The organism is Bradyrhizobium sp. USDA3010, assembly GCF_056429065.1.
In genome coordinates, this window is record NZ_JBWJZD010000001.1 from 359598 (window position 1) to 473392 (window position 113795).

At 65.1% G+C, this 113795-nt stretch carries 105 protein-coding genes (2 of these 105 cut by a window edge); 42 read left to right on the top strand and 63 right to left on the bottom strand.

The genetic code is table 11. From position 1 onward, the window contains the following. The 6 genes from AC066Y_RS01520 to AC066Y_RS01545 all read left to right on the top strand — a co-directional run. Positions 1-130 carry the 3' end of a hypothetical protein gene (locus AC066Y_RS01520; protein ID WP_456719086.1) on the top strand. Its footprint begins 191 nt before the window's first position, so only the last 130 of its 321 coding nucleotides appear in the window; its start codon lies beyond the left edge, outside the window; it ends in the stop codon at positions 128-130. Between the two features lie 225 nt (positions 131-355). Next, entirely contained in the window at positions 356-1090 is a 735-nt protein-coding gene (locus AC066Y_RS01525) for an outer membrane protein (protein ID WP_478272346.1), read from the top strand. Between the two features lie 240 nt (positions 1091-1330). Continuing rightward, complete coding sequence (locus AC066Y_RS01530; RefSeq protein ID WP_478272347.1) at positions 1331-3475, top strand: methyl-accepting chemotaxis protein; 2145 nt, start codon at positions 1331-1333, stop codon at positions 3473-3475. A 132-nt stretch (positions 3476-3607) separates the two neighbouring features. Beyond that, positions 3608-4672, top strand: coding sequence for an MBL fold metallo-hydrolase (locus tag AC066Y_RS01535; protein ID WP_229182372.1), 1065 nt, complete (start codon positions 3608-3610; stop codon positions 4670-4672). A gap of 182 nt (positions 4673-4854) precedes the next feature. After that, positions 4855-6084 carry a 5-aminolevulinate synthase gene (gene hemA / locus AC066Y_RS01540; RefSeq protein ID WP_478272348.1) on the top strand — a complete coding sequence of 410 codons (1230 nt, stop codon included), beginning with the start codon at positions 4855-4857 and terminating at the stop codon, positions 6082-6084. A 114-nt stretch (positions 6085-6198) separates the two neighbouring features. Next, positions 6199-9708, top strand: coding sequence for a PAS domain-containing hybrid sensor histidine kinase/response regulator (locus AC066Y_RS01545; protein WP_478272349.1), 3510 nt, complete (start codon positions 6199-6201; stop codon positions 9706-9708). A gap of 37 nt (positions 9709-9745) precedes the next feature. Here AC066Y_RS01545 and AC066Y_RS01550 read toward each other — a convergent pair whose 3' ends face one another. Continuing rightward, positions 9746-10924, bottom strand: a complete 1179-nt coding sequence (locus AC066Y_RS01550) for a beta-propeller fold lactonase family protein (protein ID WP_478272350.1) — start codon at positions 10922-10924, stop codon at positions 9746-9748. Between the two features lie 183 nt (positions 10925-11107). After that, positions 11108-11782, bottom strand: coding sequence for a response regulator (locus AC066Y_RS01555; RefSeq protein ID WP_478272351.1), 675 nt, complete (start codon positions 11780-11782; stop codon positions 11108-11110). Between the two features lie 352 nt (positions 11783-12134). Between AC066Y_RS01555 and AC066Y_RS01560 the strand changes: the two genes are divergently transcribed. Further along, a complete protein-coding gene (locus AC066Y_RS01560) occupies positions 12135-13760 on the top strand; it encodes an MFS transporter (RefSeq protein ID WP_478272570.1) in 1626 nt (541 codons plus the stop codon). Between the two features lie 78 nt (positions 13761-13838). On the opposite strand, the gene AC066Y_RS01565 is transcribed toward AC066Y_RS01560, so the two are convergent. The 3 genes from AC066Y_RS01565 to AC066Y_RS01575 form a co-directional block, all read right to left on the bottom strand. Further along, on the bottom strand, positions 13839-14312 hold the full coding sequence (locus AC066Y_RS01565; protein WP_478272352.1) for a secondary thiamine-phosphate synthase enzyme YjbQ: 474 nt from the start codon (positions 14310-14312) through the stop codon (positions 13839-13841). Positions 14313-14485: 173 nt separating this feature from the next. Then, positions 14486-14995, bottom strand: a complete 510-nt coding sequence (locus AC066Y_RS01570; protein WP_478272353.1) for a hypothetical protein — start codon at positions 14993-14995, stop codon at positions 14486-14488. A 13-nt stretch (positions 14996-15008) separates the two neighbouring features. Beyond that, the gene (locus AC066Y_RS01575) at positions 15009-15650 is read right to left on the bottom strand and encodes a DsbA family protein (RefSeq protein ID WP_478272354.1); all 642 of its coding nucleotides are present in this window, start codon (positions 15648-15650) and stop codon (positions 15009-15011) included. Between the two features lie 276 nt (positions 15651-15926). Between AC066Y_RS01575 and AC066Y_RS01580 the strand changes: the two genes are divergently transcribed. The 5 genes from AC066Y_RS01580 (at position 15927) to AC066Y_RS01600 (ending at position 18553) form a co-directional block, all read left to right on the top strand. Then, positions 15927-16298 carry an AtpZ/AtpI family protein gene (locus AC066Y_RS01580; protein WP_092123093.1) on the top strand — a complete coding sequence of 124 codons (372 nt, stop codon included), beginning with the start codon at positions 15927-15929 and terminating at the stop codon, positions 16296-16298. A 72-nt stretch (positions 16299-16370) separates the two neighbouring features. Then, positions 16371-17120 carry a F0F1 ATP synthase subunit A gene (locus AC066Y_RS01585; protein ID WP_342726139.1) on the top strand — a complete coding sequence of 250 codons (750 nt, stop codon included), beginning with the start codon at positions 16371-16373 and terminating at the stop codon, positions 17118-17120. 55 nt (positions 17121-17175) lie between these two features. Beyond that, positions 17176-17406 carry a F0F1 ATP synthase subunit C gene (locus AC066Y_RS01590; protein WP_016847054.1) on the top strand — a complete coding sequence of 77 codons (231 nt, stop codon included), beginning with the start codon at positions 17176-17178 and terminating at the stop codon, positions 17404-17406. A gap of 91 nt (positions 17407-17497) precedes the next feature. After that, a complete protein-coding gene (locus AC066Y_RS01595) occupies positions 17498-18064 on the top strand; it encodes a F0F1 ATP synthase subunit B (RefSeq protein ID WP_478272355.1) in 567 nt (188 codons plus the stop codon). 3 nt (positions 18065-18067) lie between these two features. After that, the gene (locus tag AC066Y_RS01600; RefSeq protein ID WP_478272356.1) at positions 18068-18553 is read left to right on the top strand and encodes a F0F1 ATP synthase subunit B family protein; all 486 of its coding nucleotides are present in this window, start codon (positions 18068-18070) and stop codon (positions 18551-18553) included. A 105-nt stretch (positions 18554-18658) separates the two neighbouring features. On the opposite strand, the gene AC066Y_RS01605 is transcribed toward AC066Y_RS01600, so the two are convergent. From AC066Y_RS01605 to AC066Y_RS01630, 6 genes are all read right to left on the bottom strand, one after another. After that, a complete protein-coding gene (locus AC066Y_RS01605; protein WP_456760431.1) occupies positions 18659-19306 on the bottom strand; it encodes a hypothetical protein in 648 nt (215 codons plus the stop codon). A 153-nt stretch (positions 19307-19459) separates the two neighbouring features. Continuing rightward, the gene (locus tag AC066Y_RS01610) at positions 19460-20047 is read right to left on the bottom strand and encodes a GNAT family N-acetyltransferase (RefSeq protein WP_092123083.1); all 588 of its coding nucleotides are present in this window, start codon (positions 20045-20047) and stop codon (positions 19460-19462) included. A 213-nt stretch (positions 20048-20260) separates the two neighbouring features. Next, entirely contained in the window at positions 20261-21550 is a 1290-nt protein-coding gene (locus AC066Y_RS01615; RefSeq protein WP_478272357.1) for a M16 family metallopeptidase, read from the bottom strand. Next, entirely contained in the window at positions 21550-22965 is a 1416-nt protein-coding gene (gene thrC / locus AC066Y_RS01620) for a threonine synthase (protein WP_478272358.1), read from the bottom strand. The genes AC066Y_RS01615 and thrC overlap by 1 nt, the downstream gene beginning before the upstream one ends. 391 nt (positions 22966-23356) lie before the next feature. Further along, the gene (locus tag AC066Y_RS01625) at positions 23357-23983 is read right to left on the bottom strand and encodes a glutathione S-transferase family protein (protein ID WP_478272359.1); all 627 of its coding nucleotides are present in this window, start codon (positions 23981-23983) and stop codon (positions 23357-23359) included. Positions 23984-24125: 142 nt separating this feature from the next. Then, on the bottom strand, positions 24126-24719 hold the full coding sequence (locus AC066Y_RS01630) for a GNAT family N-acetyltransferase (RefSeq protein ID WP_478272360.1): 594 nt from the start codon (positions 24717-24719) through the stop codon (positions 24126-24128). Positions 24720-24869: 150 nt separating this feature from the next. Here AC066Y_RS01630 and AC066Y_RS01635 point away from each other — a divergent pair, with 150 nt between their 5' ends. Then, entirely contained in the window at positions 24870-25151 is a 282-nt protein-coding gene (locus AC066Y_RS01635; RefSeq protein WP_478272361.1) for a hypothetical protein, read from the top strand. Between the two features lie 209 nt (positions 25152-25360). On the opposite strand, the gene AC066Y_RS01640 is transcribed toward AC066Y_RS01635, so the two are convergent. The 5 genes from AC066Y_RS01640 to AC066Y_RS01660 form a co-directional block, all read right to left on the bottom strand. Further along, complete coding sequence (locus AC066Y_RS01640) at positions 25361-27805, bottom strand: penicillin acylase family protein (RefSeq protein ID WP_478272362.1); 2445 nt, start codon at positions 27803-27805, stop codon at positions 25361-25363. A gap of 232 nt (positions 27806-28037) precedes the next feature. Then, complete coding sequence (gene glpK, locus AC066Y_RS01645; protein ID WP_478272363.1) at positions 28038-29540, bottom strand: glycerol kinase GlpK; 1503 nt, start codon at positions 29538-29540, stop codon at positions 28038-28040. Positions 29541-29798: 258 nt separating this feature from the next. Further along, positions 29799-30812, bottom strand: coding sequence for an SGNH/GDSL hydrolase family protein (locus tag AC066Y_RS01650; RefSeq protein ID WP_478272364.1), 1014 nt, complete (start codon positions 30810-30812; stop codon positions 29799-29801). Between the two features lie 14 nt (positions 30813-30826). Further along, on the bottom strand, positions 30827-31591 hold the full coding sequence (locus AC066Y_RS01655; RefSeq protein WP_478272571.1) for an SGNH/GDSL hydrolase family protein: 765 nt from the start codon (positions 31589-31591) through the stop codon (positions 30827-30829). Then, on the bottom strand, positions 31588-32859 hold the full coding sequence (locus AC066Y_RS01660; protein ID WP_478272365.1) for an OpgC domain-containing protein: 1272 nt from the start codon (positions 32857-32859) through the stop codon (positions 31588-31590). Before AC066Y_RS01660 ends, AC066Y_RS01655 begins: the two co-directional genes overlap by 4 nt. Before the next feature lie 272 nt (positions 32860-33131). Here AC066Y_RS01660 and apaG point away from each other — a divergent pair, with 272 nt between their 5' ends. Further along, positions 33132-33530, top strand: a complete 399-nt coding sequence (gene apaG / locus AC066Y_RS01665) for a Co2+/Mg2+ efflux protein ApaG (protein WP_176533921.1) — start codon at positions 33132-33134, stop codon at positions 33528-33530. Between the two features lie 268 nt (positions 33531-33798). After that, on the top strand, positions 33799-34122 hold the full coding sequence (locus AC066Y_RS01670; RefSeq protein WP_092123061.1) for a hypothetical protein: 324 nt from the start codon (positions 33799-33801) through the stop codon (positions 34120-34122). Between the two features lie 324 nt (positions 34123-34446). Here AC066Y_RS01670 and AC066Y_RS01675 read toward each other — a convergent pair whose 3' ends face one another. Further along, positions 34447-34707 (bottom strand): DUF1488 family protein, encoded by a 261-nt coding sequence (locus tag AC066Y_RS01675; protein WP_106324132.1) that lies wholly within the window; start codon positions 34705-34707, stop codon positions 34447-34449. 302 nt (positions 34708-35009) lie between these two features. Between AC066Y_RS01675 and AC066Y_RS01680 the strand changes: the two genes are divergently transcribed. The 5 genes from AC066Y_RS01680 (at position 35010) to AC066Y_RS01700 (ending at position 37625) form a co-directional block, all read left to right on the top strand. Then, positions 35010-35789, top strand: a complete 780-nt coding sequence (locus AC066Y_RS01680; RefSeq protein ID WP_478272366.1) for a sensor histidine kinase — start codon at positions 35010-35012, stop codon at positions 35787-35789. Between the two features lie 130 nt (positions 35790-35919). Next, entirely contained in the window at positions 35920-36156 is a 237-nt protein-coding gene (locus AC066Y_RS01685) for a hypothetical protein (protein WP_478272367.1), read from the top strand. After that, the gene (locus AC066Y_RS01690; RefSeq protein ID WP_478272368.1) at positions 36120-36971 is read left to right on the top strand and encodes a hypothetical protein; all 852 of its coding nucleotides are present in this window, start codon (positions 36120-36122) and stop codon (positions 36969-36971) included. Before AC066Y_RS01685 ends, AC066Y_RS01690 begins: the two co-directional genes overlap by 37 nt. A gap of 27 nt (positions 36972-36998) precedes the next feature. After that, a complete protein-coding gene (locus AC066Y_RS01695; RefSeq protein ID WP_478272369.1) occupies positions 36999-37370 on the top strand; it encodes a signal transduction histidine kinase in 372 nt (123 codons plus the stop codon). A 21-nt stretch (positions 37371-37391) separates the two neighbouring features. Continuing rightward, the gene (locus tag AC066Y_RS01700; protein ID WP_478272370.1) at positions 37392-37625 is read left to right on the top strand and encodes a hypothetical protein; all 234 of its coding nucleotides are present in this window, start codon (positions 37392-37394) and stop codon (positions 37623-37625) included. A gap of 37 nt (positions 37626-37662) precedes the next feature. On the opposite strand, the gene AC066Y_RS01705 is transcribed toward AC066Y_RS01700, so the two are convergent. From AC066Y_RS01705 to AC066Y_RS01715, 3 genes are all read right to left on the bottom strand, one after another. After that, positions 37663-38664: an Hsp33 family molecular chaperone gene (locus AC066Y_RS01705; protein ID WP_478272371.1), complete on the bottom strand. Its 1002-nt coding sequence runs from the start codon at positions 38662-38664 to the stop codon at positions 37663-37665. Between the two features lie 214 nt (positions 38665-38878). Beyond that, positions 38879-39805 carry an ornithine carbamoyltransferase gene (gene argF / locus AC066Y_RS01710; RefSeq protein WP_478272372.1) on the bottom strand — a complete coding sequence of 309 codons (927 nt, stop codon included), beginning with the start codon at positions 39803-39805 and terminating at the stop codon, positions 38879-38881. Continuing rightward, complete coding sequence (locus AC066Y_RS01715) at positions 39805-41010, bottom strand: acetylornithine transaminase (protein ID WP_478272373.1); 1206 nt, start codon at positions 41008-41010, stop codon at positions 39805-39807. The genes argF and AC066Y_RS01715 overlap by 1 nt, the downstream gene beginning before the upstream one ends. Positions 41011-41506: 496 nt before the next feature. Between AC066Y_RS01715 and AC066Y_RS01720 the strand changes: the two genes are divergently transcribed. Beyond that, a complete protein-coding gene (locus AC066Y_RS01720) occupies positions 41507-42019 on the top strand; it encodes a GcrA family cell cycle regulator (protein WP_021076557.1) in 513 nt (170 codons plus the stop codon). A gap of 289 nt (positions 42020-42308) precedes the next feature. Here AC066Y_RS01720 and phoB read toward each other — a convergent pair whose 3' ends face one another. The 13 genes from phoB to AC066Y_RS01785 form a co-directional block, all read right to left on the bottom strand. Further along, the gene (phoB, locus tag AC066Y_RS01725; protein WP_016844067.1) at positions 42309-43019 is read right to left on the bottom strand and encodes a phosphate regulon transcriptional regulator PhoB; all 711 of its coding nucleotides are present in this window, start codon (positions 43017-43019) and stop codon (positions 42309-42311) included. Positions 43020-43148: 129 nt separating this feature from the next. After that, on the bottom strand, positions 43149-43865 hold the full coding sequence (gene phoU / locus AC066Y_RS01730; protein WP_050403109.1) for a phosphate signaling complex protein PhoU: 717 nt from the start codon (positions 43863-43865) through the stop codon (positions 43149-43151). 11 nt (positions 43866-43876) lie between these two features. Then, on the bottom strand, positions 43877-44698 hold the full coding sequence (gene pstB / locus AC066Y_RS01735) for a phosphate ABC transporter ATP-binding protein PstB (protein WP_456760414.1): 822 nt from the start codon (positions 44696-44698) through the stop codon (positions 43877-43879). Beyond that, positions 44695-45540 (bottom strand): phosphate ABC transporter permease PstA, encoded by an 846-nt coding sequence (gene pstA, locus AC066Y_RS01740; protein WP_478272374.1) that lies wholly within the window; start codon positions 45538-45540, stop codon positions 44695-44697. The genes pstB and pstA overlap by 4 nt, the downstream gene beginning before the upstream one ends. Positions 45541-45544: 4 nt before the next feature. Continuing rightward, positions 45545-46534 carry a phosphate ABC transporter permease subunit PstC gene (pstC, locus tag AC066Y_RS01745; protein WP_478272375.1) on the bottom strand — a complete coding sequence of 330 codons (990 nt, stop codon included), beginning with the start codon at positions 46532-46534 and terminating at the stop codon, positions 45545-45547. 231 nt (positions 46535-46765) lie between these two features. Further along, positions 46766-47776, bottom strand: coding sequence for a phosphate ABC transporter substrate-binding protein PstS (gene pstS, locus AC066Y_RS01750; RefSeq protein ID WP_478272376.1), 1011 nt, complete (start codon positions 47774-47776; stop codon positions 46766-46768). A 136-nt stretch (positions 47777-47912) separates the two neighbouring features. Next, positions 47913-49226 (bottom strand): ATP-binding protein, encoded by a 1314-nt coding sequence (locus AC066Y_RS01755; RefSeq protein WP_478272377.1) that lies wholly within the window; start codon positions 49224-49226, stop codon positions 47913-47915. Positions 49227-49310: 84 nt separating this feature from the next. Beyond that, a complete protein-coding gene (locus AC066Y_RS01760; RefSeq protein WP_478272378.1) occupies positions 49311-50366 on the bottom strand; it encodes a putative bifunctional lysylphosphatidylglycerol flippase/synthetase in 1056 nt (351 codons plus the stop codon). A gap of 354 nt (positions 50367-50720) precedes the next feature. Next, positions 50721-50948 (bottom strand): SelT/SelW/SelH family protein, encoded by a 228-nt coding sequence (locus tag AC066Y_RS01765; RefSeq protein WP_478272379.1) that lies wholly within the window; start codon positions 50946-50948, stop codon positions 50721-50723. A 19-nt stretch (positions 50949-50967) separates the two neighbouring features. After that, positions 50968-51876, bottom strand: a complete 909-nt coding sequence (locus AC066Y_RS01770; RefSeq protein WP_478272380.1) for a haloalkane dehalogenase — start codon at positions 51874-51876, stop codon at positions 50968-50970. Continuing rightward, positions 51873-52463 (bottom strand): TetR/AcrR family transcriptional regulator, encoded by a 591-nt coding sequence (locus AC066Y_RS01775; protein ID WP_478272381.1) that lies wholly within the window; start codon positions 52461-52463, stop codon positions 51873-51875. The genes AC066Y_RS01770 and AC066Y_RS01775 overlap by 4 nt, the downstream gene beginning before the upstream one ends. Before the next feature lie 109 nt (positions 52464-52572). Then, the gene (locus tag AC066Y_RS01780; RefSeq protein WP_478272382.1) at positions 52573-52869 is read right to left on the bottom strand and encodes a hypothetical protein; all 297 of its coding nucleotides are present in this window, start codon (positions 52867-52869) and stop codon (positions 52573-52575) included. A gap of 2 nt (positions 52870-52871) precedes the next feature. Further along, entirely contained in the window at positions 52872-54266 is a 1395-nt protein-coding gene (locus AC066Y_RS01785; protein WP_478272383.1) for an OmpA family protein, read from the bottom strand. Positions 54267-54435: 169 nt separating this feature from the next. On the opposite strand from AC066Y_RS01785, the gene AC066Y_RS01790 reads away from it, so the two are divergent. Together AC066Y_RS01790 and AC066Y_RS01795 are read left to right on the top strand one after the other, a co-directional pair. Next, entirely contained in the window at positions 54436-55494 is a 1059-nt protein-coding gene (locus AC066Y_RS01790; RefSeq protein ID WP_478272384.1) for a polysaccharide deacetylase family protein, read from the top strand. A 165-nt stretch (positions 55495-55659) separates the two neighbouring features. After that, on the top strand, positions 55660-56460 hold the full coding sequence (locus AC066Y_RS01795; RefSeq protein WP_478272385.1) for an SDR family NAD(P)-dependent oxidoreductase: 801 nt from the start codon (positions 55660-55662) through the stop codon (positions 56458-56460). A gap of 153 nt (positions 56461-56613) precedes the next feature. Here AC066Y_RS01795 and AC066Y_RS01800 read toward each other — a convergent pair whose 3' ends face one another. Continuing rightward, positions 56614-57039, bottom strand: coding sequence for a winged helix-turn-helix transcriptional regulator (locus AC066Y_RS01800; RefSeq protein ID WP_478272386.1), 426 nt, complete (start codon positions 57037-57039; stop codon positions 56614-56616). Positions 57040-57155: 116 nt separating this feature from the next. On the opposite strand from AC066Y_RS01800, the gene AC066Y_RS01805 reads away from it, so the two are divergent. Further along, positions 57156-58028 (top strand): NmrA family NAD(P)-binding protein, encoded by an 873-nt coding sequence (locus tag AC066Y_RS01805; RefSeq protein WP_478272387.1) that lies wholly within the window; start codon positions 57156-57158, stop codon positions 58026-58028. A 122-nt stretch (positions 58029-58150) separates the two neighbouring features. Then, positions 58151-58510: a DoxX family protein gene (locus AC066Y_RS01810; protein ID WP_478272388.1), complete on the top strand. Its 360-nt coding sequence runs from the start codon at positions 58151-58153 to the stop codon at positions 58508-58510. Between the two features lie 126 nt (positions 58511-58636). Here the strand turns inward: AC066Y_RS01810 and AC066Y_RS01815 are convergent, their stop codons facing one another. From AC066Y_RS01815 to AC066Y_RS01835, 5 genes are all read right to left on the bottom strand, one after another. Continuing rightward, positions 58637-59476: an alpha/beta fold hydrolase gene (locus AC066Y_RS01815; RefSeq protein ID WP_478272389.1), complete on the bottom strand. Its 840-nt coding sequence runs from the start codon at positions 59474-59476 to the stop codon at positions 58637-58639. A 334-nt stretch (positions 59477-59810) separates the two neighbouring features. Further along, entirely contained in the window at positions 59811-61247 is a 1437-nt protein-coding gene (gene boxB / locus AC066Y_RS01820; RefSeq protein WP_478272572.1) for a benzoyl-CoA 2,3-epoxidase subunit BoxB, read from the bottom strand. Between the two features lie 178 nt (positions 61248-61425). Then, entirely contained in the window at positions 61426-63114 is a 1689-nt protein-coding gene (gene boxC, locus AC066Y_RS01825; protein ID WP_478272390.1) for a 2,3-epoxybenzoyl-CoA dihydrolase, read from the bottom strand. Between the two features lie 164 nt (positions 63115-63278). After that, positions 63279-64088, bottom strand: a complete 810-nt coding sequence (locus AC066Y_RS01830; RefSeq protein ID WP_478272391.1) for an alpha/beta fold hydrolase — start codon at positions 64086-64088, stop codon at positions 63279-63281. A 131-nt stretch (positions 64089-64219) separates the two neighbouring features. Beyond that, entirely contained in the window at positions 64220-65752 is a 1533-nt protein-coding gene (locus tag AC066Y_RS01835; RefSeq protein ID WP_478272392.1) for a benzoate-CoA ligase family protein, read from the bottom strand. A 126-nt stretch (positions 65753-65878) separates the two neighbouring features. Here AC066Y_RS01835 and AC066Y_RS01840 point away from each other — a divergent pair, with 126 nt between their 5' ends. After that, positions 65879-66829 carry a helix-turn-helix transcriptional regulator gene (locus tag AC066Y_RS01840; protein ID WP_224944277.1) on the top strand — a complete coding sequence of 317 codons (951 nt, stop codon included), beginning with the start codon at positions 65879-65881 and terminating at the stop codon, positions 66827-66829. A gap of 6 nt (positions 66830-66835) precedes the next feature. Here the strand turns inward: AC066Y_RS01840 and AC066Y_RS01845 are convergent, their stop codons facing one another. Further along, the gene (locus tag AC066Y_RS01845) at positions 66836-67621 is read right to left on the bottom strand and encodes an IclR family transcriptional regulator domain-containing protein (RefSeq protein WP_478272393.1); all 786 of its coding nucleotides are present in this window, start codon (positions 67619-67621) and stop codon (positions 66836-66838) included. Between the two features lie 105 nt (positions 67622-67726). Here AC066Y_RS01845 and AC066Y_RS01850 point away from each other — a divergent pair, with 105 nt between their 5' ends. Continuing rightward, positions 67727-69085 (top strand): aromatic ring-hydroxylating dioxygenase subunit alpha, encoded by a 1359-nt coding sequence (locus tag AC066Y_RS01850; RefSeq protein WP_478272394.1) that lies wholly within the window; start codon positions 67727-67729, stop codon positions 69083-69085. A 193-nt stretch (positions 69086-69278) separates the two neighbouring features. Continuing rightward, positions 69279-70715: a glutamine synthetase family protein gene (locus tag AC066Y_RS01855; protein ID WP_478272395.1), complete on the top strand. Its 1437-nt coding sequence runs from the start codon at positions 69279-69281 to the stop codon at positions 70713-70715. 285 nt (positions 70716-71000) lie between these two features. Here AC066Y_RS01855 and AC066Y_RS01860 read toward each other — a convergent pair whose 3' ends face one another. From AC066Y_RS01860 to AC066Y_RS01880, 5 genes are all read right to left on the bottom strand, one after another. Further along, complete coding sequence (locus AC066Y_RS01860) at positions 71001-71729, bottom strand: ABC transporter ATP-binding protein (RefSeq protein WP_478272396.1); 729 nt, start codon at positions 71727-71729, stop codon at positions 71001-71003. Then, on the bottom strand, positions 71722-72489 hold the full coding sequence (locus AC066Y_RS01865) for an ABC transporter ATP-binding protein (RefSeq protein WP_478272397.1): 768 nt from the start codon (positions 72487-72489) through the stop codon (positions 71722-71724). The genes AC066Y_RS01860 and AC066Y_RS01865 overlap by 8 nt, the downstream gene beginning before the upstream one ends. Then, complete coding sequence (locus AC066Y_RS01870) at positions 72482-73429, bottom strand: branched-chain amino acid ABC transporter permease (protein ID WP_478272398.1); 948 nt, start codon at positions 73427-73429, stop codon at positions 72482-72484. Before AC066Y_RS01870 ends, AC066Y_RS01865 begins: the two co-directional genes overlap by 8 nt. Further along, on the bottom strand, positions 73426-74343 hold the full coding sequence (locus tag AC066Y_RS01875; RefSeq protein WP_176533954.1) for a branched-chain amino acid ABC transporter permease: 918 nt from the start codon (positions 74341-74343) through the stop codon (positions 73426-73428). Before AC066Y_RS01875 ends, AC066Y_RS01870 begins: the two co-directional genes overlap by 4 nt. A 284-nt stretch (positions 74344-74627) precedes the next feature. Next, entirely contained in the window at positions 74628-75812 is a 1185-nt protein-coding gene (locus AC066Y_RS01880) for an ABC transporter substrate-binding protein (protein WP_478272399.1), read from the bottom strand. Between the two features lie 383 nt (positions 75813-76195). Between AC066Y_RS01880 and AC066Y_RS01885 the strand changes: the two genes are divergently transcribed. Beyond that, the gene (locus AC066Y_RS01885; protein WP_478272400.1) at positions 76196-76750 is read left to right on the top strand and encodes a DUF805 domain-containing protein; all 555 of its coding nucleotides are present in this window, start codon (positions 76196-76198) and stop codon (positions 76748-76750) included. 180 nt (positions 76751-76930) lie between these two features. Here the strand turns inward: AC066Y_RS01885 and AC066Y_RS01890 are convergent, their stop codons facing one another. After that, positions 76931-77827, bottom strand: a complete 897-nt coding sequence (locus AC066Y_RS01890) for a sigma-70 family RNA polymerase sigma factor (RefSeq protein ID WP_478272401.1) — start codon at positions 77825-77827, stop codon at positions 76931-76933. Between the two features lie 50 nt (positions 77828-77877). Next, complete coding sequence (locus tag AC066Y_RS01895; protein ID WP_176533957.1) at positions 77878-78186, bottom strand: hypothetical protein; 309 nt, start codon at positions 78184-78186, stop codon at positions 77878-77880. 179 nt (positions 78187-78365) lie between these two features. On the opposite strand from AC066Y_RS01895, the gene AC066Y_RS01900 reads away from it, so the two are divergent. Then, positions 78366-79772, top strand: a complete 1407-nt coding sequence (locus tag AC066Y_RS01900) for an MFS transporter (protein WP_478272402.1) — start codon at positions 78366-78368, stop codon at positions 79770-79772. A 115-nt stretch (positions 79773-79887) separates the two neighbouring features. After that, on the top strand, positions 79888-81162 hold the full coding sequence (locus tag AC066Y_RS01905) for an NAD(P)/FAD-dependent oxidoreductase (protein WP_478272403.1): 1275 nt from the start codon (positions 79888-79890) through the stop codon (positions 81160-81162). A 2-nt stretch (positions 81163-81164) separates the two neighbouring features. On the opposite strand, the gene AC066Y_RS01910 is transcribed toward AC066Y_RS01905, so the two are convergent. Next, positions 81165-82166: an NADP-dependent oxidoreductase gene (locus AC066Y_RS01910; RefSeq protein ID WP_478272404.1), complete on the bottom strand. Its 1002-nt coding sequence runs from the start codon at positions 82164-82166 to the stop codon at positions 81165-81167. A 53-nt stretch (positions 82167-82219) separates the two neighbouring features. Continuing rightward, positions 82220-83077, bottom strand: coding sequence for an oxidoreductase (locus AC066Y_RS01915; RefSeq protein WP_478272405.1), 858 nt, complete (start codon positions 83075-83077; stop codon positions 82220-82222). A gap of 116 nt (positions 83078-83193) precedes the next feature. On the opposite strand from AC066Y_RS01915, the gene AC066Y_RS01920 reads away from it, so the two are divergent. From AC066Y_RS01920 to AC066Y_RS01930, 3 genes are all read left to right on the top strand, one after another. Next, complete coding sequence (locus AC066Y_RS01920) at positions 83194-83745, top strand: TetR/AcrR family transcriptional regulator (RefSeq protein WP_478272406.1); 552 nt, start codon at positions 83194-83196, stop codon at positions 83743-83745. A gap of 173 nt (positions 83746-83918) precedes the next feature. After that, entirely contained in the window at positions 83919-85499 is a 1581-nt protein-coding gene (locus AC066Y_RS01925) for a tannase/feruloyl esterase family alpha/beta hydrolase (RefSeq protein ID WP_478272573.1), read from the top strand. Positions 85500-85778: 279 nt separating this feature from the next. Then, positions 85779-86186 carry a DUF4440 domain-containing protein gene (locus tag AC066Y_RS01930; protein ID WP_207840436.1) on the top strand — a complete coding sequence of 136 codons (408 nt, stop codon included), beginning with the start codon at positions 85779-85781 and terminating at the stop codon, positions 86184-86186. A gap of 158 nt (positions 86187-86344) precedes the next feature. Here the strand turns inward: AC066Y_RS01930 and AC066Y_RS01935 are convergent, their stop codons facing one another. Then, entirely contained in the window at positions 86345-87295 is a 951-nt protein-coding gene (locus AC066Y_RS01935) for an AraC-like ligand-binding domain-containing protein (RefSeq protein ID WP_478272407.1), read from the bottom strand. Positions 87296-87445: 150 nt separating this feature from the next. On the opposite strand from AC066Y_RS01935, the gene AC066Y_RS01940 reads away from it, so the two are divergent. Then, complete coding sequence (locus tag AC066Y_RS01940) at positions 87446-88099, top strand: isochorismatase family protein (RefSeq protein WP_478272408.1); 654 nt, start codon at positions 87446-87448, stop codon at positions 88097-88099. Positions 88100-88289: 190 nt separating this feature from the next. Here AC066Y_RS01940 and AC066Y_RS01945 read toward each other — a convergent pair whose 3' ends face one another. Beyond that, the gene (locus AC066Y_RS01945; RefSeq protein ID WP_478272409.1) at positions 88290-89516 is read right to left on the bottom strand and encodes an ABC transporter substrate-binding protein; all 1227 of its coding nucleotides are present in this window, start codon (positions 89514-89516) and stop codon (positions 88290-88292) included. A gap of 55 nt (positions 89517-89571) precedes the next feature. After that, positions 89572-90774 carry a cytochrome P450 gene (locus tag AC066Y_RS01950; protein ID WP_478272410.1) on the bottom strand — a complete coding sequence of 401 codons (1203 nt, stop codon included), beginning with the start codon at positions 90772-90774 and terminating at the stop codon, positions 89572-89574. An 82-nt stretch (positions 90775-90856) separates the two neighbouring features. Between AC066Y_RS01950 and AC066Y_RS01955 the strand changes: the two genes are divergently transcribed. Continuing rightward, positions 90857-91381, top strand: a complete 525-nt coding sequence (locus AC066Y_RS01955; RefSeq protein ID WP_478272411.1) for a MarR family winged helix-turn-helix transcriptional regulator — start codon at positions 90857-90859, stop codon at positions 91379-91381. 437 nt (positions 91382-91818) lie between these two features. Here AC066Y_RS01955 and AC066Y_RS01960 read toward each other — a convergent pair whose 3' ends face one another. After that, positions 91819-93681, bottom strand: a complete 1863-nt coding sequence (locus AC066Y_RS01960; protein WP_478272412.1) for a feruloyl-CoA synthase — start codon at positions 93679-93681, stop codon at positions 91819-91821. Between the two features lie 153 nt (positions 93682-93834). Here AC066Y_RS01960 and AC066Y_RS01965 point away from each other — a divergent pair, with 153 nt between their 5' ends. After that, positions 93835-94365, top strand: a complete 531-nt coding sequence (locus AC066Y_RS01965) for a MarR family winged helix-turn-helix transcriptional regulator (protein WP_478272413.1) — start codon at positions 93835-93837, stop codon at positions 94363-94365. 204 nt (positions 94366-94569) lie between these two features. Continuing rightward, entirely contained in the window at positions 94570-96390 is a 1821-nt protein-coding gene (gene atzF, locus AC066Y_RS01970) for an allophanate hydrolase (protein WP_478272414.1), read from the top strand. Positions 96391-96563: 173 nt separating this feature from the next. Here the strand turns inward: atzF and AC066Y_RS01975 are convergent, their stop codons facing one another. From AC066Y_RS01975 to ugpB, 10 genes are all read right to left on the bottom strand, one after another. After that, complete coding sequence (locus AC066Y_RS01975) at positions 96564-97301, bottom strand: GntR family transcriptional regulator (RefSeq protein WP_456719140.1); 738 nt, start codon at positions 97299-97301, stop codon at positions 96564-96566. A 42-nt stretch (positions 97302-97343) separates the two neighbouring features. Continuing rightward, positions 97344-97736, bottom strand: coding sequence for an oxalurate catabolism protein HpxZ (hpxZ, locus tag AC066Y_RS01980; protein ID WP_478272415.1), 393 nt, complete (start codon positions 97734-97736; stop codon positions 97344-97346). A gap of 56 nt (positions 97737-97792) precedes the next feature. Further along, entirely contained in the window at positions 97793-99196 is a 1404-nt protein-coding gene (locus AC066Y_RS01985) for an AtzE family amidohydrolase (protein ID WP_478272416.1), read from the bottom strand. A 7-nt stretch (positions 99197-99203) separates the two neighbouring features. Beyond that, the gene (locus tag AC066Y_RS01990; RefSeq protein WP_478272417.1) at positions 99204-99383 is read right to left on the bottom strand and encodes a DUF4089 domain-containing protein; all 180 of its coding nucleotides are present in this window, start codon (positions 99381-99383) and stop codon (positions 99204-99206) included. A 19-nt stretch (positions 99384-99402) separates the two neighbouring features. Beyond that, positions 99403-101220, bottom strand: a complete 1818-nt coding sequence (locus AC066Y_RS01995) for a dipeptide ABC transporter ATP-binding protein (protein ID WP_478272418.1) — start codon at positions 101218-101220, stop codon at positions 99403-99405. 283 nt (positions 101221-101503) lie between these two features. Beyond that, positions 101504-102403 carry an ABC transporter permease gene (locus tag AC066Y_RS02000; RefSeq protein WP_176533971.1) on the bottom strand — a complete coding sequence of 300 codons (900 nt, stop codon included), beginning with the start codon at positions 102401-102403 and terminating at the stop codon, positions 101504-101506. A 9-nt stretch (positions 102404-102412) separates the two neighbouring features. After that, positions 102413-103426 carry an ABC transporter permease gene (locus AC066Y_RS02005; RefSeq protein WP_092122920.1) on the bottom strand — a complete coding sequence of 338 codons (1014 nt, stop codon included), beginning with the start codon at positions 103424-103426 and terminating at the stop codon, positions 102413-102415. Positions 103427-103433: 7 nt separating this feature from the next. Next, positions 103434-105056, bottom strand: a complete 1623-nt coding sequence (locus AC066Y_RS02010; protein WP_478272419.1) for an ABC transporter substrate-binding protein — start codon at positions 105054-105056, stop codon at positions 103434-103436. A gap of 445 nt (positions 105057-105501) precedes the next feature. Beyond that, positions 105502-106452, bottom strand: coding sequence for an aminoglycoside phosphotransferase family protein (locus AC066Y_RS02015; RefSeq protein ID WP_478272420.1), 951 nt, complete (start codon positions 106450-106452; stop codon positions 105502-105504). 285 nt (positions 106453-106737) lie between these two features. Further along, positions 106738-108048 (bottom strand): sn-glycerol-3-phosphate ABC transporter substrate-binding protein UgpB, encoded by a 1311-nt coding sequence (ugpB, locus tag AC066Y_RS02020; RefSeq protein ID WP_478272574.1) that lies wholly within the window; start codon positions 108046-108048, stop codon positions 106738-106740. Between the two features lie 215 nt (positions 108049-108263). Between ugpB and AC066Y_RS02025 the strand changes: the two genes are divergently transcribed. The 4 genes in view from AC066Y_RS02025 to AC066Y_RS02040 are tightly spaced (at most 34 nt apart) and all read left to right on the top strand, a layout consistent with a single transcriptional unit that may run on beyond the window. Further along, entirely contained in the window at positions 108264-109253 is a 990-nt protein-coding gene (locus AC066Y_RS02025; protein WP_478272421.1) for a TRAP transporter substrate-binding protein, read from the top strand. Positions 109254-109287: 34 nt separating this feature from the next. After that, positions 109288-111354, top strand: coding sequence for a sensor histidine kinase (locus tag AC066Y_RS02030; RefSeq protein ID WP_478272422.1), 2067 nt, complete (start codon positions 109288-109290; stop codon positions 111352-111354). Next, a complete protein-coding gene (locus AC066Y_RS02035) occupies positions 111324-113072 on the top strand; it encodes an ATP-binding response regulator (protein ID WP_478272423.1) in 1749 nt (582 codons plus the stop codon). The genes AC066Y_RS02030 and AC066Y_RS02035 overlap by 31 nt, the downstream gene beginning before the upstream one ends. Then, a protein-coding gene (locus AC066Y_RS02040) for a response regulator (RefSeq protein ID WP_050425909.1) crosses the window boundary here: on the top strand, positions 113069-113795 show its 5' portion. It continues 11 nt past the right edge of the window; only the first 727 of its 738 coding nucleotides appear in the window; it begins with the start codon at positions 113069-113071; the stop codon falls past the right edge of the window. Before AC066Y_RS02035 ends, AC066Y_RS02040 begins: the two co-directional genes overlap by 4 nt.

A 113795-nucleotide genomic window follows, 5' to 3' on the forward strand; every position in this document is an offset into this window, starting at 1 on the left:
CGAGCACTATCCGATCCTGGAGAAGTTCGACGTGTTCGATCGCCACGACGTTCCGGTCAAGGATCGCGCCGCACGCCGCCAGGCGTTTCGCGAGCAGATGCGCGACGACGTGCGCAAGCGGCTCGACTAGCAGACGGCTTGGTTAACGGAACAAGCGCATCGCGCCCGGCGGTTAGGCCTTCCGTCATTCCCGCTTAAGCATTCGTTAGGCACAACAAAACGTTTCGCCGCTACGCCTGCGACTTAACGCTCCAAGCCGCCTTTCGGTGAGAAATTTTATTCAAATGCGGTCTAACGCATCGCCATGGATGGCGCCATTCACGCCGCGCCTCATGACTTGTCCGGAGACTGCCCCATGAAGAAGTTCCTGCTCGCAACCGCAGCCGTCGCTGCCTTTGGCGCGACCGCCCAGGCCGCCGACCTCGGCTCCCGTGGCTATTACCAGAAGGCGCCCGCGCCTGTTTACGCCGCGCCGCTCTACAACTGGACCGGCTTCTATCTCGGCGGCCATCTCGGCGGCGTGTTCTCGCAGAACAACACGTTCAACGGCCTCGCGCTGTCGGACTCCAGCGCCCGCTTCATGGGCGGCGTCCAGGGCGGCTACGACTGGCAGCTGTCGCCGATGTGGGTGATCGGCCTCGAAGGCCAGTATTCCTGGGTCGGCGGCCACCAGCTCAATGCGATCTTCCCGGGCGGTTACGTCTACAACAACAACCAGCGCGGTATCGCCTCGATCACCGGCCGGGTCGGCTACACCTGGGGCCCGGGCCTGATCTATGTGAAGGGCGGTTACGCCTATTCCGACAACAACGAAACGGTGACGCTGGGCGGCGCGCAGGTCCCCTTCGCGCTTAGCGACAACCACAGCAACGGCTGGACCATCGGCGGCGGCGCCGAATACATGTTCGCGCCGAACTGGTCGGCCAAGGTCGAGTACCAGTACTACGACTTCGGCGACAGCCGCTTCACCGCACCCGGCGCGCTGGTGCCGGTCGGCAGCTTCCACAATGACGAGCACACGGTGAAGGCGGGCCTCAACTACCGCTTCAACCTCGGCAACCTCGGCGGTCCCGCTTACGGCCGCTACTGAGGTTACCGACCACCACAACCGAGAGTGGAAAGGCCGGCTCACGCCGGCCTTTTTGCGTCCGATCGCGCGCATCGATTCCGCACAGCGAACCAACACCGCGCCGACACGCGGCAGCGCCGAAAAATCCGGCAGATCGTCGCAATTTTCCCGATTTTGTTAACCCGCCGCATTGATACTCCCGCGCCGGGGAAACATCCAAGAGTAGTGGCCGCTTGTAGTGGGCCAGGGGGATACGGGGCAATGGCGTTTCGGTTCAAGCTCGGCAAACCAAATCTCAAGCGTATCCGCCTGCCGCAGATGGGCGTCAGGGGCAGCCTGTTCGCGGCATTCGCCGTGATCGCGGGCATGGCGCTCGTGATCAGCGCAGGCGCCGGCATCGTGCTGCATCAGCTCGGCGGCACCATGAGCGATCTCTCCGGCCGCGACATTCCGCGGCTCGCCGCGAGCCTGCAGCTTTCCGCGCAGAGCGCCTCGCTCGCGGCCCAGGGACCCGGCCTGCTCGCCGTGCAAAGCGAGGATGCGCTGAACGATCGCACCAAGAAGGTGCAGGAGGTCGCGCAGCAAACCAATGCCAAGCTTGGCGAGATCATCGAACTCGGCGCCGACAAGTCCGTCGTCAGCGCGCTGCAGGAGAACGTCAAGAACACCGACGAGGCGACCAGGAGCCTGATCTCCGCCGCGCATGAGCGGCTCGACGTCGGCGCACTGCGCGACAAGCAGTACAACGCGCTGCGCAAGGCGCAGGCGGCCTTCGCGTCCGCCGCCGGTCCGGCGATGCTCGACGCGCAGACCCGGCTCAACGCCATCCTCGCCGCGGCCGAAGTCTCCGCGGACGATGCCACGGAAGCGGCCCGCACCGTCGGTCAGATCAGCAACGTGCTGTCCATCGGCAATTCGATGGCGGCCGACATGACCGCGGCGCTGTCGGCGAGTTCCAGCGAGACGCTCGATGCGATCGAGGCGGAGTTCAAGAAAGGCCGCGAGCGGATCAAGTCCAACCTCGAGGATCTGCCGAACAATCCGGCGATCGTTGCCGTGCGCGACACCGCGCAGAAGCTTCTGGTGCTTGGCGAAGGCAAAACCGGCGTGTTCAAGATTCGCCAGAAGGAGCTCGACTCGATCGACTACGGCCAGACCATCCTGGAAGAGACCCGCAAGCTCAATGTCGGGCTCGGCATCAGCGTCCAGCAGCTGGTCGACGCCGTTCAGAAGGAAACCGACTCTTCGACCTTCCAGGCGCGGCAGCAGATCTCGCTCGCGACCACGGTGATGATCGGGCTCGGCGCGCTGACGCTGGTCGGCTCGTTCCTGTTCGTCTGGCTCTATGTCGGGCGCAACATCCTGCGCCGCATCCGCGGCCTGCAGCGCTCGATGCAGCTGTTGTCCGACGGCGACCTCGACACCGAGATCCCGCAGAGCCGCCAGCGCGACGAGATCGCCGTCATGGCCGACGCGCTGCAGGTGTTCCGCGAGAGCATGATCGAGGGCCGCGAGCTCACCGAAAAACAGAACAAGGACCGCTCCGCGAAGGCCGAGCGTGCCTCGCGCATGGAGAAGCAGATCGCGACGTTCGAATCGACGGTCCGCACCGCGCTCGGCAGCCTGCAGAGCGCGGCGAACTCGATGCAGTCGACCGCGCAGAGCATGTCGGCGACCGCCGACCAGTCGAGCGCATTGGTCAACGCGGTCGCCTCGGCCGCCGAGGAGACCTCGGTCAACGTGCAGACGGTGTCGGCCGGCACCGAGGAGCTGTCGTCGTCGATTGCCGAGATCGGCCGCCAGGTCGTCACCTCGGCGGAGATCGCCCGCAAGGCGGTCGAGGAAGCCAGCGCCACCGACACCACCATGCAGGGGCTTGCCGACAATGCCGCACGCATCAGCGTCGTGGTCGACCTGATCCAGACCATCGCCTCGCAGACCAATCTGCTGGCGCTCAACGCCACCATCGAGGCGGCGCGCGCCGGCGAGGCCGGCCGCGGCTTTGCCGTCGTCGCCTCCGAGGTGAAGAACCTTGCGAGCCAGACCGCCAAGGCGACCGAGGAAATCCGCCAGCAGATCGTCAGCATGCAGGAGGTGACTACGACGGCGGTCACCGCGATCCGCAACATCTCGAGCACGATCGGCGAGATCAACGACGTCACCACCGCGATCGCCGCCGCGGTCGAGGAGCAGGGCGCGGCGACCCGCGAGATCGCCCGCAACATCCAGCATGCCGCCGGCGGCACCAGCGAGGTGTCGAGCAACATCGTCGGCGTCTCGACCGCTTCGGCCGAGGCCGGCGCCGCGGCCGGCGAAGTCCTCAGCGCCTCGGACGCGCTGCGCCGCGAGGCCGACGTGCTGCGCTCCGAAATCGACGGCTTCCTGTCGAACATCCGCGCCGCCTAGCAACGCCTCTGTGCGATCCGTAGCCCGGCTTGATCCGGGCTACGGAATTCGGGTGCTATTCCACCCCATTCTCCGGACGACTATCTGATTTTTCGGCTGGCGCGGCGGCCCGGGTCCCGCTAAGTCGGTAGCATGCATACGAAGACCGACAGCCTTCCCTCTTCGGCGGAGGCACTGCGATACCCTTGGGAGAACCATCCCGGCCACGACCAGGTCGTGGAGGTGGCCCCCGGCGTGCTGTGGGCGCGGCTGAAGCTGCCGTTCCGCCTCAACCATGTGAACATCTATCTGCTCGCCGACGGCGACGGCTGGACCATGGTGGATGCCGGCTTCGGCAATGAGGAATCGATCGCGGCCTGGACCACGCTGTTCGAGGGCCCGCTGAAGCACGTCAAGGTCAAGCGACTGATCGTGACGCATTCGCATCCCGACCATGTCGGTCTCGCCGGCTGGATCACCGAGCGCTTCGACTGCCCGCTATTCATGTCGCAGGTCGAATACCTGCAATCGGTCTATCACCAGAACCGCGGCACCGAGGAACGGCGCAACGCGCAGCGGCTGTTCTTCCGCCGCCACGGCATGGACGAGGACCTGACCGAGAAGCTGCTCGGCCGCGGCCAGGACTACCTGAAGCGCGTGTCGGTGCTGCCGCCGTCCTACCACCGCCTCACCCATGGCGACGAGGTCGTGATCGGCACGCGGCGCTTCAAGGTGATCACCGGCGGCGGACACGCGCTCGACCAAGTGATGCTGTATTGCGCCGCCGACAAGCTGTTCCTGTCCGCCGACCAGGTGCTGAGCAAGATCTCGCCCAATGTCAGCGTCTGGGCGGTCGAGCCGGAGCAGAACTCGCTCGGCGAATATCTGGCCTCGCTGGCCAGCCTGACCACCACTTTGCCCTATGACGTGATGGTGCTGCCCGGCCATGGCGTGCCGTTCTACGGGCTGAAGACCCGGATCAAGCAGCTCGCCGATCACCATGAGGAGCGCTGCCGGCTGATCGCCGAGGCCTGCCGCGAGGTGCCGCAGACCTCCAAGGAACTGGTCCCGGTGGTGTTCCACAAGCACGTGCTGGACGAGCACCAGATGGGCTTCGCCGCCGGCGAGCTGGTCGCCCATGTCAATTACATGCTGGTCGAGGGCCGCCTGACCGCCGAAATGCACGACGACGGCATGCTGCGCTTCAAGACGACCTGAGACCGGTCGGGCCGTAATGCCCCGGGGAATTTGACCGAAATCAAGCCGGATAGACGGCCGCTAGGGCAATTTGCCCAACTGTCGCGCATGCCCAGATGTGGGCCAATGCATGGACATTGGAGCTGGAAAAGCTCTAAGAAGAGGCAGCTTTTCCGGTCAGGTTCCGCTTTCTGGGTTCGCCGATGAATTACAGCCAGTTCTTCCAAACCGCCCTCAACCGCCTGCATGACGAGCGGCGCTATCGGGTGTTCGCCGACCTCGAGCGGATCGCGGGACGCTTCCCGCACGCGACCTGGCATTCGCCGAAGGGCAGCCGCAACGTCGTGATCTGGTGCTCCAACGACTATCTCGGCATGGGCCAGCACCCCAAGGTGGTCGGCGCCATGGTCGAGACCGCGACCCGCGTCGGCACCGGCGCCGGCGGCACCCGCAACATCGCGGGCACCCATCATCCGCTGGTGCAGCTCGAAGCGGAGCTCGCCGATCTCCACGGCAAGGAAGCCTCGCTGCTGTTCACCTCGGGCTATGTCTCGAACCAGACCGGCATCTCGACGCTCGCCAGGCTGATTCCGAACTGCCTGATCCTGTCGGACGCGCTGAACCACAATTCGATGATCGAGGGCGTGCGCCAGGCCGGCTGCGAACGCCAGATCTTCCGCCACAACGACGTCGCGCATCTCGAAGAGCTTTTGATCGCCGCCGGCCCCGAGCGGCCGAAGCTGATCGTCTGCGAGAGCCTTTATTCGATGGACGGCGACGTCGCGCCGCTCGGCAAGATCTGCGATCTCGCAGAGAAATACGGCGCCATGACCTATGTCGACGAGGTCCATGCGGTCGGTATGTACGGCCCGCGCGGCGGCGGCATTGCCGAGCGCGACGGCGTGATGCACCGGATCGACGTGCTCGAGGGCACGCTGGCGAAGGCGTTCGGCTGCCTCGGCGGCTATATCGCGGGCCGCGCCGAGATCATCGACGCGGTGCGCTCCTACGCGCCGGGCTTCATCTTCACCACCGCGCTGCCGCCGGCGATCTGCTCGGCCGCCACCGCTGCGATCCGCCATCTGAAGACCTCGAACTGGGAGCGCGAGCGCCACCAGGACCGCGCCGCCCGCACCAAGGCGATCCTGACCGCCGCCGGCCTGCCTGTGATGTCGAGCGACACCCATATCGTGCCGCTGTTCGTCGGCGACCCCGAGAAGTGCAAGCGCGCCTCCGACCTGCTGCTGGAGGACCACGGCATCTACATCCAGCCGATCAACTATCCGACGGTCGCCAAGGGCGCCGAGCGGCTGCGCATCACGCCCTCGCCCTACCATGACGACGGCCTGATCGACGCGCTGGCCGAGGCCCTGCTCCAGGTCTGGGACCGGCTCGGCCTGCCCCTGCACCAGAAGTCGCTGGCCGCCGAGTAACCCTATCCGCGTCCACCCCCGAATTTGGGCCGGCCGTGCATCGCACCGCCGGCCCTTTGCGTTATAATCCTGGCACCCGGCCCTCCCAGCGGCCGGGACAGGAGATGAGCAGCGATGCTGCACGACTGGGGCGTCATCGCCACGGCGTTCGCCTACATCGGATTGTTGTTCTTCATTGCCAGCCGCGGCGACCGCAGGTCGGCGGGTGGGCGTGGCCGTGCCAGCCAGTGGATCTATCCGCTGTCGCTGGCGATCTACTGCACCTCCTGGACCTTCTTCGGCTCGGTCGGCTTCGCCACCCGCACCAGCGTCGACTTCCTGGCGATCTATGTCGGCCCGATCGTGATGATCGGGCTGTGCACCCCGCTGCTCCGTCGCGTCATCGCGCTCGCCAAGTCGCAGAACATCACCTCGATCGCCGACTTCATCGCCGCGCGCTACGGCAAGAGCCAGGCGGTCGCGGCCACCGTGGCGCTGATCGCGATCATCGGCTCGGTGCCCTACATCGCGCTGCAGCTCAAGGCGATGGCCTCATCGCTGGAAACCATCCTGAGCGAGGATCAGGCGTTCTCGAAAATCCCGATCATCGGCGACATCGCGCTGATGGTGACTCTGGCGATGGCGGTGTTCGCGGTGCTGTTCGGCACCCGCCACACCGACGCGACCGAGCATCAGCACGGCCTGATCCTGGCGATCGCCGCCGAATCCATCGTCAAGCTGGTCGCCTTCATCGCCGCCGGCGCCTTCGTGACCTTCTGGATGTTCTCCCCGGTCGAGCTCTACGAGCGCGCCCTGAAGACGCCGGAGGCGGTACGCGCGATCGAATATGTGCCCTCGATCGGCAACTTCCTGATCATGACGCTGCTGTCGTTCTGCGCGGTGATGCTGCTGCCGCGCCAGTTCCATGTCAGCGTGGTGGAGAATTCGACCGGCGCCGAAGTCAGCCGGGCACGCTGGCTGTTCCCGCTCTACCTCGTCGCCATCAATATCTTCGTGATTCCGATCGCGATCGCGGGCCTCGTCATCTTCCCGTTCGGCGCAGTCGATGCCGACATGTTCGTGCTGGCGCTGCCGATCGAGGGCAATTCGCAGCTGCTGAGCCTCGCGGTGTTCGTCGGCGGGCTGTCGGCGGGGACCGCGATGGTGATCGTCGAATGCGTCGCACTCTCGATCATGGTCTCCAACGACATCGTGCTGCCGCTGGTGCTGCCGCGCAGCGACGACGCCCGCGCCGGCCAGAAGGACTTTGGCGACTTCCTGCTGAAGGCGCGCCGCTTCTCGATCTTCGCCATCATGGTAATGGCGTATTTCTACTATCGCGCGCTCGGCAACACCCAGCTGGTCGCGATCGGCCTATTGTCCTTTGCCGCGATCACCCAGCTCGCGCCGGCGTTTTTCGGCGGCCTGTTCTGGCGCCGCGCCACCGCACGCGGCGCCATGGCGGGCATGCTGGTCGGCTTCGCGATGTGGCTCTACACGCTGTTCATCCCGAGCTTCCTGGAAAACTCGACCACCGGCCTGATGCTGCTGCAGCATGGGCCGTTCGGGATCGAGGCGCTGCGGCCGCAGGCGCTGTTCGGCGCCGACCTGCCGCCGCTGCTGCACGGCGTGCTGTGGAGCCTTGCGCTCAACATCCTCACTTACGTCGTGTTCTCGCTGGCGCGCGCGCCGTCCGCGATCGAGCTGTTGCAGGCCGACGTGTTCGTGCCCAACGCGCTGGCCCCGATCGCGCCGAGCTTGCGGCGCTGGCGCACCACGGTGACGGTGCAGGACATCGAGAGCACAGTAACGCAATATCTCGGCCCCGACCGCACCCGCGAGGCGTTCGCCGCGTTCGCCGTCGACCGCAACGTCGTGCTGCTGGCATCGGCGCCGGCCGATTTCGAGTTGCTGCAGCACGCCGAGCGCCTGATCGCGTCCTCGATCGGAGCAGCGTCCTCGCGCCTCGTGATGTCGCTGCTGCTGCAGCGGCGGACGGTGTCCGCCAAGGCCGCGCTGAAGCTGCTCGACGACTCGCACGCCGCGCTGCATTTCAACCGCGAGATCCTGCAGACCGCGCTCAACCATGTGCGCCAGGGCATCGCCGTGTTCGACGCCGATTTGCAGCTGATCTGCTCCAATCGCCAGTTCTCCGAACTGCTCGCACTGCCGCCGCATCTGGTGCAGCTCGGCATACCCTTGCCCGAGATCCTCGAATTCATGGGCGCGATCAGTCCGCCGCCGGCCGGTGACAGCGACAACCTGCTGCAACTGCGGCTGCGCGCCTACACCACCGAGGGCGAGCCCTATCTGGAACGCTTCACCGACCGCCATCTGGTGATCGAGGTGCGCGCCAATCGCATGCCGGGTGGCGGGCTCGTCATCACCTTCTCCGACGTCACGCCGAGCTTCGAGGCCGCGGAGGCGCTGGAGCGCGCCAATGCGACGCTGGAAAAGCGCGTCCGCGACCGCACCGAGGAGCTGACGCGGCTGAACTCGGAACTCGCGCTCGCCAAGGGCATCGCGGAGGACGCCAACGCCTCCAAGACGCGCTTCCTGGCGGCGGCCAGCCACGACATCCTGCAACCGCTCAATGCGGCGCGCCTCTACGTCACAAGCCTGGTCGAGCGCCAGAACGGCGGCGAGGATTCGCGCCTGGTCGAGAACATCGACGACTCGCTCGAGGCGATCGAGGACATCCTGGGCGCACTGCTCGATATATCGAGGCTCGATGCCGGCGCCATGACGCCGGCGATCACGAGCTTCCGGATGGCCGATTTGATGCGCTCGCTGGAGATCGAGTTCATGCCAATCGCCCGCGACAAGGGCCTCGACCTGCGCTTCGTGGCCTGCTCGCTGCCGGTCGAATCCGACCGCTCGCTGTTGCGCCGGCTGTTGCAGAACTTCATCTCCAACGCGATCAAATATACCCCGCGCGGCCGCGTGCTGGTCGGTTGCCGCCGCCGCGGCGATACGCTGCAGATCAGCATCTTCGACACCGGCGTCGGCATTCCCGTGCAGAAGCGCGGCGAGATCTTCAAGGAATTCCATCGCCTCGAGCAGGGCGCCCGGATCGCCCGCGGCCTCGGCCTCGGCCTCTCGATCGTCGAGCGGCTGGCGCGCGTGCTCAACCACCGCATCGCGATTTCGGCCAATGTGAGCGGCGGCTCGGCGTTCTCGGTCACCGTGCCGGTCGCCACCGCCGTCAACCATACCGCGGCCGTCACCACCGCCACGCCGCTGTCGAAGACGCCGATGAGCGGCTCCCTGATCGTCTGCATCGAGAACGATCCCGCCATTCTCGACGGCATGAAGACGCTGCTGACGGCGTGGGACGCCGAGGTGATCGCGGTGCTCGATGCCGACGGCGCGATCAGCGCGATCGAGGCCGCCGGCGGCCGCGTCACCGGCGTGCTGGTCGACTATCATCTCGACCGCGGCAACGGCATCGCTGCAATCCGCGAGATCCGCCGCCGCTTCGGCGACGGCATTCCGGCGATCCTGATCACCGCCGACCGCAGCCCCGCGGTGCGCTTGGCCGCGCGCGAGGAAAACATCGCGGTGCTGAACAAGCCGGTCAAACCGGCCTCGCTGCGCGCCCTGCTCGGACAATGGCGCACCCAGCAGATGGTGGCGGCGGAGTGAGCGCAGCGTGCAAGCCGGGTGCGCGTCGAACGTCGGTTTAATTCGGTCCCATTCTGGCCGACGCCGGATGCCCCGGCACCTGAAAGCGCTTGCCTGTGTCGGTGACGTTCGTTCCGTCGACCTTGAGGATCGAGAAGTCCTGGCTGAGGTAGTTCCCGACCAGGACGTATTTTCCGTCGGGCGTGAAGACCGCAGCCTCAGGCAATCCGCCGACCTCGATATCTCCCGTCTTGGTCACTTTCTTGCCGTCGATCTTCAGCACCGAGACGCTGCCGTTCTTGTCGTGGAAGAACGCATTCTTCATGTTCGAGCCGCGCAGGATGACCGAGACCGCGAGATCCCCCTTCGGACTGACGGCAAGCCCCTCCGGCCCGTCGCCAACCACCACGCGGTCAATGATGCGCGGCGGCTTCGCTTCGAGATCGATGATGCTGGTCGTGTCGACGCTGCCGTCCGACGCGCCTGCATTGCCATTGTCCGAGGTCAACGCGATCTGGCCGTTCGGAGTCACGGCCACGTTGTAAGGCCATTGGCCGGTCGGCAAGTCTATCTTGGGGTAAGTGACCTTGTCGCCGGCGATATCAAGCACCGATATCTTGTGCGCGGGAAAACGCGCGGCCAGCGCGCGCTTGCCGTCTGGCGCGAACGCGACATGCGCGACACTGTCGGGCATCGATACAGTGTCGGTGATCTTGACGTCAGTGCCGTTGACCGAAAGTACGCTGATCGAATTGTCCCCGCGATTGGCGACCAACGCCATTTTGCCGTCGGGACTGAAACTCACCCCTGACGGCTGCTTTCCCCCGGTAAGGGTCGCTGCCAGCTTCGGCGGGGTCGCCTTGAGATCGATGACATAGATTTTGTTGTCCGGCACCTGCTTGAGGGCGTCGGCCTCTTTCACGACGTCGACGGAATCGGCGACCAGCGCCACTGTCCCGGTCGGATCGATAGCGACGTTGACCGGAGGGCCGACCACCGAGTTCTTCAATGGGAGTGCAGCCACAATCTTCGGATTCTCGGGATCGGCGAGATCGACGATCAGCACTTGATCCTTGCCGGGCGCTGACAGCACCGGCTTGCCGTCGTCGTCCCACAACAGCTTCTCGTCCAGGCCGACGATCATCAGGGGCTTGGCCTGAGCGCAGTTGAAAAAGCCGGCACCGAGAAGGATTGCCGCAGCCAGAGACAATCCGGCGGCACGAGTTGCAGACATCATGGCGTTCTCCCCAAAAGCACACGGCCTCTCACGGGCCGATACCGGGCAGGATACTCGGTTTTCGACCGAAGCGCACTTTGAGTGGGGAGTTGGATGGATTGGCGGACGCTCGCTATCGGACGCAGCCGCTCCACCCGTCGGATCGCAATGCCGCGACGTGAACCGGCAATGGAGTTGCGGGGACTACGTCGACGGCGTGCCCTGGCGCCACTGGCCACCGGCGATCTTCGCGGCGGCGATCACGGCCTGGGTGCGGCTTTCGACGCCGAGCTTCTGCAAAATGGCCGAGACATGGGCCTTGATGGTCGCCTCGGAGACGCCGAGCTCGTAGGCGATCTGCTTGTTGAGCAGCCCCTCGGACAGCATCATCAGCACCCGCACCTGCTGCGGGGTCAGCGTCACCAGACGGTCGCGCAGCCGCGTCATGTCGGGATCGCCGGCCGCCGACAGATCGGTGTCCGGCGGAACCCAGACGTCGCCCTCCATCACCTTCATGATGGCGTCACGCAGCGTCTCGACGCCGAAGCGCTTGGGGATGAAACCGGAGGCGCCGAAATCGAGCGAGCGACGGATGGTTCCGGCATCGTCGCTGGCGGAGACGATGACCACCGGAATCGCCGGATACTGCGCCCGCAGATAGATCAGGCCGGAAAAGCCGCTGATCCCCGGCATGCTCAAGTCAAGCAGGATCAGGTCGACCTCGGAGTCCCGTTCCAATAGTGCGGTCAGGTCCTCGAACGATCCGGCCTCGCTGATCGTGGCCGAACTCACGACGCTCGACACCGCCTGGCGCAACGCATCGCGGAACAGCGGATGGTCGTCGGCGATGACAAGGTGAGTCGTGGCAGCAGCAGTCATCTCAGTCCCACAAGCGGGCTTTGGCAAACCCGCGCCGTTCGGTTGTCGCCCGCGCGGCAGTATCACGCAAGCCCTTGATAATACCAGATGCCAACGCAGTTAACCCGCCGAGCTTGTGCGCCGCAACAGACGCGCGGGGACGTTCCATCCGACTTACGCCTTCAAAGATAAGTTCAAGCGTGCAAAAGCCAAAAGTCTTATTGGGGCGGATTTCACTGCGATGTTACCCTCGATTTAAGCCTAAGGCCCATTCGGGTCCAACCCGCCAGCCGGGGGCGAGCATGGCAGCAATAATTCGGGGGGAGCAATCCAGATGTCCACTATGACTGCAACTTCGGCGCGGCCCGCCGGCATGACGAAGGATGAGCGTTTCGTCATCCTGGCGTCGTCACTCGGCACCGTGTTCGAGTGGTACGACTTCTATCTCTACGGGTCACTGGCCAGCATCATCGGCGCGCAGTTCTTCTCCGACTATCCACCGGCGACGCGCGACATCTTCGCGCTGCTGGCCTTTGCCGCGGGCTTCCTGGTGCGTCCGTTCGGCGCCATCGTATTCGGCCGGGTCGGCGACATCGTCGGCCGCAAATACACCTTCCTCGTCACCATCCTGATCATGGGCCTGTCGACCTTCATCGTCGGCCTGCTGCCCAGCGCCAAGAGCATCGGCATCGCGGCGCCGATCATCCTGATCTCATTGCGCCTCCTGCAGGGCCTCGCGCTCGGCGGCGAGTATGGCGGGGCGGCGACCTACGTCGCCGAGCACGCGCCAAACGGCAAGCGCGGCTATTACACCTCCTTCATCCAGACCACCGCAACGCTCGGACTGTTCCTGTCCCTGCTGGTGATCCTGTTCACGCGCAGCCTCACCGGCGAAAAGGACTTCGCGGACTGGGGCTGGCGGATTCCGTTCCTGGTGTCGGTGCTGCTGCTCGGCATCTCCGTCTGGATCCGGCTGCGGCTGAACGAATCGCCGGTGTTCCAGCGCATGAAGGACGAGGGCAAGAGCTCGAAGGCGCCGCTGACCGAGGCCTTCGCCAACTGGGGCAACGCCAAGATCGTGATCCTGGCGCTGCTCGGTGGCACCATGGGTCAGGGCGTGGTGTGGTACACCGGCCAGTTCTATGCGCTGTTCTTCCTGCAATCGATCCTCAAGGTCGACGGCTACACCGCGAACCTCCTGATCGCCTGGTCATTGCTGTTCGGCACCGGCTTCTTCATCGTATTCGGTGCGCTCTCCGACCGGATCGGACGCAAGCCGATTATCCTGGCGGGCTGCGCGATCGCGGCGCTGACCTTCATTCCGATCTTCAAGATGATCTCCTCCAACGCCAACCCCGCGCTGGAGAAGGCGATCGAATCGACCAAGGTCGAGGTGGTTGCCGATCCCGCCGGCTGCGGCGACCTGTTCAACCCGGTCGGCACCCGCGTGTTCACCGCGCCCTGCGACACGGCCCGCGCCTTCCTCGCCCAATCGTCGGTCAAATACTCGACGACCAATGGCGCGGCGGGCTCCGGCGTGAAGGTCGTGGTCAACGGCAAGGACGTCTCCTACCCCAACGCCAAGGACGGCAACGCGGCGATCACCACCGCCATCGCGGCAGCCGGCTATCCCAAGGCCGGCGACCCCGGGATCGTCAAGATGGCGCACCCGTTCGACATCTTCCGTCCGCAGATCGCGGCCGTGATCGGCTTGCTGTTCATCCTGGTGATCTTCGTCACCATGGTCTACGGCCCGATCGCCGCGATGCTGGTCGAGCTGTTCCCGACCAAGATCCGCTACACCTCGATGTCGCTGCCCTATCACATCGGTAACGGCTGGTTCGGCGGGTTGTTACCGGCGACCGCGTTCGCGATCGTGGCTTCGACCGGCGATATCTACGCCGGCCTCTGGTATCCGATCATTTTCGCAGCGATCACCGCGGTGGTCGGTGCGATCTTCCTGCCGGAAACCAAGGACGTCGACATCAGCAAGACCTGACCGGCTGACCCAGACCTTTCGACGAACCGGCCGCGGAGCGATCCGCGGCCGGTTTCATTTTTCGTGTGTAATTCGCGATCAGGCTCTGGCAGCACCGACGAATTGCAGCACGATCTCGCGCCGGTGCGGGTGGGCACGATGCTCGATCAGGTAGATGCCCTGCCAGGTGCCGAGCGCCATCTCGCCATCGAGCACCGGGACCTGCAGCGAGGTTGCCGTCAGCATGGTCTTGATGTGCGCGGGCATGTCATCGGGGCCTTCAGCGTCGTGACGCCAGCCGCCGTCTTCGGGCGCGGCGCGATCGAGCGCCGTCATCAGATCGACCAGCACCGTCGGATCGGCATTCTCCTGGATCGTCAGCGAGGCCGAGGTGTGACGGGTGAACAGCGTCACCGTACCCTCGCCGGCGCGCACCTCGCGCAGGAATTTTGCGACCTCGCGCGTGATGTCGGTGAAGCCGGCGCCCGCGGTTTCGACCGTCAGGCGCGACGTGACGACGCTGGTCGCTGCGACAGACGATGGCGCCGAGCGCGACATTCTCGTTGAGTTCATCTGTACTTTCTCGTCACGTCGTCCCGGCCTAGTGCGCAATTGCGCACGGGGGCCGGGACCCAGAACCACCGATGTTCATTGGTTAGGCGAGACATCAACTCCGAGTCATCGAAATCGAAAGGCCGCGGCGTATGGGTCCCGGCGTTCGCCGGGACGACATTGCGCAAGCAACATCAAATCTTGCCGCCATTGACATCGCGCTGCACGCGGTTGGCCATCTCGATCAGCCGCCGCCAGGCCCGCTCGACGAACGACATCATGCGATCCATGTCGCGGTCGCTCGGCAGCGGAATCTCGATCTTGCGCTCGCCCTCGGCGACCTTCGGCTCAGCCTTCTTCAACGAATCCGATTTCGGCAACGCCTCGTCGGTCTTGGCCGATGGTGCGCGCGCGGCGAGCTCGCCTTTCAGCTTGTCATTGTCGGCCTGCAGGCGCCCGATCTCGGAATCCAGCGCCGCCCGCTCGTCGGGCACCATGTAACAGGCCCAGCCGGCGCTGGAATTGGTGCAGGTCGACACCGCGCCGGTGCGGGTGTCGAGCCGCAGGAAGCCATCGCCGGCCGGCGACAGCGCGTAGCGGCCGTTCTCTGTGTCGGGTGCGGTTTGCGCGAGCGCGGCGCCGCTTGAGATCAGGATGGCAACGATTGCGATGGACAATTTCGAAGACGACATCGCGATGGGCATGGCTTGCTCCGCCTCAACCTGCTTCCTGCCCCTCAACCACAGAGCTATAGGGCTTGCGGCCTGACTTCAACGCGTCCTCGAGCAATTCGATCCGGTCCTGCCCCCAGAACACCTCGCCATCGAGCACATAGCCGGGCGAGCCGAACACGCCGGCGTCCAATGCATTCTGGCGATTCTGCTCATAGGCCGCGCTGATCGCATCGGAGCCCGAGCGCTCCACCAGCTGCCGGCCGGGCAAGCCTGCATCGTCGGCGAGCTTCACCAGCGTCGCGGCATCGGCAAGGTTGAGCTCAAGCTCCCACACCGCGGGATAGGCGCGTTGCAGGAACGGCTCGGGGTCGAGGCCGGCCTCGAGCAGCGCGATCACGACGCCATCGGCAAGCCGCCCATTGAACGGCCAATTGGCCGGCTGCAGGTGAAAATTCAGCCCGCGCTTGTCGCGCCAGCGCTGCAGCTCGATCATCCGGTAGCGCTGCCGCACCGGATGGCGCTGGGCGAGCGGCAGCCCGCCGGTCTCCGAGAACAAATCGACCAGCAGCACGGGCCGGTAATTTACCTTGAGATCGTAAGTGCTTACGAGCCGCACGAAGGGCTTGTGACCGATATAGGCCCAGGGCGATTGCAGCGAGAAGTAGTAATCGATCTGGCGTGACATGCGGAACCTTGACTGCAGGAGAGGATAAGGACTTTCGGCGATCCCAGCAGAGCCGGACATACCAGGCAACAGCGCTTCAAAGCATACAAGCTGTTGCACTGCGAACACTGCGTCACTCTGACCTTGAATATCTCCAAATAAATCCAGCAAAATCAAAGCAATAACTGGTTACGACGCAATCTTGACTTGATTAGACGCGGTAAGTATGGTCCGCGCGGCTTTTGACGGGGACGGGCGCAATTTCCATCATCCGCGGCTTCGGTTAGTGTTCGCAGCATGGCTGAGAACACCAACGACGGCGCAGGTGGAAGTCGCGATCAATCGCCTCCTGACGAAGCTGCGCTTTCCGCAAGGCTCGGAAGTCTCGATCATCGGTTGTCAGAAATTCGCGACAGCCGCAGGAGCAAGACTGATCAATCCGGTACTGAAAGCGGGGACAGTGCCGCCAGAGCTTCGGCGATGGCGCTCGGTTTTCGTCTTTCCTCGGAGCTGATCGCGGGCGTTGCCGTCGGAGCGGCGATTGGCTGGGGATTCGACCGTTTGCTGTCGACGTCGCCATTCGGCTTCATCGTGTTAACGCTGCTCGGCTTCGTCGCCGGCGTGTTCAACGTGGTGAGGTCCGCGGGCGTGGCCTCGGGCAAGCGCTGAGCGCTGGCGGGAAGTCACGACATTTGAAATTCGATTACCGGCACGATGGCCGGTGGACCAAGAGCCGCGCGGATGAAAATCGACCCGATCCACCAGTTCAATATCGAGCCCCTCTTCACGCTCGGCCACATCGGCAATCACACGATCGCCTTCACCAATTCGTCGCTCTACATGTTCATCGCGGTGCTGCTGATTGCGCTGCTGATGCTGGCGAGCAGCCGGGACCTGGTTCCGGGACGTCTGCAGTCGGTCGCCGAGATCTCCTACGAGTTCGTCGCCAGCACGGTTCGCGGCAACGCCGGTGCGGAAGGCATGAAATTCTTCCCGCTGATCTTCTCGCTCTTCATGTTCATCTGCGTCTCGAACCTCGTGGGCATCATCCCCTACACCTTCACGATTTCGAGCCATCTGATCGTCACCGCAGCCCTTGCACTCCTGGTGTTCTTCACCGTCCTGTTCTACGGCCTCTACAAGAACGGTCTGAAATTCTTCAAGATCTTCGTCCCCTCCGGCGTTCCGCTGTACATCCTGCCGCTGGTCATGTTCATCGAGGTCCTGTCGTTCTTCCTGCGGCCGGTCTCGCACAGCGTGCGTCTGTTCGCCAACATGCTGGCCGGACACATCGCGCTGAAGGTGTTCGCGGGCTTCGTCGCGATGCTCGGCTTCTCGCTCGGCGCGCTCGGCTGGTTCGGCGGCGTGCTGCCGCTGGCGCTCACGGTCGCGCTGTACGCGCTCGAACTGCTGGTCGCATTCCTGCAGGCCTACGTGTTCGCGATCCTGACCTGCATCTACCTCAACGACGCCATTCATCCGGGACACTAAGCGGTCCGGGGAATCTCCACCCACCAATCTGTCTATCTTTCTCAAGGAGCTACAAATGGAACCGGCAGCAGCAAAACTTATCGGCGCGGGCATCGCGTGCATCGGCATGGGCGGTGCGGGCGTCGGCGTGGGCATCATCTTCGGCAACTACCTCGCCGCTGCGGTGCGTAACCCCTCGGCCGCTCAGGGCCAGTTCGGCAACCTGATCTTCGGCTTCGCCGTGACCGAAGCGCTCGGCATCTTCTCGCTGCTGATCGCGCTGCTTCTGCTGTTCGTTCCGCTCTGAGCGGCACCCCGGTTCCGCTTTAGCGGCAACCCGTCGCGCCGCCCAAAGGTCATCTCAAGGGCGGCGCGCATGACAGCAACAGGAGAACACCGTGGCTGAGAGTCATGGCGAGGCAAAAGGCCAGAATGCCGGCGCCCACACCGAGGCCGATGGCGGACATCACGGCGGAACCTTTCCGCCGTTCGATTCCTCCAATTACGCCTCGCAGCTGGTGTCGCTGGCGATTGCATTTGTCGCGCTCTATCTGATCGTGTCGCGTATCGCCCTGCCGCGCGTCGGCGGGACGATCGATGCACGCCAGAACAAGATCGAGGGCGATCTGGCCGAGGCGCAGAAGCTGAAGGACGAGTCCGACGCGGCGCTGAAGGCCTATGAAACCGAGCTGGCGAATGCGCGCTCCAACGCGCAGGCGATCGGCAACGAGGCCCGCGAGAAGCTGAACGCGGCCTCGGAAGTCGAGCGCAAGGCGCTGGAAGAGAAGCTGGCGGCAAAGCTCGCCGACGCCGAGAAGCAGATCGCAACGACCCGGACCAACGCCATGAGCAACGTCCGCGGTATCGCGGCGGATGCGGCCGGCGCCATCGTCCAGCAACTCGCCGGCGTCACGCCGGACGCGAATGCGGTCAACAGCGCCGTCGACGCGTCGCTGAAGGGATAGACGATGTTTTACGAACCGGAAACCTGGGTTGCGATCGCCTTCGTCATTCTGCTGGTCGTGTTCGGCTACCTCGGCGTCCATCGCACCCTGCTGACGGCGCTCGATCATCGCGCCGAGCGCATCAAGGCCGAGCTGGATGACGCCCGCCGTCTGAAGGACGAGGCCAACAAGCTGCTCGGCGAGTACAAGGCGCGCCGCGCCAGCGCGGAGCGCGAAGCCGCCGACATCATCTCCAACGCCAAGGCCGAAGCCGAACGGATCGCGGCTGAAGCCAAGGCCAAGATGGAAGATTTTGTCGCCCGGCGGACCAAGACCGCAGAGGGCAAGATCGCCCAGGCCGAGGCGCGGGCCGTGGCCGATGTGCGCGCCGCCGCGGCCAACGCCGCCGTGACCGCCGCCTCGACCATCCTGTCGCAGTCGGTCAAGGGCTCGGTTGCCGACGACCTCGTCGGCAAGGGCATCGCCGAAGTCCGCTCAAAGCTGAACTGACGCGATCACAACGCCTTCAAGAAGAAGGCCGGCGCGAGCTGATCGCGCCGGCCTTTTTCTTTTTTCCTGCTGCTTCTTACTCCACCGGCCTCGTCACGGCGGCCGCTACTTCTTCTTGTGCGGCGCGCGGGGCTTGGGCTCCGGCTTCAGCGCCTGCGGATCGAAGCCGATATAGAAGATGTAATCGTCATTGTCCGCGGGCGACGGCGCCGGATAGACGACATCCTCGGCGACCAGGCTGAACGGGACGCTGCCGGTGTCGTCCATCTGCACCGTGGTGGTGTAGGCCTTGGTCGCAATCGTCTTCTCGCCGACGCCGCCCTTCACCACGGCGACGCGCAGCGGCACCTGGATGGTCGGCGGCGCGCCCGAGGGGCCGACGATGACCCGCCCCTGGATACCGATCTTGGCCGTGATCTGGCCGCTGTTCAGATTGCATTGCCGCGCCGTGCGCGTGATCGAGGCCAGGAACTTGACGTCGTTGCCGACCGCCTCCTTGCCGTCCACGGCCACCGAATAGGTCGAGGCCCCGGAGCGGATCTGCACTGGCGGGCAGGTCAGCTCGGCGTCGGCGTCGTTGAGCGGCTGCGGCGCCGCCGGCGTCGCCGGCTTCGAATCCGACGAACCGCCGCCGAACAGGCTCTTGAAGCGGTCGGTCAGCGACTGCGCCGAGCTGGCCTCCGGCAGCAGGGTGGCACCGAGACCGATCGATACCGCCGCCGCGAGCGCGAACCTGATCACCCTGTCACCCATGCGAAATCCCCAAAGCCTCCAAACCAGAGTTCCCCGTTTCGCGGGCGTTATAGCAAGCCAATGGCGGCGAACCCAAGGCATGTTGCAAAGGCATGTTGAAAGCATCCTGAAATCGCTCGGATAGGGCCTGCCATCAGCCAACAGGCTTAAGATTCAGCCGCGGAAATCCTCGTGCAGCAGGCCGAACAGCAGGTGATCCTGCCAGATCCCGTTGATGCAGAGATAGCGCCGCGCCAGGCCCTCGCGGGTGAAGCCGCACTTCTCCAGCACGCGGATCGACGACGCATTGGAGGGAATGCAGGCCGCCTCGATGCGATGCAGGTTGAGCTCGCCGAACAGCGAGGGCAGCAGCACCCGCAGCGCCGTCGTCATGTAGCCGCGATGGGCGTGCGGCAGGCCGACCCAATAGCCGATCGTGCCGGCCTGCACGATGCCGCGGCGGACGTTGGCGAGCGTGATACCGCCGATCATCACCCCGTCCGATTCGCGGAAGATGATGAACGGATAGGAGCGGTCGGCGGCGATATCCTCGCTGTAGCGGCGCAACCGGCGGCGGAAGCCGGCGCGGGTCAGGTCGTCGGAGGGCCAGATCGGCTCCCATGGCGTGAGATAGGCGCGGCTGGACTCGCGCAATTGCGCCCATTGCGGGAAATCCGACATCTGCGGCGCACGCAGCAAAAGCCCGTGCCCCCGCGGCATCAGTGCAGCCGGTCCACCGGACGGCAAACGAAACAGGGCCATGGCCCAACACTCCCCCGACTTCTCCCTCGCCCCGCCCTTGCGGGGACAGGGTCGGGGTGAGGGGGTCTTACCGCAAATCCGATCTTGCGGCTCTACCCCTCACCCGAAGCCTTCGGCGATAGCCGAGGCTCCGCCTCGGCGTATGTCCGTCAACGGCCGCCGGTAGGCGGCCTACGCTCTCCCCGCAAGAGCGGGGCGAGGTGAACTTCAAAATTAGTGCAGCAGCGTCTTTGCCTTCGACTTCGTCAATCCTTCCGCAAAAGACACCGCCGTGTCCAGACCCCTGCCGCTGCCGAGTGCAACGACGGCGGGCCGGCTGCGCGACAGCAGCGCGCGGGCGGCGTTGCGGCTCGATTCGACCGAGACCGCGTCGATCCGCGCCACCAGCTCTTCCACCGTCTGCGGCCGGCCATAGGCTAGCACATGGCGTGCCAGCTGCTCGGCCCGGGATGAGCAGCTTTCCAGCGCCATCAGCAGGCCGGCCTTCATCTGCGCCTTGGCGCGGGCGACCTCGGCCTCGGTCAGGGTCTCCACCGCGTCATTGATGACGTCGACGATGACTTCCATCATTTCCGGCGCGTCGGCGGGATCGGTCCCGGTGTAGAGCCCGAAGAAGCCGGTGTCGGTGTAGGGGGCGTGGAAGGTGTAGATCGAGTAGCACAGCCCGCGCTTCTCGCGCACCTCCTGGAACAGCCGCGACGACATCCCGCCGCCGAGCGTGTTGGTGAAGACCTGCAGCGAGAACAGCGACAGATCGGTCTGCGGCACGCCTTCGAGCGCCAGCGTCAGATGCGCCTGCTCGAGATCGCGATGCACCACCCGCGAGCCGCCCTTGCCGAACATCGCAGGCTGCGGCTTCGGCGCCGGCGTGGCGTCGAAGCTCGCGAATTTCTCGGCGACGTCCTCGACGACGCGCTTGTGATCGACGGCGCCGGCGGCGGCGACCACCATGTCCGGGGCACGGTAATGCGTCGACAGATAGCCGCGCAGCGTGTCGCGGTTGAAGGCCTTCAGCGTCTTGGCGGTGCCGAGCAGCGAGCGGCCCATCGGCTGGTCCGGATAGCAGAGCTCGTTGAGATGCTCGAACACGACGTCGTCGGGCGTATCCTGCGCCGCGCCGATCTCCTGCACGATGACGCTCTTCTCGCGCTCCAGCTCGTCCGGCACGAAGGACGGATTGGCGAGGATGTCGGAGAGCACGTCGAGCGCCAGCGGCACGTCGGCCTTCATCACCCGCGCATAATAGGCGGTGGTCTCGGTCGAGGTCCCGGCATTGAGGTCGCCGCCGACCGCCTCGATCTCCTCGACGATCTCGCGCGAGGAGCGCCGCGCGGTGCCCTTGAACGCCATGTGTTCCAGGAGATGCGAGATGCCGTGCTCGTTCGGCTTCTCGTCGCGTCCGCCGACCCCGGCCCAGACCCCGAGCGCCGCGGTCTCCAGATGCGGCATGGTGTCGGTGACGACGGTCAGGCCGCTCGGCAGCTTGGTGATTTCAACGCTCATCAGGCAACTCCCTGCTTGGCGGCACGGCTGACCGACAGCACGAAGCGCTCGACCTCGGCGGAATCGTTTTTCATCACAGTCATATGTTCGGACTTGGTCATCAGGCTTCCGAGCCAGGCCGGCAGCTGCGGACGCACCCCGCAGGCCGCCTCGACCGCATCGGGGAATTTGGCCGCATGCGCGGTCGACAGCACGATGTTCGGGATCTTGGAGTCCGAGGTGTCGCGGTCGGCGACCGCAAGCGCCACCGCGGTGTGGGGATCGACGAGATCGCCCGCCTCGCGCCAGGCGGCGCGGATCGCGGCCGCGGTCTCGGTTTCGTCGGCGCGGCCGGCGTCGAAATCGCGGCGCACCGCGGCCAGCGTCGCATCCGGCAGCACGAAGCGGCCGGACTGCTTCAGCGAGGCCATCAGGCGGCGAACCTGATCGGCGTCGCGGCCGCTCGCCTCGAACAATAGCCGCTCGAAATTCGAGGACACCTGGATATCCATCGACGGCGACGCCGTCGCGTGCACCTCGCGCACCTCGTAATTGCCGGTCTTCAGCGTGCGCGGCAGGATGTCGTTGACGTTGGCGGCAATCCGCAACCAGCGGATCGGCAGCCCCATCCGCTTGGCGACATAACCGGCGAAGATGTCGCCGAAATTGCCGGTCGGCACCGTGAAATCCACCGTCCGCTGCGGCGCGCCAAGCGCGACCGCCGAGGTGAAGTAATAGACCACCTGCGCCACGATGCGCGCCCAGTTGATCGAGTTGACGCCCGACAGCGCCACCCGGTCGCGGAAGCGATGGTTGTTGAACATCTCCTTCACCAGCGCCTGGCAATCGTCGAACGTGCCCTCGATCGCCAGCGCATGGACATTGGCGGCGCCCGTCGTCGTCATCATGCGGCGCTGTACCTCGGAGATGCGCCCGTTCGGAAACAGCACCACGAGGTCGACATTGTCGAGATTGGCAAACGCTTCGACCGCGGCGCCGCCGGTATCGCCCGAGGTCGCGACCACGATGGTGGTGCGCTGCGCGCGCTTGGCCAGCACGTGATCCATCAGCCGCGAGATCAGCTGCATCGCGACGTCCTTGAACGCCAGCGTCGGCCCGTGGAACAGCTCGAGCAGGAACTGGTTCGGGCCGATCTGGTCGAGCGGCACCACGGCGGGATGGCGGAAGGTGGCATAGGCCTCGTTGGCCATGCGGCCGAGTTCGGCGTCGGAAATCTCGCCGGCGGCAAACGGCCGGATGATCTCGACCGCGACCTCCCAATAGGGACGGCCGAAGAAGGCGGCGATGGTCTCGGGCGACAATTGCGGCCAGGTCTCGGGCACGTAAAGCCCGCCGTCACGGGCAAGCCCGGTCAGCATCACATCGCAGAAGCCAAGCGCCGGGGCCTCACCCCGGGTCGAAATATACCGCGTCAAACCGCCCTCCAAAGGCTTCGATCCGAGCCTTAAGCCTTTGATATCATGGATTTATCGAGTTCGCCGCATGCGACCCGATGTGGTTCACCATAGAAGATCGGACCGGCAATGGGTAGCCCGAAGCGCGCCCGCCGGGGGGAGCGCGGAGCGGTGAGAGGCGTTGCCCGCGACCCACCGCCAGCGCCGCACTCACAACCGTCGTCCTGGCGAAGGCCAGGACCCATAACCACCGCGTTCGATGATGAACGGGATAGCGGCCCCAGCGTCGCGCAACAATTGAGATTTGGGGTAATGGGTCCTGGCTTTCGCCAGGACGACGTTGAGTGCGTTGCACGATCCTGAGCAAGCCCGGTGTTATCACTCGCGCACGCGGGTGATCCACTATTCACCCCTAACCGCTCGGCGGCGCCAGCGGCTGCACGATCTCCTGGAACGGCGGCAGCGCTTCGCAGCGCGCAGCGTGGGCCTTCAGCGCCGGATAGCGCGCATCGAACAGATGCAGATGCGCCTCGCCGGTGAAGCGCAGCGCGCAGGCCACCGCGATGTCGGCGTGACCGATGCGATTTCCCAGCCAGTACGGCGTATCGACCGCCGCACGCTCCTGCTCCAGCACCGCGAGCACGCCGGAAATCTGCGCCTCGCAGCGCTCGACCCAGAGCTTGAGCTGCTCCTTGCGCAGCACGCGCTCGTAGACCAGGCTCACCGCCTTGTCGGCAAGCCCGGTCGCCAGCGCCGTGATGCGCAGATGCTTGCGCCGCTCGGGCCCGGAGCGCGCGATCATCGCCTTCTCCGGCCCGACCAGCTCGTCGAGATAATCCAGGATCGCACCGCTCTCGATCAGCGCCTCGCCATCATCGAGCACCAACGTCGGCACTCGCCGCACCGGATTGTAGGCCGCAACCTTCTCCGCATCGCCGAAGGTCGACCACGGCTTATGCTCGAACGGCAGTCCATAGAGCCGCAGCGCGATCGCGGTGCGGCGGACAAAGGGCGAGTCGTACTGGCCGATCAGGAACATCTGTCATCTCGTCGGATATGCCGCGGCAAGTCATACCTCGAAAGCAGAGCTTTCGAGGGGTGGCTACGCCGGGTCAAACGTTGCGCTTTGTACCATCCTAGATGGCTCTCGCCGCGTTGCAACCGGATCATGATCGGTCTGGCTATCCGATCACCGGCAGATGCCTTGCCGCATCGCGCGGCAATCTGCCGTCGAGCCTGGGATCGTCGGCCACCTCGATCTGCCGCTTGAACGCACGGAAGCCGGAGCGCTGGTAGAACGCGATCGCCGAGGGATGGTCGAAGGTGCAGGTGTGCACCCAGACGCGGCCGACGTCGCGTGACCAGGCGATCTCGAGCGCGCGGTTCATCAGGAAGCGCGCGGCGCCGGTGCCGATGAATTTTGCGGTGACGCCGAAATAGAGCAACTGGCATTCGCCGGACTCGCTGAAATCGAGTTCGAGCAGGCCTTCATCATGGCCGTCAACGACCAGCCCGTAGAGCTCAACGCCGGGCGCGTGAATCCGACCCGCGAGATCGGCGTCATCGAGCCCCGTGCGGGTGAACCACAGCCATTCCTCGCCGACGCGGCGGTAGAGATCGCGGTACCAGTCGAGCGCCGGCGGCTCGACCTTGCGCAGACGCCATGCGCCGGGCGGATCGTCGCGCAGCTGCGGACGCTCGGTCATTTCCAGATGCGTGACGACGGCGGCGACCTTGCCGTGCGGGATGTCGGAGTAGCCGTCGGGCAGCAGCATCGCGCGACCTTTGTTTCGATACGATCGGCGCGACATATCTGCATGTCGCGCCAGATGCAATGCAACGCTGCGTAACAATGTTACCGATTTGTCAGTGGGTGTTTTGCCGAACCAAGCGCTCGATGTGGAGCGGCCACCGGAGCAACGACCGTGTCGCGCCATCACACGCTGCCGCCGATCATCACTACGCCAGCGCCACCGAAGCCGAAGCCCGTGCGGCGGCGGCGCGGTATCGGTTACGCCTATGGTGCTGGTGCGGCTGACGAGGCCGCCGACATCGAGGATGGTGCAGCGGTGCGCAGCACTGCGGCGCTTCCGCAACACACGCGTCCGGTCGAGACCGTCGAGTGGCGCACGCCGTCGCCGGACGGCAAGCTCCGCGACGACACGCTGCGCGCGATGCTTGAGGTGCAGGAGAAGCAGACGGGGTGAGCGCGCGGCGGCTACCACATATTCGCTGTCGTCCCTGCCTGGTGCGCGATTGCGCACCGGAGCAGGGACCCATAACCACAGGGTTGAGTTGCTGAAGGGAGCTGTGGCCACAGCATCGCGCGACAACGCGACCCAGTGGTTATGGGTCCCGGGTCGCGCTTCGCTTGCCCGGGACGACAGCGGAGGTTTGGGCCACCATCGCCTCCCCCTCACCTTGGCGTCAGCGTGATCGCCTCGGCGGTTGCGGCTTCTACCGCGCCGCGGCTGTAGAGCAGCGGGACATATTGGCCCGTCGCCCAGAGCGGCGCGAGGTCGCGGTAGTGGCCGCTGAAGGGATCGCCGGATTGGCCGGGCGTGTTGATGGTGCGGCTCGCATCCCAATTGCCGACATCGAGCACCATGCGGAACGAGGCGCCGGCGGTGAGATGATAGTCGGAGCGGCGATAGGTGGCGGCGCGCGGCACGTTGGCGGCGCCGCCATAGGCGAGCGGACCGACCGACATCTGCGCCGCGGTCGCCTTGTCGGCGAGCGGCATCAGCGCGTGATCGAACTTGGCGACATGCAGACGGCCCCAGCGCCAGGTCGATGCATTGCCGCCGAGCTTGTCGGCGACGTCGGCGACGGCCGCGCCGAGACTGTCGCGCAGCACGCGGTCACGTCCGCCGGCGGGATCGCTGCCGAGCGCGGAGTCGGGCTTTTCGAGATAATCGACGATCGCGGAGATGCTGGAGGCTTCCGGCGCGATCAGCTCGGCCGCCTTCGGCGCCGTGGTCTTGAGCAGTACCGGGCCGAGATGGTTCGCGATCCAGACCTCGTAGACCGCGGCCGCCGCGCTATCCGCTGCGTCGCGCGCGTCCCACGCCTTCAACAGATCGAGGCCCTTCTTCACATTGGCATCGTCGGATGACAGCGGCTTCAGCAGCGCGACGAGACGCCGCGCCAGCATGCCGGTGTCGTCGTTCTGCAACGCCATCGCGTCCGCCAGCGTCACCTTGCTGTTGGCCTGCAGCACCTCGACGATGCGCTGCCAGCGCGCGCTGTCGGACCATTCGAAGCCGACCCGGCGCTCACCCACCGGATAGTCGGCCGGCAGGTTCATCTGGTTGGCGGTGGCGATGAAGCCCTGCTTCGGCTGGTACTGCTTCGGCAACTCGTCGAGCGACAGAAAGCCCTGCCACTCGTAGCGTCCGTCGCCGGGCACCGGCATCAGGCCATCGAAGCTGGTGCGGCGCGGCGTCTTGCCGGCAGCGACCCAGCCGATATTGCCTGACGTGTCGGCATAGACCTGGTTCTCCGACGGCGCGCCCCAGCGCCGCATCGCGCCGAGGAAGCCGCCCCACGTCTTCGCGGTCATGTAGTCGGACGAGCCGAAATAGGCCGAGGTGCCCGGCTCGAACCAGATCGAGCGGACGGCGAAGGCATGCTTCTTGTCGGCGTCGACAAAGATCACGGGTCCATGGCGGGTGAACTTCAGCTCGAGGTCGCGGTCGGCCTCGCCCTTCACCGCCTCCTTCTCATGCACGATGCGCATGTCCTCCCAGCCGGTGCCGTAGCGGTACTGGTTCGGATTGTCCGGGTTGAGCTCGTAGACGTAGAGGTCTTCCTGGTCGACGTTGAAGATGGTGAGGCCGAACGCGATGGTGTCGTTGTGGCCGATCGAGATGCCCGGCAACGCCGGCTCGCCGGCGCCGATCACGGAGATGCCGGGCGCGTTGAGGCCGACGATGTAGCGCAGCGACGGCACCGAGTGCTCGCGGTGCGGATCGTTGGCGAGGATCGGGCGCCCCGTCGCGGTGCGCGATGCGGCGATCACCCAGTTGTTGGAGCCGATGGTGTCGCGCTGCTGATCGGCCTCGGCCAAGAATTTGTCGGGATCATGCGCCAGCGCAGCCTTCTGGTCCTTCTGAGCCGCGAACTTGACCGGGCGCGTGGCGAGGTCATAGGGCGCGAGCACGCCCTTCGGCACGCTGCAGGGGTCGAGCCCATCGGGAATCTTCGTGGTCCAGGCCGGCTCCAGCTTGACGCGGAAGCGATCGGCATCGAGGCCGGCGGCGCAGGCCACCAGCGAACGCTTCACCTCGGAGGCGACGTTGCGCGTGAGACCATGGCTGCGGATGCGCACGACATCCTCCGCCGACCACAGATCGGGCATCGTGCCCGCGATCCTGAACTCGATCGGCAGCGGTCGCTTGCCTGCCTTGACGTCGGCGACATAGGCGTTGACGCCGGCGACGAAGGCCTCCGCATAGGTTTTCGCCTTCGGGCCATAGGCGGCCCATTCCGCGTTCATGTCGCCGCGATAGAGGAACTGACGCAGCGCCTTGTCCTGCTCGGCATAGGCCGGGCCGAAATCCTTCGCCAGCAGGCCGAGCCCGCGCTTGCGCCAGAGATCGATCTGCCAGAGCCGGTCGCGCGCGGCGTTGAAGCCCTGCAGGAAGAACAGGTCGTGCTCGTTGCCGGCATAGATGTGCGGGATGCCCCAGACGTCGACCAGGATCTGGCCCGGCGCCTGCAGCCCGGCAACGTCGGTCTTGACTTCGCGCGCCGCCACGAGCGGGCTCGGCTTCTCGCGCGCCGCGGCGGGCACGGCGAGCATCGTGGTGCAGAGCGCGGCGGTGAGTAGTTTCGCGACGCGGTTGAGATCCGTGTTCATTTTTTTCTCCGATGGTTGTTATTGGTTGACGCGTTGCCGGTCACCGCGAAGGAAGTGCGCCCCCTCTCCCGCTCGCGGGGGAGGGCCGGGGTGGGGGTGTCGCCGCGATGGGACTAGTCATGATGCGGAGAGAGCCCCCACCCGGATCGCATCTTTCGATGCGATCCGACCTCCCCCGCAAGCGGGAGAGGTGCAGCAAGTCTGCCGCTTGAGCGATTCAATCCTCACTCGCTTACTCCCCCTCGTCGCTCGCCAGCACGCCCTTCACCGCGCGGGCCCAGCCGGCGAGCTTGCGCTCGCGGGTCGCCTCGCTCATCGCCGGCCTGAAGCGGTGTTCGAGCCGCCAATTGTCGGCGAACTTCGCGGGCTCCGGATAGACCCCGGCCTCGAGGCCGGCGAGATAGGCCGCCCCTAACGCCGTGGTCTCCTGGATCATCGGGCGATCGACCGGCGCGTTGAGCAGATCGGCGAGCCGCTGCATGGTCCAGTCGGATGCGGTCATGCCGCCGTCGACGCGCAGCACGGTGTTGGCAGCGTTGGCCTCCGGCCAGTCGGTGCGCATCGCGGCCCACAGGTCGAAAGTCTGGTAGCAGACGCTCTCCAGGGTCGCATGCGCGAGCTCGGCCGGGCCGGTGTTGCGGGTCAGCCCGAACAGCGCGCCGCGCACCCGCGGATTCCAGTAGGGCGCGCCCATGCCGACGAAGGCCGGCACCAGATACACGCTCTGCATGCTGTCGGATTTATCGGCAAGCGGCCCGGTCTCGGCGGCGTGCTTGATGATGCCGAGCCCGTCGCGCAGCCATTGCACCGCGCTGCCGGCGACGAAGATCGAGCCCTCGAGCGCGTAGGTGCGCTGGCCATTGAGCTGGTAGGCGATCGTGGTCAGCAGCTTGTTCTTCGAGGCGACCGGCGTGGTGCCGGTGTTGAGCAGCGCGAAGCAGCCGGTGCCGTAGGTCGACTTCATCATGCCGGGCTCGAAGCAGGCCTGGCCGATGGTCGCGGCCTGCTGGTCGCCGGCGATGCCGGAGATCGCGATCGGGCCACCGAACAGATCCGCCGTGCTCTCGCCGAACCGGGCAGAGGAATCCTTCACCTCAGGGAGCATCGAGCGCGGCACGCGCAAGAGATTGACGAGGTCGTCGTCCCACGCACCGGTGTGGATGTTGAACAGCAGCGTGCGCGAGGCGTTGGTGGCGTCGGTCGCATGCACCCGGCCGCCGGTGAGCCGCCACAGCAGATAGCAGTCGACCGTACCGAACAGGAGCTCGCCGCGCTCGGCGCGTTCGCGCGCGCCCGGCACATGATCGAGGATCCAGGCGACCTTCGTGCCGGAGAAATAGGGGTCGATAATGAGACCGGTCTTGGCCGAGATCGCCGGCTCATGGCCCTCGGCCTTGAGTCTGGCGCAGATGTCGGCGGTGCGGCGGTCCTGCCAGACGATGGCGCGGTGCACGGCCTGGCCGGTGGCGCGGTCCCACACCACGGTGGTCTCGCGCTGGTTGGTGATGCCGATCGCGGCGATGTCCCGCGCCTTCAGCCCGGCCTTCTCCAGCGCCTCGCGACACACCATCACGGTCGAGGTCCAGATGTCCTCCGGCTCGTGCTCGACCCAGCCGGAGGCCGGGAAATGCTGCGGAAACTCCTGCTGCGCGACCGCGGCGATGGAGATGTCGCTGCGAAACACCATGGCGCGCGACGATGTGGTGCCCTGATCGATGGCCAGCACGAAAGACATGAGCGTTTCCCTTAAGGCTTCGTAACAGGCGCCAAGGGAGCGGATTACCGCGGCGAGGTCAAGATTGGTGGTGCGTGTGGCGGGATGGTCGAGGCAAGCCCCGCCACGGTATCAATCCCGACATCCTGAGGAGCGCGAAGCGCGTCTCGAAGGATGCACGGCCACAGTCGGGCCGTCGACCCTTCGAGACGGCCGCTACGCGGCCTCCTCAGGGTGACGGTGACAGACTCGATGCTGGGAGAGAAGCAGCGGCGCCGATCACATCGGCCGGTAGGTCCTGACGTCGCCGGGGACGTTGACGCCGATCTTGATCGCGCCGACCGAGCGGATGATGTCGTCGCCGAGCAGCTGGGCGAAGCAGGCATAGCCCCAGTCGTTCATGTGCAGGCCGTCGGCGGTGACGAAATCGTCGATCGGGATTGCCTGCCTCTCGTGCCAGTCGCGCATCACCTCGAAGCGCGGGAAGATGCCGACATGGCGCAGCGCGGCGATGCGGCCGAGCAGCTTCACCATGCCGCGCGCGCTTTCGGGACGCTCGGTGACGCGCGGCGAATATTGCGGATCGACCAGCACGACATCGGCGCCGTCGGCCTGGATGCGCGCGACGCCGTCCTCGACCTGCTTGGCGGTCTCCGACGGATCGAGATTGCGCAGCACCGCGTTGGTGCCGACCTGCCAGATCACCATGTCGGGATGCACGTCGATCACTTCGGTCTGCAGCCGCCTCATCATCTCGGGTGCATCCTCGCCGCCCTTGCCGCGATTGAGCACGCTGATGTCGGCCGACGGATACTGCCGGCGCAGCTGCGCGGCGAGCCGGCTCGGATAGGTGAATTCCGGCGACGACGAACCGTAGCCCTGGGTCGAGGACGAGCCGAACGCGATGATGACGACCGGCTTGCCGGCGGCGAGCTTGGCTGCGACATGCGGCAGCGAGCCGGTGCTGTTCGGCACGCCGGTGGGCTGATGGCAGGGCACGCGGTGGAAGATGTCGCTGGCGGATTTCGCGACCTGCTTCACCTTGTCGAGCGCCTTCGCGGCGGCGCCCGGTTGCGGCTGCGGATTGGCCGCATCGGTTTCGACCGCGGCGGGTTTCGCAGCATCCGCCCTGGTTGCTTCAGTCTTTGCTCCCGATGACAGCGCCGCATGCTGGTCGGCCTGGCCGGTCTGCGCGCACAATGGCACGGCCGAGAGCGGCGCGAGCAACACGAGCGCCGCAACGGCGCGCAGGCTCCGCCCTGCTTTGAGGCGAAAAGGGAAGGCAAAACGCATCAACTCGGCTTCCTCTAATTCTGCTGCACCGGGCCCAGATGGGCCGCATCGATCACGAATTTCGCCAGTGCGCGGCCGAGACAGGCATGAACCTTCTTGGCCAGATCGACACCGTGCGAGGTGCTGAACAGGTCAAAATATCCGGCGTCGCTCCACTGCTTCATAATCGCGAACCGGTCGAACAGCGGAACGTCGTGCTGCTGCGCAACCACCTTCATATTGTCGAGATATGGCGGCGCAGAGATCATCGTTTCCGTACGCGGGCTGTATTGCAGATTGACCAGCACCACGTCGGTCCCGGCGCCCCGCAACGCAACAACGCCATCGTTGATGGCGGTGCGGAAATCGTCAGGATCGACTGCTCGCATAGCATCGACTGTTCCGGTCTGCCAGATAACCAAAGTAGGCTTTTTTGCTTCAACAAGCTTAACAAGGGTTCCCGCGGTCTCCTCGGCAGTGCTCTTTCCCTGTAATTCTACGGATAGATCGATGGTGGCGGCCGGAAACGCCTCCTTCAGCGCCGCCTGCAGCGCGGCCGGATAGGCGCTCGCCTCGTTGCCGGGGATGGTCGAGGAGCGGCTGCCCACCACCAGCACGCTGAGCGGCTTGTTGGCCTTCACCGCATCGGTGACCTTCGGCAGCGAGCTCTCGCTCGCCAGGAGATAGGCCGGCACGTCGCAGGGCGGTGCCGGCTCGACGGTATCGCCGGCGCGCGCGGGCGCAGCCGCCAAACAGGCGGCCAGCAGCGTCAGGCTCAGCATCGTCCACGCGGACTTCATGCTCCCCCTCCCGCCAGATCGGCGTTGCCGCCGGCGCCTTTTTTCGCGGCGCCTTTGTCGGCGGAGTGCTTGTACCACGAAATAATCCACGCCATGCCGCACATGATGAGGATGCCGCAAACGCTGATCAAGGCGTGCAGTGCGGCACCGCCAGATACTTCGGCAAGCACGAAGTGACCGGCAAAGGCGAGGAAGACCCCGAGGCAGAATATCTCAAGCGAATGCTGGCCACACAGGATCAATGGTCGCAGCCAGGGCGATTTCAAGCCCGGCCAGTCCCTCGGCAGGAAGCGCACGGTGAGCGCGGCGAGCGCCAGGAAATGCGCGAACCGCAACACGTCCAGGTCGGTCTTGTTGATCGGATACATCCATTGCTCGATCACCTTCGGCATGATGTGGCCGAGCTGCGGCACGTACCAGGTCAGCGTCACGAAGAACGCCGCGACCAGGTAGACGATGCAGATCCACATCGTGATGTTCGACGACAGGATGCGCGACATCCGCCGCGCGCCGCCGAGCGCGCACCAGGCGCCGAACACGAACAGCAATTGCCAGGCGAACGGATTGAACGCCCAGAAGCCGTTCGGATAGGCCGACAGGTAGAGATCGAACTGCCAGGTCAGCGCGTAGAGCAGGACCGACAGGCCGAGCGTGACATCGGGCTTCCATTTCATCAGCCACAGGATCAGCGGCAGGAACAGCATCAGCACGATATAGAGCGGCAGCACGTCCATGTTGACGGGGCGGAAGCGCAGCAGCAGCGCCTGTACGATGGTGACGTCGGGCTGCTTGAGGAAGTCCATGATCCCCATCTCTTCGGTGTAGAGCGGGTTCTCGAACGAGGTCGCGACATAGGAGATCTCGGCGAGGAAGATCGTGAACAGGAAGACATGCGCGACATAGATCTGCCAGACCCGGCGCAGGATGCGCGCGGTCGCGATCACGAAGCCGCCCTCCAGCATCGCGCGGCCGTAGACGAAGGCCGCGGTGTAGCCGGAGATGAAGATGAAGATTTCGGTGGCGTCGGAGAAGCCGTAATTGCGGATCGTCAGCCAGGTCAAAAGATTGGTCGGCAGATGGTCGATGAAGATCAGCCACAGCGCGAGCCCACGGAACAGGTCGAGCCTAAGTTCGCGCTCGCCGGTCGCCGGCAGCGAGATCGCGGGCGCCGCCGCCACGGCTTTCGCCTTGACCTCGGCATCGGCCTTTGCCCCGGTTTTGGCGTCGGCCACCGGCGAACCGGCTATGGGATCGGCAATCGAGCTCATCAAACACCGTGTCGGCTGCGGGCGCCCGCAGATCGTGCTGAAAAGATAATATCGGTCCACAACTTGCCGACAAAGCACAGAGTGCGGCGACATGCGGCCGCGCTTTAGAGCGGAACTATGTTGAAACCACGATGAACAGCCGGTCCCGGGACCGGCTTTTCACGGCCTGCCCGGCGATTGGTTCCGGCTGACCAATTGGCTATGATGGGTGCCTGTTTGCGCATGGTCCGGCCGAAAGCGGATTTTGCGCCGAGATCATCGGATTGAGCCGTATGTACCGCGCCGTTACCCGCCAGATCGAAGTCACCGTCGAGCCGAACTTCATGCCGGAGCGCTCGTCGATCGACCGGCGCGAATTTTTCTGGTCCTACAAGATCGTGATCGTCAATTCAGGCCCGGAAACGGTGCAGCTGCGGACGCGGCACTGGATCATCACCGACGCCACCGGCCGCCGACAGGAGGTGCGTGGCGAGGGCGTGGTCGGCGAGCAGCCGGTGCTCGCGCCCGGCGAGCGTTTCGAATACACCTCAGGCGTGCCGCTGCCGACCGCCTCCGGCTTCATGACCGGCAGCTACCAGATGGTCACCGAGGCCGGCGAACGCTTCGACATCGACGTGCCGACGTTCTCGCTGGATAGCCCGAGCCCGGACGGGAAGCGGGTGCTGAATTAGCCGCGCTGTCAGTCTCGCCGCGCTCCAAGCAGTCACCGGGGATGCGGGCCGTCAAATTTCTGAATAATGGAAATAATTTCGGGTTTTCTGATTTGCCCGAGGGACGGACGCCCACTGCCGGCCTCAGTTCCTCATCATTTCAACGTGCCATTGCGCATTGGGGCGGCACGGCCGCCACGCGATCAATGCAATCGACCGGCCGGCGCCAGGAACCAATGGCTCGCGAGACTCTTGGCTCCCTGACACAAGCACTTTTTGGAGAAATCATATGAAGAATCTCGCGATCTATTTGGCAGCCGGCGCAAGTGCCCTTGTCATGACTGCCACAAGCACGGCTTTCGCCGCACCGCTTTCACTCGGCGCGTCGGTCGGGCCGGAGAGCAACATCCAGAACGTTCGCATGGTTTGCGATGAAGCCGGCCGTTGCTGGCGCGCACGAGGCGAACGCCGCGTCATCGTCCGTGAGCCCGACGATTCATACGGATACGCACCTCGCGAGCGCTACATCGAGCGCCGTGGCTATGAGGAGCGTGGCGGCATCGGGTTCCGCGCTCCGGGCGTGAGCGTCGGAATCGGGACCGACCGCTACTGAGGAAACGCATCGGCGTCAGAACGGCCGCGGAGCAATCCGCGGCCTTTCTTTTGGAGACGCGGCATCTCGAACGGCGTGGACCTGGGTCCACCGACCGGCTGCCCCACCTTCACAAGTGAGGGGCACCGGCGCCTCGCATGCGCTCCAGGAGCCAGAAAGCCCCGATCGCAACGAACGAAAGCCCGAAGATTGCTCCGCACGCCAGGAAAGTCAGTAGGAAGCTCGTATCCATGACATCCTCCTTTTGATCGCTTGCAAGGGTGGTGTGCGACTGACGCGCTCAATCTGCCAAATTGTCTCGCGTGACCATCGAAGCCGCCGGTTTCAGAAATTCGCGGCGACCAGATCGTAGGACCCCCTGCTTCCGCGGACATAGACCCTGGCCGCAGCGGCACATATCCGATCGCGGTTGGCATCGAAGGCGTGCAGAAGGCCCGGCTCGTCGAGGTAGGCATCCGATTGAAGTCGCTTCAATGCGCCTTCGGTGACGAAGAACGATGCCTCAATAGCACTGTCATATCCCCAAAACCGCACGGCGCGCCGCGTTCGGTCGTATGAACGACTATGATTTGGAAATTCGATCATGGTTAAGGCCTGTCAGGTTGTTGCCACAGCCTGTCGTGATCCGTGACGCGCGCATTGAAGCGACGTGACGTTTGGTCGATCTGTACAAGATTTGGCAGCTAAGGCTTCGCGCTTCCGCAAGGGGGATGCTGTAACAATACAGTTGCGCTGCTGATCAGGTGGCTACTCCGCTATCGAATGACAAGCCCACTCGGCACGTATCGGGGCAATCGCTCGCGTTTTTCGCGCCGGATACGTCCGGATTCGCCCGATTGCGCAGAAAACATTCGCCGAAGGGCCAGCTTATGATGATACGGTCGGTGATGTCTCCAGCCGACCTCCGCCCCGACCCGCGTGCTGCAAGCAGCTTGGCACCGCTGCAGGACGTTGTGGCGGAAGAGAATATCAGCCTTCGGCTTCTCCTCGCGCAGGCCGCGGTCGATGCCCAGAGTCTGCTGACCGCGGCCGGCCTTGACGCCAAGGAGCGCGAAGCGGCCGACAAGCTGCAGAAGGTGATCCTCGAGGAGCTGCACCACCGCATCAAGAACACGATCGCAACCGTCGGTGCCATTGTCTCCCAGAGCCTGCGCAACCTGGAAGGGGTCGAACATGCGCAGCACGCCATCGAGGGCCGGTTGCTGGCGCTCGGGCGGGCGCACGATCTCCTGCTGCAGGCAAGATGGAGCAGCGCGGATCTCGGCACGGTCGTCCGCGGCGCCACCGAAGCCTTCAACAATCCGGATGAACCGAATTTCTCGATTTCAGGACCCGGTATTCGCATGACGTCGGGCGCCGTCATTGCCATCGCAATGACACTCAACGAGCTCTGCACGAACGCCACGAAGTTCGGCGCCCTGTCCGCCCCACAGGGGCTGATCGACATCAGTTGGACGCTGGATCAACCAACACAGCGCTTGCATCTGACATGGACCGAGAAGAACGGTCCGGCAGTCCACCCTCCGGAACGGCACAGTTTCGGGACACGGTTGATCGAAACGCTCGGCAGGCAGATGCGCGGCGACGTGCGGCTAAGCTATGAGCCGACCGGTTTCGTGTACACATTCGACGCACCATTGGCTTCTCTTACTTCGTCAACCGCATAGCCGACGTCCCGAACGCACGCCAAAGTCTGGATATGCTCCCCCCGACTGCGAATTGAGTCGACTACCGGACGTAAGGAGTATCTACTGCCGTGATCACTGCTCCGCCTCTGGCCGATACCGGTGACTGAGAGTGCTGCAAGCTCCCGCCAGTAACCAGGAGAGCTTTATGCCGATTGCTCAACACAGCCAGCCTGAACCGCCGCCTCATGATCTGCCGGCGTTGGAAGCCGTGAGGACAGGAGATGCTGCGAAGCCATTCCTGCCCGGCCTTCAGCGCGACGCGATGCTTCGCAAGGCGCGGCTGGTCGAAACCGCCTCGCACATCAATGATTGGCTGACATCGCCCGGCCTGCGAACGCCGAGCTGACTGCCGATCTTGAGGAGAAAGCACCGGTATGGGGCCGGTTGAGACCGCCATTCTTCCGATGCCACTGGGGCCTGGCCTCCGGTCGCCTCTCACCAAGCGACGGCTTCGACATTGCTTCCAACTGTGCTTCAGGAACTGGCGACCGTGGTGAACGTTGTCGCGGTGCAGATATTCACGCGCGCCATCCGATTGGCTTGTGCCCGGTGATTTGTGGCCTCGGTGCTCGTTATTCGACCCTTTGCCTCCCATATACAAGTCAATCCTCGTCAGCCATCGAGATTGGTCGGAATGCGCGGAGACCTCCAAGGAAAGGGCCCGCCATGTTCAAATCTCAACAGTACCGCACCAAGGCAGCCGCATACGGCGAACTGATCAAGCGCTCGGGCAGTCAGGGCGAAAGCCGCAAGCTTCAAGAACGGCAAGACCGCCTCGCTTCGCTCGCGGATAACGAGCAAGGATTGGCGGACAATTTCGACAACGCACTAGACGTCGCGGAGCACGACCGCTCTCGCGGCGTCGCTCTTGCCGCCGAAGAGGAGTACGTCCTGCGGTGTCTCGGCGCGGCCATCATCATGCAATGGAACGTCCTGCCGAAGGCGCTGCAGCGGGAAATCTTCGACACCGCCGGATCGGTCGGAAAACTGTTGGAGACGTCCGCGCTCCGCGGGCAGATCGCGCGCTTCCTGCACAAGCACAAGGATGATGCCGGTCGTGACAAGGTTCTGGAGGCGCGTCAGGACGCGAGATCGGGCGCTGCGGCTTTGTCGCGATGGGACAATGAAGGAGGTGCGGTCCCCGATGGACTGCCGATGTGAGCCAACTACGACAACAGGAGATTCACCATGTCACTTACCCAATTTGACGTCGATGACGGACCGCACAGCATGGACGGGCTGCGACTTGTCGCCCGTGATGGAAATGAACGGATCGAAGCATTCATCGGCCGCAAGGTGATGGACGTCTGGGCCGAGTCTGTCGAGCACCGCGGCGGACATCAAAGCCTGTTCCGCGATCAATACAACGCACTCGGCAGGCTGAACTTGGCGGCGATCGAGCGGATCGTCAGTGCGAAATACCAACGCGGTGCTGCGTTCAACCGCCAGCATCCCTATGTCGAGATACTGTTCTCGGATATCACCGACAGCGGGGAGACCTTGAATCTGAGCGGGCTCGTGCGCGAGACCCTGCCGCTCGCGTTTCACCGGCTGAGTTGAGATCGATCCAGGAGGATTCCCATGACGACGAAGAAATCCCTGCTTTCCATTGACGAACCAGAGCCGAAGAAGCCGCTGCGCGCCGACCGGCCTCCTACCGAAGGCTTCGTGATCATTGTCGACAAACACTTCAAGTCGGAGTTCGACACCGCCGAGGCTGCTGAAACGTCTGGCCGACAGCTGAAGGCGGCTTATCCGATGCTTCAGATCGAAATCTACGACGCCGCCGCCAAGACCCGCACCTTGCTGAGCTGACAGGCCTGCTTAGCGGGCCTTGTTGTCGGTTTCCCGCCTACTCGACGCCGGCTTCCTGCGGCGTGAATTGGTAGACCGACGAGCAGAACTCGCAAGTCACGACCACCTTGCCGTCCTTGACCATCTCGGCGCGATCGTTCGGCGCAAAGCTCTTCAGCATCGACGACACCGCATCGCGCGAGCAGGAGCACTGCGCGCGCAGCGTTTGCGGGTTGAAGACGCGCACGCCGCGTTCGTGGAACAGGCGGTACAACAGCCGCTCGCCGGAGAGATCGGGATCGATCAGCTCGACATCCTCGACGGTGGAGATCAGCGACTGCCCCTCGACCCAGGCATCGTCATCCGGCACGCTGTGCGTGGCCGTGCCCTCCGGCGCATCGCCGGGATGGAGATCGGCCTGCTTGGCACGTTCGGGGGCCTTGGGCAGGAATTGCAGCAGGATGCCGCCGGCGCGCCAGTGCAGCTTGCCGCCTTCGCCGCCGCGCATCTCCTCGCCGACTGCGAGCCGCACCCGCGTCGGAATCTGCTCCGAGCGCAGGAAATATTCGTGGGCCGCCTCTTCCAGGCCGCCGCCGTCGAGCGCGACCAGGCCCTGGTAGCGGCTGGTGTTCGCGCCCTGATCGATGGTCATTGCAAGGTGGCCCTTGCCGAGCAGCTCACCCGAGCTCTGCCCGTCCTTGAGGCGCGCCACATCGTAGCGCGCATAGGCACGCAGCCGGTCGGGCGCCTGGAAATCGATGATCAGAAGCGAGACCGGACCGTCGGTCCGGGTCTGCAGGATGAAGCGGCCCTCGAACTTGACGGAGGAGCCGAGCAGCGTGGTCAGCACGATGGCCTCGCCGAGCAGCTTGCCGACCGCCGGCGGATAATCGTGCTTGTGCAGGATCTCGTCGAGCGCGGGGCCGAGCCGGGTCAGCCGGCCGCGCAAGTCCAGCGCGCCGACCTCGAAGGCCAGCACGGCATCGTCGACAGGAACCGCGGAGGGCGCGCGAATGGGCGTCTCGGCCTGGATTTTGATGTCGGGGGATTGTGAAACCATGGCGCTCTATCTGGGGTCTCGGACCATGAAATAAAGGGGTTCAGCATACCGGGAATCGACGTCGTCCCTGCGAAAGCAGGGACGCATAACCACAGGATTTTGTCGCGGCACAAGGCGTCTGCCCATGTGCCTTTTTCGCAGGCCGCAGCGTATGGGTCCCTGCTCCAGTGCGCAATTGCGCACGAGGCAGAGACGACGGCATTGATGTCGTCGACTACGCGACCGTGTCGAAACACCAGGCCAGGATGCCCTTCTGCGCATGCAGGCGGTTTTCCGCCTCGTCGAACACCACGGATTGCGGGCCGTCGATCACCTCGTCGGTGACCTCCTCGCCGCGATGCGCGGGCAGGCAGTGCATGAACAGCGCGTCCGGCTTGGCGAGCGACATCAGCTTGGCATTGACCTGATAGGGCTTCAGCACGTTGTGGCGGTGCTCGCCCTCCTTGTCGCCCATCGACACCCAGGTGTCGGTGACGACGCAGTCGGCGCCGCGCACGGCGGCTTCCGGATCGGTGCCGAGCCTGATCGGCGCGCCGGTGGCCTTGATCCAGTCCCGCATCGGCTTCTTCGGCGAGAGCTCGGGCGGCGTGGCAATGTTGAGATTGAACTTGAACCGCTCGGCGGCGTGCGCCCAGGAGGCCAGCACGTTGTTGTCGTCGCCGGTCCAGGCCACCGTCTTGCCCTCGATCGAGCCGCGGTTTTCCTCATATGTCATAAGGTCGGCCATCACCTGGCAGGGATGCGAACGCCGGGTCAGGCCGTTGATGACGGGCACGGTGGCGTGGGCGGCGAGCTCGAGCAGCGCGTCATGGTTGAGGATGCGGATCATGATCGCATCGACATAACGTGACAGCACGCGCGCGGTGTCGGCGATGGTCTCGCCGCGGCCGAGCTGCATCTCGGCGCCGGTCAGCATGATGGATTCACCGCCGAGCTGGCGCATGCCGACGTCGAACGACACCCTTGTGCGGGTCGACGGGCGTTCGAAGATCATCGCCAGCGTCTTGCCTTCGAGCGGCTTACTGCCCTTCTCATGCGCCTTCAGCTTCGCCTTCATGGCGGCTCCGGCTTCGAGCATGTTGCGCAGCTCGGCGAGCGGCAGCTCGTTGATGTCGAGGAAGTGACGGACCGGCTTGCTCATTATCCAGCCGCCTTCTTCGGCTGCGGCGCCGATAGCACAGAGCAGGCGCGCTCGAGCGCTGTGATCGATTGGTCGATCTCGGCCTCGGTCACGATCAGGGGCGCCAGGAACCGCACCACATTGTCGCCTGCGCCGACGGTGAGCAGCTTCTCGTTGCGCAGCGCGGCGATCAGATCGCCCGACGGCACCACCGCCTTGACGCCGATCAACAGGCCCTCGCCGCGCACCTCCGACAGCACGCCGGGATAGCGGTCGACGACGGAAGCGAGCTTCTGCTTGAGCAGCAGCGACATCTTCTGCACGTGCTCGAAGAATCCGGGCTTGAGCATGACATCGAGCACGGCATTGGCGGCGGCGACCGCCAGCGGATTGCCGCCGAAAGTCGAGCCGTGCGAGCCCGGCGCCATGCCGGCCGCAGCGTCCGCGGTCGCCAGCACCGCGCCGATCGGGAACCCGCCGCCGAGCGCCTTCGCCAGCGACATCACGTCTGGCGTGACGCCGGTGCGCTTGTAGGCGAACAGCTCGCCGGTGCGGCCCATGCCGGTCTGCACCTCGTCGAAGGCGAGCAGCAGGCCATGCTCGTCGCACAGCGCGCGCAGTGCCTTGAAGAACGACTGCGGCGCCGAGCGCACGCCGCCCTCGCCCTGCACCGGCTCGATCAGGATGCCGGCGGTGTGCGGGCCGATCGCCTTCTTCACCGCCTCGATGTCGCCGTGCGGCACCTGGTCGAAGCCGTCCATCGGCGGGCCAAAGCCCTCGAGATATTTCGCCGAGCCGGTCGCAGCCAGCGTGCCCAGCGTGCGGCCATGGAAGGCGCCTTCGAAGGTGATGATGCGGTAGCGCTCCGGATGGCCCTTGGAGAAGTGGTGGTGGCGCACCAGCTTGATCACGCCCTCCATCGCTTCGGCGCCGGAATTGCAGAAGAACACGAAGTCGGCAAAACTCTGCTCGCACAGTCGCGCGGCAAGCACCTCGCCGTCCGGGCTCTTGAACAGGTTCGACATGTGCCAGAGCTTGGTCGCCTGCTCCTGCAGCGCCTTGACCAGATGCGGATGCGCATGCCCAAGCGCGTTCACCGCGACGCCCGAGGTGAAATCGAGATAGCGGTCGCCATTGGTTGCGATCAGCCAGGCGCCCTCGCCGCGCTCGAAGCCGAGATCGACCCGGGCGAAGACGGGGAGCAGATGCGACGAGGCGTTGGTCATGGCGTTCACTGCCGGTTTGAAGCCGTCAATCGCTGCGCGCCTTGACGCCTACGCAGCAACCGCCAGCTTCGGAAAACAAAACGGCCGCCTTTGCGGGCGGCACGTGCGGGTCATTCTATGCGGCGGCCGGTCAGTGTCAATCGCCAGGAGCCGGCCTTTGCTGGCCTTCCTGCAATGCGAAACCGGCGCAATCCGGAGCATTCCGGTGCGGTGGAAAAGCCTCACAGCAATGCTTAACTTTGTGGGAACATGTGGACGCACGGCCGCGGACTCTTGCGCCAGAGTCACGCCATATTGTAGCGTTTGGCCTGTCGGGTACGACATCTCGTGCGGCAGTACTGGACCCTCTAAGTAGCCTTCGTGTCTCGCGTAAACGTTCGGGCGCAACACCGTGCCCGGCGAGGGCTAAGGGATTCTGGCCGCAGGGATATTTGTCCAGATTGGCTCGCAGCGCCGCTCCGATGAGTGGCCGGCGCCATGCGAAAGGAAGAATGCGATGACTGTATTGACTTGGTCCGACGATCGCGTCGAGCAGCTGAAGAAGCTCTGGGAATCCGGCCTCTCGGCCAGCCAGATCGCGGCGGAACTTGGCAATGTGACGCGAAACGCCGTGATCGGCAAAGTACATCGGCTCGGCCTCTCCGGCCGCGCCAAGGCCCCCTCCACGGCTGCGCCGCGGCAGCGCAAGGCCCGTCCCGCCCAGCACATGATGCGGGTGGCGCGCCCGGTGTCGCGCGGCAACACCGCGCTCGCGCACGCCTTCGAGGTGGAGATGGAGCCCGATCCGATCTCCTTCGACAATGTGGTGCCGATGAGCCAGCGGCTGTCGCTGCTCGAGCTCAACGAGGCCACCTGCCACTGGCCGGTCGGAGATCCCTCGAGCCCGGAATTCTTCTTCTGCGGCGGCAAGGCGCTCGCCGGCCTGCCCTATTGCGCGCATCACTCGCGCGTCGCCTACCAGCCCGCCGCCGATCGCCGCCGGCCGTCGGCGAAGCCACAGATCAAGTAGCACTCGGGAAACCAGCCTGGACTGCAAAAACAAATCCCCGCGAAAGCGGGGATTTTTTTATGTGATCGTAGCCCGGATGGAGCGAAGCGAAATCCGGGGCGGTGTTTGAAGCGGAGAACGCACTACATCACTGGCGTCGTCCCGGCGCAGGCCGGGACCCATTACCACTGGTGCAAGTGGTTTAAGGCGGCTGTGGCACCAGCGCATGCAAGCAAAAGAGAACAGTGGTTATGGGTCCCGGCCTGCGCCGGGACGACGCCGTATTGTGGCTTGCGATTGCCGGCCGGCCTTACGGCTGCGGCTCGGCCTTCGCGAAGCGGTCGTCGAGCGCATAACCGGCGCCGCGCACGGTGCGGATCGGATCTTGCTCGCGGCCCGGATTGAGCAGCTTGCGCAGGCGGCCGATATGCACGTCGACGGTACGCTCATCGATATAGATGTCGCGACCCCAGACGCTGTCGAGCAGCTGTTCGCGGCTGAACACGCGGCCGGGATGCTCGAGGAAGAATTCGAGCAGCCGATACTCGGTCGGACCGAGATCGATCGGACGGCCCGAGCGCGCCACGCGGCGCTTCTCGCGATCGAGCTCGATGTCGCCGTAGGTCAGCACGGTCGCAAGCCGCTCCGGGCTCGCGCGGCGCAGCAGGCCCTTCACCCGTGCCAGTAATTCCGGCACCGAGAACGGCTTGACGATGTAGTCGTCGGCGCCGGTGGCAAGCCCGCGCACGCGCTCGCTCTCCTCGCCGCGGGCGGTCAGCATGATGATCGGAAGCTGCTTGGTCTCGGGACGCGCCCGCAGGCGGCGACACAGCTCGATGCCGGACAGGCCCGGCAGCATCCAGTCCAGTACCACGAGGTCGGGAACGCGCTCCTTCAGGCGGGTGTCGGCATCGTCGCCGCGCCCGACCGTTTCGACATCGTAGCCTTCCGCATCGAGGTTGTAGCGCAACAGTGTCGTCAGCGCTTCCTCGTCTTCGACTACCAGAATGCGTGCGCTCATCGGTTTAAGTTCTCTCTCTGTGGTGATCCGTTGCCCAGACGCAAACCGAAACGCTTACCTTCCTGGGCATAATCCCCGCGGAAACGACTTGTCGTGAAGACAATCCGGCTCCGCGCTGCGGATCATGTCCTAGGTACCCGGCACAGTGGTGGCAAAATTGGTCATGTCGCCCTTCGGACGCTTGTCGGTGATCTGCTGGCCCTCGATCATGTAGAACACGGTCTCGGCGATGTTGGTGGCGTGATCGCCGATCCGCTCGATGTTCTTGGCGCAGAACATCAGATGGATGCAGAACGAGATGTTGCGCGGATCCTCCATCATGTAGGTCAAGAGCTCGCGGAACAGCGAGGTGCAGATCGCATCGACCTCCTCGTCGCCCTTCCAGACGTTCATCGCCGCCGGCAGGTCGTGCGCGGCATAGGCGTCGAGCACCGACTTGACCTGCGACAGCACGAGGTCGGTCATGTGCTCCAGGCCGCGGATCAGCTTCAGCGGCTGGAAATCGCTTTCCAGCGCCGCGACGCGCTTGCCCATGTTCTTGGCGAGGTCGCCGATCCGCTCGAGATCGGTGGCCACGCGCATCGCGCTGACGATTTCACGCAGGTCGATCGCCATCGGCTGGCGGCGGGCGATCGTCAGCACCGCGCGCTCTTCGATGACGCGCTGAAGATTGTCGATCTCGATGTCGGCGGCGACCACGCGCTTGCCGAGCGCAACGTCGCGACGGATCAGCGCGTCGACCGACTCGGTAATCATCCGCTCGACGAGGCCGCCCATCTCGGCGACCAGGCGGGTCAACTCCTGCAGGTCGCTGTCGAATGCCTTGGCGGTATGTTCAGAAGCCATCTTGTATCTCCTCAGCCGAACCGGCCGGTGATGTAATCCTGAGTCCGTCGATCGCTCGGCGAGGTGAAGATCTTGTTGGTGTCGTCGAACTCGATCAGCTCGCCGAGATACATGAAGGCGGTCTTGTCGGAGACGCGCGCCGCCTGCTGCATGTTGTGGGTGACGATCGCGATCGTGTAGTCCTCGGACAGCTCCTGGATCAGCTCCTCGACCTTGGCGGTCGAAATCGGGTCGAGCGCCGAGCACGGCTCGTCGAACAGGATCACCTCGGGACGCACCGCCACGGTGCGCGCGATGCACAGCCGCTGCTGCTGGCCGCCGGAGAGCGACAGGCCGGAGGCGTTCAGCTTGTCCTTGACCTCGTTCCACAGCGCGCCGCCGCGCAGCGCCTTCTCGACCCGGTCGTCCATCTCGGACTTCGAGATCTTCTCGTAGAGGCGGATGCCGAAGGCGATATTCTCGTAGATCGTCATCGGGAACGGCGTCGGCTTCTGGAACACCATGCCGACCCGCGCGCGGAGCAGATTGAGGTCGAGCTTGGGATCGAGAATGTTGGTCTGGTCCAGCATCAGCTGGCCGACCGCGCGCTGCCCCGGATAGAGATCGTACATCCGGTTGAAGATGCGCAGCAGGGTCGACTTGCCGCAGCCCGACGGGCCGATGAACGCCGTAACGCGGTTGGTGCCGAGCGTCAGGTTGATGTTCTTCAGCGCGTGGTGCTCGCCGTAGTAGAAGTTGAGGTTGCGCACCGTGACCTTCGGCGGCGCTTCCGGCAGCGGCGTATGCGGAGCAACGTGGCTCGGGTTACTCGTTGAAACGGAAAGCTCGGTCATTTTGCGGCCCTTTCGGCACCAAGGATACGCGCGCCGATATTCAGCGCGAGCACAGTGAAGGTGATCAGCAGCGCACCGCTCCACGCCAGCTCTTTCCAGTAGGCGTAAGGGCTCTGCACGAAGTTGTTGATGGTCACCGGCAGGTTGGCCATCGTCTTGGTCAAGTCCCAGCTGAAGAACTGGTTCGACAGCGCGGTGAACAGCAGCGGCGCAGTTTCACCTGCGACGCGAGCGGTCGCCAGCAGCACGCCGGTGATCAAGCCGCTACGCGCAGCACGATAAGCGATCCGCTTGATCACCAGCGAACGCGGCAGGCCAAGCGCGGAGGCCGCCTCGCGCAGCGGATTGGGCACCAGCAGCAGCATGTCCTCGGTGGTGCGCAGCACGACCGGGATCACGATCACGGCGAGCGCGAGACTGCCTGCAATCGCCGAGAAGCCGCGCATCGGCACCACCACCGCACCGTAGATGAACAGGCCGATGATGATCGAGGGCGCGCTGAGCAGGATGTCGTTGATGAAGCGGATCACCGAGGTGAGCTTGTCGTGCTTGCCGTATTCGGCGAGGTAGGTGCCGGCGAACAGGCCGAGCGGCGCGCCGATGCCGACGCCGATCACCGTCATGATGACCGAGCCGACGATGGCGTTGAGCAGGCCGCCTTCGGTCGAGCCCGGTGGCGGCGTGTTCTGGGTGAACAGCTGCACGCTGAGGCCGGCAAGGCCGTTATAGACCAGCGTGAACAGGATCAGCGCCAGCCAGGTGACGCCGAACAGCGCCGCGCCGACACAGAGTGTGCGAATGACGATGTCGCTGCGGCGGCGGGATTTGTAGATCGGGTTCATGGCCCTATTTCCCCGCTTTCGTTTCAAGCCGCATCAGCATCAGCCGGGCGCCGGCGAGCACGAAGAAGGTCAGCACGAACAGCAGGAGGCCGAGCAGGATCAGGCCGGACTGGTGCAGGCCGTCGCTCTCCGCGAATTCGGAGGCGATCGCCGCCGAGATCGTGGTGCCCGGCGCGAAGATCGACGACGAGATTCGGAACGAGTTGCCGATGATGAAGGTCACCGCCATGGTCTCGCCGAGCGCGCGGCCGAGCGCCAGCATGATGCCGCCGATCACGCCGACCCGGGTGTAGGGGATCACGACGCTGCGGACGACTTCCCAGGTGGTGCAGCCCATGCCGTAGGCGGCCTCTTTCAGCACCGGCGGCACGGTCTTGAACACGTCGACCGAGATCGCGGTGATGAAGGGCAGCACCATGATGGCGAGGATCAGCGCGGCGTTGAACAGGCTGAGATAGGACGGCGGACCGGCGAACACCGCACCCAGCACCGGAACGCCCTCGAAGATCCTGATCATGAAGGGCTGGAACGTGTTGGCCAGGAACGGGCCCAGCACGAAGAAGCCCCACATGCCGTAGATGATCGAGGGGATGCCGGCGAGCAGCTCGATGGCGATGCCGATCGGGCGGCGCAGCATTGGCGGGCAGAGCTCGGTGAGGAAGATGGCGATGCCGATGCCGACCGGAATCGCGATCAGCATCGCGATGACCGAGGTGATCAGGGTGCCGTAGATCGGGCCGAGCGCGCCGAGCACCGGCGGATCGGCCGAGGGTGCCCAGCGCTGCGTCCAGAGAAAGGCGAAGCCGTATTCCTTCATCGCCGGCCAGGCGCCGGCGATCAGCGACAGGATGATGCCGCCCAGGATCAGCAGGACCGAGATCGCCGAGATACGGGTGATCCAATAGAAGGTGAGATCACCGAGCTTGAAGGCGCTGAGGGCCTTGGCGCGATCGTAAGGTCCCGCGGCTTCCATCACATCGCTCTGAACAGCCATGTCTGCCACGCCAATCCCCTCATTACTATGTGAAAGCAACGCAAACCGCTACGCCCCGAAGCGATCTTCCCTGACGCATTTGGCCGGGCGTCGTTCCGGCTTGCGCCACCCGGGGCGCGAACCCCGGCCCCGCGCCCCGCGTTTCTTGCCGCGGTGGTGGAGCCCGGATCTCAATCGCTCGACCTGTGCCGCCCCTGGGAGGCGGCACAGGCCGTGTTCGAAGCGTCGGACTTAGCTCTTGATGTCCGCGGACCAGGTCTTCTCGATCAGCTTGACAACCGATTCCGGCATCGGGATGTAGTCGAGCTCTTCGGCCGCCTTGCCACCCTTCTCGAAAGCGTACTTGAAGAACTTGAGCGCTTCCTGCGAGGCCGCCTTGTCGGTCGCATCCTTGTGCATCAGGATGAAGGTCGCCGCGGTGATCGGCCAGGAGGCTTCGCCCGGCTGGTCGGTCAGAATCACGTAGTAGCCCGGGGCCTTGGCCCAGTCGGCATTCGACGCAGCGGCCTGGAAGGCGGCGACGGTCGGCTGCACGGTCTTGCCGGCCTTGTTGACCAGCGCGGTGTAGGTCAGCTTGTTCTGCTTGGCATAGGCGTATTCGACATAGCCGATCGCGTTCTTGGTCTGGCCGATGTTGCCGGCGACGCCTTCGTTGCCCTTGGCGCCGACACCGACCGGCCACTCGACCGCGGTGCCGGAACCGACCTTGGACTTCCAGTCGGCGTTCGACTTGGAGAGGTAGTCGGTGAAGTTGAAGGTGGTGCCCGAACCGTCCGAACGGCGCACGACGGTGATCGCATCGGCCGGCAGGGTCAGCTTCGGATTGAGCTTGGCGATCGCCGCGTCATTCCACTTGGTGATCTTGCCGAGATAGATGTCGCCGAGCACTTCGCCCGAGAGCACGAGATCGCCCGGCTTGATGCCTTCGACGTTCACGACCGGAACGATCGCGCCCATCACCATCGGCCACTGAACGAGGCCGTCCTTCTCGAGCTGCTCGGCCTTGAGCGGCGCGTCGGTGGCGCCGAAGGTCACGGTCTTGGCCTGGATCTGCTTGATGCCGGCGCCGGAACCGATCGACTGATAGTTCAGGCCATTGCCGGTGTCCTTCTTGTAGGCGTCAGCCCACTTCGAATAGATCGGGAACGGGAACGTTGCGCCTGCGCCGGTAATATCGGCAGCGAAGGCCGACGTCGAAGCGGCGACCAGGCCGGCAGCGACGATAGCTTTGATGAAATTCATGGGGTGGTCTCCATCTTGTGAGCGAAGCGCCAATTGCGCCCGATCGCGCCCACACCAGTCCATCTAGGAGCGGTCGGTGCCGCTTTTACGAAGGTTGGATGACAGTTGGATGACAGTACTAAGCGACTGAAAACGCTTAGCTTTGGGTCGGTAACGGGGTCTTCGGCCGGGGAAAACAGGCGGTAAAGGTCGCGCCATTGTTCGGCACGCTCTCGATCAGAAGACGCCCGCGATGACGGTTAAGAATATGTTTCACCAGCGATAATCCGAGGCCGGTTCCGCCCTGGTTGCGGCTGTCACCGACGTCCACCCGGTAGAACCGCTCGGTCAGCCGCGGCAGGTGCTCCGGAGCGATGCCGGGGCCGAAATCCCGTACCATGACACGGATTTCGGGGCTCCCCTCGCCCGATGCGCCCGAAACGGTCTGATTGAGCGACACTATGACGCGGCCGCCCGAGGCGCCATATTTGAGGGCGTTCTCGATCAGGTTCTCGAACAGGCGGAGCAGTTCCTCTCGGTCGCCGGCGATCGTGACCGGGGTCGGTGGCAGATCGACGTCGATCTCGACCTGGCGCTCGCTGGCCAGCGCCTCAAGCCCGTCGGCCACCTGGCGGATGATCGGCACGATATCGATCGAGGCCTCGGGCCGCACATGGGCCGACAGCTCGACCCGCGACAGCGACAGCAGGTCGTCGATCAGCCGCGCCATGCGGGTGGCCTGGGTGTGCATGATGCCGAGGAAGCGCTCGCGCGCCCGCGCGTCCTCGCGCGCCGGCCCCTGCAGCGTGTCGATGAAGCCGGACAGCGCCGCGAGCGGCGTGCGCAGCTCATGGCTCGCATTGGCGACGAAATCGGCGCGCATCTCCTCGACCCGGCGCAGCGGCGTCAGATCGTGGAAGGTCATCAGCATGCATTTCTCGGTGCCGCCGAACTGGGTCGGCACCGGCACCGGCGTGATCACCAATTCCATCCAGCGATCGACCGGAACGTGGTCGGAGTAGGTGGCGCGGCGCGGCTCGGTGGTCGCAATCGCCTCGCGCAACGCAGTGATAATCTCCGGCGAACGCAGGGCAAATTGCGCCAGCTCGTTCTTGCGCAGCGCCGGCGCAAGCTGGGCCGCGGCGGTGTTGAGATGGATGACGCGGCCGGCGCGATCGAGCAGCACGGCCGGGTCCGGCATGCCGGCGACGACGGCGCTGACGGCTGCGGCCTCGACCGGATTGCCGTGGCGGACATCCTCGCGCGAGGTGCCGGCATCATGCAGCCGCCATGGCACCAGCGCCGCAGCCGCGATGCAGACGAACACCACGCAGGCGCGCACCAGCGACAACTCGCCGAGCGCGACCACGACGCTCAGCGCCAGCGCTGCGGCAAGCAGGATCAGCGCGGAATGGCGCAAGCGGTCGGGCCAGGGCGAGAAAATCGAATGCGGCGTATCGTCAATGGCCATCGCGGCGGCTTTCTTCCCGTCGGTTCATGTCTCGCCCAGGCGCGGTCAAATCGACCTTCCCTCGGGAGGCATCGGGCCGCGTCATCAGACCCCGGAATCACCACGCTTGCGGACCAGAACCGCCTCATGGTGCGGCTCAGCGCGGGGACCCGAATCAGTCTGCGGCAGCCGTTTGAGTCGGGCGCCGACGATAACCTCCCGAAACGTCAGCAAGATTACAGATATGACGAACGGCGCAATATAGTAGAGCAGCCGGAACAACAGCATACCGCCGAGCAGGTCCTCGCGGTCCATCTGCCAGAGGCCGACCAGCATGGCGGCGTCGAACACCCCGAGCCCGCCGGGGGAGTGGCTGGCGAAGCCGAGCAGGGTCGCCGACACGAAGATGACGGCGACCACGACGAAGCCGAGATTGGGCTCGTCCGGCACCAGCACGTACATCGCCAGCGCGCAGAAGCCGAGGTCGACGATGCCGATCGCGATCTGCAGCAGCGTCAGCGGGCCGCCCGGCAGGGTCACCGTCCAGGGACCGCGGCCGACCACCCGCGGCTGGGTCCAGACCCAGACCACATAGGCGACCAGCGCAATGATGATGCCGAACGCGAGCGTCCGGTTGAGCCAGGGCGGCAGCTGGTCGATGTTGGCTGCGGCTTCCGGATGATAGGCGATGCCGAGCCCGAGCACGGCGGCATTGCCGAGCCAGAAGGTCAGGCCGGCGAGAAAGCAGATCTTGGCGACGTCGATCGCATTCAATCCCCAGGCCGAATAGATCCGGTAGCGCACCGCGCCGCCGGTGAAGACGCTGGCGCCGACATTGTGGCCGATCGAATAGGAGGTGAACGCCGCGAGCGCATTGATCCGATAGGGCACGTGGGCGTGGCCGATCGCGCGCACCGCGAACAGATCGTAGAAGGTCAGCGTGAAGTAGCCGGCTGCGACGAACAGTCCCGCCAGCGCGATTTGTCGCGGCTCGGTGCTCTTGATGGCCTCGAGCACCTCATTGGTGTCGATGCCGCGCAGCATGTGATAGAGGACGTAACAGGCGATGCCGATGACGGCGATGCTGATGACAACACCGAGCCGATGCAGGATTTGCTTCTGGCGCAGAAACGCCATCGCCCTGCCTATTGCTTCCAGCATCTAGACCTCGAATTGCGATCCCGCGACGACGGCTCCCGGGCGAACTCCGCCGGCGCTTCGCTGTGCCCTGCCCCGTGTAGCGCGTTTTTTGCCGGAGTGGAATTCGTCAAACGACAATAAAACGCGCATCTTCAAGATATTAGGGATGATTCATGACAGCGGGTGCACAAATATGCGCGTTTCTCGCCACCTTCGACAAGACTTGACAGCGACGTGCGGCAGTTGGTCCGGCGAACGCTACGCAAGGCCATCCGGGAAACTACGGGGAGCGAGAGCAACGCCGCGGCGCCCGCGCAGCGCAAATCGCCGCCGCAATGGTCATGCAACGGCGATGAGGCAAGCCTGCGTCAATTTTTATGCCCGTGCCGCAGCCACTGCGATGACGATTTCGGCAGCATCGGGGAAATGCCCCTTGACGCGGCGGGCGATCACTTTGCCGTCAAGTACGACCTCGAAGACGCCACCCTTGCCCGGCACCAGCTCCGCATCGAGTTTGAGGCGTTCGCGCAGCAGCGCGGCGGCCTCCCTGGCACGCTTCTCGTAGCCGCACGGACGGCAATAAATGATCGAGAGGTCGGTCATGGCGTGCTCTCCCATCCACTCATGCTGCGAGATGTTGCGCGTTCACGGCTTCGATGCCGGCGATCCACCCTGCAACCGAGCGGCCGATCGCCTCCGGATGATCTTCCTGCAGATAATGCGCGCCCGCGCCGAGCTGAATGACCGCGCAATGCTGCAGCCTCGCCGCGAAATCCGCGGCGAAGGCCGGCGACACCAACGCCCCGGGAGATCCTGCGAACAGCAGCTTCGGATAGGTCGATGCCGCAAGCGCCGCGTGCGCCGTGGTGAGCGCCTGGGCAACATCGGCAGGTTCGCCCGCGATCGGCAGCTCGCGCGGCAGCATCAAGGTCGGCTTGCGGCTCTCGCGCGTCGCAAACGGCGCACGGTAAGCTTCCATCTCCTCCTCGCTGAGCGTGCGCAGGATCGAGCCGGGCAGCACGCGTTCGACGAACGCATTGTTGTCGAGGACCATCGCCTCGCCCACTCCCGGCGTGCGGAATTTCCGGAACGTGTCCCGGGCGGCCTCGTGCTGGTGGAAGTCGGACCAATCCCGCATCGGGCGGATGAACTCCATGAAGGCCAGCCCACGCACGAGTTGCGGACGGCGCGCCGCGAGATGGAACGCGAGCGCCGTGCCCCAATCCTGGGCGACCAGATACGCCGAGCTGATGCCGAGCTCGTCGATCAGCGCATCGAGATAGTCCGCATGGTCGAAGAAGCGGTAGGCGATGTCGGGCTTGCCGGACTGGCCGTAGCCGATCAGGTCGGGTGCGATGCAGTGCCCGACCGGCGCCACCAGCGGCATGATGTTGCGCCAGATATAGGATGAGGTTGGATTGCCGTGCAGGAACAGCACGTGCGGCGCGTCGCTGCGCCCAAGCTCGCGATACGCCATCGTGGTCCCGAACACCGGGCGATGATGCAGACTGATATCGGCAGACATGGTCATGGCAACTCCTTGAACACGGTTTGGAAGGCGATCGTCTTGAAACGCTCGAGCGCGGCCGCGCTGCGCTCGACCTTCATGCGCAACATCGCGCCCTGCCAGGATGCGAGCAGGAAATCGGCAAGCGCATCGGGATCGAAGTCGGACGCGATCTCGCGTCTGGCCTGAGCCTCAGTGATGCAGGCCGCAAACGGCGCGCGCCATTCCCGGAAGATCTCGTCGAGCTGCTGGCGCAGCATCTCGCTCGAGCCCGACGCCTCGAGGCTGAAATCGCCGATCAGGCAGCCGCGGGTGAAGCCGTCATGCGCCAGCTTGCCGGTGATCAGATCGAGATAGCGCCGGAGCCTGTCGCGCGGCGGCAGCGTCGTGTCGCCGAGGGCTTCCGCGACGAGGCCGCGCACATAGAGGAAGTAGCGGTCGAGCACTTCCGACGCGAACAGCTCCTTGGAGCGGAAATGGTTGGTGAACGACCCCTGCGGCGCGCCGGCTGCGGCGGTGACGTCGCGCACGCTGGTGCCGTGATAGCCGGTCCGGAACATTTCCTTCAGGCCGGCGTCGAGGATGGCATCGCGGAGAGAGGGTTTTGGCATGGACATAACTTAATACGTACGTACGTATTGATGTCAAGCAGCAAAATGCGTGCTGCTGGCGCCGCGCGCGGCGGCGTCGCTCAGTCCTGCTGGATCAAGGCCTTAGGGGTCAGCTCGCGGGCCTGCTGCGCGAGACCACCCAGTCGCGCAGCCAGGAGCCGATCGCGCAGCCGACGAGATAGAGCGCGAACATGACCAGGAAGAGATCAAGCCAGTAGCCGAAGCGGCCGGGCACGACCCGCGCAAACGATGCCGCGACCAGCGCGGCGGCGAGCAGCGCGAGCCAGCGCATCCAGACCTTCGAGACGCCCTGCGCCCGATGCACCACCGCGATCCAGCCCATGCCGAAGCCGAGCAGTGCGGCGCCGAGCAGCCACCCCCAGAAGAATGTCGCGAGCACGGTCATCGCTACTTCACCACGAATTCGATGCGGCGGTTCTGCGCCTTGCCATCTTCACTCTCGTTGCCGGCGAGCGGCTGCGTGCTGCCGTAGCCGATCGGCGTGAAACGGTTGGCAGGAAGTCCGGCGCGCACGAGGTAATCGACCACGGCCTGCGCGCGGCGCTCCGACAAGGCCTGGTTGGCGGCCTCCTCACCGTCGCTGTCGGTATGGCCGGCGACTTCGATCGTCGCATTGGGACAGCGCATCGCGGTCTCGATCAGGCGGTCGAGCAGACCGGCGGAGTCAGGGACGATGTCGGCCTTGCCGGACTCGAAGCGGATCCTGCCCTTGGAGAGGATCTCGGAAAACAGCTGCTGACACACCGTCGGATCCACCGGCGCCGCCGCCGGCTTGACCGTGACCTCGGCCTTGTACTGCCAGCCCTGCGGAAAATCCTTGCCGAGCCCGTCGCGGATCTGGCCGGCCGCGGCATCGTAAAGCGCATCGCCCGACAGCTTCACCTCGCGGTCCGACACCACGAGCGTCCCGGTCGACAGCCGCGACAGCGCGCCGAGCGCGGGCACCACCGCCGCCGCAAACCCTGAGGGCGCGCCGATGCTGGCCTTGAGATTGTCGACGACCTTTTCGCTGAAGAACTTGCGGCCGGCGGCGGCGACCAGCGCGGCATGCACGTTGTTGTCGGGCACGTAGCCGGTCAGCGTCAGCGTCACCGCGACCGGATCCTTGTAGGCCTGAAACACGTAAGGCGGCGCCTTGATGTCGTTGGCGGCGATCGAATAGCCTTCCGGCAGATTCTTCAGCGCCGCCGCGACCGCTTCGCGTCCGCCGAGCTCGCGCGCCATGCCGGCAAGAGCAACCTTGTTGTCGGTCAGCGTGATCTTGCCTTCCTTCAATTTGCCGATCTGGTCGAGCAGCAACAGCGCCGCAGGGTCGAACCGCGACGGCGCGCCACGGGCGAGCGCCATCTGATCCACCACCTCGACACCGCCGAGACTGGCCTTCGCGGCCTCGGTCAGCTTGCTCTTGCTCGACGGCAGCGGCGCATTGCCGCCAAGCGTGACCCGCACCACGTCGCGTTCGGCGGACCACACAAAGGGCTTGGCTTCGGGAACGAGGCGGGTCTCGTCGTTGACTAGCCGCACGCCAGGCACGGCCTCGACCGACGCCACTGCGCTGAGCCGGCCGTCCTCGGAGAAGGCATTGGCCGCAAAGGTCACGTCGCGGCCGTCGACGCTGATGCGGCGCTTGTCGAGCACGGTGTCCTTGAGTGCGGCATTGGAGCGTGCAGCAAGGTCGGCTTCGACCGTTTCCGTTGAGGTCCAGGCCGCGATGCCCCACAGGACGACCAGTGGAATCACCCCCGGCCACCACTTGCTACTCCACTTGAAAAGTCCGTGCATTCAGCGTCCTGCGGGTCTGGAACCAGAGAGAAAACAAACCCTTGGCTGACTGTCAAACCCCAAATCAAAGGTCATGGCGGGGGCGCCATATTGGATCGGGATAACAGTTTCTTCAGTGCTCTTTCGCTAAGTTTGCGACGGAATGCAAATCGGCCAGCCCGTGCCCCTCATGAAACAACTCCGTAACACCGTGATCCGTGCCGGGATGGAGGCGTTGTATTTCTCGGGTGCGCACATCCTGCTGCGGCCGATCTTTGCCGGCGTCGGCGCCATCTTCATGCTGCACCACGTCCGCCCACGGCGCGCCGACGCGTTCCAGCCGAACCATCATCTCGAGGTCACGCCGGACTTCCTGCGCGCGATGCTGACGCATCTGCGCGCGCTCGACGTCGATGTCGTCAGCATGGATGAGGCGCATCGCCGCCTCACCGAACGGAATTTCGCGCGACGCTTCGCCTGCTTCACCTGCGACGACGGCTACCGCGACAATCGCGATTTCGCGCTGCCCGTGATGCGCGAGTTCGGCGCGCCGTTCACGGTCTTTGTCGCGAGCGATTTCGCCGAGGGCTGCGGCAAATTGTGGTGGATCGCGCTGGAGCGGATCATCGCGGCAGCATCGGCGATCGAGGTGCCGATCGCCGGCGTCATGACGCGGATCGACACCGCGACGCCGCAAGCCAAGCGCACGGCGTTCGGCCGCATGCACGACTGGCTCCGTTCGCTGCCGGGCGAGAAGGAGATGCAGGCCGAGATATCCGCGCTGTGCGCCCGCCACGGCGTCGACGAGGCCGGCATCGCGCGCGAGCTCTGCATGTCCTGGGACGAGTTGCGCGGCTTTGCCGACGATCCGCTGGTCACCATCGGCGCCCACACCATCACCCATTGCAATCTCGCCAAGCAGAGCGAGACGATCGCATCGTTCGAACTCGCCACCAGCCGGGCGCGGATCGAGGAGGCGCTGCAACGGCAGGTCGCGCATCTCGCCTATCCCTATGGCGACCGGATCGCCGCCGGACAGCGCGAATTCTCCCTCGCCAGATCGATCGGCTTTCGGACCGCGGTGACGACGCGGCCGGGCATGCTGTTTGCCGAAAGCGCCGACCACCTGACCGCGTTGCAGCGGGTCTCGCTCAACGGCAATTACCAGGACGCGCGGCTCTTGCCGGTGCTGACATCCGGCGCCGCCACCGCGGTATGGAACGGCTTCCGCCGCATCGACGCGGCGTAGTCCACTCCTCCTAGCCCGGATGGAAGCGCAATCCGGGGCAGTCGCATCTACGGATAGCACTTTCCCGGATTTCGCTTCGCTCCATCCGGGCTACCGGTCCCTTCCCTGTTCTTGACTCGATCCCCGGCCGCGCCCAGAACCACTGGCAACGCAATGGAGGAGCGCATGTTCAAGGATCTGTTCTCACTGAAGGGCCGCGTCGCACTGGTGACCGGGGGATCGCGCGGCATCGGCAAGATGATCGCCGCCGGCTTTCTCGCGCAGGGCGCCGCGAAGGTCTACATCACCGCGCGCAAGGCAGGTCCCTGCGAGGCCACCGCCCAGGAGCTCACCGCCGCCTATGACGGCGAATGCATCGCGCTGCCGATCGACATCTCGACCGTCGAGGGCTGCGACAAGCTCGCGAGCGAGATCATCAAGCGCGAGCCGAAGCTCGACATCCTGGTCAACAATGCCGGCGCCGCATGGGGCGCGGACTTCGACGAATTCCCGGAGAGCGGCTGGGACAAGGTGATGAACCTCAACGTCAAGTCGATCTTCTTCCTGACCAAGGCGCTGGCCAAGCCGCTGCGCGCCGCAGCCTCCCATGACAAGCCCGGCAAGGTGATCAACATCGCCTCGATCGACGGCATCTTCGTCAACCCGATGGAGACCTATTCCTATGCCGCCAGCAAGGCCGCGGTGATCCATCTGACGCGCCGGATGGCGACGCGCCTGATCAAGGACAACATCAACGTCACCGCGATCGCGCCTGGCGCCTTCAAGTCGGACATGAACCGCGCCGCGCGCGACCACGCCGACGAGGTCGCGCAGCGCGTTCCGTCGCGGCGGGTGGGCAGCGACGAGGACATGGCGGGCACCGCGATCTATCTCGCCTCGCGCGCCGGCGACTATGTCGTGGGCAACACCATCGCGGTCGACGGCGGCGTGGTCTACGCGACCGCAGGGCTGGAGATCGCGGGATAAGCGACCGCGCCTCTTACGCCCATCAGAGCATCACTGGTAATACAAAGGGCGCCTCGCCCGCAGCGGGGCGCCCTTTCCGACGCCTCTGGCTAGCTCCATCTGAAGCACGCCGCCAGACCTCACACGCGCGATGATGTGAACTTCTGCTTCACATCACTCACGCGGGACATCACAGGGGGCTCCGTCAAAGCGGACGCGCGCAGCATGGATATCCGGATAGCGACGGTCGGCCCAATCGATGAGGCTCGCCATCGGGTCCAGCAGGGATTGGCCTAGCGGGGAAAGGCGATATTCAACGCTCGGCGGCTTGGTCGGAAAGACATGGCGGGTGATAAGTCCGTCGCGCTCCAAGTCGCGCAGCGTCTGCGTGAGCATGCGCTTCGAGATGTCGCGGATGGCTCGGCGAAGCTCGCCGAAGCGCCGCGGTCCCGTCGCGAGAGTCATGATCATGAGGATGCTCCACTTGTCGCCGATGCAATCGAGCACGTCGCGCACCGGGCAATGCACGGGTTCTACCGACTGGGCGTCGTCCGATTGATATCGGCTGAATCGCTCGATCGCGCTCAATGCATCGCTCATGCCGGTCCCCTTTTTCTCTCCTGGTTACAAAAAACTGCCTCCTTACGGTGCAGGCCGGAGGTCTCCATGTGAGACCTACCCTAGAATATAGGCCATTTGGCACCTGGAGAATACGCATGTTTCTAGTCACTGGAATTACAGGAAAAGTCGGCGGCGCAACGGCCAGGCATCTGTTGGCGCAAGGCAAGAAAGTACGGGCGCTGGTTCGCGACCGCGCGAAGGCGGCAAGCTGGACGGACCAGGGCGTGGAACTGGTGGACGGCGATTGGAACGACACGGCCGCCATCGAGCGGGCGCTCAAGGGCGTCGACGGCGCGTTCGTCATGTTGCCAGCCGTCTGGGCCCCCTCGCCGGACTTCAAGGAAGCCAAGAGCGTCATCGCGAACTATGTCGAGGCGCTGACCAAGGCCGCGCCGCCGCGGGTCGTCGGGCTCTCGTCGATGGGCGCGAACAGAACCAGCGGGCTGGGGATGATCACGGCCCTGTCGTTGCTGGAGCAAGGCTTTCGCAAACTGACATCGCCGACCGCCTTCGTGCGGGCCGGCGGGTTTTTCGAAAATTTCCTTTACGGCCTGCACGTCGCCCAGGGCGGCACGCTCCCCGTCTACTACAACCCGACCAACCGGAAATCGACCATGGTCGCGACGAACGACATCGGTGCCGAGGTGGCGACGCTGCTGACCGGGCCGGCGTGGTCGGGGCAGCGCGTCATCGAACTTGGTTCGATGGTCAGCGCGGATGAAGTCGCCACGCAACTGGGCGATGTCATGCAGCGCGAAGTCAAGGCCTTCGCTGTCCCGCGGGCCGAGTGGCCGGCAGCATTCGAACAACTCGGCATCCCGAAGGGTCAAACCGGACCGGCTGAAGCGATGTTCGACGCCGTCAACGCTGGCTGGATGGACCTCGGCGTAGCGGGCACGGAGCGCGTCGCTGGCACAACGCTGCCCCGCGATGTCTTCGCGACGGCCCAGAAGGCCGCCACGGCTTAGGTCCGCGGATCAGCGATGAGATGCGACTTCGGACCTGTTCCGGAAATTCGCATCTCCGTCGGAATGAATGCGTCGCGGCCGGCCGTCTCTCCGCGACGCCCTCATCAGAAAAGGATGGACAAATGTCAAAAATTTCCTGGCACCAAGTCTCGGCCTTGGCGCTTGCAGCCTTCTTCGTCGTGGGATCGCTCAGCAACATCTTCGCCCCTGGGTCAATCTACGAAGAATATCTGCGGTGGGGATACCCGTACTGGTTCCATTTCGTAACCGGATCGCTGGAACTCACGACCGCCGTTCTGCTGGCGCGGGCACGGACGCGGCTATGGGGCTCGGCGCTCGGCTGCACTGTGATGTTGGCAGCGCTCGCGACCGTCACACTCCACGGTGAATACGGGCACGGCCTGGCGCCGCTTGTCGTGGTAACACTATCGATAGTCGTCGGCTGGGTTGCCTGGCCGAAGCGGCTCCCCAGTTCGGCATGACCGTCACCACTGGAGGCCGAGGGAATCTCCGCGTGCGCGCGTTCACGGGGGAAAATCTCAACATCGTTGCACGGCTCCGTGCACGTCCGGACTGGCGAACGGTGAGTAGCCGCCCCCTGTCGTCGTTCAAAGGCTCGACGCAAACGCATCGACGAGTCGGTCGAAGGCTTCGGCTCTTTCCCACTGCGTGGCGTGGCCGGCACCGTCGACCACCTGAACCTGGCCGCGCCACAATGTCGGCGCCGACAGCCGTTGCAGATAGCCGAGATCGACCATCTGTTCCTCGCTGCCATGCACGATGGCCAGCGGAATCCCGAGGCCGCGCACGATCTCGACCTCGTCGGCGAAGCGGCCGGCCTGCACGCTGGCACCGAGATAGCCGCGCGCATTGCCGTCGGTGCGACGGAAATCGGCGTCGACGAATGCGGGCAACGGCGCATAGTCCGGCGCGAAGACCGTTTTCAGCCAGGCCGCGATCTCGGCATCGCTGGGCGCCGGCGTGAAGGTGGTCGCCGACAGCCCCTTGAACCCGGAAAATCCGTCCGGCGTCTTGGCAATCGGCGGCGTCCCGAAAATCATCAGCCCGGCCGCCATCGGCAATGCCGGGGCGGCATTGAGCACGGCATGTCCGCCAAGGCTCCAGCCCACCACCACCGCGTCCTTGAGGCCGAGTTCTTTTGCGGCCGCGGCAATGGCGCCGGCATAGCCCGCACCCGAATAACCATGCTCCGGATCGGGCGCAGGCGACGAGCTGCCATGACCGGGAAGGTCGATCGAGATCAGCCGGTATTTGGCGCCGAGCGGCCCCTGGAGTTGCTTTTGCCAGATCTGCGATGACGACGAATTGCCGTGGATCAGCAAGATGTCGCGGCCCGTACCCGCGCTCTCGAAGCCCGCGATCGTTTGCTCACCGAGCTGGAGCTTGAGCGGACGCAGGCTCGGCCCCGGGAAAATCTCTTCGCTCATGATGGCCCCGCCGTTATCCCGATCCGCGACAACCGGCTCAAGCCGTCATTGCGGTTCATGTTGAAGCTGTGTGATCTCCGCGCGAAGGCATCGCGCTTGTCAAGCCGGGAAGCCCCAGCGCTTGATCGCACGCGAGCGAACGCACGCCTCAAGAAAGAAAAGGGGCAAGCCAGGACCTTCTCGGCTTACCCCTTTTCGGCCCCTCCGGGAGGAGAGGAACTGCTAAAGCATGATCCGGAAAAGTACGAAGCGGCTTTCCGAAAAGACCATGCTCGAACAAAGAGCTAAAGCACGATGACGATTCAACCTGATCTCATCGCGCTTTAGCTGACGATCAGCTCTCGATCCTCACATATTCGAAGTCGCCGGGCTTGTTGTCGATGCCGACCTTGGGCGGCGAGATCCAGGAGGCGAACTCGCCGGGTTCGGTCACCGGCTTCATCAGCGAGGCGATGAAGTCGCCGTCGGCGGTCGACGGCAGCCAGTCGTTCTTGCGCTTGGCCCAGGTATCGTCGTCGATCAAGAGGCCATCGGGCGTCGCGTGGATATCCTTGAACTCGCCGATCTGGCGGTGGAAGGCGGTGTTCGGCACCGCGAGCTTGTAGTCGATGCCCGCAGTGGAGATCACCTTGTTCCAGCGCAGCATGCCCTTGACGCAATCCTGCGTGTAGTCGTCGCGCAGCCGCATGTTGAGCGCGGTCAGCGCCGGCTCGTCGACCATCTTGATCTGGCCGTCCACCATCTTCATGACCGGATAGGTCGAACTCTTGAGCTGGTGATCGTCCTCGATCGTGGTTTCCTTGTAGCGGCCCTTGATGCCGGCGTTGAACGCGTTGGCCGCATTGGTCGACACTTCGGAGCCGAACAAATCGAGCGACAGCGAATAGTGCAGGTTCAACTTCTTCTGGATGGTCGGAAGATCGATGACGCCGAGCGCGCGGATCCTGGCGATGTCGTTCGGATCGGTGATGCCGGCTTCCGACATCGCATCGCAGGTGCGCTGCACGACGCGGGTGATGCCGGTCTCGCCGACGAACATGTGATGGGCTTCCTCGGTCAGCATGAAGCGGCAGGTGCGCGACAGCGGATCGAAGCCCGACTGCGCCAGCGAGTGCAGCTGCATCTTGCCGTCGCGGTCGGTGAAGTAGGTGAACATGAAGAACGACAGCCAGTCCGGCGTCGCCTCGTTGAAGGCCCCTAACATGCGTGGGCTATCCGCATCGCCCGAGCGGCGGCGCAGCAAATCGTCGGCCTCCTCGCGGCCGTCGCGGCCGAAATACTTCTGCAGCAAATAGACCATCGCCCAGAGATGGCGGCCTTCCTCGACATTGACCTGGAACAGATTGCGCATGTCGTAGAGCGAGGGCGCGGTCTTGCCGAGATGGCGCTGCTGCTCGACCGAGGCCGGCTCGGTGTCACCCTGGATCACGATCAGGCGGCGCAGCATCGCGCGATGCTCGCCGGGGACTTCCTGCCAGGCCGGCTTGCCGTAGTCCTCGCCGAACGGAATGACGCGATTTTCCTCCTGTGGAGCAAGGAGAATGCCCCAGCGATATTCGGGCATCCGCACATAGTCGAACTTGGCCCAGCCGCGCGGATCGACCGAATAGGCGGTGCGCAGATAGACGAGCGATTCCTGGAATCCTTCCGGACCCATGTCGCTCCACCAGTCCATGTAACCGGGGTGCCAGCCCTCCAGCGCCTTGAGCACCTGGCGGTCTTCGGCGAGATTCACGTTGTTTGGAATCTTGGTCGAGTAATCGACGTTCATGATGTTCATGGCCGTGCTCCCTGGTATCGGTCCGACGTCTATCGTGTCTTGCTCAACCGTCATCCTGAGGAGCGCGTAGCGCGTCGAAGGATGCTGGCTTGGTCCTAATCCTCGCTAACGCTCGCACCTCCAGCGACAATGGCGACGCCATTGCGCGGGGATGACGGCGGTATTTGCCTCACACTCGCGTCATGTCGAATTGCGCCTTCTGGCCGGTGCCGTAGCGGCGCAGTGCGCCGTCTTCGCCGACCGCATTCGGCCGCTGGAAGATCCAGTTCTGCCACGCTGTCAGGCGCGAGAAGATCTTCGATTCCATGGTCTCGGGACCAACGAAGCGCAGATTGGCTTCCATCCCGGTGAGGCCATCGGGCGAGAACGAGGTGCGCTCCTCGAAGAACACGCGGACCTCGTCGTCCCAGTCGATGTCGTCGAGTGCGAAGGTGACGAGGCCGAGCTCCTCGGCCTCCTCCGCATCGAGCGCCTTGCCGATCGAGCCCTGCGCGCGCTCCAGATCCATTGGGTCGGCCTGGAAGCGCGATTGCAGCCGGGTCAGGCCATGGCTCATCGGATAGGGCCCGAAATTCATCGCCGTCAGTTCGATCGCCGGCGGCGGGCGGTTGTCGCCCTGCTTCTGGCCGATCAGCATGTAGGAGCGGTCGGCGGCGAACACGAGCTCGGCCAGGGTGCCGACGAAGCAGGAGCCGGGCTCGACCAGCGTCACCAGTGTGCGCGAGGTGACGTCGATGCGCTTGAGCACGCGCTTCCAGTAATGCCTCACCTCATTGACCAGCCAGTGCGCCTTGTTGGCCTCCAGGAACGCGTCATAGGACACGACATTGGCGCGGTCGCCGTGGCTCTTGAACACCAGCATCGCGGTCTCGAGCTCGTTGATGCGCAGATGCAGGATCGCATCGTCGAGCTCGCGGGCGACCTGCAGCGGCCAGAACGAAGCGCCCTGCGCGATCATGCCGTCGATGTCGGCGGGCGCCGTGGTTTCCGGCGCCTTGATCGAGATGGTCGCGATGCGCGCGGCGCGATCGATGTCGACGCTGACGAAGCCGTAGCGGATCGCGCTGTCGTCGATGGTGCGCTGAAGCGGCGCCAGTGCGATGCCTTTGCCCTCCCCGTTGCGCTTCGATTTGGCGGCGAATTCCTTGACGCGCTCGGCAAGCTTGCCCTCGAGCTTGGAGTTCGGCGCGATCTCGTCGACCAGGCGCCACTGCACCGCGCGCTTGCCCTTGATGCCTTCCTCGATGGTGCAGAAGAAGTCAGCGTGGTCGCGGCGCACCTTGCGCTTGTCGACGACGCGGGTCAGGCCGCCGGTGCCCGGCAGCACCGCGAGCAGCGGCACTTCCGGCAACGCGACGGCGGCGGCGCCGTCGTCGGCCATCATGATGTGATCGGTCGCGAGCGCCAGCTCATAGCCGCCGCCGGCCGCGGTGCCGTTGACGACGGTGATGAAGCTCTGGCCGGAATTCTCGCTGGAGTCTTCAAGACCGTTGCGGGTCTCGTTGGTGAACTTGCAGAAGTTGACCTTGTGGGCGTGGGTCGAGCCCGCCAGCATCCGGATGTTGGCGCCGGCGCAGAACACGCGGTTCTTGCCCGAGCGCATCACCACGACCTTCACCTCGGGATGCTCGAAGCGCAGGCGCTGCACGGCGTCCGCCAGCTCGATGTCGACGCCGAGGTCGTAGGAGTTGAGCTTGAGCTGATAGCCCTCGAACAGGCCGGCGTTCTCGTCGACGTCCATGGTCAGCGTCGCGACGTCGCCCGCGACGTCGAGCTTCCAGTGCCGGTAGCGCGACGGGTTGGTCTGGAAGTCGATGTACTTCGCCCCGCCTGCAAGGACGCGATCGTCACCAGCCATGGGCCACCCTTATCTGTTGTTCGTTCGAAGGTTCGTTGTCGATGTCTCCATGCACAATAATGCATGTTTTCGATCTGGTCTAGTCCAAAACGCAAAAACATGCATTTTGTTTCATGTTCGGGAATTCACCCGCTGGGCCAATGGCCTGGCACCGGCACCAAAAGTCAGGCCGCCAGTGCCGGGTCGTCCCGCAGCGCCGCTTTGGCGAATTCGGTGACCGCGTCGAGCGTCACCGCGGGCGCCTCGCGGTGCGGCGAGTGTCCGGCACCGGCGATATCAGCGACATCGACCGGGCAGTAGCACTCGTCCTGGGCGATCTCGACCTGGCGCATCGTGCCGTATTGATCGTCCGCGCCTTGCACGATCAGCACCGGCACGCGGATATAGGTGAGATATTCGGAGATATCCCAGTCGCGGAAAGCCGGATCGAGCCAGGCGTCGTTCCAGCCACGGAAGGCGTTGTCGACATCCTTGTGCCAGCGCGCCAGCTTCTCTTTCAGATTGGTGGTCTCATACGCCGTCTTGATCTCGGCGATCGACTTCACCGAGATGTCCTCGACGACGAAGTGCGGCGCGATCAGCGCAAGCCCGTGCAGGCGATGATCCTGATGCGCGCCGGCATAGATCGCCGCGATCGACGCGCCGTCGGAGTGACCGACCAGCAGGCCGCGGCGGAAGCCGATCCGGTCGAGCAGCTTCGGCAGCACGTCGAGCGCCTCGCGATGCATGTAGTCGACCGGACGCGGTAGCTTCGCCGGCGACGAGGAGCCATAACCCGCGCGCGAATACGCGAACACGCCGGCGCCGGTCGCCGCCTGCAGCTTCTCGGGAAAATCACCCCACAGCCCGACGCAGCCGAGACCTTCATGCAGCATCACGAGTGTCGGCGCCGTCTCGGGTGACGGGCCGATCAACCGGTATTCGAGATCGGCGCCGTCGATGCTGAGGAAGCCTGTGGGGTTCAAGTTCGTCATGATCGTCGTCCCGGCGAAAGCCGGGACCCATACGCCGCGGCCGCTGTTTTGAGAAATGGTGTCCGACGGCTTTTGCGCAACAACTGAAGCCTGTGGTTGGGTCCCGGCTTTCGCCGGGACGACGTGGGGAGTTAGTGCTCGTGTTCCCGCAACTTGAATCGCTGGATCTTGCCGGTTGCCGTCTTCGGCAGATTGTCGACCACATCGATCCAGCGCGGATATTTCCACGGCCCGATCTTCTGCTTGACGTGTTCCTTCAGCGCCTCGTGCAGGCCTTCGGCCGAACTCTCGGGCCGCAGCACCACATAGGCCTTCGGCTTGAGCAGGCCTTCCGGATCGGCCTCCGGCACGACGGCGGCTTCGAGCACCGCGGGATGGGTGATCAGTGCGCTCTCGACCTCGAACGGCGAGACCCAGATGCCGGAGACCTTGAACATGTCGTCGGCGCGGCCGCAGAAAGTGTAACGGCCGTCGGCATCGCGCGTGTATTTGTCGCCGGTGCGGGTCCACGCACCCTCGAAGGTGGCGCGGCTCTTGGCACGCTGGTTCCAGTAGCTCTCGCCTGCCGAGGGCGCATCGACCAGCAGTTCGCCGACCTCGCCATCGGCGACATCGGCCCCTTGCTCGTTGACCAGCCGCACCTTGTAGCCGGGCACCGGACGCCCCGAGGAGCCGTATTTGATGTCGCCAGGCGCATTCGACAGGAAGATGTGCAACAGCTCGGTCGAGCCGACGCCGTCGAGGATGTCGACGCCGAACCGCGCGCGCCACGCATTGCCGACCGATTCCGGCAACGCCTCGCCGGCCGAGGTGCAGACCCGCAGGCGATTGCCCGCGGCTTGCGCCTTGGTCGCCTCGTCGTTCAGCATCGCCGCGAACAGGGTCGGCACGCCGAAGAAGATGCTGGGATGATATTTGTTCAGCAGCGCGAACATCACCGCCGGCGTCGGACGCTCCGAATTGAGCACCGTGGTGGCGCCGACCGACATCGGGAAGGTGAGCGCGTTGCCGAGCCCATAGGCGAAGAACAGCTTTGCCGCCGACAGCCCGACATCGTCCTCGCGGATACCGAGCACCTGTTTCGCATAGGTCTCCGCCGTCGCCGCGAGATTGGAATGCAGATGCCGCACACCCTTCGGCATGCCGGTCGAGCCCGACGAATAGAGCCAGAACGCCGGCTCGTCGGCATGCGTCGGCGCGGTCGCGAACACGTCGCTCTCGCGCGCGATCTCGTCCGACAGTTTCTTGTGGCCGTGCGCGTCCTGGCCGGAGACCACGACATGCTCGAGGTCGGGCATGCGCGCGATGATGTCCTTCACGACCGGCAGCAGCGCTTCCGAGACGAACAGCACGCGCGCGCGGCAATCGCCGAGGATGTAGGCGTACTGCTCCGCGGTCAGCAGCGTGTTGAGCGGCACCGGCACCACGCCGGCACGGATCGCGCCGAGGAACACGATCGGGAAATCGACCGTATCCAGCATGATCATGGCGATCCGCTCCTCGCGGCGGACGCCGAGCCGGCGCAGCATGTTGCCGACGCGGCGGGTCTGCTGCTGCAACTGGCCATAGGTGATTTGCGACACCGTATCGTCGAACACGACCTTGTCGCCGCGGCCCTCATCGACATTGCGGTCGAGCAGCCAGGAGACTGCGTTGTAGGTCATGGCCCGCTCCTCAGGCACAGGCGCACTGCGCCTGCCCTCTCCCGTCAAGATTTAAGAATTATAATTCATACAAAGCCACCACATTGGCTTGCTGTCAATCCTCGTCGGCATTATGTTTCCTAGATCATTGGACCTGATTCAGTCAGGACCGCGCGTCGCACGGGGATCATGACCGAAGCCAACGATCCGGAAACCGACTTCCTCGAACAGCTCGGCCAGCGCGTGCGCACCATGCGCGCGCTCCGCGGCATGTCGCGCAAGGTGCTCGCCAAGGTCTCCGGCATTTCCGAACGCTACATCGCCCAGCTCGAAAGCGGCAAAGGCAATGTCTCGATCGTGCTGCTGCGCCGTGTCGCAGGGGCGATGGGCGCGCATCTCGAGGATCTGATCCCCTCGAGCGAGCCGGTTCCGGACTGGGCGGTGATCCGCGATCTGCTGCGCAAGGCTTCGCCGAACCAGATCGCGCAGGCCAAGGACATGCTCGCCGGCAGCAGCCCGCTGGCGCCGCGCGGCGCCTCGTTCTCCGGCATCGCGCTGATCGGCCTGCGCGGCGCCGGCAAGACCACGCTTGGCCGGATGCTGGCGAAGAAGATCGGCTGGAGCTTCGTCGAGCTCAACAAGGAGATCGAGGCGCAGAACGGCCTGTCGGTTGCCGAGATCATCGCGCTGTACGGCCAGGAAGGCTTTCGCCGCATGGAGCAGGCCGCGCTGACGCAGCTGCTGGCGCGCAAGGAATTGATGGTGCTGGCGACCGGCGGCGGCATCGTCTCCGAGGCGCTGACCTTCGACCTGATCCTGTCGTCGTTCTACACGATCTGGCTGAAGGCCGAGCCGGAGGAGCACATGGCCCGTGTCCGCCGCCAGGGCGACCTGCGCCCGATGGCCGACGACCGCTCGGCGATGGCGGAGCTGCGCAATATCCTGGTCAGCCGCGAACCGCTCTATGCGCGCGCATCGGCGGTGGTCGACACCGCCGGACTCTCGGTCGACGCAGCCGCGGCGCGGCTGATCGATTCCGTGCGGCCGGTGCTGCAGAACGAAGCGCGCTCGTTCGGGCTGCGCAGCGTCGCGCTGTAGCCGCCGCTAAAAAAGCCGGCTCTTCACATCCTCCGCGCCATCGCGCAGCAGCGGCAGGAAACGGTCGATCAATTCCTTGGCCGGCACGCGATCGACATGCGCGCCCATGTTGATGGCGGCGACGATGGTGCCGTCATAGCGACGCACCGGCACCGAGATCGAGCGGAAATGCGGCTCGGCCTCGCGGTCGACCAGTGAGTAGCCCTGCGCGCGATCGGCGATGATGGCGGCGAGCAGCTGCTTCGGATCGGTCGTGGTCTGCGGCGTCACCGGATCGCGGCGCATCGCCTTGAGGCGTGCCGCAAGCTCGGCATCGCCGAGCCGGCCGAGCATGGCGCGGCCCACTGACGTGCAGAACGCCGGCAGCCGATAGCCGATATCGAGACCGGCGGAGAACACCCGCGTCGGGCTCGAGCGCGCGACGAACACGACGTCGTCGCCATCGAGCAGCGCGAGCGAGGCGATCTCCTGCGCTGCGGTGGCGATGCGATCGAGCACCGGCTGCAGCACCGTCACCACCTGGTTGGATTGCAGGAACGAGCCCGCCAGCGTCAGCACATGCGGCGTCAATGTGAACAGCTTGCCGTCGGTGGCGACGAAGCCGCCACGCGCGAGCGTGAACAGGATGCGGCGCGCGGTGGCGCGCGGCAGGTCGGCGGCACGCGCCAGATCGCTCAAGGTCGCAGGACCCGCGACGGTGCCGAACACCTGCAACAGGCGCAGGCCGCGATCGAGCGCCTCGACGAAGTCGGTGGCGCGGTCGTCCTGATCGGTCCGCTTCAGCTTGGGCATGGGCTTTGAACGGTTCAAAAATTGCGCTTGCTGTCCGAAACAGACATGTCATAATTCGCACATTCGTTCAATAGGCGAACAAATCCAAAGTCGGGAGACGCCGCCATGATGAGCCAGGAAGCGAACGATCTGATCACCCGCACGGGGGCCAAGGACCCCTGCGGAAAGCTGATGCGGATGTACTGGCAGCCGGCGGCGCTGGTCGATGAATTGGAAGGGCCGCGCCCGGTTCGGCCGGTGCGGCTCCTCGGCGAAAACCTGGTGTTGTTCCGCGGCGAGGACGGAAGCTACGGGCTGATCGATCGTCACTGCGCGCATCGCGGCGCCGACCTCGCCTTCGGCCGGCTCGAGCATGGCGGGCTGCGTTGCGCCTTCCACGGCTGGCTGTTCGACACCAGTGGCCAGTGCATCGAGACTCCGGCCGAACCTGTCGGATCGCAGCTGTGCAAGGGCACCAAACAACGCTCCTATCCGGTGGTGGAGAAGAGCGGCATCCTGTGGACCTATCTCGGCGAAGGCGCCCCGCCGGCATTTCCGGAGCTCGACTGCTTCGTCGCACCGGGAAGCCACACGTTCGCGTTCAAGGGCCACATGAACTGCAACTGGCTGCAAGCGCTCGAGGTCGGCATCGATCCGGCGCACGCCTCCTTTCTGCATCGCTTCTTCGAGGACGAGGACACCTCGGCGGCCTACGGCAAGCAGTTCCGCGGTGCCTCCGCCGGCAGTGACATGCCGATGACCAAGATCCTGCGCGAATACGACCGGCCGATCATCAATGTCGAGCACACCGAATACGGCCTGCGCCTGATCGCGCTGCGCGAGCTCGACGCGGAGCGCACCCATGTGCGCGTCACCAACCAGCTGTTCCCGCACGGCTTCGTCATCCCGATGTCGACGGAGATGACGATCACGCAGTGGCACGTGCCGGTCGATGACGAGAACTGCTACTGGTACGCGATCTTCACCAGCTATGCGGCGCCGGTCGACAAGCAGAAGATGCGCGACCAGCGGCTCGCGCTCTATACGCTGCCCGACTACAAGTCGCGCAAGAACCGCAGCAACGATTACGGCTTCGATCCGCACGAGCAGGCGACCGAGACCTATACCGGCATGGGCACCGACATCAACGTCCACGACCAGTGGGCGGTGGAATCGATGGGCGCGATCCAGGACCGCACCAACGAGCATCTCGGCCAGAGCGACAAGGCGATCGTGCAGTATCGCCGGCTGCTGCGGCAGGAGATCGAGAAGGTCGGCGGCGGCGAGAAGCCGATGCTGTTCCTCGACGACGCCTCCGCGCGCAGCATCCAGGGCCCGGCGACGATGGACGGCATCGGGCCGACGTTGGGCTGGGAGCTCTACTGGATGGAGGTGGACGTCAAGCGCCGCCGCGGCGCGCCGTGGGCCGCTCCCGTGCCGCGCGAGATCGCCGGCAAGGTGCATCATCTGACGGCGGCGGAGTGAAGATGGTTTCGATGGCGCAGCACGGTATCCTTCACCTCGCCCCGCTTGCGGGGAGAGGTCGGATTGCATCGCCAGATGCAATCCGGGTGAGGGGGTACAGGTCTATCGATGAATCGAATCGGCGGAGAGAGCCCCTCGCCCCGACCCTCTCCCCGCGTAGAGCGGGGCGAGGGAGAAGTGAAGGAGTGGCGCAGTGAGTTTCGTCGAGCGTCACAGCCTGTGGTCGGATGAGCAGAAGGAGGCCGCGAGCCGCCTCCGCCGTATTGTCGAGGAGAAGAACCTCGAAGTCGTCAGGCTGTCATTCCCGGACCAGCACGGCATCCTGCGCGGCAAGACGCTGATCGCCAGCGAAGCGGTGCGCTCGCTGGAGGGCGGCTGCTCCATCACCACGACGATGCTCGCCAAGGACACCTCGCACAAGACGGTGTTTCCGGTGTTCACGTCAGGCGGCGGCTTCGGCATGAAGGAGATGGAGGGTGCGGCCGACGTGCTGATGGTCGCCGACCCCACCACGTTCCGCGTGCTGCCCTGGGCGGAGAACACCGGCTGGCTGCTGTGCGACCTCTATTTCAGCGACGGACGGCCGGTGCCGTTCGCGACCCGCAACCTCTATCGCAAGGTGCTCGATCAACTCGGAAGCCGCGGCTACGATTTCGTCGCCGGCCTCGAGGTCGAATTCCATCTGTTCAGGCTCGACGATGCGCATATGGCGCCGGAGGATGCCGGCCAGCCCGGGCGACCGCCGTCGGTCAGCCTGCTGTCGCATGGCTACCAGTATCTCACCGAGCAGCGCTACGATCAGATGGAGCCGGCGCTCGAGATCATCCGCCGCGACATCATCGCGCTCGACCTGCCCTTGCGCACGGTCGAGGTCGAATTCGGCCCGAGCCAGTGCGAATTCACCTTCGCGCCCACTGTGGGTCTCGCGCCCGCCGACATCATGGTGCTGTTTCGTTCTGCGGTGAAACAGATCGCGCGCCGCCACGGCTATCACGCGACCTTCATGTGCCGGCCGAAACTGCCGAACGTGTTCGCGAGCGGCTGGCACTTGCACCAGTCGCTGGTGTCGCGCGCCAATGGCGAGAACGTCTTCATGGCCAAGGAAACCGGCGAGCCGTTGAGCCCGCTCGGCCGCGCCTGGCTCGCAGGCCTGATCGAGCACGCACGGGCCTCGACCGTGTTCACGACGCCCACCATCAACGGCTACAAGCGCTACCGTTCCTATTCGCTGGCGCCGGACCGCGCGATCTGGGGCCGCGACAACCGTGGCGTGATGATCCGGGTGCTCGGCGGCACGAATGATCCGGCAACGAGGCTGGAGAACCGGATCGGCGAGCCGGCCGCCAATCCCTATCTCTACATGGCCTCGCAAATCCTCTCCGGCCTCGACGGCGTCGACCGCAAGCTCGATCCCGGCCCGTCCGCCGACACGCCCTACGAGACCAAGGCCGCGCTCTTGCCGAAGTCGCTGCGCGAAGCCGTGTTCGCGGTTCAAGACGATCCGTTCTTCCGCGGGGCGATGGGGCCTGAGTTCGTCGACTATTACGTCTTCATCAAGAACGCGGAGATCGAGCGTTTCCAGGCCGAGGTGTCGGACTGGGAGCAGCGCGAATATTTCGAGATGTTTTGAACCCGTAATCCGTCATCCTGAGGAGCGCGAAGCGCGTCTCGAAGGATGCACGGCCCGGCCGGTGGCCGTCGCCCCTTCGAGACGCGCTACGCGCTCCTCAGGGTGACGGGACGGGACCTGGGGCCCTTGCCTCGTCGTCCCGGCGAAGGCCGGGACCCATAACCACAGGGTGTCGTATTTGTCTCGCTGTGGCCCCGGCTTGTTATACCCACATACAGCGGTGGCAATGGGTCCCGGCCTTCGCCGGGACGACGTTGAGTGTGGTGCGAGAGCGGGACCCTAAGATCAAATCCCCAGATACTTGTGCTGCAGCTCGGGCTCGGCGATCAGCTGCTCGCTCGTCCCACTCCACACCGTACGGCCGCGCTCGATGATGTAGTGGCGGTCGGCGATGCGGGAGAGGTTTCCGACGTTCTTGTCGATCACCAACACCGACTGCCCGCGTCCCTTCAGCATCGACAGGCAGCTCCAGATCTCGTCGCGGATCAACGGCGCAAGCCCTTCGGTGGCCTCGTCGAGGATCAGGAGCCTCGGGTTGGTCATCAGCGCGCGGCCGATCGCGAGCATCTGCTGCTCGCCGCCGGACAGCGTGACGCCCATATTGCTGGTGCGTTCGGCGAGCCGCGGGAACAGCGCATGGATCTTGTCGATCGTCCAGGGATCGGAGGCGTTGAGGCGATTACCTGATGCGGCGACGAGATTTTCGCGCACCGTCAGGTTCGGAAAGATCTGGCGGCCCTCGGGCACCAAGCCGATCCCGAGCTTTGCGATCTTGTACGACGGAAGGCTGCGCACCGCCACGCCGGCGAAGCGGATGGCGCCTGATCGCGCGGGCGTCAGGCCCATGATCGAGCGGATGGTCGTGGTCTTGCCCATGCCGTTGCGGCCCATCAGCGCGACCATCTCTCCCGCCTTGATCTGAAGCGACAGGCCGTACAGCACCTGGCTCAACCCGTAGCAGGTCTCGATCGCGTCGACTTCGAGCAAGGTTTCAGCGGTTTTAATATCAGCCATGGCGCGTCACCGCATGCTGATCGCCGAGATAGGCGCGCTTGACCTCTTCGTCCTTGCGGATCGCATCCGGCACGCCGCAGGCGATGACGCGGCCATAAACCAGCACCGTAATACGGTCGGCCAGCGCGAACACCGCCTCCATGTCGTGCTCGACCAGCACGATGGTGACTTCCTTGCGCAGCTCTTTCAGCAACGCGACCATCCGCGCGGATTCGGTGGCGCCGAGCCCGGCCATCGGCTCGTCCAGCAGCAAGAGCTGCGGCTTGGTGGCGAGCGCGACCGCGAGCTCGAGCTCGCGCTGCTCGCCATGGCTCAGTTGCGACACCACGATATCGGCGCGCTGGCCGAGGCCGACACGCTCCAGCGCCGCGCGCGCGGTGGCGCGCAGATGCCGCTCCTTGCGCGCATTGCCCCAGAAGCGGAACGAGTGGCCGTCATGCGCTTGCGCGGCGAGCGCGACATTGTCGATCGCGGAAAAATCCTTGAGCAGCGAGGTGATCTGGAACGAGCGCGCCAGCCCAAGCCGGCTGCGCTTGTAGGACGGCAGGCTCGTGACGTCGCGGCCGGCAAAGCGGATCGTGCCGGAATTCGGCATCACCTGCCCGGTGAGCTGGCTGATCAGCGTGGTCTTGCCGGCGCCGTTGGGGCCGATGATGGCGTGCAGCTCGCCCGGCAAAACCTCCATCGAAAGATTGTCGGTCGCGGTGATACCGCCATAGCGGCGGACCAGATTGTCGACGCGGAGCAAGGGATCAACCACGGCTCATCCTCCCGAGCAGGCCCATGATGCCGCCGCGCGCGAACAGCACGATCAACAGCAGCACCGGGCCGAGGATCAGTCCCGAATATTCGGTGAACTGCGACAGCAGCTCCTCGAGCAGCAGATAGACGGTCGCGCCGACGACAGGGCCGAACAGCGAGCCCATGCCGCCGAGGATCACCATCACCATCAAATCGCCGGAGCGGGTCCAGTACATCACGGCGGGGCTGACGAAGTCGGTGTTGTTGGCGAGCAGCGCGCCGGTGAGGCCGCAGATCGTGCCAGCAATGACGAAACAGACCAGGCGATAGCGGTTGGCATGGAAGCCGATCGCCTGCATGCGCTGCTCGTTGGAGCGGACGCCCTGTACCACCAGGCCAAAGCGCGAATTGACGATGCGCCAGATCAGATAGAGGCCGCCGAACAGGCAGGCGAGGCAGAGATAATAGAACTGGTTGCGGTCCGACAAATTGATCAGGCCGGCGAAATCGCTGCGCTTGTAGACGGTCAATCCGTCGTCGCCGCCGTAGCGCGACAGCGCGGAGGCGACGTAATAGGCCATCTGCGCGAAGGCCAGCGTGATCATGATGAAATAGACGCCGCGGGTACGCAGGCTGAGCGCGCCGATCAACAGCGCAAACAGCGCCGAGACCGCGAGCGCCACCGGCCACTGGATGAAGCCGGAGCCGATGCCCTCGGCGGCGAGGATGCCGACGGCATAGCCGCCGATGCCGAGATAGGCGGCATGGCCGAAGCTCATCATGCCGCCATAGCCCATGATCAGATTGAGGCTCGCAGCCGCCAGCGCATAGATCGCGATGCGGGTGAACAGCGTGAGGATGAAGATGTTGCCCGTCACCGCCGAATAGACCGGCAGCAGGACCAGCGCGGCGCACAGCAGCGCCGCAACCGCGTTCGAAGCGTTGAGCTTGGGCATCATCGTTTGGCCGCCGGGAACAGCCCTTCGGGCCGCAGCACAAGGATGATCGCCATCAGGAGATAGATCAGCATCGAGGACAGCGCCGGCGCCGCGGTCGAGGCCGCCGCCCCGCTCAACACCTTGCGCAGCAGGTCGGGCAGAAACGCGCGACCCATCGTGTCGATGATGCCGACGAAGACCGCGGCCATGAAGGCGCCGCGGATCGAGCCGATGCCGCCGATCACGATGATGACGAAGGCGAGGATCAGGATGTTCTCGCCCATGCCGATCTGCACCGTGAGGATCGGCGCCTGCATCAGCCCGGCAAGACCGGCGAGCGCGGCCCCTAAGCCGAATACCAGCGTGAACAGCAGCTTGATGTTGATCCCTAGCGCCCCGATCATCTCGCGGTTGGAGGCGCCGGCGCGGATCAGCATGCCGACGCGGGTGCGCATCACGACGAGATAGAGCATCGCGGCAACCGCCAGCGCGACCACGATGATCATCAGCCGGTAGGCCGGATAGTAAACGCCGGGAATGATCTGCACCGGCACGGTAAGCCAGGCCGGCAGCGGCAGCGCGAGGCCGGCCGGGCCCCAGATCAGCCGGACGGCGTCGTTAAAGAACAGGATCAGGCCGAACGTCGCCAGCACCTGGTCGAGATGGTCGCGGCCGTAGAGATGCCGGAGCGCGACATATTCGAGCACGATGCCGAGCAAGAGCGTCGCCCCCAGCGCCAGCAGCGCGCCGAGAACAAAACTGCCGGTCCAGGCCACGAAGGTCGCCGCGAAATAGGCGCCCATCATGTAGAGCGAGCCGTGTGCCAGGTTGACGAAATCCATGATGCCGAACACCAGCGTCAGTCCGGCCGCCAGCAGGAACAGCAGCAGGCCGAATTGCAGGCCGTTCAGCAGTTGTTCGACGACGAGATACATGGATCCTTCAATGGGCTGAAACAAAACAGCGGCAGCGCGCGCAGTCGCGTTGCACGCTGCGCGTTCTCCCTCGCCCCGCTCTTGCGGGGAGAGGGTTGGGGTGAGGGGCTGCCTCCGCAGACCGGACTCGTGGAGAGTCCCCCCTCACCCGATTGCTTCGCGCATAGCCGAGCTGCGCTTCGGCGTCCTTCTTCAAGAACGGCCGCCGGAGGCGGCCTATGCTCTCCCCGCAAGAGCGGGGCGAGGTGAAGAAAGCAAGCCGCGCGCCAAAAGGCGCGCGACCCTCACTTCATCGCGCACTTGTCGTGGAATTTGTCCTGGTCGTCCTTGACGATGGTCGCGACCGTCTTCAGCGAGAGCTGGCCGTCGGCGTCCTTGACCACGTCCTGCAGGTAGAAGTTCTGGATCGGGATGTGGTTGTTGCCATACTTGAAAGGGCCGCGCAGCGACTTGAAGTTGGCCTTCTCCATCTCCGCCTTCATGGCGTCCTTCTTGGTGAGGTCGCCCTTCGCTGCGACGACGGCGCTGTTGATCAGCTGGGCGGCGTCATAGGCCTGGGCGCCGTAATAGGTCGGGCGCAGGCCGGGATACTTCTTGCGATAATCCTCGACGAACTTCTTGTTCTCGGCGTTCGGCAGGTCGTTGACCCATTCCTGCGCGCCGGGAATGCCGATCGCGTTGTCCTTCTGCAGCGGCAGCGACAATTCGTCGACGGTGAAGGCGGTGTAGAGCGGGATCTGCGCCTTGATGCCGGCCTGGGCGTATTGGTTCAGGAACTGGACGCCGGCCGCGCCCGGATAGAACACGAAGATCGACTCGGCCTTGGAGTTGCGCGCCTTGGTCAGCTCGGCGGAGAAGTCGAGCTGGCTCGGCCACACCGTGTATTCCTCGCCGACCACCTCGCCCTTGAAGGTGCTCTTCACGCCCGCGAGCATGTCCTTGCCGGCGGCGTAGTTCGGGCCGATCAGGAACACCGACTTGACGCCCTTCTGGTTCATGTAGAGGCCCATCGCGGCGGGCGTCTGGTCGTTCTGCCAGGAGGTCGAGAACACGTAAGGCGAGCACAATTCGCCGGCGAGCTGCGACGGACCGGCATTGGCCGAGATCAGGAAGGTTTTCGAATCGACCGCCGTCTTCAGCGACGCCAGCAGCACGTTCGACCAGATGTAGCCGACGATGAAGTCGACCTTGTCGGACTGCACCAGCTTCTCGGTCTTCTGCTTGCCGACATCGGGCTTCTGCTGGTCGTCCTCGTAGATCACCTCGACCGGCTTGCCGTCGATCTTGCGGCCAAGGTGGTCGAGCGCGAGCTCGAACGAATTGCGCATGTCGTTGCCGATCACGGCGGTCGGACCGCTGAAGGTCGAGACAAAGCCGATCTTGACGCTGTCAGCCGCCGTCGCAGGCTGCGCGAGCGCCAGAGCCAGCCCTAGACTCATGGCGCCTGCCAGCCAGAATGCCTTTTTCATATTCACTCCCCTCCTCAACCAAAGATCCCGCCAGGCTTGATCACGAGGCCTGGGGGTCACGCTTTGCGCGCGCCGTTCTGTGACGTGTTTTGTGCGCGATATCGCAAGTGTGCAGCAAGCATGAACCGACGGCACTCGATTTGAACCTTCGGCGCATACCCCAGCACCTTGCATCATAGTTCGTCCAAATCGACCATTGCAAGAAATATAATGCCGGTTGCGTAGGCAACGATTGTCGCAGGGCCCGTCTCCCCCTTGGGGCGGTGCAGCGGAATTGATGCTTCCGGTCAAGCAACCGGAAACCACCGCAGTCGGCAAACCCGGCGCGTTCATGGTCCGGAAAGTAGTGCCGCGCGAGCCTCAGCCGAGAGGAACGCATCACCATGTTGGGATTTCTGTTCGGCTTAAACGCCCGGATCGGCCGGCTGCACTATTTTCTCGCCTCGATCGCCCTTGGCATCGCGGTGACGGTGATGTGCATGGGCATCGCGAGCCAGGCCTATCAGAAGGTCCGCTACGGCGCGCCGCTGACGCTGGAGCAACTGGGCTGGCCCGTTCTCGCAGTCGCCGGCATCTTCATTGTGGCCTCGTTCACGCTGCACTGCATGCGCATCCGCGACATCGGATGGGATCCGGTCGTCGTGGTCGTGGGCTGGATCGCATTTACGATCATCGACGGGTTAATCGCCCAGAAGTTTCCGGCATGGGCGATCGGCGCCAGGCATCAAGCAACCGCCGTGGGTGCCTTTGTCAATCTCGGGCTGACGATCGCCCTCCTGTTCTGGCCGAGCGGTTATGCCGATGACGAGCCGCCAGCGCAGCCGCGCGATACAGGCGGCGGATCGGATGGCTTCTGGAGCAGGAGCAGCGCGCCGGCCACACCAACCAGCCGCATCGCGCGCGTCGCCAATGGCGAGTTCGGCGGCAAGACGCGCTAGCGGCCCCTCTCTCCACAGTCGTCCCTGCGAAAGCCAAGGGACCCATAACCACCGGCTTAGTTTGTCGAAGCAGGCTGTGGCCCGGGCATCGCGCACCAACTGTCATTCGTAGTCCCGGCTCGGAGGCCGGGACGACACGGAGTTTGTGGCGCCGTCACTGCGCCACGCGTTGAAAGCCGTTCACCCTTGATCCACCGCCCATTCGGCGTCGTCGATCGCATAGGGCGCGTGGCGGAAATCCCGGATCGCCGCGACCTTGTCGGCCGACCAGTCGAGCAGCATGAACGATCGCGGCGGCCGACCCTGTGCGTTCGGATCGAACACCAGGATCGCGGGACGTCCCTCAACCTGTCCGGTCACCAGGTGCCAGTCGTCGATCTTCGCATAATTGCCGAAATAGCGTGACACCTCGGCCTTGCCGTTCAGCCGCGTCTTATTGACGAGTTCGAGCCTGATGTCATCGGCGATCATGGCGCGGATGGCATCGAAGTCGCGGTCATTGAAGCGGCCGACATAGGCGTTCAGCCTGAGACGATCGGCCGGCGACAGGCCGGGCCGCGGCGCATCGTCGGGCTCGCGGGAGAACGCACGCAGCTGCGTACGTCCGCGGTGGAGTGCGGCCTTCACCGCGGGCAGGCTGAAATCCATGATGCCGCAGACCTCCTGCAACGAGCAGCCGAGCACATCCATCAGGATCACGCTGGAGCGCTGCGCCACCGGCAGCCGCATGAAGGTGCGCAGGCTGCTTGCCGCGATCTCGCGGCGGCTGACGTCGTCAAGCTCTCCGGCCATCATGTCCACCTCCTCCGGCGCGTGGAGCGCTTCCTGGCGGTTGCGCCGCCTGAGGAAATCGAGCGCGGTGTTGTGCGCGATCCGGAACAGCCAGGCTTCCGGCTGCTGGATCGGGGCTGCGGGCGCGAAGGCTTCCATCGCCTTGATCAGCGCGTCCTGCAGCACATCCTCGCCGTCGATGACCGATCCGACCATGCGGGCGCAATAGCGATGCAGCCTTGGCCGCATCGCCGCCAGCAGCGCCTCGACATCGGTCGCGGCCGGCGCTTGGGGTGGTGACGTCATGATGGCTCCGCCAGATCGCTTCAAGGCAAGTCGGTTCAAGGCCCGTCGGTTCACGGCGCATCCAGCATACGATAGTTTCCGACAATCACAGCACTGCGAACCAGCGGCGGCTCGGCGCAACGATCGCGGATGCCGTCCTGGAAGGCCTGGAAAGCCGCCAGCTTCGGGATCGGGCTCGAGCCGTCATCGGCCGCGGTCTCGACCATATGGATGAAGGTGTCGTCCTCCAGCCGCAGGGTCAAATAGCGCACGCCATCCGGGTTCGCCGCCTTCAGCTCGGCGAACACGGCCGCAACCAGCGCGGCATTCTTGTCCGCCATTTCCGGCTTGGTCTTGTACCTGATCAGGGTCCGTCTCATCGCAGCCTCCTTGGCCTGGTTCTGCGGCCCGAACCGGCCGCGTCATATCCAAGGACGTTTGCCGGCGGTCAAAGGATGCGGTCCGGCAAAAATAATTCTTTGCCGCATCCTTTGCCCATCCCGGATCGTCTTGTCGACGAGCGCGCCGCAAGCCTGCGGCACGCCAACGGAGAACGACCATGCAGACCCCTCGAGAGCGCAACGAGCAGCGCTGGGTGCTCGGCCTCACCGCGCTGGCATCCTTCATGATGGCGCTGGACGCCATGATCATGACCACTGCCTTCGCCACCATCCGCGCCGATTTCGGCAGCGCCGTGGAGACGCTGCAATGGACCGTGAACGCCTTCAATTTGACTTTCGCGGTGCTGCTCTTGACCGGCGCGGCGCTCGGCGACCGTTTTGGTCGGCGCAGGATGTTCGCGGCCGGGATCGGCCTGTTCGTCGTGGCCTCGGCGGCCTGCGCGCTGGCCGGCGATGCCGCGGCACTGATCGCCGCGCGCGCCTTGCAGGGCGCAGGTGCGGCGCTGGTGATGCCGCTGGCGATGGCGATCCTGAGCGGCGCTTTCGGCCGCGAGGAGCGCGCCCGCGCGCTCGGCATCTTCAGCGGCATTACCGGATGCGCGCTGATCATCGGCCCCGCGATCGGCGGTTTCATCACCGAACATCTCGGCTGGCGCTGGATCTTCTGGATCAATCTGCCGATCGGCCTCGTCGCGATTGCCCTCGTGCTGGCGCGCCTGCGCGAAAGTTTTGGTCCGGCTGCGCCGCTCGACATCACCGGACTGTCGCTGGTCGCGCTCGCGGCGCTGGCGCTGGTCTGGGGCCTGTTGCGCGGCAACAGCGCCGGATGGGCGAGCGCGGAAGTGACGGGCGCGCTGATCGCCGGCGCCGCGCTGGCAGCGATGTTCGTGCTGTGGGAGCTGCGTGCGACCAGCCCGATGGTGCCGATGCGGCTGTTTGCGGCCAGACCGTTCGCGGCGGGCATCGCCGCAAGCGTGCTGTTCTATGCCGCGATGTATGGCGTGCTGTTCCTGCTGCCGCAATTCCTGCAGATCGCGCTCGGCTTCGACGCCTTCGGTGGCGGGCTACGGCTGTTGCCGTGGACGGCGACACTGTTCGTCACGGCGCCGATCGCCGGCGCCGTGGTCAACCGGTTCGGCGAACGCACCCTTATCGTCACCGGCCTCCTGATGCAGGCGATCGGGCTCGGCTGGATCAGCGAGATCGTCACCCCGTCGATGCCCTACTCCGCGCTGGTCGCACCACTGATGCTCGCCGGCGTCGGCGTATCGATGGCGATGCCGGCCGCGCAGAACGCGGTGCTGAGCGCGGTTGCGGTGAGCGAGATGGGCAAGGCGTCGGGCGTGTTCAACATGGGCCGCTTCCTCGGCGGCATGTTCGGCATCGCCGCGCTGGTGGCAAGTTTTTCCGCAAATGGCGCGGCCGATTCATCCGGACATTTCGCAAACGGATTCGCGGCGGCGATGAGCCTTGCGGCAACGCTGTCATTCGCGGGAGCCGTCGCGGGGCTGTTCCTGCCGATGCGGAGACGAGTTGTCGCCACGGCCGCGCGGCAGGACGCGTGAGGCTCGCCGCGATTGGGTTTCGCTATCGGGCGATCGGGCATTTCGTGTTGGAATGAGGCTGCGAATGACTACATAATGAACTGACGAAGCCGTTCGAAACCGAGGGCGACATCAGATGACGCAAGCGCCGGCCAAACCTCATCGCGTGGTGATCGTCGGCGCCGGCTTCGGCGGGCTGGAAGCCGCCTTCGGTCTCGCAGGCGCGCCGGTCGAGATCACGCTGATCGACCGCCGCAATCACCATCTGTTCCAGCCGCTGCTCTACCAGGTCGCGACCGCATCGCTTGCGACCAGCGAGATCGCCTGGCCGATCCGCTATCTCTTGCGCGACCGGCCGGAGGTGACGACGCTGTTCGCCAATGTCTGCGGCGTCGACGCTGCGGCAAAATGCGTGCAGCTCGACGACGGCGGCAGCATTCCCTATGACACGCTGATCCTCGCCACCGGCGCGCGTCACGCCTATTTCGGCCATGACGAATGGGAGCCGTTCGCACCCGGCCTGAAGACGCTGGAGGACGCGACGACGCTCAGGCGGCGCATCCTGGTCGCTTTCGAGCGCGCCGAGCGCGAGACCGATCCGGACAAGCGCGCAGCACTGCTCACCTTCGTCATCATCGGCGCCGGGCCGACCGGCGTCGAGATGGCCGGCACCATCGCCGACCTCGCCAAGGACACGCTGCCGCAGGACTTCCGTCACATCGACACGCGCAAGGCGCGCGTGGTGCTGATCGAGGCCGGCTCGCGCGTGCTGGCAGGATTTCCCGACGATCTCTCGGCCTATGCGCAAGCGTCGCTGGAGAAACTCGGCGTCGAGGTGATGCTGGGCGAGCCGGTCACCGAATGCTCGGCCGATGGCGTGGTGTTCGGCGGCAAGAGGCTGGAAGCGCGCACCATCGTCTGGGCCGCCGGCGTGCGCGCCTCGCGCGCCGCCGAATGGCTGAACGCGCCGGCCGACCGCGCCCATCGGCTGCAAGTCGAGCCGGATCTGATCGTGCCCGGTCATCCCGACATCTTCGCAATCGGCGACACCGTCACGATCAAGGGCCCCGACGGCAATCCGGTGCCCGGCATCGCACCGGCCGCCAAACAGGAAGGACGCTACGTCGCCGCATTGATCAAGGCCCGGCTCGACGGCAAAACGCTGCCGCCGTTCCGCTACAAGCATGCCGGCAGCCTCGCGCAGATCGGCAAGAAGAAGGCGGTGATCGATTTCGGCTGGCTCAAGCTGCGCGGCTCGCTGGCATGGTGGATCTGGGGCCTCGCCCACATCTACTTCCTGATCGGCGTGCGCCATCGGATTGCGGTGGCGATGAACTGGCTCTGGATCCACACCCGCGACCAGCGTGCCGCACGACTGATCACCCAAGGCAGCAGCAAGGTCGCGCAGTAGAATTACATCATCTGAACAACAACCTTGCCCTTGGCTCGGCCGGTTTCGAGATATGCGAGCGCCTGCTTGGCCTGTTCGAACGGAAATACCCTGTCGATCACCGGCCGGATGCGCCCCGCCTTGAGTAGCTCGCCGATCTCGGCAAGTTGCCTACCCTCGGGATGCACGAACAGGAACGAATATGCGACGCCGCGCCTTCTGGCGCGGCGAATGATTCTACGGCTCAGCAATCCGAACAGGAACACCATGAAGTAGTTCATCCCGCGGGCTTGAGCGAATGCAGCGTCTGGTGGGCCGACGAGCGAAGCAACGATGCTGCCCGGCTTTAAAATCCGAAGCGATTTCTCGATCGCATCGCCCCTGACTGTGCCCAGCACGGCGTCGTAGTCCTGCAGCACCTCCTCGAATTGCTGTTTCTTGTAGTCGATCACCTCGTCGGCACCGAGGCTCCGGACCAGATCCACATTCCCGGTGCTCGTGGTCGTCGCAACCGTCGCTCCGAGGTATTTTGCAAGTTGGATCGCGAAGGTGCCGATGCCGCCGGCGCCCGCGGGGATAAACACCTTCTGGCCGGGCTTGAGACGGGCACGCTGCTTGAGCGCCTGCCACGACGTCAGGCCGACCATCGGGACCGATGCGGCCTGCACGAAGTCCAGGTTCGGAGGCTTCAGCGCGGCGGTATCCTCCGGCACGCGCGCAAATTCGGCGAGCGCGCCCGTTCCGAGATCGAAGATGCTGGCGAAGACGGCGTCGCCCGGCTTGAAGCGAGTCACGCGGCTTCCCACTTCGACGACAACGCCCGCCAGATCGCTGCCCAGCGTGGCCGGCAGTCGAAATCGAAGGATGGGCTTGAACGTCCCTTTCGGAATCATGTTGTCGATCGGGTTCAAGCCAGCTGCGTGAACCTGAACCAGAATTTCATTCGGCTTCGGCGTCGGCCGAGGGATATCGACAATCGCCACCTGATCCGGCTTGCCGTAGCGCTTGAAGACAAGTGCTCTCATTTTGCTCTTGGTTCGGAGGTTCATGGCGGTGGCAGGAGGCGACGCTTCAGCGGTCAGAAAGCCCGCGCAGGGCGGTTGGGCTGCGATGCCGCCGGCACATCGAGCCGGAGGTCCTTTCGAATCCCGGCATCCACCAGGCCTTGGGGCGCAAATCGGCGCAGCAGGCGCAGACGGTTCGCAAGCTTGCCGGCCGCGTATCGCAGTTTCGGGTGCGTTGCGCTGGCGGCCCTCAGCACGGTGTCCGCCACGACGCTGGGCCGCTCGGCCGTTGCCATCACCTCGCCGAGCCTCCTGTTCATGCCCATACGAGCCTCACGGTACTCGTCGAGCTTGGCATCCGCCTCCATGAAGTTCGCGTCGAACGACGTCCGCATGTATGCCGGTTCGATCACCGAGACGCGGATGCCCCTGGTGCGCAGCTCATGGTCGAGCGATTCCGAATAGCCCTCCACCGCGTGCTTGGTTGCGGCATAGAGCGCGCCATAGGGCATCGGCAGGAAGCCCAGCACGGAGCCGATATTGACGATGCGGCCGCTCCCTTGGCGTCGCATGTGAGGCACAACGGCGCGCGTCATCCGGATCAATCCGAAGAAATTGGTCTCGAAGATCGAGCGGGCCTGCTCGATCGAACTCTCCTCCGCGCCGGCGGGCGCGACGCCGAAGCCGGCGTTGTTCACCAACAGGTCGATGCGGCCGTCGCGCCGCATCACTTCGCTGACAGCGGCTTCCACCGATTCATCACTGGTCACGTCGAGCGGCAGCATCTCGAACGATCGCTTGCCTGGCTTGGCTCCCCGTCGGCTGGTGCCGTAGACCTCGTAGCCGGCTTCAGCGAGCCGTTGGGCGACGGCCTCTCCGATGCCTGACGAGGCGCCGGTGACGAGGGCAATCTTTGGTCCGAGGCCATTCATGAGCTTCTCCGATAATGCCGGCGGATCTCAAATCCGCTTTGATTACGATCGTAACTATTGATATAAATGACGATCGCTATTATAATTGTCAAGGCCCGGGGAAGGGGATCTGCGTCATGCGCGTTTCAAAAGAAAAGGCGGCCCAAAACCGCGAACGGATTCTCGAGGCGGCCTCCCGCCTCATGCGGGAGCACGGCATCTCCGGCGCCAGTGTCGACGCGCTGACCGAGGCGGCCGGGATGACTCACGGCAGCCTGTACAGTCAGTTCGGCTCAAAGGAACGGCTTGTCGAGGAAGCCGTGACTCACGCGATCGCGTCCAAGGGACGGGATGTGTCCGAGGAAGCTGCGCTCGGCGACTATGTCTCGGAATACCTGTCGCCTGTGCATCGCGACCAACCGGGAAGCGGCTGCCCTTTCGCAGCGTTATGTTGTGAGATCCCACGCCAAGGCATGGCCGTCAGAGAGCGGTTCACGGCCGGGGTGCGCGGCATGATCTCCCTGCTGGGCCGGCGAATGCAGTCCGGCCTGAGGCCACGGCAGCGCGAGGAGAAGGCGCTCGCGACCATGGCCTCCCTGGTCGGAGCACTGGTGCTCGCCCGCGCCGTGAGCGACCCCAAGCTGTCGGACGACATTCTTCGCGCGACCCGAAACGAATTGGGCGACTGACCGCTCACCCGACTATTGCCACCATTGTGCGCCGATGCCGCGCGTGAAATACTTGCCGTAGCAACGATCATCACGGGAGGAAAACGATGCGGATCGATGCGCCTGCGATCGCGCTCGCGGCCTGGCTTGTCACGCCGACGGCCGGAGCATGGGCAGAGGCAGTCGACATCAAAATGACCGGCGACCCCGCCGCGACCTGTAGCGGGCTTGCCGGCCTGGCCGACGGTGCGGTCAGGATCGATACTGCCGCGCTGCAGGCGCCAGCGCCGCTCTCCGTCTCAGACAAGGCGCCGACACCTTCCGGCCGCATCGTCCCGGCCAATCCCGCGTTCTGCAAGGTGCTCGGCCATATCGATCCCGCCGATCCCACGGCGCCACCGATCAAATTCGAGGTCAACCTGCCCATCGAGTGGAACGGCCGCTCGCTGCAATATGGCGGCGGCGGCTTCAACGGCGTGCTGATATCAGGCCTCGGCCTGCCGCCGGCCCATCCATTCGACAAGGCCTCGCCGCTGGCGCTCGGCTTCGTGACCGTCGGCACCGACTCCGGCCACGAGCAGAAGCCCGGCGAGCCGCCGCAGCTGTTCGCGCTCAACGACGAGGCGTTCGAGAATTTCTCGCACAAGGCCTACAAGAAGGTGCGCGACGCCGCGCGGGCGCTGACGGTCCGCGCCTACGGCAAGCCGCCGGCGAAGATGTATTTCATGGGATCGTCCGAGGGCGGCCGTGAGGCGCTGACCATGGCGCAGCGCTATCCCGACGATTTCGACGGCATCTTCGCGCGCGTACCCGTGATCAACTGGGTCGGGTTGCAGCATGCCGGCACCCGCTCCGGCCTCGTGACCATGGGCGAGGGCTGGATCAGGCCGGCCCAGGTCAAGCTCGTGGCCGACGCCGTGCTGAAGGCCTGCGACACGCAGGACGGCTCCGATGACGCACTGGTGCAGGATCCCGTCGGCTGCAAGGCCAGGTTCAAGCCGGCCACGCTGGCATGCGCCGCGGGCCACGGCGGCGACGACTGCCTGACCGACAAGCAGGTCGCCGCGATCGAAACGCTGCATGCGCCGTACAAATTCTCGTTCCCGCTCGCCAACGGCCTCGACGACTATCCGGGCTGGGGCGTGTCGGGCGAGAACACGCCGGCGTTCGGCCCGACCGGCGGCTGGAAGGCCTGGTGGCTCGGCAGCACGGCGCCGGCGCAGCCACCGGCTCCGACCAATGGCATCGCCTGGATCTACGGCGCCGGCGGCATTCAATATGTCTTCGCCCGCGATCCGAAGCTCGACGTCACGACCTACAAGCCCGAGGACCACAAGGCGCGCGTGCTGGAAGTCTCCGCGCTGATGGATTCCACCGATCCGGACCTCACGCGCTTCCACGCACACGGCGGCAAGCTCGTGATCCTCGAACACATGTCCGACTACGCGCAAAGCCCCTATGCCGGCATCCGCTACTTCGAGAACGTCGAGAAGACGCTCGGCAAGGACAAGGTCGCGGAGTTCGCCCGGCTCTACGCTGCGCCCGGCGTCGACCATGTCGGCTCCGGCGCACCCGCCAATGTCGACATGCTGGCCGTGCTCGTCGACTGGGTCGAGAACCGCACGGCGCCCGGCGATCTCGAAGTGCGCGAGCAGAAGACCGAGGCGCCGGCCTTCGACACCCTCCGCGCGCTGCCATTGTGCGGCTGGCCGGCCTGGCCGCACTACAAGGCGGGACCGGTCACCGCGGCGGCGAGTTTTGCGTGCGCGCCGTGAGGTAAGCTTCCTCACAACTTCGGATCGTGGCTCTCCTTGTGCCGCGCGAGCGCAGCAGCGCATGCGGCGATCGTGGAGCCCCGCGGCTCCGCCGGCGGGACTACTCCCTCTTAGCCAGCGGCATTGCCGTATCGCGGCGCGCGGACAGCTCTCATCGATGGTCGATGTGCTACACCATCGCGGTCCCGGCTGGCCGAGACAGATCCTCAACAATGATTTTAAGGAGGGAATGCAATGCGAACGTCCTCCACCTTATATCTGTTCATTGCGTTGCTCGCGATGCCTGCGACCGCGACCGCTGGCGACGAAAGTCTGAAGCAACAATTCGAGAAGGTCGCGGCGGCCTACGCCGACAGTTTCAACAAGCAGAATGGCGCCGGGATCGCTGCGCTCTATGCGCCTGGCGGGATGGTCGTCAATGCGACCGGGTCGCACACCGATGTCGCCCAGACCTACGAAGGTATCTTCAAGGCCGGGTTCAACCACAATGAAATAACGGTGGATGAGGCCCTGCCGTTGGGAGCCGATACGGCTATCGCGACTGGCGAATATCACATCACGGGCAAGAACCAGAATGGCGAGCCGCTTGATGTGGTTGGCCGCTGGACCGGGGCGTATGTCAACCAGGGCGGAAATTGGAAGATCCGGATGGTGTCGGCCTTCCCGAAGGCGCCCCCGGCGAAATAAGTGTCTTCAGTGATCCACGCAGCAAAGGGTGCTGCCGATCTCGGTTCGCCTCTCCCCTTGTGCGCGAGGCGGGCCGCATGAAGCGAGGCGGAACGCGAACCGGTCGACAGTTTGCCATCGCTCCGTCCCGCCGCGCAGCCGCATTGGTGGATACAGCGTCAGCCCATCACCTGATGCGGCGAGCGGCCGAACGCGGCCTTGAAGGCGCGGCTGAAATGCGAGACGTCGCTGAAGCCGAAGCTGAGCGCCGCATCGGTGACGTGGCTGAAGCGCTGTTCGGCCAGCGCCTGATAGGCGCCGGCGAGGCGCTGCTGCCAGAGCCAGCGGATCGGCGTTGTGCCCTCGCGCGCGAACAGGCGATTGAGCGTACGCGGCGCCATGTTCTGCGCCGTGGCGATCGTATCGAGATCGAGCTCGGGATCGTCGAGATGGGCCCGAATGTAGGCCTTGACCCGCGCCAGCCGTTCGTCGCCGCGCCGCGGCACATCGTCCGTCAGCTCGGTCTGGAGCGTCGTCGCGAAAATATCGAGCATTGAGGCGCCAAGCCTTATCGCCGCAGGCCCGGCGTCGTCATCGAGCCGCGTCAGCCGGCGGATCAACGATCCCGCCAGCGCGCCCACTTTCGACGCGTTGCCGACCCGCCGTGCCGTCAGCCGCTGCGCATCCGGCAGCCGCGCGAGCAGCAGCGGCCGCGGGATCGACACCATGATCGAACGCGCGCTCGGGGCGAATTCGAGCGTGAACGGCTGCGCCTGGTCGTGGAGCATGAGATCGCCCCGGCGCATCCGCACCTCGCGTCCGCCCTGCGCGAAGCCGACCTCGCCGCGCAGCGTCAGCCACAGCATGAAATAATCGCGCGGGTCGCGATGGACGTCGCTCGCGCTGCGCATCACCCGGATGCGGTCGGCGGCCGGGGTCGACGACCAAATGTCGTTGATCGCAAGCGGGCCGAAATTGCGGATCGAGATCGACGCGGCAAACGCCTCATCGGCGACGCGGCGGCATTCGGTCAGCGAGAATTCGCGGCAGGTGACGTGATGCCAGCGGTCGAAACTGTCACCCGGCGCAACCAGCGTTTGCGCGATGACTGTATGATCTGGGGTCTGCATCGGACCTTGCTCCCGCCCAACCCGGCAGGGGGATATTCTGCGTCCAGCCCCCGTTTCTGGCAAGCAGAGTCCAGCGACTGGCCGGCGCAGCCAAGAACCGCCGCCGCGACGGAGGTAGAAAATGTCTCCCTTCAGGAGAGGAGACACCACATGGGCTACCAGTGCGAAATCATCGATCCCGCGCGCACCGTCATGATCGTTGTCGACATGCAGAACGATTTCGTGGCCGAGGGCGCCAAGCTGCGCTCCGCGCAGGCCGCCGCCATGGTGCCGCGGCTGGCGCAGACCCTGAAGGCCTGCCGCGACAAGGGCATCCGCATCATCTACACCGCGCATGTGCATCGCCGCGACGGCAGCGACATGGGGCTCTATGATGATCTCTATGCGCCGATCGCCGACCGATCGTCGCTGGTCGACGGCACCGCGGGCGTCGAGATCTTCAATGACCTCGCACCCGCACCAGGCGAGCACGTCATCAAGAAGCACCGCTACAGCGCGTTCTTCGCCACCGACCTCGACCTCATCCTGCGCGAATGGGGCATCACGACAGTGATCATCTCGGGAACGACCACCGAGAACTGCTGCCACGCCACCGCGCGGGACGCCATGTTCCACAATTACAAGGTCGTCTTCCTGTCGGACGCCACAGGCACGTTCGACTATCCCGACGTCGGCCAGGGCGCCCTGTCCGCCGAAGAGGTGCATCGCGCCACGCTCACGATCCTCGCGTTCTCGACCGCGCATGTGATGACGGCGGCCGAGATGCTGGCGCGGGTAAAGACGGCGAGCCCGAAAGCAGCGTAGTTTCTTCTTCCTCTCCCCGTTCTTACGGGGTCGAGACGAGCGAAGCTCGCTCTTGGAGGGTTGGGGTGAGGGGCTCCGTTCACGAACGCAATTCGCGGAGAGTCCCCCTGACCCGCCGCGCTCGTCGAGCGCGTCGGCCTCTCCCCGCAAGCGGGGCGAGGCGAACAGAGACGCGGGCGGCAGCCGTCCTTTATTTCACCAGCGAGCACCCGCCATCGGCGATCGGGCGGAACGCCTGATCGGCCGGGATGGCCGCGATCAGCTTGTAATAGTCGTAGGGGTATTTCGACTCCTCGGGCTTCTTCACCTCGAACAGGTACATCGGGTGGATGACGCGGCCGTCCTGGCGGATCGTGGTCTCGCCGAACAGCCTGTCCTTGCCCTTGAAGGTCTTCATCTGCGGCACCACGACCTTGGCGTCGTCGCTGCCGGTGGCGGCGACGGCGTTGAGATAGGCGAGCGTCGAGGCGTAGACGCCGGCCTGGTTGCCGCTCGGCATCTTGCCGTTCATGCCGGGCCGCGCGGCGAAGCGCTTTGCGAACGCGCGGGTGTCGTCGTTCATGTCCCAGTAGAAGGCCTCAAGCAGCTGCAGGCCCTGCGCGACCTTCAGGCCCATGCCGTGGACGTCGTTCACGAACAGCAGGAACGCGACCATGGTCTGGCCGCCCTGCTGAATGCCGAACTCGGCCGCCTGCTTCACCGCGTTGATGGTGTCGCCGCCGGCATTGGCGAGCCCGATCACCTTTGCTTTCGAGTTCTGCGCCTGCAGCAGGAAGGAGGCGAAGTCCGAAGTGCCGAGCGGATGCTTGCTCGATCCCAGCACCTTGCCGCCGTGCTTCTCGATGTAGTTCGTCGCCTCAGCTTCGATGCCCTTGCCGAGTGCGTAGTCGACGGTCACAAAGTACCAGTCCTTGCCGCCACGCTGCATCATCGCGGCCGCCGTGGTGTTGCCGGTCGCCCAGGCGTCGTTGACCCATTGAATGGTGTTCGGCGAGCAGGCCTTACCGGTGAGATCGGAGCTCGCGGTCGACGATGCCAGAAACGTCATCCGCGAGTCGCGCAGCACGGTGTTGACGGCGAGGCCGACCGCCGAGTTCGGCACGTCGACGATGGCGTCGACGCCTTCGACATCGAGCCATTTGCGCGCGATCGCGGATCCGACGTCGGCCTTGTTCTGGTGATCGGCATAGACGATCTCGACCTTGATGCCCTTGCCGCCGCCGTTGAAATCCTCCGCCGCCATGCGCGCGGCTTCCACCGAGCCCATGCCGTTGGTGTCCTGGAAGATGCCGGAAATGTCGTTGAGCACGCCGACGCGCACGACATCGCCGGAAATCTCCGCGCGTGCGCTGCCCGCGGCGCAGGCCAATGCCAGCGCGAGTCCAATCCCAAATCGCCCAACCCCAAAGCCCCGCATCGTTTCCCCTCCCATGTTTCCTCAACCGGCCTTTTTGCCGGGATTGAGCTTCCGGTCAGGCCGGTGTGATCTCGACCGGCAGGCTGCTCAGCCCGCGCAGCGTGTTGTTGAATAGGCGCTTCGGCTCGCCTGTGATTTCGATCTTCGCGACATGGCGCGCCAGTGCCGCCATCATCACCTCGCCCTCGAGGCGGGCGACGAGCTGGCCGACACACATGTGGATGCCCGAGCCGTAACCGACATGGCCCGACGTGCGGCGCGTGATGTCGTAGCTATCGGGCGCTTCCCAGCGGCGCGGATCGCGATTGGCGGCAGCCAGGAACATCAGCACTTTCTCGCCTTCGGGGATGCGGGCCCCGCTGAGCTCGACGTCGCGGGTGGTGGTGCGGAAGAAGGTCTGGACCGGGCTTTCGAATCGCACGGCTTCCTCGAACGCGTTGCGCGCCAGCGTCGGATCGCCACGGAGCTTCTGGAACTGGTCGGGGAAGCGGGCGAGGCAGTAGACGGCGGCGCCGATGCCGTTGACGGTCGTGTCGAGACCGGCCGACAGCAGCGAGCGCACCAGCAGCGGCGCCTCGGTCGCGGTGATGGCACCGCTATCGACATGGGCGTGGATGCAGGCGCCGATTCCGCCCGGGGTAAGATTGTCGCGCTGGCACTGCTCGGCAACATAGGCCTGATGCGGCGCTGAGCGCTCGATGGCCTCCCTGCGGAGCTCGTTCGGCGGGCCGAAGGCGTTGAACACCAGGCTTGCGTAGGGCAGCAGATGCTCGCGGCCCTCCGGCCGCAAGCCCAGCGCATCCGGGAAGATCGACAGCGGATAGGCCTCCGCCAGGTCCTCGATCGCGTCGAAACGGCGCTTCTCCAGCAGCGCATCGACACGGGCCTCCGCGGCGGCGGCAAATCGCCCGCGAAGCTGCTTCATCACGGTCGCCGACAGCACCGTGCTCAGCACATTGCGGGTGCGGGTATGCGCCGGCGGGTCGGCCTCCAGGATCAGGCTCGGCGGCCGCCACGGCTTCTCCTTGGAGAAGTCGCTGAGACCGACGCCGCGGCTGGAGCAGAACGTCTCGGGATCGTTCAGCACCGCATGGACCTCGGCGTAGCGCGCCACGCCATACACATTCCACTTGTCGAGATAGACCACGGGTGCGGCCTCGCGCAGCCGCTCGTGGGTCGGGAACGGGTCGGCGAAGAACTCGAGGGCGAACGGATCGACGTCGAGATGCGGGACGGACGCACCTTCTGTTGCAGTCATCGGGACCTCCCGAGGTTTGATCTTGTCAATACGGGCCGCATGTCACTTGCTCCCGAACAGTTTCGCAGCGATGATTTGGGAAATGAGCAGCCAGCCCCTCCCCCGAAAGCCCCGCCGGCCGAGACCGGCCGATCCCGCAAATGCCACCGATGGCCCGCTGCTGGACCTCAATCGCTATGTGCCGGCGTTCATCACCTTCATCGGCAACAAGCTGTCGAACAGCGCCACCGCATTTTACCAGAAGAATTTCGGCGTCAACGTCACCGAGTGGCGAATCATCTCGCAGCTGGCGATCGAGCCGGGGATTCCCGCCTCCCGGATCTGCCAGGTGATCGGCTTCGACAAGGGCCCGGTCAGCCGCAATCTCGCGGCGCTGCAGAAGCGCGGCCTGCTGACGATCCGCACCGCGCCCGACGACGGCCGCACCCATTCGATCACCCTGACCGCGCGCGGCCGCGCCATCCACGACAAGGTCATCGTCGCGGCGCTGGAGCGCGAGCGGCGGCTGCTGTCGTGCCTGAAAAAGGACGAGCGCGAGGTGCTGATCGACCTGCTGCGCCGGCTGCACGAGAATCTCGGCGCCGTGACCGGGCAAAGCACGACCTGACCGAACGCCTGCGGCGCGGGCAGCACTCTGCGCCACCGCGATACTTGCCCGGTTGTCGATGCGTGCCGCTTGCGCGCTGCTGCGCAACATTCTCCTCCCGGATGCCCGGCCGTTGACCGGCCCTATTCCTGTGGGGCGGAAACTCGCACAGCTTAGTTGCCATAGCAACTAAAAACGCGCGTGTGCGGCGCGGCAAGAGGAAGCGGCGGGGAACCTAGCGGTCGGAAAGCTGAAACTTGGATGACAAACCGTGCCACAAACTCGGTGTCGTCCCGGCCTCCGAGCCAGGACCCATAACCACCAATGCTGATGATTGCACGCCGGCGGAACGACGACCTTTGTAGACAAAGTCGGCCGCGGAGCATGGGTCCCTGCTTTCGCAGGGACGACGGCGGAGGACGTGGCGGCCTCCCAACACCGCGCCGGTACAAATCATGTCACGGGCCCGCGCAGGCGATCGGCTCGGACGAGGCGTCGTCCTCCAGGACCGTCACCGCTGCGGTGCGGCGCGTCAGCACGGCGCGCTGGTTGATGTAGCCCTTGTCGGTGATTTCCCCGCCATCGACCGAGGCGGGCTCGGCGAGCAGCAGCGCACGGGTGGCATGGCCGGAAGAATGGCCGCCCTGCGCCTTCAGCCGTGCCAGCCCCTGCCCGATCGCAGAACGGACCGCCGGATGGGCGATGACCTCCTGCGCGCCGGCGCTCTCGGGCAGTCCCGCAAGCGAACGGCAGGCGGCGAGGTTCGGGAACACCAGGAAGCGGACCTCGTCGCGGCCGTGGCCCGCGACGACGATATCCTGCGCGAGCGGCGCCAGCGCCGCGATGCCGGCGACCCGCAGCGTGCCGACGCTGACCCAGGTGCCGGAATTGAGCTTGAAGTCCTCGGCCACGCGGCCGTCGAAGAACAGGCCGAGATCGGGCCGGTCGGGATCGGCGAAGGTGACGGCGTCGCCGATCTTGTAAAAGCCCTCGTCATCGAAGGCCTCGGCGGTGAGTTGTGGCGCCTTCCAGTAACCCGGCGTGACATTGGGCCCGCGCACGCGGACCTCGAGCTTGTCGCCCGAGGGCACGAGCTTGAGCTCGGTGCCGGGGATCGGAACGCCGATATTGCCGGAGCGTTCGGCGAGGAAGTGGCAGTCGGTCGCCAGCGGCGAGGTCTCGGTCGATCCCCAGGCCGACACCATCGGCAGCCTGCGGCCGATCGTTTGCAGCGACAATTCCTCCAGCGCGTCCCACAAATTCTGCGGCAGCGCCGCGCCGGCATAGAAGGCGAATTTGGTGCCCGCGAAGAACTTGCGGCGCAGTTCGTCGTCGGTGCGGAGCGCCGCGATCAGCATGTCGAAGCCGCGCGGCACGTTGAAATAGACCGTCGGCACCACGCTGCGCAGATTGGCAAGCGAGGTTGCGAACGGGCCGGGCGCCGGCTTGCCGCCGTCGATATAGAGCGTGCCGCCGTTGCGCAGCACCAGATTGAAATTGTGGTTGGCGCCGAAGGTGTGACTCCAGGGCAGCCAGTCCAATATGATCAGCTCCTCGCCGTGCTGCTCCAGGAACGTCCAGGTCTGCGCCTTGGCCTGCTGGCTCGACGTCAGCATGCGCTGGGTGTTGATCACGGCTTTCGGTGTGCCCGTTGATCCCGAGGTGAACAGGAACTTTGCGATCGTGTCCGGCGTCACCGCGGCAAAGGCCGTGGCGACCTCCGGCGATTCAGGCGTCGCCGCGACAGTGCGGAACGCCAGCGCCCCGGCATCATCGGGATTGCCGCTGACGATGGTCGCCCGATGCAGTGGCGCGATCGCGGCAAGCGCGGCCGCGAACGGCGTTGTGCCTGTGACATAGATCGCGCCGGGATCAAGCAGCGCGATCATGCCCTTCAGCTTGTCGAAATCCTTCGACATCAAGGAATAGGCCGGCGAGATCGCGGCCGAGGGCACGCCGACATGCTGGGCGGCAAGCGCGAACAGCGCGTGGTCGATGCTGTTGTCGGCGAGGATGACCAGCGGCCGCTCCGTGCTCAGCCCTTGCGCCAGGATCCATGATGCGGCCCGCCGCACGATTCCGAGCGCATCGCGATAGCTGACGGTGCTCCAGGGCGCCTCGGCGCTGGCGCGCTCGCCCAGGAAGATGCGGTCCGGCGCCTGCCGCGCCCAATGCTCCAGCCAGTCGCCGACGCAGCGGGCGCTGCCTTGCAACGGCGTGGTGGAGCGGACGAGGATGCTACCGTCGTCGCGGCTGACGGCAACGATCGCGGGCGTCGCGAACAGGCGGTGCGGATCGTCTCCGCTGGCGGCCGTCGTCATGGTTTCCTCCTCGCCCGTGTCCTGCGGGATCGCGCCGCAACATGGTGCGGCGCCGCGGTCCCGGCCGGGCTCTTTGGTCATAATGTTGCGGACATCAATTGTTGTCGTCAACAACAATCTTTCCCTCCCGTCTCGGGCGCGCTAGCCTTGGGCATGGCGAGCAAGCAGCAGACGTCGCGCAAGGCGACAGGAACGAGAGCGGCAATCCGCCGCGCCCAGGCGCGCACGGCGAACGGCCGGGCGCTGGGCGGCGACGCCAATGGCGACATCGGTCTCGACGCGCTGGTCGGCCACGCCGGCTATGCGGTGCGGCGCTTCCAGCTCTGGATCTTCCAGGACTTCATCAGGACGCTGGCGACGGTCGATATCCGTCCGACCCAATATTCGGTCATGACCGTGATCGGGGCCAATCCGGGCCTCAGCCAGATGGCAGTCGCTAAGCGGCTCGGAATCGAACGCGCACGGCTGGTGCATCTGCTCGACAGTCTGGAAGCGCGCGACTTCGTCAGCCGCGTCCCTTCTGCCACTGACCGCCGTTCTCACGCGCTGCACTTGACCGGGCGCGGCAAGACCGCGCTGGCCCGGTTCAAGCGGCTCGCCGCCGAGCACGAACGGCATGTCGCCGACAAGATCGGCAAGGAAAACCGCAAGCAACTGCTGCAGATCCTCGCCTGCTTCACCTGATCGACCGATCGGATTTCGGCTTGGTCACGCTTGCCCTAAAATTGAGCAGACACGCTCTCAAGCGAGCTCGCTTCAACTCCCAGCGACCATTTCAAGCAACTGATATTGTGTAATAATCCGTCGCGCCGCAGGCGCAGGCAAATTGTACACAATGGCACATTGCTTGCTTCGATCAGGCTGCAATTCCCTCGCGGCAGGCATCCGATGCCTCACCGCGCCAGAGACGAGGCCAAACACGTGACTGAAACTGTCGCCGCGATCGTTGCCGCACACCGCGCAGGGACCATGACGCCGGCGCAAACGGTGGCGCGCAGTTACCAGCGCATCCGCGAGCACAACGATCCCGCCATCTTCATCAGCCTGCGCGACGAGAAGGAGGCGCTCGCCGAGGCCGCGCGGCTCGCAGACCCGACGCTGCCGCTCTACGGCGTGCCGGTCGCGGTGAAGGACAATATCGATGTCGCGGGGCTGCCGACCACCGCCGCCTGCCCGGCGTTCTCCTACATGCCCGCGCAGGACTCCACCGCAGTCGCCAGACTTCGCGCGGCCGGCGCCATCATCATCGGCAAGACCAATCTCGACCAGTTCGCCACCGGCCTGGTCGGCGTGCGCTCGCCCTACGGCATTCCCAAAAATCCGGTCCGCGGCGATCTGGTGCCGGGCGGATCGAGCTCGGGCTCCGCGGTCGCGGTATCAGTGGGCCTCGTGCCGCTGTCGCTCGGCACCGACACCGCGGGCAGCGGCCGCGTGCCGGCGATGCTCAACAACATCGTTGGCCTCAAGCCGAGCCTCGGGCTGATCTCGAACGCGGGGCTGGTGCCGGCCTGCCGCACGCTCGACTGCATCTCGGTGTTCTCGCTCACCGTCGACGACGCATTGGCCGCGCTTGCCGTGATGGCCGGGCCGGATGACGCCGATCCGTTCTCGCGCGACCGGCCGCTGTCACCGCGCGCGGCCTTTCCTGCCGAGCTCAAGCTCGGCATTCCCAAGAGCGGCCAGCTGATCTTCTTCGGCGATCGCGAAGCCGAGAAAGCCTATGGCGAAGCCTGCGAGCGCTGGCAGTCGCTCGGCGCCGAACTCATCGAATTCGACCTCGAGCCGTTCTACGAGACCGCGCGGTTGCTCTATGAGGGCCCGTGGGTCGCCGAGCGCTATCTCGTGATCCGCGATCTCCTGGCGTCGTCGCCGGACGCGATCCACCCGGTGACACGCGAGATCACGATCGGCGGCGCGCGGCCCACCGCGGCCGATACCTTCTCCGCGCTCTATCGCCTGCAGGCGCTGCGTCGCGTTGCCGCGCGCACCTTCGCGCAGTGCGATGCGATCGTGCTGCCGACGGCGCCGACGGTCTATTCCACCGCTGACGTGCTGGCCAACCCGATCGAGCTCAACTCGCGGCTCGGCACCTACACCAATTTCGTCAACCTGCTCGACCTCTGCGGCCTGGCGCTGCCGGCAGCGATGCGGCCTGACGGCGCGCCGTTCGGTATCACGCTGCTCGCCCCCGCCGGCCAGGACGCCGAGCTTGCCAGCATCGGCCGCGTATTCCACGCCGACACCGGACTTGCCGTCGGCGCCAAGGCGGTGCGGCAGCCGCCGCTGGCCGCAGTACCTGCGCGAGCCGGCGCCGACGAGATCACGATCGCGGTGGTCGGTGCGCATCTCTCCGGCATGGCGCTGAATCATGAGCTGACCATGCTCGATGCGCGCCTGTTGGAAGAGACGGTCACCGCAGCGGACTACAAGCTCTATGCACTCGACACCACGCCGCCGAAACCCGGCATGCTGCGTGTCGAGACCGGTGCGGGTCATGCGATCAAGCTCGAGTTGTGGGCGATGTCGCCGGCCTCGTTCGGTACATTCGTCGCCGCGATCCCGCCGCCACTCTCGATCGGCACGATCAGGCTCGCCGACGGACGGCAGGCCAAGGGCTTCATTGTCGAGCCCGCCGCGATCAACGGCGCGAAGGATATCTCGGTCTATGGCGGCTGGCGGGCGTTCATGGCGGAGAGGGCGAAGGCCTAGCCGCGGCGGTAGTGTGCTCCCTCGCCCCGCTCTTGCGGGGAGAGGGTTGGGGTGAGGGGCATTTCTCCACGAGCAGTGCTTGTCGATAAACCTGTATCCCCTCACCCGGATCGCATTACGCTACGCTCCATGCGATCCGACCTCTCCCCGCAAGCGGGGCGAGGTAGCAGGACCTACACCGACACTGCGTAGGTCTCGTATTCCCCGCGCACCTGCTCGATATGGGCGCGCATCGCGGCGGCCGCACCTGGCTTGTCGCCGCGCAGGATGGCGACGACGACACGGTCGTGCTCGGCGTGGGATTTTGCCAGCCGCCCGAGGTTGCGAAACTGGGCGCGGCGGAACGGCTGCACCCGCACCCGCGTCGCCAGGGTGATCTCGGCGATATAGGCGTTCTGCGATCCGGCATAGATCGCGTTGTGAAAGCGCTCATTGACCTCGTGGAAGCGCTCGGGATTGCCGGTGTAGCTCAATACCCGCAGCTCCTCATGGACCGCCTCCAGCGCGTGACGCTCCGCCGCTGTCATCCGCTCGGCAGCGAGGCCGGCGCACATCGCCTCGAGCTCGGCCATCGCCTCGAACATGCCGGTGAGCCGCTCGAGCGACGGCCGCGCCACCACGGCACCACGATGCGCGCGCGCGTCGATCAGACCGCTGGCGGCCAATTGCCGCAGCGCCTCGCGCACCGGCGTACGCGAGACCTTGAAGCGGCGCGCCAGATCGGTTTCATCGAGCCCGGCGCCCGGCGGCAGCGTGCCGCGCACGATCTCGTCGGCGAGCTGCAGCCGGAGTTCTTCGGCGCGGGTGGTCTTGTCGACCAGCGACGACGCGCGATCGACACGCCGCACCAGCGGCTCCGGCTCGGTGCCCTGCGGCTGCGGCGCGCGGGTCGGAAGATCGTCCAGGCTCATGGCTGAAACGCCCCTTCAATCACCCTGATCAAGCCCCCTTGTTCAAACACCTTTGGGTTCATCAATGACGCTGACATGGGCGGCGACGATTCTCCAGCCCTCGGCGAAGCGAATCCATGTCTGCATCTGCCGCCCCACCCGCCCCGGTGCGCTGTCCCGATAGAACAGCGTCGAGGCGATTGCGGTGTCGCGGCCATAGGTCGTGATCACGGTGCGGTCGATCCTGCGCATCAGCCCGGCTGCCGGCCGCCCGGCACGAAACGCTGCGATCTCGGCGTAGCCATAAAGATTCTCGCCGATGCCATAGCGCAGCGTCCGGCTGTCGTTGCGGAAGAGCTCGTCGAGCACGCCGACATCGTTCGAGACCAGCGCCTTCTCGTAGCGCTCGAACTGCGCGGTGACCTCGGCGCGCACGTCGGGAAGGTCGATCTCCATGGCTCTACCTCATTTGCGCATGATCTTATCGGAAAACCGGTTTCCACTTTTCCGGATCATGCGCTGATTCCTCTTGGCGCGGGCGCCGTGGCGACACCCATCTGTTCCAGCGCATAAGCGACCCGCAGCGCGATGTCCTCGCGCCAGGGCGCGGCAATGATCTGCACGCCGATCGGCATCGGTTCAAGCGGGACCGGCACGGCGGCCACCGGCAGGCCGATGAAGGAGATCGGCTGGGTGTGGATACCGATATTGGGACGCACCGGAAGCTCGACCCCGTCGAGCGTAAAGGTGGCCTGGCCGATCTTCGGCGCCGTGCACGGCGTTGCCGGCGCCAGGATCACGTCGACCGACTGGAACAGCTCCAGCACCTTGGCGCGGTACCAGCGGCGGAATTTCTGCGCCTTGTCGACATAGACCGCCGGGATCATCGCGCCGGCGATCAGGCGGTCGCGCACCGGCGGGTCAAAGTCGCGGGGACGCTTGCGCAGCCGATCGAGGTGCAGCGCGGCGCCCTCGGTCGTGGTCATGATGAAGGCGGCGGCGCGGGCGCGCGCCGCTTCCGGCAGCTCCACGGTCTGGGTGGCACCGAGCGCCTTTGCCACGCGCGCGACCGCTTCGACGGCCTCCGGCAACAAATTCTGCTGGAAATAGCCGCCGGCGATTGCAACGCGCAGCCGGCTGACATCGTTGGCAAGCAACGGCACGGTCGGTTCGACCGATTGCACGATGCAGGCGGGATCGTCGGCATCAGGCCCCTGCATGGCGTCATAGGCCAGCGCGAGATCTTTCACGCTGCGGGCAAACGGGCCGAGGTGATCGAGGCTTGCGACGAACGGAAAGGATCGCGCGCGCGATAGCCGGCCATAGGTCGGCTTCAGGCCGAATATGCCGCAGAACGACGACGGCACCCGGATCGAGCCGTTGGTATCGGAGCCGAGCGCGATCGGCACCAGTGCGCCGCCGACGGCGCTGCCGGAGCCGCCCGAGGAGCCGCCCGCCATCCGCGTCGGATCATGCGGATTGCGCGATGGACCGTCATGGGCGTTCTCGCCGGTGAAGTCGTAGGCGTATTCGCCCATGTTGAGCGCGCCGACCAGCACGGCGCCGGCCGCTTCCATTCGCTCGATCAGCGTGGCATCGCGCGGCGACGGCGGCAGATCGCGATTGATCTTGGAGCCTGCGCGGGTCGAGAGGCCCTGCACGTCGAACAGATTCTTCACCGCGAAGGGCACGCCGGCAAGCGGGCCGCCCGGTTGGCCCGCCGCGATCGCCGCGTCGACCGCCCTGGCCCTGGCCCGCGCGCGATCGGCGGTGACGTCGGTGAAGGCGTTGAGGACCTTGTCGTGCGCCGCGATGCGCGCGAGCGCCGCTTCGGTCGCGGCAAGGGCCGTGATCTTGCGGCTCGATACGGCCTGCGCGATTTCGGCGGCCGACATGGCGGTGGGAGTCTCTGACATCGCGATCTCAGGTCGAATAGACGGCGGCCGACGCGACGTCGTCAGGCAGCGGGAAGTCATCGACCAACCGCGCCAGCCGCAGCGCGACCTCGAGATTTGCGCGCACCGCCGGACGCCAGGCGTCTTCCAGCGGCAACGCCATCGTCCGGGCGACGGCGTTCATGTAATCGTCGAGATGATCGTCCATTTCGCTCCCAATGAGTTTTTCAAGACACCGGCAACGGCGGATGCGGGATCGCCGTGAGCAGCTCCCTTGTATAGGCATCCTGCGGATTGCCCAAGACGTGTTCGGATGCGCCCTGCTCGACGATGCGACCGCTGCGCATCACGATGACGCGATCACACAGCAGACGCACCACGTTGAGATCGTGCGACACGAACAGATAGCTCATGCCCATCGATTGCTTGAGGTCCTGCAGCAAATTGAGCACCACCGCCTGCACCGAGACGTCGAGTGCCGCGGTCGGCTCGTCGAGGATGACGAGCTTCGGGTGCAGCGCAATCGCGCGCGCGATACCGACACGGGCCTTCTGGCCGCCTGAAAGCTGGTGCGGAAAGCGATCCAGGAGATTGACCGGCAGGCCGACCAGCCGTGCCAGCTCCTCGCAGCGGTCGCGGAGCGCATCGCGCCCCCTGATGTCGCCGAGTTGCATGATCGGGTCCGCGATCGCGCGCGCCGCAGTGAAGCGCGGATTGAGGCTGTCGGTCGGATCCTGGAACACCATCTGGATCTGGCTGCGCCGCGGCAGCCGCGCGAAGGATTGCGGCATGATGCCGCCGATGTCCTCGCCATCGAACATGATGCGGCCGGAGGTCTGGTCCAAGAGCCGCATCACCATCATCGACGTCGTCGACTTGCCGCAGCCGGATTCGCCGACCAGCCCGACGCTCTCGCCATGGTCGATCGAAAAGCTGATGCCGTCGACGGCGCGGAAGATGTCCTCCTCGACCGGCGGCTTGCGGCCGAACAGCTTTGTGAGCACCGACCCCACGCCCTGGCGGGGATATTCCTTGACGAGCTTTTCGACGAGCAGGAGGGGTTGCGTCTGCTCCCTCGCCCCGCTCTTTACGGGGAGAGGGCTGGGGTGAGGGGCTGTATCCGTGGACACGGCTCGTGGAGAGTCCCCCTCACCCGCCACGCTGCGCGTGGCGGCCTCTCCCCGCACGCGGGGCGAGGCGGAAGAAAGCGCCGCCGTCTCCTCCTCCGGCAGCAGGTCCCGCAATGACACCCCGATCCGCGGCGTGGCGCGCATCAGCTTCTTCGTATAGTCGTGCTGGGGCGCGGCGAAGATGTCGGCGGACTTCGCCGTCTCGACCACGCGGCCCTTCTCCATCACCACGACGCGGTCGCAATAGGCAGCGGCAAGGCCGAGATCGTGCGTGATCAGGATCGTCGACATCGACCGACGCCGGGTCAGCTCGACGATCAGGTCCATCACCGCCTTCTGGGTGGTGACGTCGAGGCCGGTGGTCGGCTCGTCCGCGATCAGAAGCTGCGGGTTGCAGGCGAGCGCGAGTGCGATGACGACGCGCTGGCACATGCCGCCGGACAGCTCGAACGGATAGGCGTGATAGCGCTCGCGCGGACGCGCGATCTTGACCTGCTCCAGCGCCTCGATCGCCGTCTCGCCGCGATCGGTGACCTGCGCCTGCTGCACATGCTGGCGCAGCACGTCCTCGATCTGGTGCCCGACCTTGCGGATCGGATTGAGCGCCGCACGCGGATTCTGGAAGATCATCGAGACTTCGCGGCCGCGCAGATCGCGCATCTGGCTCTCGGTCGCCGCCTTGACGTCGATGCCGGAAAACATCACCGACCCCTCGGCGATCCGGCCGGCGCGGTCGAGGATGCGCATCACCGCATATGATGTCACCGACTTGCCGGAGCCGGACTCGCCGACGATGCCGACGGTCTCGCCCTTAGCCACGGATATGTTGACGTGCTGCACCGCCTTGACAATGCCGCGACGCGTCGTGAATTCGACGGTGAGGTCCCTGACGTCGAGGAGCGGCGGGGCGGTCATGTGCGGCTCCCACAAAATATCGAAAACAACCCCATGCAAAGGAGCGCAGCGGTATCATGGAACCGTACTGAGACGGTCATTACGTCCGCCCCTTGTTCAGTGCGCCCCCTCGCCCCGCTCTTGCGGGGAGAGGGTTGGGGTGAGGGGCATCTATCGGCACGTACAACTGGCTAAGGAGTGCGCGGAGAGCCCCCCTCACCCGGTCCGCTAACGCGGCCCGGCCTCTCCCCGCACGCGGGGAGAGGCGAAGAAAGCGCGCACGCGTTAGCCAGGTCCACATCATTTACGTTCTCCGCTGCGGGTCGACGATGTCGCGCAGGCCGTCGCCGAGCAGGTTGAAGCAGAACACCGCGATCATCAGCGCAAGGCCCGGGAACAGCGCGATCCACCACTCGCCCGACACCATGAAGCCGGCGCCCTCGGCAACCATGATGCCCCATTCCGCGGTCGGCGGCCGGACGCCGAGGCCGATGAACGAGAGGCCCGCGGCGTTGAGGATCGCATAGCCCATGGTCAGCGACATCTGCACGATCATGATCGGCATGATGTTGGGCAGGATGTGCCCGAGCAGGATGCGGTATTCGCCGTTGCCGGAGAGCCGCGCCGCCTGCACGAAGCCGGCATTGCGGCGGACGTTTGCTTCGGCGCGCGCGACGCGGGCATAGAGCGGAAAGTTCACGATCGCGGTCGCGATGATGATGTTCTGCACGGTGTTGCCGAGCGCCGCGACGATGCCCATCGCCAGCACGAACAGCGGAAACGCCATGATGGTGTCGGCGATGCGGCCGACGATGCGATCGGTCCAGCCGCCGAAATAGCCGGCGGCGATGCCGGCCAGCCCGCCCATCAGGAACACCAGCACGACGGAAGCGACCGCGATGAAGGTGTCGAGCCTGGTTGCAACGATAACCCGGCTGAAGATGTCGCGGCCGAGCTGATCGGTACCGAACCAGTGCGCGGCGGACGGCGGCTTCAATGCAGCCGCGGTGTCCGAAGCGAGTGGGTCATAAGGCACCACATAGGGCCCGAACAGCGCCGCAAACATGATCACGACCAGCAGCGCGAAGGCGAAGCCGGTGACCTTGTTCTCGCCCAGCACGTAGCGGGTCTGCTCGAAGACTGCGGCAAGCCCGGAGGTGCGGGCGGGACCTGCGGGTTCGACGGTCGGTGCAACGGTGCTCATGCGCCCTCCCTAGCCTTCCAGCCTGACGCGCGGATCGATCACGCCATAGAGGATGTCGATCAGAAGATTGAGCAGCACGTACATGACCGCCATGGTCAGCACGAAGCCCTGTACGGGTGCGAAGTCCGACGCGATCAGCGCCTCGACCGCGTAGGAGCCGATGCCGGGCCAGGCGAACACCTTCTCCACCAGCACATTGGCCCCGAGCAGGAAGGAGAACACCATGCTGAGCGTGGTGATGACCGGCAGCATCGCGTTGCGGAAGGCGTAGGTCACGATCACCTTGCCGGGCGACAGGCCGCTGGCGCGCGCGGTGCGGACGAAATCGGACGCCAGCACCGCCAGCATCGAGGCGCGCGTCATGCGCGCGATCGGCGCCAGCGAGAAGATCGCGAGCGTCACCGCCGGCAGGATCAATTGGCTGAACGCCGAGCGGAACGCCTCGAAGTCCCGCGCGATCAAGGCATCGATGAGGTAGAAGCCGGTGACGGTCGGCGGTGCGCTATAGAACACGTCGAGCCGGCCGAGCGGCGCCGGCGACCAGCCGAGCCGGAAATAGAACACGTAGACCAGCACGAGGCCTGTGAAGAACACCGGCAGCGACACGCCCGCCGTCGTGGTGACGCGGCAGAGATGATCGATCCAGGAGCCCGGCCGCGTCGCCGCCAGCACGCCGAGCGGGATCGCGATCACGATCGAGACGACGAGGCCGAGCAGAGTGAGCTCGGCCGATGCCGGCAGGCGATTGCGCAGCTCGGCGGCGACCGGCTGCCCCGTGGTCAGCGAGGTGCCGAGATCGCCATGGGCGAGATCGTTGGTGTAGCGGACGAACTGCTCGATCAGCGGCTTGTCGAAGCCGAGCTTCTTCCGGATCTGGTCGACCGCTTCTTTCGTCGCGGCAGGCCCTGCAAAATACGCCGCGGGATCGCCCGGCAGCGCGCGCGTCAGCAGGAACGTCACGATCACGACCCCGATCAGCGACGGGATCGCGAACAGCAGCCGCTTGCCGATGAGGGTCAGCATGCGCGCCTCACCCCTTCGCCATCGCGCGATAGTCGAGGCGGCGGTGGAACCAGTATTCGTAGCCCGAGATGTTCTTCTGCATCGCGACGTTGACGAACGGCTGATACAGCGGGATGCGCGGGATGTCGGTGAAGGCGAGATCGACAAAGCCCTTCACATCGGCGTCGTAGGCCGCGGTGTCGCCGTTGGCGGCAGCAATACGCGCGCCGTCGATGAGCTTGTCCATCTCCGGCGACTTGTAGCTCATCGTGTTGAAGATCGAATTGTTGCCGTGATAGCACCAGTAGAAGAAGTACTCGGGGTAATCGAGCCAGCCCGAGAACACGTTGGTGAACAGCGGCATCTCCTTCTTGGTGAGCTCGGTGCGCCAATTGGCGCCGGGCACCTTGTTGATGGTGGTCTTGATGCCGAGCTGCGCAAGGCTCTCCTGCACCAGCACGCAGAGCGGCTCGTTGACGCCCGCGAAATTCAGGTCGAACGAGATCGTGGTCTCGAAGCCGTTGGCGTAGCCGGCCTCCGCGAGCAGCGCCTTGGCCTTCTCCATGTCGGTGACGTACTTGGTCGGCTGCGGCCAGGCGACCTCGGTCGGCTTGTCCTTCGGTGCGCCGAACATCGGGTTGGCGAGGCCGAACAGCACCGCATCCATGATCTTCTGATACGGCATCGCGTAGGCCATCGCCTGCCGCACCTTGGGATTGTCGAACGGCGGCTTGGTCACGTTCATGCCGATGTACTGGATGCCGTTGGAGAACGGCAGCGAGACCACGTTGAGCTTGCCGTTCGTCTTCATCTCCTGGAAATCCTTGAACGGCAGCTCGTAGGAGATATCGGCATCGCCGCGCTCGAGCAGCGCACGGCGGTTGCCGGCCTGCGGCACCATGCGCCAGATCACGCGCTTGATCTTCGGCATCGGGCCAGAGACCCAGTCGTCGTTGCGCTCCATAATCACTTCGGTGCCGGCGGTCCATTTGGTCACCTTGTAGGCACCGGAGCCCGCGGTCTGCTGCTTGGTGAATTCGAGACCCCAGGGGTCCTTCTCGCTGGCGTTCTTCTTCACCAGCTCGGAGTTGACGACGCAGGGCACGATGACAGCGAGATCGGGGATCGTGAGCTTGTCCTTCTTCAGGAAATCGACGCGCACCGTATGGTCGTCGACGACGACGAACTGCTCGGGCTTGGTCAGCGAGCCCGCGCTCATCTGGAATGTCGGGAAGCCGCCGACGCTGACGGCACGGTCGAGCGACCATTTGACGTCCTTCGCCGCGACCTGCGTGCCGTCATGGAATTTGGCGTTCTTCCGCAGCTTGAAGGTGACCGACATGTCGCCGATGTTCATGTCCTCGGCGAGCTCGGGCTTGAACTTGTCGCGGTCGTAATAGGGCACGCCGCCCGGACCGCTCTTCATCTCGTGGCTGATCAGCCGGTCGTAGCAATTCCACGACACTTCATAGCCGGGCACGTTGGTGCCGACGCCGTGGATATCGAGATTGTTGGGACCGCCCTCGGAGACGATCAGCAGCGTCTCGGAGCGCGCGTCGGCCTTGGCCGGCGACCAGATCGCGGGCGCGGTCGGCGCCAACGCCCCCGCTGCCAGCCCGGACACCGATTTGAGGAAATCGCGACGCTTCATGTGATGCTCCAACGCCCCTTGAGAACGGCCTTGGAACTCAGATCGCAAGGATTGTGCCAACCCTTAACGAAATCTTATGAGGCGCTAATGCTTTGTAATGTAATATAAAATTGGTACAGGCACCTCGATCTGGCACAAGGCTACGTACCCATCGTTGCATACAAAGCACGGCCTGCTGCTTAAGAAATGAGCACGAAATGAGCCCTGCTCGCTTTCTGGCCGACGCTCGGACAGCTAAAGCAGGGGAAGAGTTTGGATTCAATCGGGTACGCCGACTGGGTTTACCTCTCCCCATTGGGGAGAGGTCGATTTGCGCAGCAAATCGGGTGAGGGGCCGCGGCTCCAACGAGAGACCGTAATCCCTCACCCGGCGCTGCGCGCCGACCTCTCCCAAGGGAGAGGTGAACGTCCGCCGCGGCGGCAGAACAACCTCGTCCAGCACGCTTTAGTCGGGCCAGACCAACCCCTGCAATTGCACGAGATCATCGACCCGATCCGGCCAGCCCGCGATGCAGATATGGCGCAGCGGATCGCCGGCCGAGTGCAGCATCATCAGCGCCATCAGCCGCCGCTTCAGTGTGAAATTCACCTCGCTGCGCGGGATGCCGTAGCCGTCGAACAGGCTGCGCACAAGCCGCGGATGCCCGGCGGCCATGAAGGCGCTGGGACCGAGCAGGTCGTACTCGCCCCATCCAGTCCGGACGTCGCCGAAGTCGAACAGGCCGGCGACGTGCCAACCATCGGCCCGGCGGCCCAGCAGGAAATTCTCCGGAATGTACTCGCCGGTCAGGATCACCGGCGGCGCGTGCATCGGGATCAGCTCAGTGGCGTCACGCAGGAGATCATCGAGCGAGGTGAGGAATTTCGCCGGCAGGCCGAGCCGCTCATGCCGCGCCCGGCACTGCGCGATCTGCCCATGCATGAAAGCCTCCCAGCGCGGCTCGATCGCAAGCAGGCTGCCGGGCGGCACGCGTTGCACCTCGGCAATCACGGCGCCGATCTCGCCGAGCACGCGCTCGCGTTCGGCTTCCGACAGCGATGGCCACACCTCCGAGCCGACGGTGCCGGCGAGGCGCGTGATGACGAGATAGGGCCAGCCGTCGCGCTCGCCCTCTGCAATGAAATAGGGAATCGGAATGCCGAGCCGTCCGCGCAGCTCGGCGAGCGCGCCGCGTTCGGAGACGAATTGCGGGCGCAGAAGCGGCGGGAACAGCTTCAGGATCAGCTCACCGTCGAGCCCGATGACGAGGTTGGTGCCGGTCGAGAACACATGCGGCGCGCCCCAGGATAGCCCGTGGCGATCGGCAATATCGCGCACGACCGGCAGCCAGCGCGACGCGTCGCCGCGCCAGACGCGGTAGGTGTCGTAGTCGGTGATGGGTGGAAGCGATATCATTTCAAGGAATCTCGTAGCCCAATCTATCCTCGTCATCCCTCCGCAAAGGCTTGTTCAACTGTCGTCCCTGCCTAGTGCGCAATTGCGCACAGGAGCAGGGACCCATATTCCGCGGCGGACGTTACGAAAGGGACTCGTCGTCCCTGTCGTGCGCAACTATGAGCTTCGGTGGTTATCGGTCCCTGCTTTCACAGGGACGACACCGAATCTGTTGCGCAGTCACTGAGTCATACATTCATCCAGGCTGCTGAGCTGCTTCTCCGTCACCTGGGAGGATATGTGCCATCACCGATCCGGATTGGCGCGCTCGAACTGGCGCAGCAGACGGTTGCCGCGTTCGACGGCGTTGTCCATCGCGGCCTGCGCCGAGCGCTTGCCGGCGAACACCTGCTCGAGCTCCTCCTCGATCACGTCGCGAATCAGGACGAACGAGCCAAGCCGGACGCCCTTCGAATTGTCGGTCGGCGGCTTCAGCGTGACCTCCTCGATCGAGATCGAGGCGCCGGGATTGCGATCGTAGAAGCCCTGCGTGCGACTGAGATCGAAGGCTGCGCGGGTGATCGGCAGGTAGCCCGTGTTCTGGTGCCAGGCGGCCTGCACCTCGGGCCGCGACAGATAGGCGAAGAACTTTGCCACTCCGGCATATTCGGCGCGCGGCCGGTCGCGCAGCACCCACAGCGTCGCGCCGCCGATGATCGAATTCTGCGGCGCGCCCTGCACGTCGGGCTCATACGGCATCATGCCGTAGCCGACCTCGAATTTCGAATTGGCCTGGATGTCGGCGCGCGTTCCTGACGAGCCGATGAAGATGCCGCATTCGCCCTTCTGAAAACGCGGCTCGGCCGCCTGCCCGCGGCCGCTGTAATCGAAGGTCTTGTCGGCCTGCCATTGTGCCAGCTGCGCGATGTGACGCAGCACGATCGGGTTGTTGAAGACCAGCTGCGCGTCGAGACCGGCAAAGCCGTTGGACCTGGTCGCGATCGGCAAATTGTGGAAGGCCGAGAAGTTCTCGACATTGATCCAGGACGGCCATGACGTGGTGACGCCGCACATCGCACCCGCCGCGCGCAGCCGCTTGGCCACGACGCCGAGCTCCGGCCAGGTCTTCGGAGGCGCACCCGGATCGAGCCCGGCCGAGCGGAACATATCCTTGTTGTAGTACAGGATCGGCGTCGAGGCGTTGAACGGGAACGACAGCATGTTGCCGTCGACATCGGCATAGTAGCCCGCCACCGCGGGCAGATAGGCCTGTGGCGCGAACGCCTCCGATTGATCGCGCATCAGCTCGAACACCGGATAGATCGCGCCGCGCGCCGCCATCATGGTTGCGGTGGCGATCTCGTTGACCTGAACGATCGCCGGCTGGCTGCGCGAGCGGAAGGCGAAGATCGCCGCGGTGACGGTCTCGGTGTAGTTGCCCTTGTAGGCGGGCACGATGCGGTAGTCGGATTGCGAGGCGTTGAAGTCGGCGGCGAGCTTCTCGAGCTGCTTGCCGAGCTCGCCCGACATCGCGTGCCACCACATGATCTCGGTCGCCGCTCGTGCCGGTGCCACAAGCAGAAGGGCCGCGACGACGAGGTGCGGGAGGAGGTGCAAGAGCTTCGAGGCGAGCTTCAAGGCGAACTTCACGACCAGCCGTTCCCGGATGCCAACACGCGGTCATACGGCGCTACAACCGCAAATTCAATCGACACCGCAGGTTGCAGCACGGTTTTAACGTTTGGCAGATGGGCGAACCACCGCCATTCTGCTAAAAGCGTTGAACCTTTTCCTCCCGCCCCGGACTCAAATCACAAGGGGAATTGTAGCCTGTGTATCGCCGCGCCGGCCTTTCGCGGACAATAACGCTTGCCTTCGCGCTGCTATGGACAGCGGTCTCGGCGAGTGCCTTTGCGCGCGAATTCCGCACTGCCGATACCCAGAATGAAGACTATCCGACGGTCCAGGCGCTGAATTACATGGACCGCCTGATCGCCGAGCGCACCGGCGGCCGGCACCGCATCGTGGTCTTCCATTCCCGCCAGCTCGGCGAGGAAAAGGAGACGCTGGAGCAGACCCGGGCCGGCGCCATCGATCTGAACCGGACCAATGTCGCGCTGATCGGAACCATGGTGCCTTCGGTGAATGTGCTGGCGATGCCGTTCCTGTTTCGATCCCTTGAGCACCTGCAGCATGTGCTGGATGGGCCGATCGGCAACGAGATCCTGAACAGTCTCGAGGCCCACGGCTTCGTCGGGCTGACCTTCTACGATTCCGGCGCCCGCTCGATCTATAACAGCGCCCGCCCGGTGCGTTCGCTCGACGACCTCAAGGGGCTGCGGCTGCGTGTGCAGCAATCCGCACAGATGTCGGACATGATCCGCGCGCTCGGCGCCCAGCCGGTCGAGATGGCCTACGGCCAGGTGCTGACCGGGCTCGCCAACCGGCTGATCGATGGCGCGGAGAACAACTGGCCGTCCTTCGTCACCACCGGCCACTACAAATACGCCGGCTACTACACCCTGACCCAGCACACCGTCAGCCCCGAAGTGCTGGTGATGTCGCGCAAGGCCTGGGCCAGCCTCACGCCGGATGAGCAGACCACCTTCCGCGAAGCCGCGCAGCGCTCCAGCCTCTACATGCGCGAGAAGTGGCGGGAGCTCGAGGAGCGCTCGCGCAAGCAGGCGGAGCAGGCCGGCGTCAAGGTCGTGACCGATTTCGACCGCAAGCCGTTCGAGGCGGCGATGGCCGGCATCTATGCCAAGGCGGAGCGCGATCCGGCGATAGCTGCGCTGATCGAACGCATCCGCAACATGGAGTGACCGGATCTTGGACGCGCCCAAACAGGACGGGACGATGCGACGGCGGGCGGCCTTTGGGCCGCAGGGCCGTTTCCGCATCGTCCAGTTGCTCCGTGCGGTGCCGATCCGCTGGCGCATTCTTTCGATCGCGCTGCTCAATTCCGCCGTCGTGATCGTGCTCGCGGTGCTGATCTGGAACGGCTCGAAGGTGCTCGGCTCGGCCTGGGACGACGTCCGCCAGGTCCGGGAATCCGACAAGATCCTGGCCAAGCTCGAAAGCGAGACCAGCCGTCTGCAGAACCTGATCCACCGCTACATCAACCAGCCGAGCCCGGACCTGTTCGCGGAAATCCTGCTGTTGCGCGAGGCCGTGCTCGGCACGCTGACCAACCGGGCCTCGACCGACCCGATGCTGTCGGGCTCGGTCGAGCAGCTGGAGCGCGTCACCAGCCGTTTCCTCGACGGCTTCGGTGAATTGCGCACCCTGCAGACCACGATCTCCAAGACCTATGACGAGCAGGTGCTGTCGCCGACCAGGGACATGGCTGGGCTCTATTCGATCATCGAGGGCGCCACCGGCCATCGCGACGCGCTGATCTGGCCCGCGCTCGGCAAATCGCGCGAAGCCTTCACCTCGCTCTTGGTCGCCGCCAACGCCTACTACCTCTCGCTTGCCTCCTCGTCGGCCGAGGAAGCCCGCCGCAACATCGATACGATCGAGAAGACGATTCCCGTCATGACCGATCTGGCCGAGAACGATCTGCAGCGCATGGCGCTGGCGCGGCTCAAGGTCAAGACCGCCGAGCTGCGCGACGGGCTCGGCAAGCTCAGCGAACAGCTCACCAACCGCACCGATCTGTTGCGCAACTCGATCGACGCCAGCCAGGCCGACGCGATCGGCGCGATCGACGAGCTCTCGGTGAAGATGCGCCAGCGCGAGCAGAAGGCGCAGGAGACATTCGACAAGACGCTGACGTCGATCTCGCGCCGGGTGCTGTCGATCGCCGTGATCTTCCTCGGCGTCATCATGTCGGCCGGCGTCATGATCGCATTGTCGATCCGGCTGCCGCTGGCGCAGATCATGGCGTCGATGCGCACCATCACCTCGGGCGATCTCGACCGGCCGGTGCAGGGCACCTCGGCCAAGGACGAGGTCGGCGCCATGGCGCGTGCGGTCGAGGTGTTCCGCGAAAACGCCATCGCCAAGCGCAAGACCGAGGACGAGCTGCGCAGCGCCAAGGAGAAGGCCGAGAGTGCGCTGCTCGAGCTCAACGCCGCCCAGCAGAACCTGATCGATGCCGAACGCCTCGCCGCGCTCGGCGGGCTTGTTGCCGGCGTCGCCCACGAGGTCAACAATCCGATCGGCATCAGCCTGACGGTCGCCTCGAGCTTTGCCCGCCGCAGCGAGATGTTCGAGAACGACCTGAAGACCGAGCCGCTGCGCCGCTCCAAGCTCGACGAATTCGTGCGCGCCTCGCGTGACGCATCGCAGCAACTGGTCTCGAACCTGCAGCGCGCCGGCGAACTGATCCAGTCGTTCAAGCAGGTCGCCGTCGATCGCTCGCATGCCGAACGCCGCCAGTTTGCCTTGAGCGAATCGACCGACCAGATCGTGGCGAGCCTGCGGCCGGTGCTGAAGAAGGCCCAGATCGCGCTGTCCGTCGATGTGCCCGATGGGCTCCTGATCGACGGCTATCCCGGCGCCTATGGCCAGATCTTAACCAATCTTTTCCTCAACGCCGTCAATCATGCCTTCGCCAACGGCCGCTCTGGCAACATCACGATCTCGGCGCGCGGCCGTGGCGCTGATGATGTCGAGATCATCTTCGCAGACGACGGGGCTGGCATGACGCCGGACGTGCAGCGACAGGCATTCGACCCGTTCTTCACGACCCGACGCAACGAAGGTGGTACGGGCCTCGGCCTCCATATCGTCTATAACCTCGTCACCCAGCAGCTCGGCGGACGCATGATGCTGGAGTCAAGGGTAGGACAAGGCACCACTTTTCGCATTATCATGCCCAGGATCGCCAAGGGGGCTCCCAAGGGCGAACCCACGATCACTGACACAGCAGCCGACGGAACCAGTCAATGGCCGAACAGGACGATGTCCTCCAACTGATCGACGACACCGAGAGCCCCCCGGAGGACTCGCCGGTACGGAAATGGAAGATCGCCGTGATCGACGACGATCACGCCGTCCACGAAGGCACCCGTTTTGCGCTCAGCGACTACAACCTGAACGGCGCGACGCTGGAGATCCTGTCGGCCTACTCTGCGGCCGAAGGCCGCACGCTGATGCGGGACAACCCCGACATCGCGGCCGTGCTGCTCGACGTCATCATGGAGACCGACGTCGCCGGCCTCGAGCTCGTCGAATACATCCGCAACGAGATCAAGAACGAGACCGTCCGCATCATCCTGCGCACCGGCCAGCCCGGCCAGGCGCCGGAGCGGCGTGTCATCGTGCAATACGACATCAACGACTACAAGGCGAAGACCGAGCTCACCGCCGACAAGCTGTTCACCTCGCTGACCGCGGCGCTGCGCAGCTACCAGCAGCTCGAACGCATGGTGCAGACCAGGCGCGGGCTCGAGATCATCATCGACGCGGCCTCGACGCTGTACGACTTCAAGTCGATGCAGCGGCTGGCCGAGGGCGTGCTGACGCAACTCGCCTCGCTGCTCAATGTCGACTGCGCCGGCATCCTGGTGCTGCGCGACGATGGCAACGCGGCCGCCGCCGATTTCTCGGTGCTGGCCTGCTCGGGCTGCTACAGCCGCTTCATCGGCACGACGTCCTCGAAGGCGCTCGACCCGGACCTGCGGCACATGGTCGAGGAAGCGTTCCAGCGCCGCAAGAACGAGTTCGCCGACCACCGCAGCGTGCTCTATTCACGCACCGGCAGCGGCCGCGAGGTCGTGGTGCTGCTGCAGGCCGAGCGCCAGCTCTCCGATACCGACCGCGCGCTGGTCGAGATCTTCTCGAGCCGGCTGTCGATCGCGTTCGACAACGTGATCCTCTACCAGCAGCTTCAAGAGGCCAATGCCCAGCTCGAGGACCGCGTCACGCAGCGCACCCGCGCGCTGATGCAGGCCAACCGGCGGCTGTCGGCACAATGGCTGCGGCTGCAGCGCGCCAACGGCTTCAAGAACGAAATCCTCGGCACCGTCGCCCACGATCTGAAGAATCCGCTCGGCGTGATCCTCGGCCGCACCGAGATGCTGACCGAATTGATAAGTGCCGGCTCTCCGAAGGAGAACGTCACCGCCCAGGTCGAGCACATCAGGGACGCCACCAAGCGGCTGACCTCGATGGTCGACCACCTGATCTCGGATGCGATGGCCGACGCCTTCGACATCACCATCCGCCGCGAGCCGGTCGACGTCGCGGCCCTCGTCAACGAGGTCACCGAGGCCAATTTGCCCTCGGCCGTCAACAAGCAGCAGAGCATCTCGGTCTCTGGTCCGCAGCACTTCGTCACGATGTGCGATGGCGACCGGATCCGCGAGGCGATCGACAACCTCGTCAGCAACGCCATCAAGTACTCGCCGATCGGCGGCAAGATCACGGTGGCGGTCAGCCACGAGGGTGACGACACGGTGATCCGGATCGCCGACCAGGGCCCCGGCCTCAGCCCAGAGGATCTCGGCCGGCTGTTCGGCCGGTTCCAGCGGCTGTCGGCCAAGCCGACCGCAGGCGAAAGCTCGACCGGCCTCGGCCTTTCCATCGTCAAGCGCATTATCGACATGCATGGCGGCCATGTGACCGCACAGAGCCCGGGCCCCGGACAGGGGTCGACCTTTACGGTTACACTGCCGGCGACAGAGACATCATGAACCAGAACCCGCATATCTTCATCGTCGACGATGAGGCACCGGCCCGCGAGATGGTCGGCGATTACCTCAAGATGCACGGCTTCGGCGTGACGCTGTGCGATGGCGGCAAGAGCCTGCGCAAGGAGATCGAGAGCAGCACGCCCGATCTCGTGGTGCTGGACCTCAACATGCCCGAGGAGGATGGTCTGTCGATCATTCGCGACCTCAAGAGCAAGATCAACGTCCCGGTCATCATGCTGACAGCTACTGCCAGCCCGATCGATCGGGTGGTCGGGCTCGAGCTCGGCGCCGACGATTACGTGGCCAAGCCCTGCGAATTGCGCGAGCTGATGGCACGGATCCGCTCGGTGCTGCGGCGGAGCGGCCCCGCGAAATCAGCCGCGCCGGAACCGGCGAGCGCGAAGGCGGAAAAGGAGCAGCTGGTGCGGTTCGGCACCAAATGGCTCGATCTCGAGGCCCAGGCGCTGCGCGACGACGAGGGCAATGAGCACCCGCTGACGGCCTCGGAATTCGGCCTGCTGAAGGTGTTCGCCGCCAATCCGAAGCGCGTGCTGTCGCGCGAGCGGCTCTTGGAACTCGCCAATGCGCGCGACGCGGAAGCCTTCGACCGCGCCGTCGACCTGCGCATCATGCGCATCCGCCGCAAGATCGAATTCGACCCGACCAAGCCGTCGGTGATCCGGACCATCCGCGGCGGCGGCTATCTGTTCTCGCCGACCGGCG

Bases quoted from the DNA above. Each gene is read 5' to 3' on its own strand.
- AC066Y_RS01960 (WP_478272412.1), bottom strand. From the start codon at position 93,681: ATGACGACGGCCGCCAGCGGAGACGATCCGCACCGCCTGTTCGCGACG.
- AC066Y_RS01580 (WP_092123093.1), top strand. From the start codon at position 15,927: ATGGCTGAGAACACCAACGACGGCGCAGGTGGAAGTCGCGATCAATCG.
- apaG (WP_176533921.1), top strand. From the start codon at position 33,132: ATGTACCGCGCCGTTACCCGCCAGATCGAAGTCACCGTCGAGCCGAAC.
- AC066Y_RS01920 (WP_478272406.1), top strand. From the start codon at position 83,194: ATGCGCGTTTCAAAAGAAAAGGCGGCCCAAAACCGCGAACGGATTCTC.
- AC066Y_RS01900 (WP_478272402.1), top strand. From the start codon at position 78,366: ATGCAGACCCCTCGAGAGCGCAACGAGCAGCGCTGGGTGCTCGGCCTC.
- AC066Y_RS01755 (WP_478272377.1), bottom strand. From the start codon at position 49,226: ATGGCCATTGACGATACGCCGCATTCGATTTTCTCGCCCTGGCCCGAC.
- AC066Y_RS01605 (WP_456760431.1), bottom strand. From the start codon at position 19,306: ATGGGTGACAGGGTGATCAGGTTCGCGCTCGCGGCGGCGGTATCGATC.
- AC066Y_RS01650 (WP_478272364.1), bottom strand. From the start codon at position 30,812: ATGCGTTTTGCCTTCCCTTTTCGCCTCAAAGCAGGGCGGAGCCTGCGC.
- hpxZ (WP_478272415.1), bottom strand. From the start codon at position 97,736: ATGGAGATCGACCTTCCCGACGTGCGCGCCGAGGTCACCGCGCAGTTC.
- AC066Y_RS01680 (WP_478272366.1), top strand. From the start codon at position 35,010: ATGTCTCCAGCCGACCTCCGCCCCGACCCGCGTGCTGCAAGCAGCTTG.
- AC066Y_RS01615 (WP_478272357.1), bottom strand. From the start codon at position 21,550: ATGAGCGTTGAAATCACCAAGCTGCCGAGCGGCCTGACCGTCGTCACC.
- AC066Y_RS01760 (WP_478272378.1), bottom strand. From the start codon at position 50,366: ATGCTGGAAGCAATAGGCAGGGCGATGGCGTTTCTGCGCCAGAAGCAA.
- AC066Y_RS02005 (WP_092122920.1), bottom strand. From the start codon at position 103,426: ATGCTGACCCTCATCGGCAAGCGGCTGCTGTTCGCGATCCCGTCGCTG.
- AC066Y_RS01910 (WP_478272404.1), bottom strand. From the start codon at position 82,166: ATGAGAGCACTTGTCTTCAAGCGCTACGGCAAGCCGGATCAGGTGGCG.
- AC066Y_RS01800 (WP_478272386.1), bottom strand. From the start codon at position 57,039: ATGAGCGATGCATTGAGCGCGATCGAGCGATTCAGCCGATATCAATCG.
- AC066Y_RS01955 (WP_478272411.1), top strand. From the start codon at position 90,857: ATGAGCAGCCAGCCCCTCCCCCGAAAGCCCCGCCGGCCGAGACCGGCC.
- AC066Y_RS01995 (WP_478272418.1), bottom strand. From the start codon at position 101,220: ATGACCGCCCCGCCGCTCCTCGACGTCAGGGACCTCACCGTCGAATTC.
- AC066Y_RS01795 (WP_478272385.1), top strand. From the start codon at position 55,660: ATGTTCAAGGATCTGTTCTCACTGAAGGGCCGCGTCGCACTGGTGACC.
- AC066Y_RS01695 (WP_478272369.1), top strand. From the start codon at position 36,999: ATGTCACTTACCCAATTTGACGTCGATGACGGACCGCACAGCATGGAC.
- AC066Y_RS01845 (WP_478272393.1), bottom strand. From the start codon at position 67,621: ATGCCCAAGCTGAAGCGGACCGATCAGGACGACCGCGCCACCGACTTC.
- pstS (WP_478272376.1), bottom strand. From the start codon at position 47,776: ATGAATTTCATCAAAGCTATCGTCGCTGCCGGCCTGGTCGCCGCTTCG.
- AC066Y_RS01780 (WP_478272382.1), bottom strand. From the start codon at position 52,869: ATGACCGTGCTCGCGACATTCTTCTGGGGGTGGCTGCTCGGCGCCGCA.
- AC066Y_RS01555 (WP_478272351.1), bottom strand. From the start codon at position 11,782: ATGACTGCTGCTGCCACGACTCACCTTGTCATCGCCGACGACCATCCG.
- AC066Y_RS01655 (WP_478272571.1), bottom strand. From the start codon at position 31,591: ATGAAGTCCGCGTGGACGATGCTGAGCCTGACGCTGCTGGCCGCCTGT.
- argF (WP_478272372.1), bottom strand. From the start codon at position 39,805: ATGAGCAAGCCGGTCCGTCACTTCCTCGACATCAACGAGCTGCCGCTC.
- AC066Y_RS02030 (WP_478272422.1), top strand. From the start codon at position 109,288: ATGCGACGGCGGGCGGCCTTTGGGCCGCAGGGCCGTTTCCGCATCGTC.
- AC066Y_RS01575 (WP_478272354.1), bottom strand. From the start codon at position 15,650: ATGTCACGCCAGATCGATTACTACTTCTCGCTGCAATCGCCCTGGGCC.
- AC066Y_RS01930 (WP_207840436.1), top strand. From the start codon at position 85,779: ATGCCTGCGACCGCGACCGCTGGCGACGAAAGTCTGAAGCAACAATTC.
- AC066Y_RS01545 (WP_478272349.1), top strand. From the start codon at position 6,199: ATGCTGCACGACTGGGGCGTCATCGCCACGGCGTTCGCCTACATCGGA.
- AC066Y_RS01660 (WP_478272365.1), bottom strand. From the start codon at position 32,859: ATGAGCTCGATTGCCGATCCCATAGCCGGTTCGCCGGTGGCCGACGCC.
- phoB (WP_016844067.1), bottom strand. From the start codon at position 43,019: ATGAGCGCACGCATTCTGGTAGTCGAAGACGAGGAAGCGCTGACGACA.
- AC066Y_RS01590 (WP_016847054.1), top strand. From the start codon at position 17,176: ATGGAACCGGCAGCAGCAAAACTTATCGGCGCGGGCATCGCGTGCATC.
- AC066Y_RS01720 (WP_021076557.1), top strand. From the start codon at position 41,507: ATGACTGTATTGACTTGGTCCGACGATCGCGTCGAGCAGCTGAAGAAG.
- AC066Y_RS01870 (WP_478272398.1), bottom strand. From the start codon at position 73,429: ATGATGCCCAAGCTCAACGCTTCGAACGCGGTTGCGGCGCTGCTGTGC.
- AC066Y_RS01915 (WP_478272405.1), bottom strand. From the start codon at position 83,077: ATGAATGGCCTCGGACCAAAGATTGCCCTCGTCACCGGCGCCTCGTCA.
- AC066Y_RS01850 (WP_478272394.1), top strand. From the start codon at position 67,727: ATGATGAGCCAGGAAGCGAACGATCTGATCACCCGCACGGGGGCCAAG.
- AC066Y_RS01705 (WP_478272371.1), bottom strand. From the start codon at position 38,664: ATGGTTTCACAATCCCCCGACATCAAAATCCAGGCCGAGACGCCCATT.
- AC066Y_RS02035 (WP_478272423.1), top strand. From the start codon at position 111,324: ATGGCCGAACAGGACGATGTCCTCCAACTGATCGACGACACCGAGAGC.
- AC066Y_RS02000 (WP_176533971.1), bottom strand. From the start codon at position 102,403: ATGAGCACCGTTGCACCGACCGTCGAACCCGCAGGTCCCGCCCGCACC.
- AC066Y_RS01585 (WP_342726139.1), top strand. From the start codon at position 16,371: ATGAAAATCGACCCGATCCACCAGTTCAATATCGAGCCCCTCTTCACG.
- AC066Y_RS01965 (WP_478272413.1), top strand. From the start codon at position 93,835: ATGGCGAGCAAGCAGCAGACGTCGCGCAAGGCGACAGGAACGAGAGCG.
- AC066Y_RS01895 (WP_176533957.1), bottom strand. From the start codon at position 78,186: ATGAGACGGACCCTGATCAGGTACAAGACCAAGCCGGAAATGGCGGAC.
- AC066Y_RS01950 (WP_478272410.1), bottom strand. From the start codon at position 90,774: ATGACTGCAACAGAAGGTGCGTCCGTCCCGCATCTCGACGTCGATCCG.
- AC066Y_RS01810 (WP_478272388.1), top strand. From the start codon at position 58,151: ATGTCAAAAATTTCCTGGCACCAAGTCTCGGCCTTGGCGCTTGCAGCC.
- atzF (WP_478272414.1), top strand. From the start codon at position 94,570: ATGCCTCACCGCGCCAGAGACGAGGCCAAACACGTGACTGAAACTGTC.
- AC066Y_RS01945 (WP_478272409.1), bottom strand. From the start codon at position 89,516: ATGCGGGGCTTTGGGGTTGGGCGATTTGGGATTGGACTCGCGCTGGCA.
- AC066Y_RS01905 (WP_478272403.1), top strand. From the start codon at position 79,888: ATGACGCAAGCGCCGGCCAAACCTCATCGCGTGGTGATCGTCGGCGCC.
- AC066Y_RS01715 (WP_478272373.1), bottom strand. From the start codon at position 41,010: ATGACCAACGCCTCGTCGCATCTGCTCCCCGTCTTCGCCCGGGTCGAT.
- AC066Y_RS01675 (WP_106324132.1), bottom strand. From the start codon at position 34,707: ATGATCGAATTTCCAAATCATAGTCGTTCATACGACCGAACGCGGCGC.
- AC066Y_RS01985 (WP_478272416.1), bottom strand. From the start codon at position 99,196: ATGTCAGAGACTCCCACCGCCATGTCGGCCGCCGAAATCGCGCAGGCC.
- AC066Y_RS01785 (WP_478272383.1), bottom strand. From the start codon at position 54,266: ATGCACGGACTTTTCAAGTGGAGTAGCAAGTGGTGGCCGGGGGTGATT.
- AC066Y_RS01565 (WP_478272352.1), bottom strand. From the start codon at position 14,312: ATGAACTCAACGAGAATGTCGCGCTCGGCGCCATCGTCTGTCGCAGCG.
- glpK (WP_478272363.1), bottom strand. From the start codon at position 29,540: ATGTCTTTCGTGCTGGCCATCGATCAGGGCACCACATCGTCGCGCGCC.
- boxB (WP_478272572.1), bottom strand. From the start codon at position 61,247: ATGAACGTCGATTACTCGACCAAGATTCCAAACAACGTGAATCTCGCC.
- AC066Y_RS01770 (WP_478272380.1), bottom strand. From the start codon at position 51,876: ATGACCATGTCTGCCGATATCAGTCTGCATCATCGCCCGGTGTTCGGG.
- pstA (WP_478272374.1), bottom strand. From the start codon at position 45,540: ATGAACCCGATCTACAAATCCCGCCGCCGCAGCGACATCGTCATTCGC.
- AC066Y_RS01600 (WP_478272356.1), top strand. From the start codon at position 18,068: ATGTTTTACGAACCGGAAACCTGGGTTGCGATCGCCTTCGTCATTCTG.
- AC066Y_RS01700 (WP_478272370.1), top strand. From the start codon at position 37,392: ATGACGACGAAGAAATCCCTGCTTTCCATTGACGAACCAGAGCCGAAG.
- AC066Y_RS02015 (WP_478272420.1), bottom strand. From the start codon at position 106,452: ATGATATCGCTTCCACCCATCACCGACTACGACACCTACCGCGTCTGG.
- AC066Y_RS01885 (WP_478272400.1), top strand. From the start codon at position 76,196: ATGTTGGGATTTCTGTTCGGCTTAAACGCCCGGATCGGCCGGCTGCAC.
- AC066Y_RS01625 (WP_478272359.1), bottom strand. From the start codon at position 23,983: ATGTTCCTGATCGGCCAGTACGACTCGCCCTTTGTCCGCCGCACCGCG.
- AC066Y_RS01560 (WP_478272570.1), top strand. From the start codon at position 12,135: ATGACGAAGGATGAGCGTTTCGTCATCCTGGCGTCGTCACTCGGCACC.
- AC066Y_RS01880 (WP_478272399.1), bottom strand. From the start codon at position 75,812: ATGAAAAAGGCATTCTGGCTGGCAGGCGCCATGAGTCTAGGGCTGGCT.
- AC066Y_RS01935 (WP_478272407.1), bottom strand. From the start codon at position 87,295: ATGCAGACCCCAGATCATACAGTCATCGCGCAAACGCTGGTTGCGCCG.
- hemA (WP_478272348.1), top strand. From the start codon at position 4,855: ATGAATTACAGCCAGTTCTTCCAAACCGCCCTCAACCGCCTGCATGAC.
- AC066Y_RS01990 (WP_478272417.1), bottom strand. From the start codon at position 99,383: ATGGACGATCATCTCGACGATTACATGAACGCCGTCGCCCGGACGATG.
- AC066Y_RS01875 (WP_176533954.1), bottom strand. From the start codon at position 74,343: ATGTATCTCGTCGTCGAACAACTGCTGAACGGCCTGCAATTCGGCCTG.
- AC066Y_RS01765 (WP_478272379.1), bottom strand. From the start codon at position 50,948: ATGACCGACCTCTCGATCATTTATTGCCGTCCGTGCGGCTACGAGAAG.
- AC066Y_RS01835 (WP_478272392.1), bottom strand. From the start codon at position 65,752: ATGACCTACAACGCAGTCTCCTGGCTGCTCGACCGCAATGTCGATGAG.
- AC066Y_RS01535 (WP_229182372.1), top strand. From the start codon at position 3,608: ATGCATACGAAGACCGACAGCCTTCCCTCTTCGGCGGAGGCACTGCGA.
- AC066Y_RS01925 (WP_478272573.1), top strand. From the start codon at position 83,919: ATGACCGGCGACCCCGCCGCGACCTGTAGCGGGCTTGCCGGCCTGGCC.
- AC066Y_RS01775 (WP_478272381.1), bottom strand. From the start codon at position 52,463: ATGCCAAAACCCTCTCTCCGCGATGCCATCCTCGACGCCGGCCTGAAG.
- AC066Y_RS01530 (WP_478272347.1), top strand. From the start codon at position 1,331: ATGGCGTTTCGGTTCAAGCTCGGCAAACCAAATCTCAAGCGTATCCGC.
- AC066Y_RS01790 (WP_478272384.1), top strand. From the start codon at position 54,436: ATGAAACAACTCCGTAACACCGTGATCCGTGCCGGGATGGAGGCGTTG.
- AC066Y_RS01525 (WP_478272346.1), top strand. From the start codon at position 356: ATGAAGAAGTTCCTGCTCGCAACCGCAGCCGTCGCTGCCTTTGGCGCG.
- AC066Y_RS01860 (WP_478272396.1), bottom strand. From the start codon at position 71,729: ATGGCTGATATTAAAACCGCTGAAACCTTGCTCGAAGTCGACGCGATC.
- AC066Y_RS01630 (WP_478272360.1), bottom strand. From the start codon at position 24,719: ATGCTGCTGCCCGACGGCTACTCCGACATCCCGCACGGCAAGGTCGCC.
- AC066Y_RS01815 (WP_478272389.1), bottom strand. From the start codon at position 59,476: ATGAGCGAAGAGATTTTCCCGGGGCCGAGCCTGCGTCCGCTCAAGCTC.
- AC066Y_RS01570 (WP_478272353.1), bottom strand. From the start codon at position 14,995: ATGCCCATCGCGATGTCGTCTTCGAAATTGTCCATCGCAATCGTTGCC.
- AC066Y_RS01550 (WP_478272350.1), bottom strand. From the start codon at position 10,924: ATGATGTCTGCAACTCGTGCCGCCGGATTGTCTCTGGCTGCGGCAATC.
- phoU (WP_050403109.1), bottom strand. From the start codon at position 43,865: ATGGCTTCTGAACATACCGCCAAGGCATTCGACAGCGACCTGCAGGAG.
- AC066Y_RS01670 (WP_092123061.1), top strand. From the start codon at position 33,799: ATGAAGAATCTCGCGATCTATTTGGCAGCCGGCGCAAGTGCCCTTGTC.
- AC066Y_RS01640 (WP_478272362.1), bottom strand. From the start codon at position 27,805: ATGAACACGGATCTCAACCGCGTCGCGAAACTACTCACCGCCGCGCTC.
- AC066Y_RS01890 (WP_478272401.1), bottom strand. From the start codon at position 77,827: ATGACGTCACCACCCCAAGCGCCGGCCGCGACCGATGTCGAGGCGCTG.
- AC066Y_RS01975 (WP_456719140.1), bottom strand. From the start codon at position 97,301: ATGAGCCTGGACGATCTTCCGACCCGCGCGCCGCAGCCGCAGGGCACC.
- AC066Y_RS01805 (WP_478272387.1), top strand. From the start codon at position 57,156: ATGTTTCTAGTCACTGGAATTACAGGAAAAGTCGGCGGCGCAACGGCC.
- AC066Y_RS02010 (WP_478272419.1), bottom strand. From the start codon at position 105,056: ATGAAGCGTCGCGATTTCCTCAAATCGGTGTCCGGGCTGGCAGCGGGG.
- AC066Y_RS01830 (WP_478272391.1), bottom strand. From the start codon at position 64,088: ATGACGAACTTGAACCCCACAGGCTTCCTCAGCATCGACGGCGCCGAT.
- pstC (WP_478272375.1), bottom strand. From the start codon at position 46,534: ATGGCTGTTCAGAGCGATGTGATGGAAGCCGCGGGACCTTACGATCGC.
- pstB (WP_456760414.1), bottom strand. From the start codon at position 44,698: ATGACCGAGCTTTCCGTTTCAACGAGTAACCCGAGCCACGTTGCTCCG.
- AC066Y_RS01610 (WP_092123083.1), bottom strand. From the start codon at position 20,047: ATGGCCCTGTTTCGTTTGCCGTCCGGTGGACCGGCTGCACTGATGCCG.
- boxC (WP_478272390.1), bottom strand. From the start codon at position 63,114: ATGGCTGGTGACGATCGCGTCCTTGCAGGCGGGGCGAAGTACATCGAC.
- AC066Y_RS01940 (WP_478272408.1), top strand. From the start codon at position 87,446: ATGGGCTACCAGTGCGAAATCATCGATCCCGCGCGCACCGTCATGATC.